Here is a 115343-nt window from a genome sequence, read left to right as displayed (position 1 = left end):
TCAGACCGTATTTGGCGCGGCGTCCCAGGCTCGTCACTCGCGCGCCGGTCAGCCGCTGGCCGAGATCCTGTGGGAAAGGCCGGCGCAGATCGCCGCGCCGGAGCGTCACCCGCTCGATCACCGCGCCCTCAAGGACGGGTTCGAGCCCGCGCACGGTCGTCTCGACTTCGGGAAGCTCTGGCATGGCAACCCCCTAGCCCCGCCTTCCCTGCCCCGCTAGAGCGCGGTCATGCCCGACACCGTTTCCTTCGGCTATCAGGACGTAGCCCCCGAGGAAAAGACCCGCCGCGTCGGCGAGGTCTTCTCCAGCGTCGCCTCCAAATACGACCTGATGAACGACGCCATGTCCGGCGGTCTGCATCGCCTGTGGAAGGACCATTTCGTCCGCAAGGTGAAGCCGCGCGCAGGCGAGCATATCCTCGACATGGCCGGCGGCACCGGCGATATCGCCTTCCGGATGGAGCCCTCGGGCGCGACGGTCACCGTGGCCGACATCAATCCGGAGATGCTGGCGGTCGGCGTCGAGCGCGCCGCCCAGCGCGGTATCGATTCGATGGTCTGGACCGAGGCCAATGCAGAGGCGCTGCAATTCCCCGACAGGTTCTTCGATGCCTATACGATCGCGTTCGGCATCCGGAACGTCACCGACATTCCCCGCGCGCTGCGCGAGGCCCACCGCGTGCTCAAGCGCGGCGGACGCTTCTTCGTGCTCGAATTCTCGACCACGCAGTGGCCGGGCTTCGCCGAGGTTTATGACGCCTATTCGCACCATATGGTGCCCAAGCTCGGCCAGCTCCTCGCCCAGGATGCCGAAAGCTACCGCTATCTGATCGAGTCGATCCGCCGCTTCCCCGACATGCCGAGCTTCGAGCGGATGATCGGCGAAGCCGGTTTCGTGCAGACCAGGGTCGAGCCGCTGCTCGGCGGGCTGGTGGCGATCCATAGCGGCTGGAAGATCTGAGCCGCCGGTGACCGCGCCTCCCGTCCATCTTTACCGCCTGCTCAAATGGGGCCGCATCCTCGCGCGCCACGGCGCCCTCACGGGCATCGAGCGCGATCCCAATACGCCGAAGCCGGTGCGCCGCCTTGCGCGCATCGCCCGCTTCGGCGCGCGCGTGCCCACCGTGCCGCGCTATGCCGACGCCTTTCAGGCGATCGGCCCCGCCGCGATCAAGCTCGGCCAGACGCTCGCCACGCGCCCCGATCTGGTCGGCGAAGTGGCGGCACGGGACCTGCTCCGTCTCCAGGACGCGTTGCCCCCCGTCCCCTTCGCGGTGATCCGCGAGCGGATCGAGTCCAGCCATGGCAAGCCGCTCGAGGCGATGTTTGCCGAAGTCGAGGAAAAGCCGATCGGGGCCGCCTCGATCGCACAGGTCCACCGCGCGGTGACCACGGAGGGCAAGCGCGTCGCGGTGAAGGTGTTGCGGCCAGGCATCGAAGCCGAGTTCGCCAAGGCGATCGATACCTATGAATGGGCCGCCGCCCAGGTCGAGGGCATGGGCGGCGAGGCCGCGCGGCTCCGGCCCCGGCTGATCATCGAGACCTTCAAGCGCTGGACTGCGCGCGAGCTCGATCTGCGCCGCGAAGCTGCCTCGGCCTCCGAACTCGCCGAGGGGATGACCGCCGAGCCCGATTTCGTCGTGCCGAGCATCGACTGGCAGCGGACCACGGGCAAGGTACTGACGCTCGAATGGGTCGACGGCATCAAGCTTTCGGACGTCGATGCGCTGGTCGCTGCCGGGCACGACACCACCGCGCTTGCCGGCAAGCTGATCCGCGCGTTCCTGCGCCAGGCGATCGCCGAGGGCTTCTTCCACGCCGACATGCACCAGGGGAATCTTTTCGCGCTCCCCGACGGCCGCATCGCCGCGATCGATTTCGGGATCATGGGGCGAATCGATCGGCGCGCCCGAGTCTGGCTCGCCGAGATTCTCTACGGCCTGATCACCGGCAATTATAAGCGCGTCGCCGAGATCCATTTCGAGGCGGGCTATGTTCCCGCGCACCACAATGTCGCCGAGTTCGCCACTGCCTTGCGCGCGGTCGGCGAGCCGATGCGCGGGCTGCCGGTAAAGGACATGTCGGTCGGCGCGATGCTCGACGGGCTGTTCAACATCACCCGCGATTTCGACATGCAGACCCAGCCGCATCTGCTGCTGCTGCAGAAGACGATGGTGATGGTCGAGGGCGTCGCGCGCACGCTCGATCCCGATATCAACCTGTGGGAGACCTCGGCGCCATTCGTGCGCGAATGGATCCGCACCGAACTGGGCCCGGAGGCGGCCGTCGCCGATCGCCTGGTCACCGATTTCCGCACGCTGATGCGGCTGCCCGAGCTGATCCGCAACATCGAGCTGCGCTATCCCGCCCCAGGCGGCGCTCCGCCCTCACCCCCGCTCAGGGAAATCCAGGTCGTCCGCGTCGGCGGCGGCTGGCGTTACGCCGCGGTAGCGATCATCGCGGCGGTGGTGGGTGTGGGGGCGACCCTGTTGCTGACATGACGCAGCGTCGCACCTTCTGGACCGGTGCGCCGAGCCGCTTCGCCGGCCTTGGCCGCAACAAGGCCCGTTTGGCGCTGCTCGCGCTGATCCTGATCCTCGCTGCGTGCCTGACCGCGCTCGGCGTGCCGCAAAGCCCCACCGGCGCCTCCGCCAGCGGAGCGGCGCAGGAGATGACCGATCTTTCGCTGTACGAGCGCATCTCGGCCGGGATGAAGGGCGGCGACAATTACTATGTCTCGGCCGCCACCGCGCTGCGCGCGGGGCATTATCCGCTGCGGCCCTTCCTCACCTTCCGCCTGCCGGCGCTTTCGGTGATCCAGGCCGCGCTTCCTTTGTGGGCGACGCTGGCGATGCTGTTCGCGCTGGTACTCGCCACCGCCATCGCCTGGGGCGCACGGCTGGGCATGGCCCTGCCCCGCATGCTGCCGCGCATCGCGGTGCTGCTGCTGATGCTCGGCTCGCTGATCGCCTTTCTCCAGCCCGAGCTTTCCGCGTTCCACGAGATATGGGCTGGGCTGCTCGTCGCGCTCTCGCTGGCGCTGCGCCGGCCTGGCCGTTGGATCGAGGCGGTCGCGATCGGGCTAGCTGCGATGCTGATCCGTGAGACGGCGTTGCTTTACGTCGTTGTGATGGCGCTGTTCGCCTGGTTCGAGGGCCAGCGGCGCGAGGCGCTGGGCTGGGGCGTGGCGATCCTGATCTTCGCCGTGGTGCTGGGCTTGCATGCCCATGCCGTCGCCGGGGTCACCGGCCCGCTCGACGCCAGGTCGCCCGGCTGGTTCGGCCTCAACGGCTTCGGCTTCTTCGTCAGCTCGCTCGCCACCGCGACCGCGCTTCAGATCCTGCCGCTCTGGCTGGCGGCTTTGCTGGTCGGCCTGCTGCTGTTCGGCTGGGCGAGCTGGAACGACCCGCTGGGCCTGCGTATGTTCGCGCTCCTGGCCGCCTATGCCGTGGCGATCGGGGTGTTCGCGCGGCTCGACACCTTCTACTGGGCGCTGATGATCGCGCCGGTATCGCTGGTGGGGCTGGTCTTCGTGCCCGATGCGCTGCGCGACCTGTTCGTCCGCGCGCTCGATCTCGACAGGCCGCGCATCACGGTTACAAGGGTGACGCGATGAAACGCATCCTGCTCATCGTCGGCGGCGGCATTGCTGCCTACAAGGCCTGCGAACTGGTCCGCCTGTGCCGCAAGGCGGGCATCGGCGTGAAATGCGTGCTGACCGAGGGCGGCCAGCATTTCGTGACGCCGATGACCCTCGCCGCGCTTTCCGAGAGCCAGGTCTACACCACCTTGTGGGACCTGAAGGACGAGACCGAGATGGGTCATATCCAGCTCAGCCGCGAGGCCGATCTGGTCGTGGTCGCCCCCGCCACCGCCGATCTAATGGCCAAGATGGCCGCCGGCATCGCCGACGATCTCGCGACCACCCTGTTGCTAGCGACCGACAAGCCTGTCCTCGCTGCTCCGGCGATGAACGTCCGCATGTGGCAGCATGCCGCCACCCGCCGCAACGTCGCGACGCTGCGCACCGACGGCGTGACCGTGCTAGAGCCCGACGAGGGCCCGATGGCGTGCGGTGAATATGGCCCGGGCCGCCTGCCCGAGCCCGATGCGATCCTCGCGGCTATCCAAAATGCGTTGGAAACCGGGGGACGACTGAAGGGCAAGCATGTGCTCGTCACCGCCGGTCCCACGCACGAGCCGATCGACCCAGTGCGCTACATCGCCAACCGCTCGTCGGGCCGCCAGGGCTTCGCCATCGCCGAGGCACTGGCCCGACTCGGCGCTAAGGTGACTTTGGTGAGCGGACCCGTCGCGCTCGCCACCCCGGCCGGGGTTACCCGCGTCGATGTCGAGACCGCGCAGGAGATGGCGAATGCCGTCGCTTCCGCGCTCCCCGCCGATGCCGCGGTGATGGTCGCCGCAGTCGGCGATTGGCGTGCCGATGCCGCGCCGCAGAAGATCAAGAAGGGCGCAGCGCCGCCCAACCTCCAGCTTTCCGAGAATCCCGACATCCTCGCGTTGCTCGCCAAAAGCCCGCATCGCCCCAAGCTGGTGATCGGCTTCGCCGCCGAGACCGAGCAGGTGATCGAACACGCCACCGCGAAGCGCGCTCGCAAGGGCGCCGACTGGATTGTCGCCAACGATGTTTCGGGCGATGTAATGGGGGGTGATGCCAATACCGTCCATCTGGTCACCGCCCAGGGCGTCGAGCATTGGGAGCGCCTGCCCAAGAGCGAAGTCGCGCGCCGCCTCGCGGATCGGATCGCCGATGCGCTCTAGCCTTGTCTTGTTGCCGCTGCTGCTGGCCGGATGCACCACTGCAACCATGCAGAGCCCGGCGCTCGCGCCGGTGCCGACGGGTCTCTACACCGAGACGTTCGGTCCGGCCTCCGGTCCGGCGGTGAAGACGCTGATCGTCGTCGTGCATGCCGACGACCAGCCGAGCCACTACGCCTTCGCCGCGGCGGTCGCGAAAGCGGTGCCCGAGAGCGCGGCCGTTGCGGTACTGCGACCCGGCTATGCCGATCAGACTGGCCATAGCTCGCCCGGCGACCGCGGCACCGGCCATGGCGACAATTACACCGCCGACCGCATCACCGCGGTGGGCGACGCGATCGTGAACCTGCACGCGCGCTATCCCAATGCCCGCACCATCCTGGTCGGCGATGCCGGCGGCGCTGCGATCGCGGCCAATCTGGCGGGCACCCGGCCGAACCTGCTCGACGGCATCGTCCTCGTCTCCTGCCCCTGCACCCTCCCCGAATGGCGCGCGCGGATGCAGAAGCAGGATCCAGCCTGGGGCAGCGCCGTCACCAGCCTCGATCCGCTGAAGACCTCGGGCGGCGTCCTTCCCACGATCCGCGCCGCCGTGCTGGTCGGTGCCGACGACGCGGTGACGCCGATCCCCTTCTCGCGTGCCTATGCCGAAGCGCTGACGCTGCGCGGCATCGCGACCGATTACCGCATCGTACCTGGCAAGGGACATGCGCTGCTCGACGACCCCGAAGTGCTCGCCGCGACCACCCGGCTGGCCGCAGAACTCGCAAAGAAAAGCTGAGATGTTCCCACCCATTCGTATCGCGCTTCAGCGCCTGCCCCACGGCGCCGACCTTCCGCTTCCCGCCTATGCCACCGATGGCGCCGCCGGAATGGATGTGGTCGCGGCCGAGGACCTGGTGCTCGCGCCGGGCGCGCGCCATGCGGTCGCCACCGGCTTCGCCATGGCGATTCCGCACGGCTTCGAAGTCCAGGTGCGGCCGCGCTCGGGCTTGGCGCTCAAGCACGGCATCACCTGCCTCAACACCCCCGGCACGATCGACAGCGACTATCGCGGCGAAGTGAAGGTGATCTTGGCCAATCTTGGTGACGCGCCCTTTACCGTTACGCGCGGAGATCGGATCGCACAGCTCGTGCCCGCGCCCGTCCAGCGCGCGGAGCTCGAGGAGATCGGGTCGCTCGGTGAAACAGCACGCGGAAGCGGGGGCTTCGGATCGACGGGTACATGATTGGGGGATTTGCCTTGGCGATGGCGGTGCAGACAGCACCGATCGATTGGGACGGTCTGGCGCCCTTCCCCTATCGCGCGCCGCCGATCGTGACCGCGGAAATGCAGGCCTTCGTCCAGCGCGAGGTGGCGACGCACAAATGTTCGGTCACGCCTGCCGGCACACAATCGATGACGGTCGACGTGGCGGTCCTGGTCGATGCGAATGACGGCATCCGCGTCACCGTGCCCCGCGCGATCCAGTGCCCGACGGTCGAGCAATATGCCGCGGCCCTTGTCGCCGGCTTCGCGCGCAACAATCTCCTGCCTCGCACCGCGGGGAGCGAGCAATGGTACAAGACCAGCCTGACCTTCACCTGGAAATGACGCTCTCCGACGCGGAGCTCGACCGCTATGCCCGCCACATCGTGCTGCGCGAGATCGGCGGTGGCGGGCAGGCACGGCTGCTGGCCAGCCACGTCCTGCTGATCGGTGCCGGCGGCATCGGCTCGCCCGCGATCCAGTATCTGGCGGCGGCGGGCGTCGGAAAGATTACCGCGATCGACGACGACGAGGTCGCGCTTTCCAATCTCCAGCGCCAGACGCTGTATGGCAGCGGCGAAGTGGGCGCGCCCAAGGTGGCGGCGGCGGCCAAGGCCGTTGCCCGGCTCAACCCGGGCGTACGCTTCACCGGCATCCGGGAACGCATCGGCGCGGCAAATGCCGACAGGTTGCTCGGCACGGCGCGTCCCGATGTGATCCTCGACGGCTCGGACAATTTCGCCACGCGGCTGGCCGTCGCCGATGCTGCGTACAGGCTGCGCATCCCGCTCGTCTCCGCCGCGGTGGCCGAATTCGAGGGCCAGCTCGGCGTCTTCCGCGGCTGGGAAGCGGACAAGCCCTGTTACCGCTGCTTCGTCGGCCATGATCCCGAGCGCGCGGAGGTGAGCTGCGCCGAACAGGGCGTGCTCGGCGCACTGACCGGCGTCATGGGCAGCCTCGCCGCACTAGAGGCGATCCGTTGCTGCGCGCCGTTCGGCGAAGACAGTGCGGGCAAGCTGCTGCTGGTCGATGCGCTGGCGCTGCGTTTCCGCACACTCGCCTTGCCCAAAGATTCGGGCTGCACGGCTTGTAGCTGACTGGACTTGGCGCCGGCCTTCTTTCAGTAGGGCACCCATGACTGACAGCAGCCCTCGCGTCCTCGTTACCGGTTCGGCCGGATTCATCGGTTTCCACACCTCGAGCAAGCTGCTCCAGCAGGGCGCCACCGTGATGGGCGTCGACAATTTCTCGAACTATTACGACGTGGCGCTCAAGGAAGCGCGCAACGACATTCTGTCGAACCACGCCAATTTCTCGGTCGAGCGCGTGTCGATCGAGGACATGGACGCGTTCGGCGAGGCCTGGCGTGCATTCAAGCCGGACGTGGTGATCCACCTCGCCGCCCAGGCGGGCGTGCGCTACAGCATTGATGCCCCGGCCAGCTATATCGGCGCCAACGTGATCGGCACGTTCAACCTGCTCGAACTGGCGCGGCATAACCCGGTCAAACACCTGCTCGTCGCCTCGACCAGCTCGGTCTATGGCGCGAACACCGACATGCCGTTCGGCGAGATGCAGCGGACCGCGACTCCCTTGAGCCTCTATGCCGCCACCAAGGGCGCGACCGAGCTGATGGCGCATAGCTACAGCCACCTGTTCAAGACGCCGATGACCTTTTTCCGCTTCTTCACCGTCTACGGTCCGTGGGGCCGACCCGACATGGCGCTGTTCAAGTTCACCAAGGCGATCCTCGCGGGGGAGCCGATCGACGTCTACAACAACGGCAATATGGTCCGCGATTTCACCTATATCGACGACCTCGCCGAATCGATCGTGCGGCTGACCCGGGCGGTGCCCGGCGATACCCCGGTCGAAGGCGACAGCCTCTCGCCCGTCGCCCCCTTTCGTATCGTCAATATCGGCGCTGGCACCCCGACACCGCTGATGGACTATATCGGCGCGGCTGAGAAAGCCTTGGGCAAACAGGCGATCAAGAACTTCCTGCCGATGCAGCAGGGCGATGTGCCCGCCACCGCCGCCTCGGCCGAGCTGCTCGAGCGCCTCACCGGCTACAAGCCGCACACCGCCCCAAGCGAAGGCGTGCCGAAATTCATCGAATGGTATCTGGACCATTATCGAAACTGAAATTCCCGCTGCCGCGTGTGGGAGCCCTTAGGCTTCCGACGAGCGGGGACAGATGACTATCGAATGGTCGGCCCATGGGCTGAAGCTTCAGGCGATCACCTTCTTCTAGAACCCGTCCTGGCAGCGGGTTATCGGGGGTTGCCATGCGGAGGTCACACGATTGGAAGCGTTGGCACCGCAGTCATTGGGACTGAGGCGTATCCTATGGTGGCAACTGGCCGCTCTCAGGCCTGAAGATTCAAACAGGTGCGCCCGTAGTGGCGCTAATTCAGCTTACACTTCCGCGATCGCGGCTTTATGTATTTGCGCGTGGCCGGGAGATCGTACTCGTTAAATCCATTGCTAACCTCAAGGTCTTGGGCGAGTTTTTTAAATTGCTACACCCATGGTTGCCGTTGAGGAGCCTCGTATGAATTTATCCGACAAAGCCAAATTAGCACTAAAGATATTTCCGCTCGTGCCAGCGGCCCAACTGCATAAAGAGAAACTTCTCCCAAGTCGCATTAGACCGATGCTCGCAGAGGTTCAGCTTACCGAGAATTGTAATTCTAGATGCATGACCTGCGACTATTGGAAAGATCATTATCCGCAATCCATCTCGTTTGAAAGGGCGACCCGCTTGCTTAGCGAGTTCAATGAACTTGGAATTCGCAGCCTAAGGTTTGCTGGAGGGGAGCCCCTCATAAGAAAGGACTTTTGGAATATATTGGATTCCTGCAGACCAGAATGGTTCAGTAGAATAGTTCTTGCAACAAATGGACTTCTTCTCGGTAAGAATATTGATGAACTCAACAATTCCATCGTTACTCACGTCACCATTTCGATAGATGGATTTAAGGATGTTAATGATTACATTCGCGGTGTTCCCGGGTATTTTGACAGAGCCGTTGATGCTATAAGCAGAGTAACACGGAAAAAGAGAATTGTTGCAACTATTACTAACAAATTGATTCCTAGCCTGGCGGATTTCATCGATTATTGTCGGGGTTTGGGTGCTGAATTTGACTTCAATATTATTGGTGAAGAACTAAAATTCAATTCCTCTGCGGCTGAAATGCGAAATGTCAGACAATTAATACCCAACCCCGCGGAGATGGAGCATGCTTTTTCGATACTAGAGGAAAAGTCAGTTGGAAATATTGCCTTGATACGAAACGCCAGGAAATATTATTTTACCAAAACGTTCGATTACGAGCATTGCATGCTCGGATTCACGAGTATTAAGATTGATTCTGGTGGAAATGTTAGAACAGGATGTCACTCGTTCGATCCAGTCGCAAATATTAACAGTACAAGTTTATCAGATATACTTGGATCAAAAGAATATAGAGATGATGCAATAAAAATGTTTCGCTTCGATTGCCCAGGCTGCAGTTGCGGTTATTCAATATCTGCGGCAATAAATCATCCACTTGCCTTGTTTCGATATTCCGTCAACCGTATCTCTCAAAGCTAGTCCGCCATGGGACTTTGAGTGCAGCACGCTATCGAAGTCCTGGGATCTACCCGATCTCCATGATTGTGCATCTCGCACTCGTTGACGATCTGTAGTTCATCGGCGCCACAAACTTGGCAGCCAAGCCCTGCCTCCGGCCGATTTCCGATCTGAAAGCAGTGTAAGCACCGACGCTCCGACAGTGGTTCGTGGCGCGGTGAACCTTTGCCGCCGCCGCCGGCACTCATCCTTCAGGAGGAGAAAGATGCGATGCAGCTTTGACGACATCGACAGCGTTGCAGGCGCTGCTGAGAGAGTCCTCACGCTGATTGCATGTCCCCCTCCCTCGAAACGCCTTCAGTTTGCGGAACGGCGCGCCAAGACAACAGGAGACCCTGCATGAGCACTCCCTCTTTGCTGCCCATTCTGGATGTGGAGCGGCGGTTTCGAGATGCGGAGCGGGTCGGGCGGCCCGAGTGGCTCTGGTTCGAGGTTCCTGAGCAGCGCTGGGCCGAAGCGGCGGCATCGATCGAAGGCGTATTACGGGAAGTGCTTGCCGGCGGCCGTAGCGAGTGCAGGCTGATCGACGACCCGGTGGCGCTCAGTATCGCCTGCTATACCTCTGGCACGGGTCCGCTGCTGGGTTCGTGGATCGAACAGGGCAAGCTCGTCACCACACCATCGAACGAGGAAGTCCTCCGCATTCACCTCGCGCATAATCGCGTACGAATGGCGCGGTTGACTGAACGCGCGCGGGAGGCAGCCGAGATGCTGTCCAGAGGAGGGGTAACCCCCATCGTGATGAAGGGGATGTGCACCGCGCATACTTATTTCGACGAACCGGGACAGCGCATCTCGGCCGACATCGATTTGCTGATTCCGCCGGGCAAACTGGCCGACGCCCAAGCAATTCTCGCTGACCTAGGATATGAACCGCAACTTGGCGGCTTCGGTCAGCGGACCTGGAAAATGCCGGACGTTGCCGCCATCCCCGTCACGCTGACTTATGTTCATCGCGACGACCCCTGGTCGATTGACCTTCATGATCGCGCCAAGCGCAAGTTCGCCGGCGGGGCACTTATGGCCGATCTCGACTTGCTCGTTGCCACGACGTCGCTCGAACCGTGGAAGGTCTCAGCAACTGCTGTTGTTTTTTCGCCGCCGCTTCTGCTCGCGCACCTTCTGGTACACGCGAGTTCCTATTTCGATAGCCTGACGCTGCAACGCCAATACGAAATCTGCTTAGTAATCAAACGAGATGAGGACGTTGCGGAGTTCAATTGGCCCGCCTTCACTGCTCTATGCGATCGAACACGCCTTTGGACTTTTATGTATCCTGCGATGCTTTGCGCGCAACGCCTGTCGCCCGGCATTATCCCGGAGCCAATCCTACAGCGGGCCCGAAATGCGGCTCCCCCCGGCGTACGAAACCTGATTGATGTTCACAGCGCCGCCTCGGCGCATCGTGTCGGTCGATGGTCGTGGGCCGAAAAATTCATGTGGGCAGATGGTATTTTTCCCCGCGCAAGACAGTTCTTCGATGATCTGCGGTTCCAGGATCATATGAGCCTCGCCGAAATCTCGAGGCGAGCACTGCTGAGGATCAATCGCCAGATCGCTTTACTACAATCCAAATTCAGGGCGCCGCAGGAAGCAAGTGTCGAAACCTTGCGGGACGATGCCGGATCGTAGTCTAACGTTGATATGCAATAGACGGGGGTTACGCGACGGAAACATGGGCTACCGCCAGGCCACTCACGCCACTACTGCGGAGTGGTGCAGAAGTAAAAGGCTGTGACCCTGCGAGTTCGAAGCAGTGGCTATCGCACGCACCATAGGCCCTCTGGTTCAGTTAGCCCGCCCAGGGCTAGCGGGTCAGCACCAGTTGTGCGGCGTTCAGCGACAACTCGAAGAGTTATTGCCGACCCTCCAACACTTCGATCCTCTCCAGCGCACTTTTCAACGCTGCGACCAGGATCGGAAGCAACTTGCCAGGTGTGGCTTCGAGACGATCCGGATTGCTGTCGTTCACTAATTCCAGCCATTCGGCATTGTGTGTGGCCTGGGCCTCAAGCAAGTCCTGGGCGATAAACCCGATATCACCGCCCTCTCGCTTCACGGGCGTACGCAGATCCCATTCCCAGCGAGCCGGAGCGAGCGATTTGACAAATTCGGCAGCGAACTTGCCATCGATATAATCGACATTGCTCTTATCTCTTCGATCGGAAAGGGCCGTAATTGCCGTTACCGCAGCCCGTATCGATTTAACGCTGGTATTCCCCAGCACAATTTGATCATCCGCCGTACACGCGGCACCATATCCGATTGCGGTAACATTGGTATATTTGGTGGCGCTTTTGAAATTGTTGGCTCCGCTGCCAATACTGACATTGTTGGCGCCGATTAGGTTTACCCCTGCTTCTGAGCCGACCGTAGTGGAATTCGCAGAAGCAATCGCGCCGAAACCGACCGCGCTCCCGGCTGGTCCGGTTGCCTTGGCATTGCCACCTAGTGCCGTACTGCGGATTTCATTGGCGGAAGCGTCTCCACCCAACGCGACGGAGTGTTCCTCAGCGGCAAGGGCCCTGAAGCCAACCGCAGTCGCGGCGGTGGTTATAGCGGTTCCACCGCTATTGGGATCGGAACCGCAGCGCGCCTGACAGCCGACAGCAGTGGTATTATTGCCGTATCCCTTGCTTTCAGAACCGACACAGGTGGAAAAACTGTAGGAAAACGTGGTCGGACCCGGCGTGTACGGCCCGGCAATGGCGCCTAGATATGTGTTTGCAGTGCCGCCGTCGTTCTGCAGGCCAGCCTGCGAGCCAAACGCGGAATTATAATTTCCGCGGCTATTATAATAACCCGCACGGGAACCGAAGGACGAATTATCGCTCCCCGTTTGGTTGTACATGCTCGCCCAGAAACCAACCCCCGTATTGTTGCTTCCAACAGAGTTTCGCCCGAAAGTCTTATACCCCCAGCCAGTATTCTGAGTACCTTTAGTATTGTAACGAAATGCAGAATAGCCGCCAGCGGTGTTGCGATCCGATTGATTATATTCGAGCGCGAAAGTGCCAATCGCAGTATTTTCTTGGCCGTCTATATTTGTGGAAAGCGCGCGCGAACCGAGCGCCACGTTCCAGGCCGCTTCATTGGAGAGTAGGGCACTGGTCAGTCGGTCGCCGATAGCGATGTTCCCTGACATGAACCTCCCGAACTTTATTCCGAAAATGGAATCGAAGTCTTTCTTGTCCGCAGAAATGCCGAAGAAGTCGTAAGGTGCCTCGCGCTGGATCTTTATGACGAGAATACTGCCGATCGATCCGGCCCATTTGGTATCTGAGCGAAGTTCGAAAGGGACTGTTCCATCCGTCGTATAGGAGAACATGGCGAACTGATAGGTGTTGGGTCCCACGGATACGACGCTGCTATCACCGGCAGTGAAGACCGGTTTGTCTTTAAGGAAGAAAGAGATCCCTCCTGCCGTGGTGGTATTCAATGTTACGGATATCAAATAGGTAGTGTACGCGTGGACAGCGACGAGACATTTAGCGCTCGCGATGCTCCCTTCAGCATGTGAAATGCCGGGATTTTTCGATACGAAATTGGAGAGTTCCCAGCCGGTGGAGCGACTGCCCGTGAACTCACTGTTTGCGACGATGTTTTCGTCCCCGACCACCGCATGGTCAAAGGCGTGGACATTACCGCGAGCGGGCCCAAATGGTTGTGCGCCTATAAGATGGACTCCGGCGGTGACTTCCAAAGCCCCTCCATCCGTCAGCGCGGCAGCTGCATTCGTGAAGGCGGCCTTGTCCTGGGTGCGGCCATCGCCGACTGCGCCGTAATCCCTAACCGACGAGACGTCCTGCAATTTCGCGCCGATTGTGCGCGCGACGGCGCTATCGCTGACCTGTGAGAAGGACGTTTCACCCGATGCGGAAACCGATACCGGATCCAGGTCCATCCCCGGTATTGCGACACCGGCGCTCGTCTTGGCCACGAAGCGATAGATAATGGCCGGATCCAGGAACACCGGAGGGAGGATACCCTCGGCATCCGCTCGGACCGGGTTGTCATGCGCCGTGGCCAAAGCAGCATCTCGATAGATTGGGGCAGGCTCTGAGCTTCCCGTGACGTAGGCGTAGAGTCGCGCGCCCGGATAGATCGTGCCGTCAGGACCTTGAGCCCGCGCCTGCGGCAGCGAAAGCAGGTTTGCCGTTCTCTTCTCCACACCCAAGGACAGCGCCATGTTGGCGACTGGCGCTCCGGAAAGGGCAGCCAGCAGGGTTCGGCGGGTTGCCTGGAAGGGGTTGGACAATGGAGTCTCCATCAGGTGCTTGAACCTAACGTTCTAACTTGCTCCAGAGAAACCCGGCATGAAAAGACGGCCGAACGTGCCGAAAGACGGAGGAGCTAGAGGCCCTCGCGCGATGTACTCGAAGATGCCCTCGCGAACCTATCAACCAGCCTGAGCGGTGGGTCACGATTTCAGTCCGAAGCGCGGTTCCCGACCGTTTTAGAATGCGCAAGGATTCAAGCCAGTCGAGTTACTTCGGCCGAACTGTCTTGCGCGTCTGCGCCGCGGCAGCCTCAAAGGGTGAAGTCGCGTTCGCCTGAGGATCGTAATCGCGATCGATGCGGTTACGGATCCGCGACTGCACGCGATTTTGGATTCGGCTCGAGATGCGCGCCATCGGCGCGATGCCCTCAGTCTCATAGCTGGTCTGCCGCTGTCCGACCTCGCCAACCGTTGATTCCGCTACACGCCCAGGTTGTGATGGACCAGTCTGAGACTGCGGAACCGAAGCCGGCCGCGCGAACCCGGGCACAGCTGCCACCAGGCATCCGACGATGACAATAGGCCGATACGTCATCCCGTCGTCTCCAATTCGCCGAGCACCATTACCGCACCCGCACTAGCTCGACGCGGTCGATCCGACCGGACAGCCCGGATACGGCGTCGGAGGGTTGTGCTACAAGCGTTAATGTCTGCAACGGGCAGCCCGAAGGTACGTTGAACGTTGTCGAGAAATTACCGCCGGCCTCGCTCGAATTCGGCAGCGCGAACCGCGCCAGCGGCTGTTGGTCCTTACATGTCAGGGCCCAATAGGGCCGCGCAGCTTGCGTCTGATCGATGCCGTCGCTGTGTCCGCTTAGACGATAGGTGCCGGGCGCCAACAATTGGGCCTGACGCAGCATCGTGCCCCCGACGCCGGAGGGTGCCGCGAAATCGAACATGCCATCCTGAATGGAGGCGGTGACGCCTCCGTCATCCATCGCTACCCAATCGAGCAATGTCGGCACCGCCAAGCTTGCAGTGAAGCGGGGATCGCGCGATCGCTGGCGATCGGTTCCCGGCCGTATCGATGCGTAGTAGGCCCAGGCTTCGTCATAGTAGCCCTTGGCGACCAGCGCATCGACCGTGCTTGCGCGCGACCTTTCCGGCACGGCGACGCCCGCCCGGTGCAAGCTCAGGAAAAAGGCTGCCGTCGTGCGCGGGTCGGGCGCGTTTCCGGGGACGAAGTTGAGAAAATGTTCGCCCCATTGCGGCTTGCGGGCAAGCGTACGGATCAGCTCGGTGCGGATCGCCGGGTCCTCGCTGGCCGAAGCCAGGACGGGAAACAGCAGTTCCCCCATTTCCGGGCTCGTCCGTAGCGTGACGTCGTACCATCTGAGCGCCGCGGGAATGTCACCTTGCGCGACCGAATCTTCGACAGACCAGAGCTGCGTACGGAGGTCGCGGCGCGAAAGCTTCTGCGCATAGGCAAAGAGGCGCCGCGCGCTCGCGGTGTTGCCGCGGACCTGCGTGTTCAGGCCCAGCGACGAGACCGCGATCACCGCCGTCGGATCCTGGCGGAGCGCGAGCCGCGCGAGCTGGTCTGCGCGCGCTCGATCGACCGCGCTCGCTTCAGGACCGGCGAAGGTGGCGGCATAGGCGGCCGTGATACGGCCGTCATAGGGCGCTAGCCGGTGCGCCAGCGCCGGGTTCGCCTTTGCCAGTACCTGGGCAAGCGAGAAGGTCACGCAATAATAGCCCAGCACCGCAACGATCGCGACAAGCACGATTCGCACGCCCCATTCGATGGGCGAACGATGCACCCACATACTCAACCGCGTGGTTGTGTGATTAGGTGTTGGTTTTGTCGTTTCGGCCATAGCCATAGCCATATTCGTAGCCGTAGCCATAATGGGCGCGGCGTGCTTCGAACTTGGTGAGGACGCCGCCGAAGATGCGCGCATTGGCGCTGGCGAGGCGGGCGAGCGCGGTCTTGACCATGCTTGAGCGGATGCCGTGGGATTCGACGGCGTAGACGACGCCTTCGACCCGGCTTGCGATCAGCGGCGCATCGGCGAGGCCCATCACAGGCGGTGAGTCGATCACGACATGGTCATAGGTTTCGAGCAGCCGCTCGATCAGCAGCGACAGGCGGTTGCCCGTGAGCAGCTCGGCGGCGTTGGGCGGGATCGGCCCTGCCGACATTGCCGTGAACCCGAAGTCCTTCATTTCGAAGGTCAGCGACGCGATCTCGTTGTCGCCGGTGAGGAAATTGCTCAACCCGCGATCATGGCTCACGCCGCCCAGATGGTGCACCGAGGGCGAGCGCATGTCGCCGTCGATCAGGATCACCTTGCGGTTTGCCCGCGTCAGCGTCGTCGCCAGCGCCAGCGCCGTCGTCGACTTGCCTTCCGCAGGCCGTGTCGACGTCACCGCCAGCGAGCGCGGCACGCCATGTTCGGTGGTGAAAGCGAGGTTGGTCTGCACCGCCAGATAAGCATCCACCAGCTCGGACTTGCGATCCAGCAATTCGCCCCGCGGCGTCTTGTCGCTCCCCACCTTGGGCACTGAGCCCAGTAGCGGAAGCCCGAGACGTCGTTCCACCTCACCCGGATCGGCGAACGCTTCGTCCATCTGCTCGAGCGCGAACGCCAGAAGCGCGCCCAGCCCGAGCCCCGCGAACAGCGCCACCGCCAGGTTGATCAGCAGCCTCGGGCTCGAGGGCTTTTGCGGCACGTCCGCGGCATCGACCACCGAGATGTTATTGATGCCCACCCCGCCTGCGACACCGATTTCCTTGAAGCGCTGCAGCAGCCCGTCATAGAGCGCACGGTTAGTATCCACTTCCTGCTGGAAGATATTGTACTGAATGCTGCGCCGGCGCGTGTCGAGAAAGCTTACCTTCAACTGATCGACCTTGGCCTGCAGCGCCTTCTCGCGCTCCTGCGCCTCGCGATATTCAGCCAATTGCGAACCCGTCACACGACCTTCCTCGCGCGTGATCGACCGGTCGAGCTGGTCGATTTGCGACTTGAGCACCTTGGCCGCAGGATATTCGGGTTCGAACTGCACCATTAGCCGCTGATAATCCGCCGCGAGTTCGGCCCGCTTCTGGCGCAGATTGTTGATCGCGATATTGCGAAGCGCCTCGGTCGATTCCCCCGCTCGCCCTGCCTGGCGATACTGGGCCTCGGCTTGAATGCGCTCGGTGGTCGCCTGCGCCAGCGCCGCATTGAGCGTAGCGAGATCGTCCGCCACGATCGAGCGCTCCGCCGTCGTCCCGGCACCGCCCGACTGCGCCGGCAAGTTGATGATCTGCTCCTGCGAGGCATAGCTCACCAACTGGCGCTGGGACTCGTCAAGCTTCTGCTTCTGCAGCACCAACTGGCGCTCAAGCAGGTTACGCCCATAAGCGGTCGCCTGCACCTTGCGCTCCAGATTGGTCTGGATGAAGTTCTCCGCCCAGGCATTGGCCACCTGCGCCGACAGCGTCGCATCCGGGCTGTTGAACCCGATGCTCACCAGCCGCGAGAACCGCATCGGATCGACCGACAGATTCTTCAGCAATATCTCGCCGGCAATGCGCTGCCGCTCATCCCGTCCCGCCGCCGGATAGCGCCCGTTGACCAGGCGGAATGCCATGCTCTCGCGCGTATATTTGAAGCGCTCGAAGAATTTCGGATCGTCGACCAGCCGCAGCTTGTTGGCAACACGCTCGGCCAGCGCCCGCGATCGCAGCAGGCCATATTGCGTCTGGTAGAACTCCTGATCGAACGCGGTCGCCTCGCGCTCCACCCCTTCGATTCCGGTCACCTTGCTCGATTCGCGCGCGATCTCCACCGTCGCCATCGCCGTATATTGCGGCGTCATCAGCAGCGTGACGACCAGCCCCAGCAGGAAGCACGACGCCACCGCACTCAGGATCACATAGCGCCAACGCACCGCGATCCGCAGATACTGACGAACCGCCGGCATACGCGCGGCCTCTTCCGGGCGCGGACCAAATGGTCCCGCACTGGGCGCATCAACGCGCCGCGGGGGGATTATCAAATTCATCTGGGCTCTCGAGCCTTATTGAAGGACTGCGATCAGCGGCGCCGCCAGCAATGGCGCCAGCGAAACCACGTCACGGAACAAGCGGCGCTCCGGCGAATCGCCCACCACTATCATATCGTTGGCATAAATCGGCGGATCGTCATACGCCCCCCGCCGAATCGCCGCGATGTTGTACAAACCTGCCATCTTGCGGCCCGAAACCGTCCGCAGGATCACCACATCCTCCTGCCGCGCAAACTCCGACAACCCCTTGGCCGACGCTATCGCACGCATCAACGTCATCTGGTTCGTCACCGGATACAGACCCGGCTCCACCACCTGACCGTCCACCGTCACCACCTGGCTGACCGAACTCTTGATGTTGACCGTCACCTCAGGATTACGAACGTAACGACCCCGCAACGCAGCTTCCACCGCCTCCCCAAGCTCGCTCGCCGTCTTGCCCCGCGCGTCCAACGTCCCCACCAACGGCATCGCTATCCGGCCACTCGCATCCACCTGCAACTCGCGGCTCAAATCCGGCACGTTGAACACATCCACCACAATCGTATCCAACGGTCCAATCAACGCCGGACGATCCCCTGCCGTCAAATCCTCCCGGCTCGGCGCCGGCATCACACCGTTCGTCTCCACCACACTCAACCGATCACTCGGCACCAACACCTCACGATGCACACAGGCCGATGCCATCATAACTATCAGAAGGATGCCATAAATTCTAAGCATTGAGCGGAACGGCTCTCGAATTTTTGAGGAGAAGCGGGGCTGAAGCGGGGCTATAGATGCTAGTTAGAACGCCGTAAAGGCGCGCCTTGCCGGCTCGCAAACGGCCCACTCAGCCAAACAGCGGCGACCACGAGCAGTGCCATTATGACCGGTGTCCGCGCAGGATAATCGAACGCGCTCGCCACCACGATCAACAACACCATGAGCGAGCCCAGCTTGGGAAGCATATCGCCCGATTTCGATCGCCATGCTCGGACGCTTGCCCAAAGCCACCAGATCATACCTGCGCCTAGCAGAAGCCCAGCGGCCAAGCCCCCGTCGAGCACCACCTCAAGAAGGTCGTCGTGAACGCGGTTGAAATAGGTTGGCTTCAGCAGGGCATCGGGCTCATGCATCTGAAAGAGCGTGTCAAACCCGCCAAATCCGGAGCCAAGAGGGAAATATTCCCGAATCATGGTTAGCACGGTCGGCAATGCGCGCTTGCGCATATCCCCTTCGACATCGAGCGCCAGCACTCGGCTGATCGACGAGGCGCGATTCTCTCCTACACTAAGGAGCACCAGCAACGCGATCAGGAGCAGAAAGCAGGCGACTAGTATAGGCGCGGCCCATCGCGAATATCCGCGTACAGCTGTCCGGGCGCTTCCCCAGACCACCGCGAGCCCGCCGAAGAGCGCGATCACACCGACAACCAAGCCTGCTCGCGACCCGCTTGCCAGTATCGTGAGCAGGAACAGCGGAATCGTCGCAAGGGCGGCAAAGGCTCGCCAATTTATACGCGACCTGCCGTCGAAGGCCCAGACAGGAGCGAGCAGACAGCCGAATGCCAGGAACAGTGCGAAGTGGTTTCGATTGGCAAAGGTGCCCGCCGCGAGCCCGTTGCCGTTGACGAAGGGGTTGCTGAACGAGAATCCCGCCATCTGCATTAATCCGAGCATCATAGTCGCGAACACCATGCCCATCAGAAGCATCACCAATCCGCCGTCCTCCGATCGGCGAGAACCTGCCATCAACAAATATGCCACGACCGGAACGACCAGCGCGTAGACGGCATTCAACGCGGATGAGGGAACAATCGCGATTGGCCGCCAGGATGTCGCTTGTGCTGCGTCCGCGGCCGGTCCGAAAACCTCTCGTCCTGGCAATTGGCCCCATATCGCGGGGGGAAGCGGAACTAGCTGCACTACGGCCAGTATCACCGCAGCCAGAAGAAGAAAGAATACCGGCCGCCCACGCCAAGCCTGTGGCATCGAGCCAAACAGCACGAGCGCACCTAGAAAAAGCCACGAGAAAGCGCGAACAAAAACCTGCCCCCAGGCGTCGCTGCGCGAAGCGCCACCTGCAACCCACAAGCAGATCAGAAAGAGCACCATAGCCACAAAAGCCGGGCTCGGGGCGAATCGTCTGTTGCCGAAATAGAAGGACATCGCCCGCCCTTTAGCCGGTCGCCAGTGGGAGCGAAACCCTGCTCGATCCGCCGCAAAACCCGAGCTGCGGTCGCCTCACCTGTCCGTCAAGACCGCTCAGCCGCAGATGGCCCCGTTAGCGCTTGTGGGCCGCGCTCGAAAACGAGATACCCCACGCGCCGATTGTTCGCGCAAATTCAAGCGGACACGCTGACGCTTTCCCGTCTGACGTTGCATGCGAGGCCGATCGCAACTAAGAGCGGCGCCTTCCGAAGGCGCGCTTTTTCGGCGCACATCAGTCATTTCCGACCTGCGGGTTGGGCAAGGGCAATTTCAGTGAGCGGTGTAAGACAGTTACGGCCGATTTTTTGGACGCGCCTGCGATTTCAGCTGCCTATAGGCATCCTTCTCGCCGCGGTGCTTCCCTACATTGTCCGCTACAATAGCCTATCGTCGACTCAAGACTCGGACGTGATCAACATCACATTCGTAGGATTGCTTTTCGCGATTGCGCTAGGGGCGTGGCTGATGCGCAATATCGCCATATATCCCGGATCAGAAGCACTTTCATCTACTTTACCATCGTTTGGCGTATCATTTACAATACTGATAATGGTCTTTATATTTGGTCGCATATCGTACAATCGTGTTACTCTGTTCTCCGGCTTCGCGATATCTTTCCTATGGTTTTTCGTCATGGCCGCGATCGCGCAACGCCGTCGTTTGCTACGCATTGGCTTGGTAGCGTTAGGGGACATGTCGTCGATCGAGGATCTTCCGAACACTTCCATGCGCTTGTTGCATTCGCCTGACGAGCCGATCAACGATTTGGACGCGATTGCCGTGGATTTGCGCATCGATCTTCCGAGCGAGTGGGACCGGCGACTGGCCGACTACGCCTTGGCGCGGGTACCCGTCTACCACATCAAACATCTCGCTGAATCGCTGACCGGGCGCGTCGAGTTGGAGCATTTGTCAGAAAACAGTTTCGGCTCGCTCGCTCCGCGATACGATTACATGATCGTCAAGATCATGATGGACTGGATCATCGCGCTGTTCGTCGGAATCGTGGCGCTGCCTGTCCTGGTCGGGGTTGGCCTATTAGTGCGTTTGAATTCGCCCGGTCCGGCGCTGTTCCGGCAAGTTCGCATGGGATATGAGGGCCGTCCGTTCACGATGTACAAGTTTCGCACGATGAGGGTCGCCGAGATTGCCCCCGGCGAAGAGCGCGTTTCCGCGATAACCCGGGACAGCGACGACCGCATCACCTCGATCGGTCGCTTTCTCCGGAAGACGCGCATCGACGAACTGCCGCAGGTGCTCAACATCCTGCGTGGCGAAATGAGCTGGATTGGCCCTCGCCCCGAAGCGCTAGCGTTGTCCCGCTGGTATGAAGACAAGATACCCTTCTACCGATACCGTCACGTGGTTCGTCCTGGGATCGCGGGCTGGGCACAAGTGTGCCAGGGCCACGTCGCCGAAGTCGATGAGGTCCGCAACAAGCTCCACTACGATTTCTACTACATCAAGCGCTATTCTCCGTGGATCGACCTGCTAATCGTGGTGCGAACCATGTGGACCGTCATCAGCGGACATGGTGCGCGCTGACCCGGCGCCTATGCATTAGGCCTATGCCTTAGATCATTCAACTTTCGACCAGCATCGGCGCAGTCCATGCGCCGGCTGCTTCCCCGACACCGCGCCACGGTCCGGGTTCCGCCTTTGCTTAGCTCCTGCCCTATGGTCGAAGCGGATGCTGTCCGCTGCTGCTGAGCCACGCCTGGAACATGAGGAGGCACCAGAGTTTCGGCAACAATGCGCTTTCCCCTCGCCGGAAACGGCTCCAGGTGGCAGCGACGACTAAAGGGTCGAGGAAGCCCTGCGCTTTTATCTTCGAGGGAGCCAGCAGATCCTCCACCCAGGGACGCAGCGGACCAACCAGCCAGTCGCCGATTGGAATCGCAAAGCCGGCCTTGGGCCGATCGACAAGCGTCTGCGGCACATAGCGATACAACACTTCGCGCAGAATGTGCTTGCCGCGCCCCGCCTTGATCTTGGCGCTGAGCGGGATACGCCAGGAAAGTTCGATCACTCGGTGATCGAGGAAGGGAATCCGCCCTTCGAGGCTTACGGCCATGCCCGCACGATCGACCTTCACGAGAATGTCGTCGGGAAGATAGGTCATGGTGTCCATGAACAACATGGCGTTGCGAAAATCCGAAAAGGAGCCGCTGGCGATTTCGGCGCGTTCATTTTGTCCGCCAATTATAGGATTGCCGCCGTGCGGCCATTTCGAGACGAGCCGCGCGTAGACGTCAGCGGGGTCGTCGGCCCCCATCACCGCGCCGACCTTACTCAGCCTCTCGGTAAGATTGACGACGCCGGAACCGAGACCGGTCAGGCGGGACAGGCCGTGCGCGAAACGCCCAGCAACGGGCGCCGCCAGCGCCGCGCCAACGCCGCGTCGGACAACGCCAGGGAGCCTCTCTGACTTGTTCCATATCTGGGCGCCGATAACGTGCCGGTTGTAACCGGCGAATAGCTCGTCGCCGCCGTCGCCGGACAGCGCGACGGTCACTTCCTTGCGGGCGCGCGCATTCACCAGATAGGTCGGGACCTGCGACGAGTCGGCAAAGGGCTCGTCCCAGATCCGCGGGAGCTCCGGCAACACGGCCTGAACCTCAGCCGGAGTGACGCGCAGCGCATGGTGATCAGTTCCCAGATGCTTGGCGACACCCGACGCAAAGCCCGATTCATCGAAGCTGCGTTCTTCGAAGCCGATCGAGAAGGTCTTGACTGGTCGGCTGGCCTGGGCCTGCATCAGCGCAGTGATGACCGACGAATCGATACCACCCGAGAGAAAAACGCCGAGTGGAACATCGGCCTCCATCCGTAATCGAACTGCGTCGCGCAAGAGCGCGTCGAGTTCATCGACCAGGTCTGGTGTGTCCTCGGTCGGATCCATTGCACCCGCAGCCGCAATGCGCGCGAAATCCCAATAGCATTCCGGCGCGGCGAGCGTCTTGTCACCCGGGCGAATTACGAGGAGATGCGCCGGCGGCAGCTTGTTGATCCCCTTCCAGATGCTAAGAGGAGCGGGCACATAACCCAGCTGCATAAATTGCGCGGCCGCGGCGCGATCGACAACGGCTTCGAACGCAGGATGCGCCGTGATCGCCTTGAGCTCGGACGCAAACAGAATCGCGTTGCCTTGCCGGCCATAATAGAGCGGCTTCTCCCCGGCGCGATCGCGCGCAAGAATCAGCTCGCGTTCACGCAAATCCCACAGCGCGAAGGCGAACATGCCATTGGCTTCCGCGAGCGCGCCGCGCAATCCCCACGCCTCGATGCAGGCGAGGAGCACTTCGGTATCGGATCGCCCGATCCAATCCGGCGCATGGCCTTCGCGCTCGAGCTGCGCCCGCAGCGCGGTGTGATTATAGATCTCGCCATTGTAGACGATGACGTATCGACCCGACGCCGACTTCATCGGTTGGTGACCGGCCGGTGACAGATCGATGATGGCTAACCGCCGGTGGCCGAGCGCAACCCCACGCTCGCGATCCAGCCACGCGCCCGCATCGTCGGGTCCGCGGTGCCCGATCGCCTGGGTCATGGCCGCCAGGCTCGCTTCCGCACTCGCGTCGAGTGAGCCGCTCGCGACGAAACCGGCTATTCCACACATTCTCTAGTCTCCTGCGCGCTCGCCGTACGGGGTCGGCCCGGCGGCTGCAACGGGATATGGCCGGCGGCCGGTAATCGGGCGGGTGAGTCGGCGATTCAGGCGCGAACCCGGGCTTTCCGCCGGGGCGGCCGGCGATGCTTCGTCTTTACACGTGGGTCGCTCCTACGCTAACGGCCCGTCCATCGAGCACCCGGCCGCTGTGCCCTCTTTTCATCGAACTAGGTTGATTCCGCATGTCCTCCCGAGATGTCCGGTCGCGCCCTCTTTTCGAAGAGATATGCGAGCTATTCAGGACACAGCATCGCTTTTCCGCCGACATCGTCGACCGTGCGTTTGCAATGTTTGGCGAAGCTTGGGCGGAAAGGTTCCAGGAAGCACTCCTCCACATGTTCCCAGACGCCGACAGTCGCGCAGCTGCGATCAAGGGATACGCCGCCTTTGCGATGACGTCGCTTCGTTTGCAAGCTCGCTTCGAGATGACGGGGCACTACAAAGCCAAGACATATGCCGAGGCCGCGAGCGAGGTTTATCACAACGAGGCCTATATGCAGGCCGAATATCTGCCCGGCTTGTTCCTGTCGCACTATCTATGGCCGCATCATTATCGGCAGATCCAGTTCTTTGAGACCGCGTTTGTTGATTCTATGCAGGTCGCGGGGATCGATCAATTTGTAGAGGTCGGCGTAGGCACCGGCCTTTATTCGCGCATCGCGCTTCAACGGCTCGCTTCGTCTAGCGGGCGTGGTGTCGATATCAGTCCGTCTTCCCAGCACTTCGCCCAGCGTCAGATGGATGCTTTCGGGTTTGCCGACCGCTACTCCGTCGATCTAGAGGACGTCACGACCGACACTCCCGACGCCTCAGCCGACGCGTTGATCTGCGTCGAGGTGCTGGAGCATCTTGAAGACCCGGTCAGCTTCCTGCGGGCGCTGCGTCGGGTACTGAAACCCGGTGGCAAAGCGTTCGTTACCGCCGCGCTAAACGCCGCGCATACCGATCACATCTACCTCTACCGCCATTCCGGCGAGGTCGAGGCGCAGATTGTGGAAGCGGGGTTCGTCGTCGAGCAATTTTTCGTCGGGCAGGCCTATGCGCCGTCACGCCCCGGCGTGCCGGTTCCGCTGGCAGCGGCGTTCGTGGTATATTGACCGTGCAGGAGACGCACCTGGAGGGCCGCTTTGTCGATCTGCGACCGCTTCTACCCGAAGATGCGCCGCTGACCCATGGCTGGCGCAGCGGCGCGCGGGCGCGGCTGCTCAACCAGGGAGCGGGCACGGTCGCGCAGCAGGAAGCGTGGATCCGCTCGCGTCCCGCCAGCGAGTTGAACTTCATCATCCAGCGCAAGGATGGCCGGCCCGTCGGCATGCTGTCCCTGGTCGGGATCGACCGAGTGAATCGCCACGCCGAACCGGGGCGTTTCCTGATCGGCGACGAGGAGGCCGTGCGCGGCATCCCGGCGGCCGTGGAAGCGATGAAGCTGCTGTACCAATTGGCGTTTGACACCCTCGGCCTGGTTCGTGTTTACGGCACCGTTGCAGCGGACAACGGCCGAATGGCCAAGTGGCAGCGTTATCTCGGCATGCGGGAAGAGGGACGGATGCGGCGCCACTATTTCATCGACGGCCGTTTCCAAGACGCGCTGATGTTCGCGTTGCTGGAGGAAGAATATCGCGCGGAGACACTGCCGCGCATGGAGGCGCTGATCGGCATCGCTCGTGCCGCGCCGGGACAGGAGACCGTATGAACAAGGATGAGGCCCTGCGCATTGTGCTCGATGCGTTGCAAAGACTAAACGAAGAACTCGACGACCCAGTCGAGGTCAGTCCGCACACGCGGCTGTTCGGCGCCGACGCGGTGATCGATTCGTTGTCGCTGGTATCGGTGATCGTCGATGTCGAGGCGGAGGCGTCTGACCTGCTGGGCGTCCCGGTCAGCCTGACCGATGACCGTGCGATCAATCAGCCGGTCTCGCCCTTCACCGACCCCGAAACACTCGCAGCCTATATCGTCACTCTGGCCGGCTGACGGTTCTGGAAACGATGACCTCGTTGGCTGGCAAGATCGCCCTAGTCACGGGCAGCCGCCGTGGCATCGGGCGGCTGGTGGCCGAGCATCTGCTTGAACGCGGGGCGACGGTGGTGGGCTTCGCGCGCGGCGAGGGGACGATCGAGCACGCCGCCTATCGGCATTATCGAGTCGATGTTGCTGATCCGGCAGCCGTGCAGCGTGCGTTCGGCAGCATCGCGAAGGATGTGGGCCCGGTCCAGATCGTGGTCAACAATGCGGCCGTTCTGACCTCGCAATATGCCATGATCATGCCGCCGGCCGCGGCGCAGGAGATGCTCAACGTCAACCTGCTCGGTCCGTTCATGGTGAGCCGCGAGGCCGCCAAAATGATGCGTCGGACGAAGTGGGGTCGGATCGTCAACATCGGGTCGATGGCCGCCAGCTTGGAGCCGATCGGAGACTCTATCTACGCGGCGACCAAGGCAGGTGTCGCGACTCTGGCAAATGTGCTCGCCAAGGAGCTCGGACCGCTCGGGGTCACGTGCAACACGCTGGCGGTCACCGCCATCGACAGCGAGATGCTGGCCCAGCTGCCGCGCGACAAGGTAGAGGCGATCATCCAGCGACTGCCGGTTCCGCGCTTCGCCGAGGCTGACGACATCCTCAACGTGCTCGATTTCCTGGTGTCGGATCGCAGCGGCTACATCACTGCGCAGACGATCTGGCTCGGCGGGATCAACTGACATGCGCGAGGTGGCGGACGGCGTCTGGTCGGTGACCGCGGGGGATTTTCCGGCCAACAGCTATATCGGCCGCGCGGACGTACCGGGCGGCGCGATCCTGATCGATGCCGGGCTCGACCCGCTGCCGATTGATGCCGCCCTCCAGTTGCTCGATCTGCGTCCGGCACATGTCTTCTGTACGCACGGCCATTTCGATCATCTCGGGTCAGCAAACTACTTCCAGGACCGGTACGGCGCCCGCGTTCATCTCCACGCCGCTGATCTCAGGACGGCACGCACCAACAACTTCCTGCTGATGGCGATGAAGATGGCCGCGCGCATCGTCCTGCCAGAGCTGACGCTGGTCGACGACGGCGCCGAATTCGCGTTCGGCGGCACGCACCTGCGCTACCGCTCCACCCCCGGACACACGCCGGGGAGTTGCGTCATAGAGTGGGGATCGAACCTGTTCACCGGCGATACGCTCTACGTGCGAGGAGTGGGCCTGTCGAAGTTGCCCGGCGAGCGTGCCGATCAGTTGCGCGCGAGCATCCAGGCGCTGTGGAGCGACCTCGACAACCTCATCATTCATCCCGGCCATGGGCCGAGCGCGCCGGGCGCAGTCGTCAAGTGCGACAATGCGCCCCTGCGTGCCTTCCTTGCCCAGGGATCCGAACCAGCGAGCTTTTCTACCCATGTTTGACAACGGTATCTGCATTTCGGGCGTCGGCCACCACCTGCCCGAGACGTCGGAGGACAACGAAGCGCTATGCCGCAACCTCGACGTCACGCCGGAGTGGATAGTCGAGAAGACCGGCATCCAGCGCCGCTATATCGCGGCGCCGGAGGACAGCGCCTCGGCCTATGCCGTTGCCGCCGCCCGGCGGGCGGTGACAATGGCAGGGGTGCCGGCGAACGAGATCGACCTGATCATCGTCTGCACCTTTTCCGGTGACTATATCTTTCCCCCCGTCTCGGCGAAGGTGCAGCTTGAGATCGGCGCTGTGAATGCCCAGATCTTCGACCTGCAGGCGAATTGCACCGGTTTCGTGACCGGTCTGACCGCGGCATCGGACCGGATGCGCGTAGACCCAACCGTCCGCAACGCGCTGGTGATCGGCGTCGAGCTGTGCAGCCGCTATATCGACCGGAAGGACGTCAACACCGCCATCTATCTCAGCGACGGTGCCGGTGCCGCGGTGCTCTCACGCACCGCGCCCGAATACGGCATCAAGGCGAGCGCCTTCCACACCGACGCTTCCAATTTCGAAGCGGTGAGGATGCGAGGCGGAGGTTCGAGCCATGGCATGATCGGGCGTGCCTACGATCCCGCCGTCGATCACATGGAGATGAACGGGATCGCGACCTGGAAGCAGGCGATCACCCACATGCCGAAGGTCATCAGGAAGGCATGCGAGAAGAGTTGCGTGGCGCTGGCCGATATTGACTTCATGATCTTCCATCAGGCGAACTACAATCTCATCGAATATATAGTGAGAAAGATGCGTCTCGACATGTCTAAGACCTTCACCAACGTTCGCGAGATCGGCAACACCGGTGCGGCCTCGCTCGCGATCGCACTGAGTGAGGCGGTGGAGAGGAACCTGCTGCGGAACGGCCAGACCGTGCTGTTTGCCGCCGTCGGTGCGGGTTTCAACTTCGGCGCGAGCGTATGGACATGGCATATGCCGTCGGCGGAGACTGCCTGATGTTCGCCGACTTCGATCGGATCGAGGTGGGCGAGACGCGCTCGCTGACTCGCACAATCAACGAGGCGGATGTGCGCCGCTTCGTCGAAATGACGGGCGACGACAATCCTCTCCACATTGACCGTGCCTTCGCCGAAGAGACCTCGTTTAAGGACATCGTCGTCCACGGCATGCTGGGTGCGAGCTTCATCTCGACGGTGATCGGCACCCAGCTACCGGGACACGGCGCGCTGTGGGTGTCGCAGAGCCTGGATTTCCTGCTCCCCGTCCGGCTCGGCGACGTGCTGACGGTCAGCTGCACTGTGACCGCCAAGCACGAGCGCGAACGATTGCTCGATCTCGACACCAGGATCATGAACCAGCATGGACAGGCGGTGCTCACCGGCCGGGGCAAGGTCAAGGTCCTCGCCGGCAAGGTCCGAACGGAAGAACCGGCGTCCGCCGATCGTGTCCACGTGGCAATCGTGACGGGCGCCACCGGGGGCATCGGCTCGGCGATCTGTCGCCGTCTCGCCGAGGCGGGCAACCGCGTCGTCATTAACTACCGCCGTGATCGCGGTAAGGCGGAAGCCTTGGCCGCGAGCCTCAATGCGGATGCACATCGCGCGATCGCGGTCGAGGCGGATATCGCGACCGCGGAGGGTGCCGCGCAGCTTTACGAGGCGGCGGTTAGAGCGTTCGGGGGCGTTGATATCCTCGTCAACAACGCCTCGCCGAGGATCAACCCCAAACCCTTCGCCAAGCTGGATTGGTCCGATTTCCAGACGCATCTCGATGTACAGCTCAAGGGCGCGTTCTTCATGATCCAGCAGTGCGTGCCCGACATGGCGGCGCGCCGATGGGGGCGGATCGTCAACATCAGCTCACAGGTGATCGACGGTCCGCCATCGTCGGGCTGGACGAGCTATGCGGTCGGCAAGTCGGCGGTTGCGATGCTGTCGCGCTATCTTGCGGCAGAACTCGGGCCGCAGGGTGTGACGGTGAACAACGTGTCTCCGGGCATGACCGAGACCTCGCTTATCGGGGACGTGCCGGAGAAGGTGCAACTGATGGTCGCCCGCCAGACTCCGCTCCGCCGCCTCGCAACACCCTCGGACGTCGCCGCCGCGGTGGCGCATCTGGTGTCGGATGATGCCGGCTTCGTCACGGGTCACACGTTGCGGGTTAATGGTGGGCTGGCAATGCAATGACGATGCCGCCTGAGGTGCGTTGCGTGCTGGCCAATGCAGATACCCCGATCGCACAGCTGATAAAGGCCGTGACCGCGGCCGAGCGCGCGTTGGCGGATGCGCCTGAGGTCGCCATCGGGCTATCGTCGAACGCCACGATCGATATGCTCGGCCTGTACCTCCGCCGCGAGGCGGCGTTGGTGGGCGTGCGGGCGCGCATCGTCATGGGCAATTATGACGATCCGATCGGTGATTTCGAGCGGTTCGCGCGCGAGGGGGTAGAGCGCGTTATCTTGGTCCCCATTTTCGACAATGTCCTGCCGGCGTTCGAAGCGCAGGTGGCAACGCTCCCCTCGCAGGCGCTCACCGCCAAGGAAGCGGAACTGCGCGCGCGTTACAGCCTGGCGTTGGAGCGCGGCCGGAGCTTCAGATCGGTTCAGCTTGGCCTCTATCATCGCCTCGGCGTTTCAGCCGTGCCCGACAGTGAAGATGCGGTTACGGCATGGATCCAGCGGTTCAACGCCATGTTGCGCGAGGAAGCCGCGCGCCATGCCAACGTGCAGCTGATCGACATCGCCGCATCGGTGGCGGCGATCGGCCATCGCGTGGCGTTCGATCGACGCTTCTACCTGCGTTCCAAGGCTCCCTATTCCGCGGCGCTCCTGTCTGATCTCGCCACCAGGCTGGCGGCGGGTACGCGCGGGTTCGGCACCCGATTCATCAAGGCTCTGGCGCTCGATTGCGACAATACCCTTTGGGGCGGCGTCGTGGGCGAGGATCTCGTGGCCGGCGTCAAGCTGGATCCTCACGACTATCCTGGCAACGTGTTCTGGCGGACGCAGCAGGCGATCGCCGGGCTGGAAAGGCAGGGACTGCTGCTGTGCCTGTGCACCAAGAACAACCCGGCCGATGTCGAGGAGATGTTCACCCATCATCCCCACATGGTCCTGAAGAACACGCAGATCGCGGCTAGACGCGTCAACTGGACCGATAAGGTGACGAATCTCCGCGAGCTGGCGGCAGAGCTCAACATCGGCCTGGACAGCTTCATCTTCCTAGACGACTCCTCCGTCGAGGCGGAGGCGGTCCGTACGCGCCTGCCGCAGGTGACGATGGTGCAGGTGCCCCAGACCCTGTCCGACTACCCCGCCGTGATCGACGAGATCGCACGCCTCTTCCTAGGCGCGGGCATATCGGAAAGCGGCGGATCCAAGACCGAACAGTATCGGCTGCGCGCAGCGGCGGCCGAGGCCCAGTCCGCCTTTGCCACGCACGAAGACTATCTTGCGTCACTGGAGCTCGAAGCCGCGCTTCACCTCGACCGCCCGACGGAGGCGGCGCGAATCGCCGAGCTGTCGCAGAAGTCGAACCAGTTCAACTTGGCCACCCGCCGCTATACACAGCTCGAGATCGAACAGCTGATGGCCGCACCCGACGCGCAGGTCTTCTCGATCACCGTGCGCAACCGGTTCGGCGATTCCGGTCTGACCGGTGTCCTGGTGCTGCGCTACGAAGACGAAGTCGCACGGGTCGAGAACTTCCTCATGAGCTGCCGCGTACTGGGACAGGGCATCGAATTCTCGCTATGGACCGCGGTGATCGAGCGCGCCCGCGCCGGCGGGGCGGTCCGGATCGAGGCCGACTTCATCGCTTCCGCCAAGAACGCTCAGGTTCGCGATTTCTACGATCGGCTGGGTCTGGAGTTGCTGGATGACAATGCCGGGACGAGGCGTTACAGGCGTGCTCTCACCGGCTTCACGCCGCCCTCTTCTTCCTGGGTAAAGGTTTCGGATGCTTGACGAGGATAAGCTGAAGCAGGTCGTCGCCGATGTGCTCGACGTGGACGTTGCGACGATCGGTGCCGACTTCAGCATGGACACGGTCGAGCAGTGGGACTCGCTTCGCCATATGACTTTGGTGCTGGCGATTGAAGATGCGTTCAGCATCTCGATTCCCGATGACGAGGCTGCGAACATTACCTCTTGGCCGCTGATCAAGGTCGTTGTCGAAGAGCAGCTCCACGAGGCCTGATACCCGGCCGACGTGCGGGTTGTTCCGCGAGGTCCAGCGCGATGAGATCTTCGAAGTCGTGCCTGGCTGAACCGTCAAGCGCAGATCCATACGCCACCTGGCGCCGCGGTCGCCGGCGGTAGGTGAGCTCCAAGAAACCCGGGGTTGAGCCTTAAGCCCGTCGCTTCTTCTGTCGCGCCGTGTAGAGCGGTCCATCGGCAAGGACGACCTTGGCTGGAACCTTGTAATTGGCCAATATCGCACTGCAGGCGCTGCGGATGCGGCGCTTGAGATCGGCAGCGCTTTCCGGTTCGCCGGTCAGCACCTTGGCGACCACCACATTGCCCAGCAGCGGGTGCGGCTCGCCAAACACCGCGACGTCGGAGATATTGTCGAGGGTAAGGATGACGTCCTCAACCTCCGCAGGATAGACCTTCTGTCCGCCCACGTTGATAAGGTCGGTCACACGGCCCAGAATGCGGAAATATTCGCCCTCCACCTCGACGCGATCCTGGGTGTTAAACCAGCCATCCTCATCGAACTCCGACGGCGCGTTGAGATACCCCAGCATCGCATAGTCGGATTTGACCCACAGGACGTCGTCTACGACCTTGGTCTTGAAGCCTTCTCCGCCCACGCGAACCCACAAGGAGCCATCGTCGCGGGATTGGGACCGCATCACGCCCACCTCGGACAGGCCATAGGTCTGCTGGAGCGTCACACCCGGAAACTCGGCGCGCACGCGGTCCAGCGTGCTCTGCGGCATGACCTCGGTGCCGTAGGTGATCCGCTTCAACGACGACAGGTCGTACGAGCGATGCAGATTGGACGCCATCAGCATGGTGAGGAACGACGGCGTGGTCGGCAGAAGCTCGACGCGATGTTTCTCGATAGCCTGGCAGATATTGTCGATGGACCGGTTCGCCACGGTGACCACAGTGCCCAAGCTCGATACGATCGCCAGGATGGTGTTGATCCCGCCGAAATGGTCGATCATGAGGAACGGGATCGCAATCACTGCAATCCGCTGCTTGCAGAACTTGTCCGCAACCCGCTCGAAATCATGGAGGATCGCCTTGGGCTTCCCGGTCGATCCCGACGAGAACAACAGCAATCCAGGCCGGCCGCTTTCGCGCAATCCATCTAGCAGTGCATTCTCGGCCACTATCGCGTGGCGCTCTACGCTGGCGTCGAGCCCGGCCTCGTCGAACTCGATCAGCCAATCGCAACCGGAGATGCCCAGAGCATTGTCCTTCTCCACCACCGCGTCGCGCGACAAGGGGATGACGATATTTCCGTTCAGCGCGAGCGCGAGGATCATGCAGAACATCTCGGGCGAATAGTCACCCAGGACTGCCACGCGGTCGCCAGGCTCAATCCCGTGTTCCGCCAGGCGCGTTCCATACCCAGCGATCCGATCGATCACCGCGCCATAGCTGACCTCACGATCGCGATGAATGAAGGCCGCGCGCGCGGGCTCCGCAGCGAACCGATCCAGCAACCACTGCATATCGTCTCCAATCTTTTGTGGAAGTGACGGCCGGCTCGAACCGACGCGACCGACACCATCAAATTCTCCGCAGGTATTTGTACGAGAGTTTCTTTGCCCAAACCGGAGCTACCCGCACGAGAAACAGGCCCGCATATTTGGGATAGTTTGCGAGCCGCAGTTTACCCATCAAACGCGCATAATGAATGCGCATCCTTATTTCCCTGCTGGCGCGGACGACGCCTGCCCTGCGTGAAAAGAAGTTCCTTTCGATGCGAAACCAGAGCAGGAACTCGGGAACGTTGGCGATGACGAAGCCGGCGGTCACCACACGCGACCAGAGGTCGTAGTCCTGCATCAGCTTCAGCGTGGGATTATATCGATATCCCTGCTCGAAAACCGCGCGGCGGAACATCACGCTCGGATGATTGAATGGGCTGCGATAGAGCATGAAATCGGTCAGTTCGGCGTGGCTTGCCGGCATCCTCTTGTAGAAGGTCGGCACGCCAGGCTGACTGAACTCGACGCACCATGTGCCGACGATCGAGACTTCGGGATGATCTTCCAGAAACCGCACCTGCGTCTCGATGCGCTCGGGCAGCGAAATATCATCGGCATCCATGCGCGCCATGAATGCGATATCGGGCTCGGAAAGCGCATGGGTAATCAGCACGTTCAGTCCGCTGGGCAGGCCCTCGGACCTCACCCCGCGCAGGATGCTATGCTGTCCGTCCTTGACGGGCACCCGCGACGAAAGCACTGCTTCGAGCGCAGGAGTGAGCGGGCCATCGCAATAGACATACAAGCGCAGATCTGGATAGGTTTGCCCGCGCATGCTCGCCAGCGCTTCGTCGAACTGTCCCGGGTCCGCGCCGGCATGCACGCAAAGCAACACCGCTACCGCGCCTGCCGCTGCTCTCTCGTGCGACGTGACGGTGTCCGCACGCCCTAAGTCACGCGACAACGAGCCGGTTACCAAGTTTTCCGTACCGCTCATCGCTTGGTGTCGCTCTTCCGCGGCGCCGGCCACGGGCCGCTGCGGCCGAGCATCGCATCCCAAATTCCGGCAAACGCGAACTGCAGGCGCCGAGACTTCTGGGGCATGAGCGCCGCGATGAGAAGCAATTTTGTCGGTAGCTTGATCATCTGCGATAAACGCCATCTCCACGGCACGTAGGAACGGCCCATCAGCCGCAGAATGTTCCGATACTGGAAATAGTGTCGGACCGGAGACGGATAGCGCACACCCGCGACATCGCCCTCACCAAGCCTGTGCTGAATGGAGGTCGCGCGGCATAGATGCAATGCGATCCCCGCCCGGCGCGCGCGCCAACCCCAATCGAAATCCACTCCATCCACGAACAGGCTTTCGTCGAAAGAACCAACACGTTCGAATATCTCACGCCGGATCAGTGCACCGGAACTCATCATGTCGCGGCACTCAGGCATGTTGCCCGGAACATGACGTGCATTGCTGATCTCACGACCGAGGCTGTCGACCGCGTTGGCACCTACGACGGCGTGCCCGCCCAGCCTCTGGGCGCATATGCGCAAATGATCGATCAGATCGGGAGGGGGAATGCTGTCGTCATCGAGAAGGAGCACTGCCTCTGCTCCCTTTGACCAAGCGAGCGCGATCGCCTTGTTCTGAGCAGCGCCGATACCACGATTGCCGTGCATCGGAATATAGGCGCCACCATCGGTCATCAGGCAGTCTTCGACAGATTGCCTGTCGGCCGGAGCAAGCGAATTGTCGGCGATGATCAAGTAACATTGCTTCGTAAGAACCCGAATTATCTCACGCAGAACCTGCAAGTTCGACTGATATGTCACGATAATGGCGATGATGTTCATCTTCGAAACGATCGTCCTTAGCGAAGGTTTTTATTCGATTCGCGACGAAGCGCTCGCGCTATCCGTCCTTATTATGCTGGACCAAAAGACGGACATTGCTGTGAAGATTATCAAAATATCCAGGATATAGGCTAAAGCGACGGTGGGCTCGATGATCACGAGCACGGCGCGAGACCATAATGTCGCCATCAAGCTAATCAGAAACTTGTTCTTATCCTGGATCGCCTCCGCACGTGCGATGTGGACAGCACGATTGATCCGACCGAGCAAGCAGCCGAGCAATAGCACGAAAAAAGCGCCGCCGACCGGCCCAAAATAGACGTACGAGAACAAGTCAAAATGGCTGGTAGGGCCACCACCGACCTCCGATCCAGGAGCGTAGTGAAGCAACGCCTGACGCCCCACCGAGTAATCTGCGACTTCGTAGCCAAGCATTCCGCTCAAATTGCCATTGCCGACAACAGGAGCCGCAAAACGTGCGAAAATCGAGTCTTTCTCCAAGCTGTCAATTACGTCATTTGGTAGTGTGAGGTAACTGGTGTCTCCGAAAGCGACAAACCTGAATGCCAAACGCGCTGTCAGCAAGTCGGAAGATATTGCCAAAGGCCGGATGCTCTGATCGCTTACGTTATTCTTCTCAAGGTTAATATTGAGAGCGACCACCGAGAATGCCAAACCGACGGCGACTGCCACCACGGCCTGCCATGATGAGATTTTTACTTTAAAGGATGCTATCGACAACGCCATCAGCACGGTCACAAAGCTAAAGATAACCGAGGCCTTCGCACCGTTTAGGATAGCGGCATAAAATATAAATCCTCCGAGTAGGGCGAACTTAATGACCCTGTCTTGCTTTCGTTCAACTATGGTCAACGCGGCATATGATACGATAAAAGGGCTGAGCGTATCTAAGATACGGATCGCACTACCATAGCCTCGCGCAACGTCGAATCGGTTTGTCTCCGCCAGAACGCCAAAGCCAATAGAACTGAAAATCAACAGGCTCAGCGCGACATATGCCATAACGGCAGAATAAAATACGGCACGCCCTAATCGACGTTCGCCGATATACGAGAAGTATCTATATACTACCGGCACGCCCTGCATTGAAGAAAAGCGCCTGAAGCTTAATAACATTAATATACAGTAAAGCGCAACTATTCCAAATAAATACCAACTCAGAAAACCTTCGATCCTAAGGAAAATTACCACCCCATAATTTATGCCAAAGGCAAATACAAAGGACAAGACAAAGGGATCAAATATATTTCCGACCAATTTACGACGAACACTGAACCAAAGTACACCGATGCAGAGAAGCATCAGCAACAGTAACTCAAGCCAATCTTCGACAGCGAGACTGAGGAATTGGAGCTCTGTCACCGATACTTACTCCACCAATACGCGTTCAGGGCCAACCCGCGCACGAATGAGGGAACGGAGCGAGCTCGCAGAAGCCTTAGAATCCCAAGCATGCTGGAAAAGTCACGTCGCCTGAGCGAGATTAGAGTAAAGAACGACAATTTATATGCGATCGCACGCCCGCGGATATGCTTTGGAGCCACGACCTCAAGAACTTGTAAAGTTGTCGCGACTTGACGAAGGATTCTTTGATAGCTGTTATTCCCGTGATGGCGATAATATACGCAGTCGATCGTCGGCAGAAAATCGTAATCGATACCCTTCCTCATATAGCGCAGAAACAGCTTCGAGAAGATTACGTAATCATCAGCCACAATATCCGGAACTACGGCCTCGACATCTCGCAGGGCAGACGCTCGAAAGACGGACGACTGACATAGGAGCGGACTGGAATCCATTAGGAAGATAGATTCAGCAAATTTCTCTTTCGACTGCCTAAAGAGATCATTATGCTTTCGTCCATATATTGGGGTCAAGCGGCCATCAGATAGAACGTTCTTTCCACCGCCAATTATAAATTGCAGAGTACGACTCTCTTCTAATCGGCGAACCAGTTCACATATCCCGTCTGGGATCGCGATATCATCGGAAGAAACAACGTAAATATATTCAGTTTTACATAGATTTAAGAATGTGATCATCGAATCGATCACACCCTTATTCTCACTCTTCCGGATGAAGGTTACGTCCTCCGCATTCACTTCAGCCAAATAAGCACTGATAACCTCTTCGGAATTGTCGATCGAGGCATCATCAATCACGTAGATGTGCTTGCCGGGGACGTCGATCAGACGCGCGCTCGCAATCGCCTCGGTAACATACGGTGCGTGATTGAAAGAAGGGATGAAGATCGATAGCATCAAGTGCCCTCCTGGCGCCGAGGGCGGTTGGCCATAAGGGTCATGGTTACATGCTCCGCCGTCACGCCCGACGCCCTCGGGGAGGCGACGCGTGTCGTCAAGGGTGGGTCATGGGGGAAAAGCATCAATCGCGAGCCGGTAACCAGAAGCGCCTTGTGACCGCGGTCATACATGCAAGATACAGCATATAGTTTGCTGCGTACGCGTATGCCACGCCTTCCAGCCCGTACAGCCGTAGCAGCACATAGGCCAGCCCGACGAAAGTCGCTGAGAAAATCACCTCGGTTATGATGAACGCCCGCGCCATAGCCTTGGCCAGCATAAGATAAGACAACAGCCAGGACGCCATTTTTATTACGTCGCCGACGAGCATCCAGCCGAACAGCCGGAGCATCGGCAAAAAAGCGTCTGTGAAAAGAATCCGGACGATCCATTCCCGCGCGATGTACATGACCAACGCGCTGGTGATCACGATCGGAAGAACGATCATGAAGCCCCCCTTCAACTCGGCGCGGAGTGCCTTGGGATCGTGCGTCGCCGAAAGCTTGGGCAGGTAATAGACAGCGAGGCTGGTCGTCACCACAGTCAGGTAGACGGAGGCGATGTACCACATGGCCTGCCATTGGCCGGCTGCGTCCGGGCCGAGCACGAAGATGACCTGATCGCGCACCAGCATCGCGGTTAGCGGTGAGGCGATCGCGCTCACGGTGGTCATGACGCTGTACTTGAACAGGCGAATCGCGTCTTTGCGATCGAAGCCCCCGCGAAAGTTGGCCCAGCGGATCACGGCATGCCCTCGCAGCGCCCAGAGCAGCACGAACAATACCAGCGATTGATTGGTCACGAGCGCGATCAACGCGCCATCAAGGCCCAGCCAGGCTATCAGGCTGACCGTGAGCAACAGGGTCAACACGCTCTGTGCGATGTTCACGAGAATGTAGGTGCGGATCTGATGCAGACCGTTGATGATAGCGAGGAGAAAGCTGTTGAGGACGAACAGGCATATCGTCACGCCGAACAGGCGTACGATGTATGCATAATTCGGTGTGTGCAGAAAATAGACTGATAGCGGGTTGGCCGCGAGGAGCAATATTAGCGAGATTACCAGGCAAGACGTCGCACAAAGGCGCGCAGCGGTGCTGAACAGCTGGACGCACCGCTCCTTATCTTCGCTGAATTCCGCCGTGTACTTGGTTATCCCGGTGTCGAGGCCGCCCTTGGCGGCGGTAAGCATGATCTGGACGAAATTCTGGAACTGCCCGACGGCGGCCAGCCCTGACGGGCCCGCCACGATCGCCACTGCCTTGCCCACCACCAGGCCTGCCAACATCTTCACCGACGTCGACATCAAGCTCAGCAGAGAGGTCTTGACGAGGTTCATGGCATCGCGGGCGAACTAAAGCGATTGGCAGCCGTCGTTGCAGGTTCAATCACAAAGCGCTCACACATTCGCGCACGATCTGGATCACTTCCTCGGTTTCCCGATCGCTCTGAGTAGGGCCGATCGGCAGGCTCAGCACTTCTGTCTGCAGCCGTTCGGCGATCGGCAACGAGCCCCGAGGGATGCCCAGGCCGGCATATGCCGGTTGGAGGTGCGGCGAGACTGGGTAGTGAATAACGGTGGCCACCCCCGTTTCGGCAAGTCGCTGCGCCAGCAGATCCCGCTGCCGGTGCCGCACCACATACAGGTGCCATACCGGCTCGGCAAAATCGGGTACGGCCGGAAGATGGAGATCAAGTCCGCGCAGGCCCTCGGTATAGGCGTTCGCGATCCGGGCGCGATTGCGGTTGTCGTCGTCGAGCACGGGCAATTTCAGCCGCAGGATCGCGGCCTGGATTTCATCCAGCCGCGAATTCACGCCGAGTTCGTCGTGGTGGTATTTCTGGGTCGAGCCGTAGTTGTGCAGCTTGTACAAGCGAGCAGCGATCGTCGCGTCGTTCGTGGTGATCGCGCCCCCGTCGCCCAGCGCCCCCAGATTCTTCCCGGGGTAGAAGCTCCAGCAAGCGACGTCGCCATGCTTACCGATACGCTCGCCGCGATACCGCGCCCCATGCGCCTGGGCGGCATCCTCGATGACGCGCAGGCCTAGCTCGCGGGCAATTTCGTGAATCGGATCGAGATCTGCCGGCTGACCATAGAGATGCACGGGAATAATAGCCCGGGTGCGGGACGTGACCGCTGCGCGGATACGGGCCGGGTCGATGTTGAAGGTAGCCTCTATCGGCTCGACCGGGACGGGGACGGCGCCCACATGGCTGACGGCCAGCCAGGTGGCGATGAACGTGTTGGATGGAACGAGCACCTCGTCGCCTGGGCCGATATCGAGCGCTCGCAGCGCCAGGGTAAGGGCATCGAGGCCATTCGCGACCGCGATGCAATGACCAGCGTCACAGAAGGCAGCAAATTCCCGCTCGAACGCTTCGCATTCGGCGGCCAAGATGTACCAGCCGGATTGAACGACTTTGTCCATTGCCGAGCGGATGCTCGCATCAAATCGAGCGTTGATTTGCTGCAGATCCAGGAACTTAATCAATCAGCTTACTCCACTGAGAAACTGGTCGTAATCTCTGAAATAATCTTTCTCGTCATACTTTCTCGACGCAAGTACCATGCAAACGGATGCAGAGGAGAAGTCGTGCAGCTCGCGCCACATCATCGGACAGATATAGAGGCCATAGTTGGATCTATTGAGAAAGAATGTTTGCTTGTTTGCCCCATCATCAAGGGTGACGTTGAAACTGCCCGACACGGCAATCATCAATTGATGCAATTGCTTATGCGCATGTGCGCCGCGCTCCGCGCCACCGGGCACGTCATACAAATAATAAACCCGTTCGATCGGAAAGGGGATATGAACGTTGCCTTCGATGAAGGTTAGGTTTCCCCGAGGATCCGATATCTTGGGAAGCTCGATGATCTTGCAATCGCTAAGGCTCATAAATTCTCAAAATTTGGAGGCCTTCGGGCGCTAGAGCGTCCTGGGGTTGTGTGATTAGGTGTTGGTTTTGTCGTTTCGGCCATAGCCATAGCCATATTCGTAGCCGTAGCCATAATGGGCGCGGCGTGCTTCGAACTTGGTGAGGACGCCGCCGAAGATGCGCGCATTGGCGCTGGCGAGGCGGGCGAGCGCGGTCTTGACCATGCTTGAGCGGATGCCGTGGGATTCGACGGCGTAGACGACGCCTTCGACCCGGCTTGCGATCAGCGGCGCATCGGCGAGGCCCATCACAGGCGGTGAGTCGATCACGACATGGTCATAGGTTTCGAGCAGCCGCTCGATCAGCAGCGACAGGCGGTTGCCCGTGAGCAGCTCGGCGGCGTTGGGCGGGATCGGCCCTGCCGACATTGCCGTGAACCCGAAGTCCTTCATTTCGAAGGTCAGCGACGCGATCTCGTTGTCGCCGGTGAGGAAATTGCTCAACCCGCGATCATGGCTCACGCCGCCCAGATGGTGCACCGAGGGCGAGCGCATGTCGCCGTCGATCAGGATCACCTTGCGGTTTGCCCGCGTCAGCGTCGTCGCCAGCGCCAGCGCCGTCGTCGACTTGCCTTCCGCAGGCCGTGTCGACGTCACCGCCAGCGAGCGCGGCACGCCATGTTCGGTGGTGAAAGCGAGGTTGGTCTGCACCGCCAGATAAGCATCCACCAGCTCGGACTTGCGATCCAGCAATTCGCCCCGCGGCGTCTTGTCGCTCCCCACCTTGGGCACTGAGCCCAGTAGCGGAAGCCCGAGACGTCGTTCCACCTCACCCGGATCGGCGAACGCTTCGTCCATCTGCTCGAGCGCGAACGCCAGAAGCGCGCCCAGCCCGAGCCCCGCGAACAGCGCCACCGCCAGGTTGATCAGCAGCCTCGGGCTCGAGGGCTTTTGCGGCACGTCCGCGGCATCGACCACCGAGATGTTATTGATGCCCACCCCGCCTGCGACACCGATTTCCTTGAAGCGCTGCAGCAGCCCGTCATAGAGCGCACGGTTAGTATCCACTTCCTGCTGGAAGATATTGTACTGAATGCTGCGCCGGCGCGTGTCGAGAAAGCTTACCTTCAACTGATCGACCTTGGCCTGCAGCGCCTTCTCGCGCTCCTGCGCCTCGCGATATTCAGCCAATTGCGAACCCGTCACACGACCTTCCTCGCGCGTGATCGACCGGTCGAGCTGGTCGATTTGCGACTTGAGCACCTTGGCCGCAGGATATTCGGGTTCGAACTGCACCATTAGCCGCTGATAATCCGCCGCGAGTTCGGCCCGCTTCTGGCGCAGATTGTTGATCGCGATATTGCGAAGCGCCTCGGTCGATTCCCCCGCTCGCCCTGCCTGGCGATACTGGGCCTCGGCTTGAATGCGCTCGGTGGTCGCCTGCGCCAGCGCCGCATTGAGCGTAGCGAGATCGTCCGCCACGATCGAGCGCTCCGCCGTCGTCCCGGCACCGCCCGACTGCGCCGGCAAGTTGATGATCTGCTCCTGCGAGGCATAGCTCACCAACTGGCGCTGGGACTCGTCAAGCTTCTGCTTCTGCAGCACCAACTGGCGCTCAAGCAGGTTACGCCCATAAGCGGTCGCCTGCACCTTGCGCTCCAGATTGGTCTGGATGAAGTTCTCCGCCCAGGCATTGGCCACCTGCGCCGACAGCGTCGCATCCGGGCTGTTGAACCCGATGCTCACCAGCCGCGAGAACCGCATCGGATCGACCGACAGATTCTTCAGCAATATCTCGCCGGCAATGCGCTGCCGCTCATCCCGTCCCGCCGCCGGATAGCGCCCGTTGACCAGGCGGAATGCCATGCTCTCGCGCGTATATTTGAAGCGCTCGAAGAATTTCGGATCGTCGACCAGCCGCAGCTTGTTGGCAACACGCTCGGCCAGCGCCCGCGATCGCAGCAGGCCATATTGCGTCTGGTAGAACTCCTGATCGAACGCGGTCGCCTCGCGCTCCACCCCTTCGATTCCGGTCACCTTGCTCGATTCGCGCGCGATCTCCACCGTCGCCATCGCCGTATATTGCGGCGTCATCAGCAGCGTGACGACCAGCCCCAGCAGGAAGCACGACGCCACCGCACTCAGGATCACATAGCGCCAACGCACCGCGATCCGCAGATACTGACGAACCGCCGGCATACGCGCGGCCTCTTCCGGGCGCGGACCAAATGGTCCCGCACTGGGCGCATCAACGCGCCGCGGGGGGATTATCAAATTCATCTGGGCTCTCGAGCCTTATTGAAGGACTGCGATCAGCGGCGCCGCCAGCAATGGCGCCAGCGAAACCACGTCACGGAACAAGCGGCGCTCCGGCGAATCGCCCACCACTATCATATCGTTGGCATAAATCGGCGGATCGTCATACGCCCCCCGCCGAATCGCCGCGATGTTGTACAAACCTGCCATCTTGCGGCCCGAAACCGTCCGCAGGATCACCACATCCTCCTGCCGCGCAAACTCCGACAACCCCTTGGCCGACGCTATCGCACGCATCAACGTCATCTGGTTCGTCACCGGATACAGACCCGGCTCCACCACCTGACCGTCCACCGTCACCACCTGGCTGACCGAACTCTTGATGTTGACCGTCACCTCAGGATTACGAACGTAACGACCCCGCAACGCAGCTTCCACCGCCTCCCCAAGCTCGCTCGCCGTCTTGCCCCGCGCGTCCAACGTCCCCACCAACGGCATCGCTATCCGGCCACTCGCATCCACCTGCAACTCGCGGCTCAAATCCGGCACGTTGAACACATCCACCACAATCGTATCCAACGGTCCAATCAACGCCGGACGATCCCCTGCCGTCAAATCCTCCCGGCTCGGCGCCGGCATCACACCGTTCGTCTCCACCACACTCAACCGATCACTCGGCACCAACACCTCACGATGCACACAGGCGCCAAGCAACGTCGCCGTCAAAATGGCTATAACAACTCTATGCATGCTGTCTGGAGTGCTCTCAGTGAGGGAGGGCGGCCTATAACCGCCACCCTCTTGAAGGTAAAGTAAATGTGGGGTGGACGGTTGAAGGCCCCGCGGTCCCGCAAGACGCCCCGGAGAGAGATCATCAGTGGCAGTCTGCTGATCGGCCTGCTGATGCGGAAAGGTAAGGCGATCGACGACGTTTATGAGAAACCGAGCTCGATCGACAGCCCCTCTATACGACCGTCAGACAGCTGATCCATTCCGTCGGGACCGCCCGGGCGCTTCGCCGAGCGGCGTTTCACAAGCGCATTGAACGCGCATTATCGAAACTGAAACCCCCGCTGCCGCATGTGGGAGCCCTAAGGCTTCCGACGAGCGGGGACAGATGACTATCGAATGGCCGGCCCATGGGCTGAAGCTTCAGGCTGCGATCGAGACCGGCAAGGCCAGGATCGGCGTGATCGGCATGGGCTATGTCGGCCTGCCACTGGCAGTCGCGTTCGGTGAGGCGCAGTGCGGCGTGCTCGGCTTCGACCTCGACCCTGAAAAGGTCAATGCTCTCAAGAAGGGCACCAGCTATATCAAGCACATAGCGGGCGATCGCATCGCGCCACTGGCTGCCAACGGCAAGCTCGACGCCACCGCCGATCTTGTGCGCCTCGGCGAGCCGGACGTGCTGCTGATCTGCGTGCCCACTCCCCTTACCCGCCATCTTGAGCCCGATCTCAAATATGTCGAGGCGACGACCGAAGCGATCGCGAAGACGCTGCGCCGCGGCCAGCTCGTGATCCTCGAATCGACCACCTATCCCGGCACCACCCGCGAAGTGATGCAGCCGATCCTCGAGGCCACGGGCCTGGTCGCGGGCAAGGACTTCTTCCTCGCTTACTCCCCCGAGCGCGAGGATCCGGGCAACCCGACCTTCTCGACCACCAAGATCCCGAAGGTCGTCGGCGCCGACGACACCGTCTCTGCCGATCTGGCGCTGGCGCTGTATCGCCACATCGTCCCGCAGACGATCGCCGTGTCCTCCGCGGCGACCGCCGAAGCGGTCAAGATCACCGAGAACGTCTTCCGCGCGGTCAACATCGCTTTGGTCAACGAGCTCAAGCTGATCTTCACGGCGATGGACATCGATATCTGGGAAGTGATCGATGCGGCCAAGTCCAAGCCGTTCGGCTTCATGCCCTTCTATCCTGGCCCGGGCCTGGGCGGGCACTGCATCCCGATCGACCCCTTCTACCTCACCTGGAAGGCGCGCGAGTTCAACCAGCACACCAAGTTCATCGAGCTGGCCGGCCAGATCAATGCGGACATGCCGCAGCACGTCGTCCGCGTAATGTCGGATACGCTCGACGCGCGCTTCGGCCGCGGCCTGCGCGACGCGCGCGTCCTGGTGCTTGGCGTCGCCTACAAGAAGAATGTCGAGGATATCCGCGAGAGCCCGTCGCTCCGCCTGATGGAGATGATCGAGGCCCGGGGCGCCACCGCCGATTTCCACGATCCGCACGTCGCGCAGATCGACAATACACGCGAGCACCCGACGCTCAATTTCCGCCACGGCGTCGCCTGGGATACTGCGAAGATCGCAGAATATGACGCAGTACTGATCGCTACCGACCACGACGATGTCGACTATGCCGCGCTGGTGGCGCACGCGAAGCTGGTGATCGACACGCGCAACGCGTGCGGCAAGGCGGGCGTCACAGGCACGAACATCGTCCGCGCCTGAGCCTGATCGGCCGAGGAGCGACTTCCTCAGCCGAAAGGGCGGGCCCAACGTTGAAAGCGCTTGGTAGGAACGCGGGCAGCGCTGGCGGGCGGCTAGCGAGAGCCGCCCGCGTCCTCGGGCTCAACGCAGCGATCGGAAGCCGGCGCGCATCTCTTCCGTAAGAGCCCTTGGCTGTTCCCAGGCGGCGAAATGACCGCCTTCGGGAAGCCGGTTGTAGTGGATCAGCTTTGGATAAGCCTGCTCCGACCAGCTCCTCGGCGCTTCGTAGAGCTCTTCCGGGAAGACGCTCACGGCCGTCGGGACGGTGACGCCCTTGACGGCGAAGAACGAATCCTTGTTCTCCCAGTAGAGCCGGCCGGAGGATACACCGGTGTTGGTCAGCCAGGTGAGCGTGATGTTGTCGAGAATGTCGTCCCGCGTGATGGCACCGTACGGCGTCCCATCGACGAACAGCGCCGCGATATGCTTCAGGCTGGCCGCGTCATGGTCGAGCAGATAGGTCGCCAGGCCCGTGGGCGTATCCGCCAGCGCGCCCATCGACTGTGGACGTAGCCCCAGCTGGAACCCGTAGCCGATGCCCTTCTTGTAGACGAAGGACAGCTGCTCGCAGGTACGCTTCTCCTCATCCGAAAGATCCGCCGGCAGGGGGCCCCCGTTGAACAGCGCCGCGTCAATGTCACGCGGTATGACGCCCGCCATGTTGACGTGGATGCCGAGCAATTCGGGCGTAGCCTGTACGCCCATCATGTCGGTGACGACGGCGCCCCAGTCGCCGCCCTGCGCCACGAATTTGGTATAGCCGAGCCGCTTCATCAGTTCGGTCCAGGCGCGCGCGATGTGCGGCGGGTCCCAGCCGGTCACCGCCGGCCTGCCCGAGAAGCCATAGCCCGGCATCGAGGGGATCACGACATGGAAGGCATCCTCGGCGGTACCGCCATGGGCCGTCGGATCGGTGAGCGGGTCGATGATCTTGAGCTGCTCGACCACTGAGCCCGGCCAGCCATGGGTGATGATCACCGGCAGTGCGTTCTCATGCTTCGAGCGGACATGGACGAAATGGATGTCGAGCCCGTCGATCTCGGTGATAAAATTGGGCAGCGCGTTCAGCCGGGCTTCGCACTTGCGCCAGTCATAGTCGCTTACCCAATAGCGCGCGACGGCCTGGCTGGTCGCGAGCGGGACGCCCTGGGTCCGATCGTCGACGGTCTCGGGCTCGGGCCACCTGGTGGCGTTGATGCGCTGCCTGAGGTCGGCGAGTTCCTTGTCGGAGGCGTGATATTCGAACGGTCGGATCGACGTATCGCCGGTTGGATTTATGATGAGTGCTTCGGTGAACCCGGCGTCATCTTTGGGCGTTGGCGGGGCTTGGGCAGGCGTGACTGAGGGCTGCGGGGGGGCGGTGGTTCCAGCTTGCGCCATGATCGTCCTCCTCGTCCGAACCAGACGGCATGCATCCGTCTGCGGACAACAAGAGTAGCCGGCCGGCAGGGCCGGCGCTGCTGTCTCGAAAAGGAGCCGAAAGGCGGGCTTTGCTCGGGTCCGTCGAAAGATTCCGACTCGGTCGCGAAGGCGGAAATCTAGGCCTTAAGCGGTCACCTGTCACCGGGATTTGGGCCGGCACGCCGAATATCCGCCCCCGGATCGGAGCGGGAATCCCGCGTTGAAATGTAGGTTTTCGCGTGTTTGGCTGCCGAGCGCCGAGGTTACGGCCGCTCTTTAATACGCGCGCACGCGCAATAAATTACGAGATTGCGCGCGTTCCCGCGAACTTTGTCAATTTTGCCAGCCTGACGGACCAACGGTTGGCGCGAACTTCGTAAACTTCACCCGGTCGTCAGCCGCAGACGCGGGACATGAAGTCTCGAATCGCCGGCGCGATGTCCTCGCGCGCCAGCGCCATCGCAATATTGGCCTGAATGAAACCGGCCTTATCGCCACAGTCATAGCGCGTGCCGTTGAAGGTGACGCCGTGGAACGGCTGGTCGCCGATCATCCGCGCCATAGCGTCGGTGAGCTGGATCTCACCGCCGGCACCCTTTTCCTGGCTGTCGAGCACGCGCATCACTTCGGGCTGGAGGATGTAGCGGCCGATCACCGAGAGGTTGGAGGGCGCCGTGCCCGGCTTGGGCTTCTCGACCAGGCCCATCACCTGGGTCAACGCGCCGTCGCGCATGCCCGGCGTGATGATGCCGTATTTGTCAGTCTGGTCGTCAGGCACTTCCTGCGCGCAGATCAGATTGCCGCCGGTCCGGTTGTACGCCTCGACCATCTGCTTGAGGCAGCCGGGCTGGCCGACCATGAAATCGTCGGCCAGCAGCACCGCGAAGGGCTCGTCGCCGACGATGTCGCGTGCGCACCACACCGCATGGCCGAGTCCCATCGGCTCCTGCTGGCGGACATAGGCGACCGCACCGGGCTTCAGCCGCGTCGCGTCGAGGATGTCGAGCGACTTGCCGCGCGCCGACATCGTCGTCTCGAGCTCATAGGCGATGTCGAAATGGTCCTCGATCGCGGACTTGCCGCGGCCGGTGACGAAGATCATCTGCTCGATCCCCGCCTCCAGCGCCTCGTCGACCGCGTACTGGATCAGCGGCCGATCGACGATCGGAAGCATTTCCTTGGGCAGCGCCTTGGTCGCAGGCAGGAAGCGAGTGCCGAGGCCACCGACAGGAAACACGGCCTTGCGCAGCGGCTTGATCGACATAGGTCCTCGTTTCAGTTGTGACGGGGCCAATAGCTGCGCGATTGGAAAGGCGCAAACACTCGCTCGATTGGCGCACCGTAACCAGATGGTGAGGCACTTCGATTAAAGGGCGGCTCATGACCAATACGCGCAAGCGCATCCTCGTCGTTTTCGGGACGCGTCCGGAGGCGATCAAGCTCTTCCCCGTCGTCCACGCCCTGCAGGCGCGGGACGATCTCGACGTGCGCACCTGCGTGACCGCGCAACATCGCGGGCTGCTCGATCAGGTCCTGTCGATCGCCGGGATCACGCCCGACATCGACCTCGACCTGATGACCCCGGGCCAGTCGCTCGATGCCTTGACCGCGCGATTGCTCACCGGGCTCGGCCAGGCAATGGACGCGGAAAAGCCGGATCGCGTGATCGTCCAGGGCGATACCGCGACCGCGATGGTCGGGGCGCTCACGGCCTATTACCGCAAGATTCCGGTCAGCCATGTCGAGGCCGGGCTACGCTCGGGCAATATCTACCAGCCCTGGCCCGAGGAAGTGAACCGCAGGATCGTCGCGCCGATCGCCGACCAGCACTTCGCACCGACGGATATCGCGGCCGGAGCGCTGCGCCGCGAGAATATCGATCCCGCCACCATTCACGTCACCGGCAACACCGTGATCGACGCGCTGCACGCGACGCGCACCCGGATCGACGCTGACCCGGGTCTGGCCGCCGGACTGGACGAGATCGCCGATCGCTTCGCCGGCAAGCGGCTGATCCTCGTCACCACGCACCGCCGCGAGAATTTCGGCGACGGCATGAAGGGCATCGCCGATGCGATCGCCCGCATCGCCGCGCGGGACGATGTGGCTTTGCTCTTCCCCGTCCATCCCAACCCCAATGTCGTATCGGTGATGGACGCAGTGCTGGGTGATCGGCCCAATGTCGCGCGGATCGAACCACTCGATTATCCGCACTTCATCCGCGCGCTCGGCATGGCCGAGCTGGTGCTCACCGATTCGGGCGGCGTGCAGGAGGAAGCGCCGGCGCTGGGCAAGCCCGTGCTGGTGATGCGCGAGACCACCGAGCGCCCCGAAGGCGTCGCCGCCGGCACCGCCAGGCTGGTCGGGACCGATCCGGACCGCATCGTTTCCGAAATCTCAATGCTCCTCGACGATGATGCCGCCTATTCGGCCATGGCGCGCGCCCACAATCCGTTCGGCGACGGCCAGGCCTCGGCACGGATTGCGGGGATCGTTGCGCATGGTTTCGGATTCTGAGCTCAAGGTCGTCGTACTCGGCCTGGGCTATATCGGTCTGCCCACCGCGGCGGTGATCGCGCGCACGGGCGCCAAGGTGCTCGGCATCGACGTGCACAAGAACGTCGTCGACACGGTCAATTCGGGCAAGGTGCATATCGAGGAGATCGACCTCGACGGTCTGGTTTCGGGTGTGGTGGCGCGCGGCAATCTGCGCGCCTCGCTCGAGATCGAGCCAGCCGACGTGTTCGTCATTGCCGTCCCCACCCCCTTTGGCGAGAACCACGCGCCCGATATCGGCTATGTGCTCAAGGCCGCGACCAGCATCGCCGTGGTGCTCAAGGCTGGCGATGTCGTGGTGCTCGAATCGACTTCGCCGGTCGGCACGACCGAAAAGGTCGCCGAGCTGCTCGCAAGGCTGCGCCCGGACCTCAAGATCCCCGGCCACTGCGCCGGTGTGCCCGATGTCGCGATCGCCTATTGCCCCGAGCGCGTGCTGCCCGGCCGGATCCTGGTCGAGCTGATCGATAATGATCGCGTCATCGGCGGCGTGACGCCGCGCTGCGCGCGCAAGGCGCTGCAATTTTATCGCCGCTTCGTCCGCGGCGCCTGCGTCACCACCTCGGCCAAGGCGGCCGAGATGACCAAGCTCACCGAGAACGCCTTTCGCGACGTCAACATCGCCTTCGCCAACGAACTGTCGATCATCGCCGAGAATATGGACATCGACGTTTGGGAAGTGATCCGGCTCGCCAACCGACATCCGCGCGTCAATATCCTGTCGCCGGGCCCCGGCGTGGGCGGGCATTGCATCGCGGTCGATCCCTGGTTCCTCGTCGCGGCGGACCGCGAGAACACGCCGCTGATCCGCACCGCGCGCGAAGTGAACGACGGCAAGACCGACTATAGCATCGCCCGCGCCGAGGCGCTGATTGCGCAACTGCCGAATGCGCCCGTCGCGTGCCTGGGCCTCGCCTTCAAGGCAAATATCGACGATTTTCGCGAGAGCCCGGCGCTCAAGATCGCCGCGCATCTGGCGCAGGCGCATGGCGAGCGCATTCGAATCGTCGAGCCCTATGCCGATCGCCTGCCCGCCGATTTCGACGGCACCGGTGCCCAGCTGATCGACATCGACACCGCGATCGAGACCTGCCCGATCTTCGTGGTGCTGGTCGATCACGACGTGTTCAAGTCAGTCCCGCTCGACGAGCGCGCCGACAAGCTCGTCTATGACACGCGCGGCGTCTGGCCCGATCAGCCGCGTCCGGTCTCCGGCGAGGCGCTTCGCCTCGCGAGCTGACCGCTTCGTCCGTCAGCGATGACGGACGAGCAGCGACTGCCAATCGCCGTCGAGCGGCTGATCGCGTTCGGCGATCAGCTTCGAGACGTGCGGTCGCGCCGGATCCGCCTGGACCTTCGCGATCTCCGCTTCCAGCGTGGCGATGCGGTCGCGCCAATGCGGATGGGAGCGACTGTTGAATACGCTGCCAGCGTGCTTGGGCCCGAAATCGCGCCAGAAATCCGGCGCCGCCTTGGGATCATAGCCCGCATTGGCGAGCAGATAGATTGACAAGATGTCGGCCTGGATCTCGGTCTGGCGGAAATATTTCACGTTGCCGCCAAAGCCGGCGAGCATCCCGAACGTGACCCCCCGCGCCTCTAGCCGGACGCGGTGATGCAGGATGTTGTGCGAGAATTCATGCGCGATCGCCGCGACCGCACGATCGCCGCGATAGGTATCGAGCAGCTTCGAGCTGACCTGGACCATGCTGCCGTCCGCCGAAGCGCTGAAATCGTCAGCGAGTTCCAGCTCGAATCGTGAGCGGCACGCGGGAATCGGCCGCACCGTGACGGTCAGCGGTGCGCCGTCCCTAATCGCCTGAATCTCGAGCGTCTCGGCGGGCGGCAGCTTCGCGACGGCGAGCTGGACGGCGACAAGACGCTGCGTCGTCCCGGGCTTGCCGGCGCTGGCGGCAATATCGACCGGGCCGATGCGGACCAGCGAATCGTCGGGCCGCAGTCCGGCTTGCGCCGCGGGCCCGCCTGGGATCACGCCTTCTATCGCCACGGCGGTGGAGAATTTGAAATGGCTTCGCGCGCTGGCACGAAGCTGGGGCGCGAACTGATCGAGCGTATGGATCTGCAGCCCCAGTCCGGGCTCGAGCACATCGCACAACGGCGCGTTGGACGAAGCGAGCCGCCAGCCGATCGTCGCCATTTCGAGATCGCTTGCACGAAGCTGCTCGAACAGAGCCGCATCGTCGGACACCGGCTCGGCGGCACCCCCACTCCCGCCCAGAAGCGCGCAACTCGCGAAACATAGGAGAAGCGCCCTGCCGACCGCGAAAATGGTATTCTGACGCTTCCTCATACGATCCTGACCTGTCACGCGAGCGCGGGAATTCGCCCTCTGCGAGCAAGGCCGGTAGCTTGGCAAATGTCAAACTCTGCGGCGTCGCAGCAATGTTGCGACGCCGCATAAGCGCGTGCGCGTTCAACCGTTCTATAAGGAATGTGCAGCAGTCACGGGATGATATTGATCGCTTTGTTAACCCCTTGGCGATATCGCATCGCAACGTTATGACCCCACAGGCCGCGGCATGGGGTCGGCTGTCGCGGGACGAGAGTTCGGAACCAACCGAACCCTGTTGCATTGAAGCAACGACTATATCGGTTATGGTCGTTGCCTGATTTGAGGTGTTGCCGTCGCTTTTGTCCTATGCCATAGGACTGGGAGACGAGAGCACCGGAGCTCAAAGAGGGAGTACAAGAATGTTAACTAAGCTTCTCACGGCCGCTGCCGTCGCCTCGCTGGCGACCGCACCTGTTCTTGCGGCCCCTGTCAGCCCGGCTTCGAAGCTGTCGCTTTCGGGCGTTCGCGCCGCGACCGCTTCCAAGAAGAAGAGCGACCTCGCTCCGGCCGTCATCATCGGCGTCCTGGCGACTGCCGCGATCATCGGTGGCGCGGTTGCTCTGGCCGACAACAACGACGATCCCGACAGCCCGTAAGCTGTTAGGTTAGATTGGATACGAGTGGCGGCCTTTTTGGCCGCCACTTTTGTTTGTGCTATTTGCGATTGCGCCCCCGTTGGGCGCCGGTACCGCTCCGGATGGCGACGGAGAACAGGCCAGCCGACAGGGTCAATCAATGGATCAGACCACGCCGTGCCTGGCCGTATTTTGAGCATAGTTCACGCCGATGATTTCGAGACTTTTCGCCCGCTCTCGCGCTTTCCGTCCGCCAACGGGCGCTGTACCAGCAGGACAGCGCGTCTATGCGATCGGCGATATTCACGGTCGCCTTGACCTGCTCGACCAGCTGCTCGAGACAGTCGAAGCTGACAACGCGTCCCGCCCGAACGCGGATACTCAAATCATCTTTCTCGGCGACCTAATTGATCGCGGTCCCAATTCCGCGCAGGTGATCGAGCGCGCGATCGGGTTGATCGGAAAAGGCAAATTCCGCTTTCTGCTCGGCAATCACGAGGAAGTTTTCCTCAAGGCGCTTAGCGGGGATCTGAAGGCATTGTCGTTCTTCACGCGCATAGGCGGTCGCGAGACGATCCTGAGCTACGATATTTCGGAATCTGAATATCAGGCCAGTGACTATCCGGAGCTGCTGGAAATGCTTCAGAAGCGTGTCCCGGCCGAACATATTTCCTTTCTGGAAGCGTTTGAGGACATGATCATCCTGGGCGACTATGCTTTCGTCCATGCCGGCGTGCGCCCCGACCAGGCGCTGTCTCACCAGCGGGCCAGTGACTTGCGCTGGATACGAGAGGAGTTTCTCGGCCATGACGGCGCGCTGGAGAAGATCATCGTCCACGGCCACACGATCTCGGCGGATGTCGAGTTTCACGAACATCGTATCGGCATCGACACGGGTGCCTATGCCAGCGGCAACCTTACCGCGATGGGATTCGAAAACGATGCGCGCTGGATATTGGATACCGCGAGCTGAGTTCCCGGTTCAGTGATACCCTTCGCCGGCCACCTTCCCACGGAATACCCAATAGGCCCAGCCGGTATAGGTCAGGATGATCGGGATCATGATGCCCGCTCCCACCAGCATGAAGCCCAAGCTCCCGCCCGGCGCTGCAGCCTCCAAGATCGTCACGCGCAGCGGCACGATATAAGGGAAGATGTTCACGCCTAGCCCGACGAAACTGAGCAGAAACAGCCCCAGCGCCAGCAGGAAAGGCGCGATCTCCGCCCTGCGCCGGAGCGCCGCGACGAAGGCGAGCGCCATCCCGGCCACGAGCACCGGTACCGGCGCGACCCAGAGGATCGCCGGCCAGGTCAGCCAGCGCGCGAAATAATTACCCGACAAAGTGAGCGTCGCGAGGCTCACCAGCACGATCGCGAGGATCGTCAGCGCGCCAAAGCGTGCGGCGAGGCGATAGGCGTGGCCCTGGGTGGTGCCGTCGGTGCGCCAGATCAACCAGCATGCTCCGAGCAGCGCATAGCCCCAGACAACGCTGAGCCCGGTCAGGACGCTGAACCAGCTCGCCCAATCGAACCAGCCGCCGGAATAGGCGCGATCGGTGACGCTGATGCCCTGGAGCAGCGCGCCGAGCGCAATCCCCTGGCTTAGCGCCGCGACAAACGATCCGATCGTGAAAGCCCGGTCCCACCATTTGCGGTGGCCGGGATCGCGCCAGCGGAATTCGAACGCGACGCCGCGAAAGACCAGCGCCAGCAGCATCGCGATGATCAGCGGATAGAGCGCCGGCATGATGATGGCATAGGCAAGCGGGAACGCGGCCATCAGCCCTCCGCCGCCCAGCACCAGCCAGGTTTCGTTGCCGTCCCAGACCGGCGCGATGGAGTTCATCGCATTGTCGCGCTCCTTGCCCTCGAAGGCAGGGAAAAGAATGCCGATGCCGAGATCGAACCCGTCCATGACGATATAGGCGAAGACCGCGAAGGCGATCAGGAATGCCCAGATCGTCGCGAGCGTCGGATCGGGGCTCATGGCGCCTTCTCCACCTGCTGGTGCGGACCGGGAACGATGCCCGCGGTGCGGATCGGTGCCGATTCCTCGAGCGGCGGCTCGTGGTGCTCGACGCCCTTGGCGATCAGCTTGAGAATGTACCAGACGCCGAAGCCGAACACGAAGCAGTAGACGAGCACAAACGCGACCAGCGAGGTGCCCACGGCCGGCGCGGCGAGCGGTGAGGCGCTCTGCGTCGTGCGGAGCAGGTTATAGACCGTATAGGGCTGGCGGCCGCATTCCGTAGTGACCCAGCCGGCGATCACCGCGATGAAGCCCGTCGGCCCCATCAGCAGCGCGAAACGGTGGAGCAACGGCCAATCGTAGAGCTTGCCGCGGAAGCGCGCGAACAGGCTCCACAGCCCCAGCACGAGCATCAGCGTGCCGAGCCCGACCATGATGCGGAATGACCAGAAGACGATCGCCACCGGCGGTTCGCGATCGTCGGGGATCGTATCCAGGCCCGCGACGGGCGCGTTGATGTCATGTTTGAGAATCAACGAGCCGAGCTTCGGGATCTCCACCGCATAATCGACGCGCTTCGCCTTCTGGTTCGGCAGCCCGACCAGGATCAGCGGGGCGCCGTGCGGGTGGCTGTCGAAATGGCCCTCCATCGCCAGCACCTTTTGGGGCTGATACTTGAGCGTGTTGAGGCCGTGCTGATCGCCCGCAAGGATCTGGATCGGCGTGACCAAAGCCGCCATCCACATCGCCATCGAGAACATCGTGCGCGCGTGCGGATCGCTCTTGTCGCGCAGCAGGTGCCACGCGGCCGCGGCGCCGACGGCAAGCGCCGTGGTGAGATAGGCCGCGATGACGGTGTGGACGAGGCGATAGGGGAAGCTAGGATTGAAGATCACGTCGATCCACGATCCGGCGGGCACGAACTGGCCGTGCGCGTTGATTGCATAGCCGGTCGGAGTCTGCATCCAACTGTTGGCCGAGAGGATCCAGAAGGCGGAGATGAAGGTGCCTAGCGCGACCATGCAGGTCGCGCCGAAGTGCATGCCCTTGCTCACCCGACCCGCGCCGAACAGCATGACGCCCAGGAAGCCGGCTTCGAGGAAGAAGGCAGTGAGCACCTCATAGGCCATCAGCGGTCCGATCACCGGCCCGGTCTTGTCGGAGAAGACCGACCAGTTGGTGCCGAACTGATAGGACAGCACGATCCCCGAGACGACGCCCATCGCGAAGGCGATCGCGAAGATCTTGAGCCAGAAGCGGTAGAGATTGATGAAGGTCTCGCGGCCGGTGCGCAGCCAGAGCCCCTCCAGCACCATCAAATAGCTGGCCAGGCCGATCGAGAAGGACGGGAAGATGAAGTGGAAACTGACGGTGAACGCGAACTGGATTCGCGCTAATATGACCGGATCGAAACCTTCGAACATGCCCGCCTCCGGATCGGGCTGATGCGCCTCAGCGGCCTACAAGGCAAGTCTTCAAACGGCGTGGCAACCCTAGCCGAAAGGAGAGTTGAATTCCGAGAGCAGCGGCGCGACGCGATCCTTGTCGGACAGCACCGGTGCCGCGCCGGGATCCGGCCATTCGATGCCTAGCGCGGGATCGTTCCACAGGATCGCGCCTTCGCTCTCGCGGGAATAAGGCGCATCTACCTTGTAGAACACTTCGGTGTCCGGGGTCAGCGTCATGAAGCCGTGCGCGAAACCGGCGGGGATCAGCAGCTGGTTCCACCTTTCCGCGGAAATCTCGCAGGTGACCGCCCGACCGTAGCTGGGCGAGCCTTTGCGGATATCCACCGCGACATCGTAGATCGCGCCGCGCAGCACGCGGACAAGCTTGGCCTGGGCGAAAGGCGGCGCCTGGAAATGCAGGCCCCGGACCGTCCCCCGCTCGGCCGAGAGGCTTTGATTGTCCTGGACCCAGTCGATATGGATACCCTCGGCCTCCAGCGCGGAACGCTTGAACACTTCGGAGAAGAAACCGCGATGATCGCCGTGCTTGGGCGGCGTGATCTCGATGACCTCGGGAATGGCCAGTCGGCGGAAACCGGTCATGCCAGGCTCTTCACAAGGCGCTTTAGATAATCGGCATAACCGGTCTTGCCGAGCTGGCCGGCGCGGCGGAGCACCGCCTCGCCATCGAGCCAGCCGAGATCGAGCGCGATCTCCTCGGGACAGGCGATCTTGATCCCCGTACGGTGTTCGATCGTGCGAACATACGCGCTGGCTTCATGCAGGCTCTCGTGCGTCCCCGTGTCCAGCCAGGCATAGCCACGGCCGAGCCGGGTGATGTGGAGGTCGCCGCGCTCCATATAGGTGCGGTTGACGTCGGTGATCTCGAGCTCGCCGCGCGCCGAGGGACGAATCGAGCGGGCGATATCCACGACGTCCTTGTCGTAGAAATAGAGGCCGGTGATCGCCCAGTTGGACTGGGGGCTCAGCGGCTTTTCCTCGACGCTGGTCGCCACTCCGGTTTCGGGATCGAAGGCGACCACGCCGTAGCGCTCGGGATCATCGACATGATAAGCGAAGACGTTGGCGCCGCCCCGTGACGCCTCTTCGGCGGCGACGCGGCATTTCTCGCCCATCTTGTCGCCGTGATAGATATTGTCGCCCAGGATCAGTGCGCTCGGCTGGCCGGCGACGAAATCGGCGCCGATGATGAAGGCTTCCGCCAGGCCGTTGGGCTGGGGCTGCTCGGCATAAGTGAGGTTGATGCCGAAGGCCGAGCCGTCGCCCAGCAATGCCTCGAACAGCGGCAGGTCGCGCGGGGTCGAGATCACCAGGATGTCGCGGATGCCGGCGAGCATCAACACCGACAGCGGATAATAGATCATCGGCTTGTCGAAGACCGGCAGCAGCTGCTTCGAGATCGACAGCGTGGCGGGATAGAGCCGCGTGCCGCTGCCGCCGGCCAGAATAATGCCCTTCACCCCAATCCCCTCCTTAGCCAGATAGCGTGGCCGTACCCAAGGCCCCCACTGCCCGCAACCACTTATCCCTGGGCTCGCGCCGAGCTCAGGCCCGGCAGCAAACGCCGCAGCAGGCGCGTGACGAGGAGCGCGCCCAGAATCGCCACCGTATCGGCCAGCCAATCGCGCCAGTCCGAATCGCGATGCAGCGCCGGTATGGCCTGGACGAACTCGATCAGCGCGCCGAACGCCGAAAGTCCCGGGACGATGTAGAGCAAACGTGTGCGCGGAAATGCCGATATCGCCAGGACCGTCAGCACGACGAACGCGGTGATGTGCTGGATCTTGTCTTGCGGATTGCCTGGGATCCTGGGCGGATGCGGCAGGGTCGCCATGACAAAGGTGAAGGCTACTGCGAGGCAGAAAACGAGCAGGAACAAACGGTTACGCGGCATGCTCGCGCTCATCGATGCGAGGGAATCGAAAGCCGATCAGCGCTCGGAAGGCGGCGGGCCGGCCGCTCCGCCCGCGGGCGGACCACCTTGGGGACCGCCCTGGCCACCGCCCTGCTGCATCATCTGCTGCATCATCATCTGCTGGATGACGGCGGCGGGGACGAGATCCTGCATCTCTACGTCGAAGATCAGCACCTTGTCGGCGAGTTCGTGCTGGCCGCCCGGTTCCGCGCCATAGCCAAGGTTCGGCGGCAGCCAGAAACGGTATTTCGCGCCCTTCTTCATCAGCTTCACGCCTTCGGTGAAGCCGGGAATCATGGGCTGACCGACCTGAAAGCGCATCGGTGCTGCTTCCTGGAAGTCGGATCCGTCGCGCAGGATGCCGTGGATCTTCAACGACACACCGTCCTGTTCGGCGGCGGTCGGACCGCTGCCGGGCTTGATCACCTGATATTGCAGGCCGGACGCCGTCGTCTGGATGCCCGACTGGCCCTTGTGCCAGGCGAGGAACTGGTCGTTCGGCAGTTTTGCCGCCACCGCGCTGCGCGTGCCGACCCATGCCAGACCAAAGGCCAGCGCGATCGCGGCGAGCACACCGATCCACAGCCAGACCTTATACGCCCGCTTGACGGGCTGGAGCGGAACGGCGGTCACGGACATGGATGGGCTCCGACGGGTAACCAGTTACCCTAAAGTCACAAAAGTCGCAGGTTCCTCGTGCGCGCGGGCGCACGAGGCGACGCAGGCTTACCGGGCGCTGTCGCGCTCCACGCGCTTGCGCTCGAGCTTGCGCGCGCGGCGAACCGCGGCGGCGCGCTCGCGGGCGCGCTTCTCGCTGGGCTTCTCGTAGTGACGGCGCAGCTTCATCTCGCGATAGACGCCCTCGCGCTGCAGCTTCTTCTTGAGCGCGCGCAGCGCCTGGTCGACATTGTTGTCGCGGACGATGATTTGCATAAAGCCGTAATGCTCCGATCGCATATTCAATAGAAAAGGGTTCGCCGGAACCGGAGTTGCGGCGTCGTGGCGGGCACCTATCAGTGAAAAGCCCCTTTTTCAAGGGCGGAGGCGTAGGAAAAGCGCGGCCCGCAGGAGAAGGGCTGTGGCCCGCATACCACACCTGCCCCATATTACACCAGATTGCAGCGGTGCAACGCGCCCGATAGGTTCGCCGATCACTTCCCCATGGATGATGCAGCCCGCCCACGCCTTGGATCTGGAAACCCGCCTGTTGATCGTCGACGACGATCCCGGAATCCGCGAGCTGACCGCCGCGTTCCTGTCGCAGCACGGCTATGTCGTCGATACCGCCTCGGGCGGCGTGGAGATGCGGGCGGCGCTGGCCCGGCACGACTATGCGTTGGTGGTGCTCGACCTGATGATGCCCGGCGAGGACGGTCTGACCATATTGCGCGGGCTCGACCGCGAAACGGGACCGGCGGTAATCCTGCATTCGGTGATCGGCGAGGACGTCGACAGGATCGTCGGGCTCGAGATGGGCGCAGACGATTATATCGCCAAGCCGGCCAACCCGCGCGAGTTGCTGGCACGAATCCGATCGGTGCTGCGCAGGAGCCGGAGCGATGCCGGCGCCTCCCGAATCGTCGAGCGCAGCTTCCTGCGCTTCGCGGGCTGGCGGCTCGATCCGGTGGGGCGGCAGCTCTATGATCCGGACGGGGTGCTGATCAACCTGTCCGACGGCGAGTTTCGGCTGTTGCTCGCGCTGGTCGAGCGGCCGCGGCGGGTGCTGACCCGCGATGCGCTGCTCGATTTCTCGCGCGGGCCCATGGCCGAGCAGTTCGACCGCGCGATCGACGTGCAGTTGAGCCGCCTGCGCAAGAAACTCGCGCGGCCAGGCGCCGAGGATCTGATCCGCACGATCCGCAACGAAGGCTATATGTTCGTCGCCGAAGTGAGCGGCAGGTGAGAGCGCCGCGCTCGACCGCGGTGCCGATCGCGCTGCTCGTGATCGCCGCGGTGGCGGTGGCGACGGCGATGCAGTTCGCCATCACCTTTCGCGGCCCCCCGCCCCGCCCCGCCCCCGTTCCGATCGCGGAGATCGCCAGGGTCCTGCGCGGCGAAAGCGGCCATGCCGGAAATTGGCGACGCCTTGACGTCACCGACTCCGCCAATCCGCCGATCGGCGGACCGCGTCAGCAGCCCAATCCGATGCTGGACGGGCAGATCGCCGTCGCGCTGGGCGTGCCGCGGAGCGATGTCGCCGGGCTCTATGACGAACCCACCTTTTTCGAAACCAGCGAGGTGCGGGGCGATTTCACGGTGGGGTGGCATGGCCCGAAAGGCTGGCGCGTCGCACGCTCTATGCGTCCGCCGCCCTTCACCCATTGGCATGTCTTCACGCTGATCGCGGCGCTGCTGACCCTGTTGGCGCTAGCAGTGCCCGCCTGGTTCATCGCGCAGCGCATCTCGCGACCGATCCGCGACCTCGCCGCCGCCGCCAAGCGCGCGCGGCTGGGGGTGCCCGAGCCGATGCCGGGGGGTGGCCCGCGCGAAGTGCGCGAGCTGGCCCAGGCGATCGAGGCGATGCAAGGCCGCATCCTGCACCAGGCGCAGGGCCGCAGCGCGATGCTGGCGGCAATCGCGCACGATCTGGGCACGCCGCTCTCGCGCATCGCCTTCTGGGTCGAGCAACTACCCGAGGCGGCGCGCGAACGCGCTTCGGCGGATATCGACGAGATGCGCGAGATGCTGGGCGCGACGGTGCGCTTCGTCCGCGACGACCGCGCCGGGGCGGCGCATACAAGGCTGGACCTGGGCAGCCTGATCGAGAGTCTGGCCGACGATCTGGGCACGGCTGGAACGCCGGTGGAAGTCGCTACGGGTCCGCGCGCTGTGGTGCGCGGCGATCCTTCGGCGCTCCGGCGGCTGTTCGCCAACCTGATCGAGAATGCGGTGCGCTATGGCGAGCGCGCGCGGATCCGCTGGTCGCTGGAGCCCGGCTGGGTCGAGGCGGTGATCAACGACGACGGCCCCGGCTTCGATCCCGCCCGCACCGAAGCGCTATTCTCCCCGTTCGTGCGCGGCGAGAGCTCGCGCAACCGCGCGACCGGGGGCACTGGGCTGGGGCTGGCGATCGTCCGCTCGATCGCCGAAGCGCATGGCGGCCAGGTGACCTTGGAGAACCGCGCCGAAGGCGGCGGACGTGTCCGCGTGCGGCTGCCCGCCGAATAGCTCAGCTGCAGGCGCCGGTGCGCTTGCCCGTCGCCCGGAGCTTGATCGCGACATAGCCCTGATCGCCCGGCTTGCCGGTCTCTTGAGAGATCATAACGTCGAACGCGGTCTTGCTCATCGTACCCGAGGCGAGGACCGTGGTCGTCCCGGCGCCGTCCTTCGTGCACTGAATGTTCGCGTCGATCTTGCCGTCCTTGGCGACATAGCGCGCGACCGAGCAGGTGCCGGCGACCTGTTCCAGGTTGCGGATGTCGAGCGGCTTGAGCTCGTCGGCCTTGCGGCAGCTGGTGCTCTGGTGTTCCTGGCGCCCAATGGCCTCTTGTTGCGCCGCGCGATCCTCGCCCTTGAAAGCGGAGAGGTCGGACGAAACGACGTGCATCTGTGTCGCCCAGATGCCGGGCTGGAGCTCGGTCTTCGCGCGTGCGGCCTTCATCACCTTCGAAAGCTCGTCGACCGAGACATTGGCGACGTCGACCTCGCCGGTTTCCGCGGCATGCTTCTCGGCGGCAGACTGGCAGCCGGCCAATGCCAACGCGGCCATTCCGGCGAGCAGATAACGATGCATTTGGCCTGAATCCTCGTCTCGATTGGCTTATTCCGCCCGTCCAACCCGATTACGCGGTCGAGCGCAATCCCCGCCGCTGCAACCTGCTGAAACATAGCGCGATGCGGCGAAATCGGCGTGCAGGATGGCGCGGCGACACCAGCTTCCGAAACGGGAGACCGCAATGCAACATCATGACGACCACGATCTGGGCCTCGCCCAGGATCTTAAGGCAATGGAAGCGCTCGCTACCCGGCGGCATGCGCTGCGCTGGTTCACCGGCGCGGGCACCGTAGCGCTGCTCGCCGCGTGCGACAGCGGCGGGTCGGGCAGCGTGGCAACGACCGGCACTGCCACGCCGGTGCCGACACCGACGCCCAGCCCCACCCCGAGCCCTACTTCCACACCAACCCCGAGCAGCGGCACGTGCATCGCCGACCCGACCGAGACTAACGGCCCCTACCCGGCCGACGGCACCAACACGTCGAGCGGGCTCACTTCGAACGCGCTCACCGCGAGCAACGTGGTGCGCAGCGACATCCGCTCGAGCTTCATCGGATCCTCGACCGCCACAGCGGACGGCGTGCAGGTGACGCTGACCATCACGGTGGTGAACGTGAATGCAAGCTGCGCCCCACTGGCGGGCTATGCCGTCTACATCTGGCACTGCGACCGAAGCGGCAAATACTCGCTCTACGACCTGCCGAACGAGAGCTATCTGCGCGGCGTCGGCGTGACCGATGCCAATGGCCAGGTAAGCTTCACCACCATCTTCCCGGGCTGTTATGCCGGGCGCTGGCCGCACATCCATTTCGAGGTCTTCTCCAGCCTCGCGACGGCAACCGGAGGACGCTATGCGGTGCTGGTGTCGCAGTTCGCGATGCCGAGCGCGGTCTGCTCGACGGTGTACAATGGCGCGAGCGGCTATACCTCCAGCATCAGCAACTTCGCCGGCGTCTCGCTCAACGGCGACAATGTCTTCGGCGACAACAGCGCCGCCCAGATCGCGCAGCAGACCCCGGCGATGAGCGGCAGCGTCTCCGCCGGCTACACGGCGACGGCGACGATCGGAATCGCGCGGTAGAGTCTCCCTCGACCGCCACGCGCGTCCCGCTCGCCGTGTCCTGCGTGACTTCCCGGCGGGCGGGGCGTTGCTATAGTACGCCCGATGACGCCATCCACACCCGCGCCCCGCCATCGGCTCCGCTCGATCCTGGGGGGATCGGCGGGCAACCTCGTCGAATGGTATGACTGGTATGCCTATGCCGTGCTCGCCAGCTATCTGGCACCGCATTTCTTCCCGGACAACGCCGCCAAGGACCTGAACGCCTGGGCGGTGTTCGCGGTCGGCTTCTTCATGCGGCCGATCGGAGGTTGGCTGATGGGGGTCTATGGCGACCGGCGCGGGCGCAAGGCCGGGCTGACGCTGTCGGTGACCTTGATGTGTGTCGGATCGCTGATGATCGCGCTGACGCCGGGCTATGCGGAGATCGGCTGGCTGGCGACGGCGTCGCTGATCGCGGCGCGGCTGCTCCAGGGGCTGTCGCTCGGCGGTGAATATGGCGCGAGCGCGACCTATCTCTCGGAGATGGCGGGCAAGCGGCACCGCGGCTTCTTCTCCAGCTTCCAATATGTGACGCTGATATCGGGTCAGCTCGTCGCGCTGGTAGTGCTGCTGGCGCTGCAGTCCGCGCTGCCCGAAGCCGAGCTGAAGGAATGGGGCTGGCGGATTCCCTTCGCGGTGGGCGGCGTGCTCGCGTTGCTCGTCTTCTGGCTCAGGCGGCGGCTCGCCGAGACCGAGAGTTACGAGAAGCGCGACACTGCGCAGAAATCGAGCTTCACTGCCTTGTTCCTCCAGCATCCGCGCGAGGCGGCGGTGGTGATGCTGCTGACCGCAGGCGGCACGCTCGCCTTCTACGCCTATACGATCTACCCGATCGCCTTCCTCAAGAAGACCGCTGGCTTTTCGGACGCGGCGGCGACGCAGGTCAATGCGGCGGCTCTGTTCGTGTTCATGGCGATCCAGCCGCTCGCGGGCGCGCTGTCCGACCGGATCGGGCGCAAGCCGCTGATGGTCGCGTTCGGCGTGCTGGGCGTGCTGCTCACCTATCCGATCTTCGTGGCGCTGGAGGGCGTGCGCGACGGGCTGACCGCGTTCGCGCTGATGACCGGGGCGCTGGTGATCGTCACGGGGTACACGTCGATAAATGCGGTGGTGAAGGCGGAGCTGTTCCCGGCGCATATCCGAACGCTCGGCGTGGCTTTGCCCTATGCGCTCGCCAATGCGATCTTCGGCGGGACCGCGCCTTATGCCGCCTTGTGGTTCAAGGATGCCGGCTGGGAACGCGGCTTCTATTGGTATGTCACCATAATGGTTGGAATTTCGCTGGCAACCTATCTCGGGATGCGCGACACCGCGAAGCATTCGCGGATATTGGAAGACTAAAGGATCATGCCCCCGCCGCCGCGTATCGCAAGAACGCGACCGATCGAATCGAACAGCGCATCCATCGCGACCGGCTTGAACAGCACGTCGTCGGCGCCGATCGCTAGGCAGCGCTCGCGCAGGTCCACCGCGGTGTCCGCCGTCACGACGATGATTGGCAGCTCGGCCTTGGCGTCGCCGCGGGCGCGGATCAGGCGGATCGTCTCGAAGCCGTCGGTGCCGGGCATGCGCAGATCGACCAGGATGACGTCGAAGGTTTCGGCATCGATGCGCGCAAGGCCTTCCTCTGCCCAGGCTGCCTCCGCCATGGTGGCTCCCGCAACGTCGAGCATGTCCTTCACGACCCGACGGTTCATCGGGTCGTCCTCGATGAAGAGAATATTCATCGCCGGCCGCCTGCGCGAACCGTGGATACCTGAGCGACCTTCTTTTTCATTAGGTGTGCTATTGCGCTAAGCCGCTTGAGACACAAGCGGGTCCGCCCCTCCCCCCGCCGAATTTTCCTTGCCCCCTGGAATGAGTGCCTCGACCAGCGCAGCGCTAGCAATGGGCTTTTCTATCACTTGAGTGACCCCTGCGTCCAGAAGCTGTGATTGGATCTCAGCATTTGGCCTCAGCCACAAAATTGCGACCGGAATGCCCTGGGTGACGCCGCAGAGCGTCTTGAGTGCGTCGAAGGGGTCGGTTTCGCCCGCTTTGAGCGTGGCTTCGTCGATCAGCAGCCGGGTGACGCCGCCGGATTCGATCGTCGCAGCCGCCTCTTCGGGGCTCGCTGCGAAGCAGAGCCGGGCGACGCGTGGCTCGAACAGGGTGCGCAACATGCTCCGCGCGATCGGATTGCGATCGAGGATCAGCATCGTCCCGCCGCTCTTCGCCTCGCCCGCCGCTTCGGCGGGGGCTTCGGCGGGGACGAGCGGCAAATCGATGGTGAAGCTCGAGCCTTCGCCGGCGGTGCTCGTCACCGAGATGTCGCCGCCCAGGGCGCGGGCGAGATTGCGGCAGATGGTGAGGCCCAGGCCGGTGCCGCCGAATTGGCGCGTGGTGCTGGCATCGACCTGGCGGAAGGATTCGAATATCTCTTCGAACTTGTCCTCGGGGATGCCGATGCCGGTGTCGCTGATCATCAGCTTGAGCCGGCGCGCATCGCCCTCGCCTTCGTCGACCGCACGCAGAATGACGCCGCCGCGTTCGGTGAACTTGATCGCGTTGGAGAGCAGATTGAAGACGATCTGGCGCAGGCGCCCGGCGTCGCTTTCGATCCAGCAGGGAGCGTGCGTAAGTTCGAGGCGGAAGGAAAGTCCCTTGGCGCGCGCCTGCTCTTCCCAGATGCGTGTGAGCTCGTTGAGCGTCGCGCACAGGTCCATCGGGGCGGCATCGACCGTGAGGTTGCCTGTCTCCATCTTGGCGACGTCGAGAATGTCGTCGACCAGGCTGCGCATCGTGACGCCGGCGCCGTGGACGATGCCGATCCGGTCGCGCATCTCGGGCTTGAGCTTGGGGTCGGCGAGCATCACCTGGGTCATGCCGAGGATGCCGTTGAGCGGGGTGCGGATCTCGTGGCTGGTCGTCGCGAGGAATTCGGTCTTGGCCTTGAGTGCCTTTTCGAGCGCGATGTTGGTCGTGTTGAGCACGACGTTGGCGTCGCGGACCTGGTTGCGGCTGCGGCGGATGGTGATCAGGCCGAAGGTCAGCAGCGCGATCACGACCAGCGTCGCTCCGCCAAGGCTGAGGAGCAGCGTGCGCTGGAACTCGGCGGTCTTGCGCAACTGCTCGCTGGTGAGCTTCTGGATGGTAAGTTCCTGATTCGCATAGTCGAACCTGGCCGCCATCAGCGCCGCACTGTTGGTGGTCGCCACCTTGGAGGCCTCGTCGCTTAACCGCCGCACCGCTTCGAGATGGATCAGCGAGAGCTTGTTCTCGCCGAGCCCGCGAAAGATCCGATAGGCGTAGAGATGGGCCGTCCGAAAATCGATCGACGTGGTGGACAAATCGAGCCCGTCGAAACATTCATGGATCAGCCGGGCCGCGGTTCGATGATCGCCCTGATCCTCGGCGAGGCGGGCGGCGGTCGCCAGCAGCATGCGCCGCGAGCTGATCGTGTTATCGCCATTGGTCAGCGCGAATCCCTGATTGAGCGTGATCCGGGCCGCGTCGAAGTTTCGCGCCTCTACCTCGTTGCGGGCGAGATTGCTGAGCACCCGCACTTCGAGCACCGGCTTCGACAGATCGTGCGCGATTTTGAGCGCGCTGCGGAACTCAGCCTCGGCTTCGCCATAGCGCTCGAGCCCCATCAGCACATTGCCGCGGCTGTTGTGCAGCGACAACGACAGCATCGGATCGCCATCATAGGTGTTGGCTGCCTGACGATAATATTGCTCGGCCCGGCCGTCGTCATGCGCCGAGCTGTAGAGTGCGCCGATATTCTGAAGCGCAATCGCCTGGCTGCGGGGCTCCTTCACGTCGCCGAAGATGCGGTAGGCGGCCTGGAAGCTGCGCAGCGCATCAGCGGCCTTGTCTTCGAGCACGTACAGATTGCCCTGCGACATCAGCAGGTCGCCGCGCAGCTTGAGCGGCGTCTGGATCGGCTCGATCAGCTTGAGACCGTCGGCCAGCAGCCGGCCGGCGAGATCGGCGCGATTGGTGCGCAGCCGCGCCTCGCCCGCTAGCCAACGGGCAGTGGCGATCGCCAGCGTGCGCTGGCGCGGATCGGAAATGCCGGCCGCCAGCGTCTCGGCCTTGCGCGTATAAGCGAGCACGTCGGCCGGCGCTTCCATCATGCTGGACTTCGCACCGACGATGGCGTCTGCAATCGGTTTCGGAAATTCCGGCTCGGTCGCCAGCGCGGGTCCCGCTGCAACCAGACACAAAAGCGCAAGCATTATCCGCGCGAAGCGGCGTGATGCGCGCCTCACGCGCGCTTCCAGAAGCTCTCGGGCCGGACGAATGACGAATGGGCGCCACCGGTCGCCGAGAGATGCCCCTCCTGGGCAAGATAGGCGCGGAACGCGTCGATGGCGATTGGGCGCGATATCAGGAAACCCTGGACCATGTCGCAGCCCATCACGCTGAGCAGTGCCAGTGCGGACGGCGTTTCGACGCCTTCCGCGGTCACCTCCATTTCGAGCGCATGGGCGAGATCGATCGTCGAGCGGACGATCAGCGGATCGCGATTACTGCTCGTGAGCTGCATCACGAACATCTTGTCGATCTTGAGCTCCTTTGCCGGGAGCTGTTTTAGATAGGCGAGCGAGGAAAGCCCTGCGCCATAATCGTCGATCGCGAGGGTGACGCCGCTGTCGGCGAACATCTGGAGATGGCGGATCGCGCTCTCCGGATCGCGGATCACCGCGGTTTCGGTGATTTCGAAGCCGAGCTTGGCGTCACGGTTCTGCGATATGATCTTGCAGGTTTCCTCGACGAAGCCGGCATCGGCGAGCAGCATGCCCGAGATGTTGATGAACAACGGCATGTCATGGCCGTCGGCCGCGAGGATCTTCTGGTCCGCTATGACCTGGCGCAGCGCCCAGATCGTGAGCGCGCCGATCTCGCCCGCCTGTTCGGCGACCGAGATGAAATCGCCCGGCAGAATCAGCCCGCGCACGGGATGCTGCCAGCGCACCAGCGCCTCGGCGCTGGCGATCACCTGGCGGCGGACGTGCACCTTGGGCTGATATTGCAAGAACATTTCGCCATTGGCGATCGCGCGCGGCAATTCACGCATCAAGGTCAGCCTGTCGAACGCCAGATCGGTGCGCGACAGATCGAGCATGATTGTCTTGCCGTCGGTACGCGCCTGCTCGAGTGCCGATTCGGCGGCTTCTGTGAGGCGGACGTCGTCCCGATCGCCCGAAGGCGCGGCGGCGACGCCGAAATGCATCTGGAGTTGATAACGCTCGCCATCGAGATCGAGCGGGCTCTGGAAGGTCTTGCGAAGCTTCTCGACTTCCGCGGCGGCGGCCTCGGGCGTGCTGCATTCGAATTCGAACTCGACCAGCGCGCGGCCTGCCGTGACGATCCGCATGTCCGGGCACAGGCCGACGATGGTCTGGGCGACATCGAGTACCAGCGCGTCGGCGCGAGGCCGGCCCAGATGGCGGCGCAGCGTCGCGAAATTGGCGATCTCGCACTGGCACAGAATGCTCCAGAAACGCTGCTCGACGCGGCGATCGTTGCTGGTGCGGTGCCATGGCACGCGCCGGCGCGTGCGGAGCGGCATGTGGAGGTCGGCGCCATGTTCGGCGCCCAGAGGATCGGCGCGATCGGACACACCCGGCCCGTCGCAGCCGGCGGGTCCATTGGGATCCGCCGGTGCGCGCGAGGCGCCACCCGAGGGCGTCGAAGGCTCGATACGTGCCGACATCATCCATAGCGGTACGCCACAGGGCTCAACGAATGGTAAACAATCGTGTCGTTCCGAGACCATAGCAGCCTCGCCTCCGCAGTTTTCCGGATTGCTCGAGGGTTAATTTTACATTAACTGGTCGGATGCGCATCGCTGCGCACGATGGGAGAATAAAGATGTTCGCGTTCAACATTCTGTTCCGCGACGGCGCGACCGGCGAAGAAATTCGTCCGTTCTAACCGATCGCCACTTCCGGGCCGGCGGTGAGGCGTTCCCGATGTCGGAAACGCGCTGACCGGCCCGGACGGTTTAGTTTTTCCTTTTCCGCCCGCATCTTGCGGGTTTTTTTATGCCCGGCGTCCCGTTCCCCTGACGTCAGGACGGCTTGCCGCGGGGCGCAGTTACGCTAAGAGCCCACCAACCTAGCTACAGGGGATTCTTCGTGCGTATTGCTATGATCGGCACCGGCTATGTCGGCCTGGTTTCCGGCGCCTGCTTCTCGGATTTCGGTCACGAAGTCGTTTGCGTCGACAAGGATTCGCGCAAGATCGAGCTGCTGCACCAAAATGTGATGCCGATCTACGAGCCCGGGCTGGCCGAGCTGGTGGCCAACAATGTGCGTGCCGGCCGCCTGTCGTTCACGACCGATCTGGCCGAGGGCGTCAAGGATGCCGACGCGGTGTTCATCGCGGTCGGCACCCCTAGTCGGCGCGGCGACGGCCATGCCGATCTCTCCTATGTCTTCGCCGCCGCGCGCGAGATCGCCGAGAATCTGACTAGGCCCAGCGTGATCGTCACCAAGTCGACCGTGCCGGTGGGCACCGGCGACGAAGTCGAGCGGATCATCGCCGAAGTGGCTCCCGATAGTGGCGCCAAAGTAGTCTCCAACCCCGAATTCCTGCGCGAAGGCGCGGCGATCGAGGACTTCAAGCGGCCGGATCGCGTCGTGCTCGGGACAGATGACGAGGGCGCGCGCCAGGTGATGCGCGACATTTATCGCCCGCTGTCGCTCAACCAGTCAGCACCTTTGCTGTTTGTCGGCCGCCGCACTTCGGAGCTGATCAAATATGCCGCCAACGCCTTCCTGGCGGTCAAGATCACCTTCATCAACGAGATCGCGGACCTGTGCGAACAGGTGGGCGCCGACGTGCAGGAAGTGTCGCGCGGCATCGGCATGGACAACCGCATCGGCTCCAAGTTCCTCCACGCCGGCCCCGGCTATGGCGGCTCGTGCTTCCCCAAGGACACGCTGGCGCTGATGAAGACGGCGGCGGACAACGAGACGCCGCTCCGGATCGTCGAGGCGACCGTGCAGGTGAACGACGCCCGCAAGCGCGCGATGGGCCGCAAGGTCATCAAGGCGATGGGCGGCGACGTGCGCGGCAAGACCGTCGGCATATTGGGCCTGACCTTCAAGCCCAATACCGACGACATGCGCGACGCGCCGAGCCTGGCGATCATCGCAGCGCTGCAGGATGCCGGCGCGACGGTGAAGGCATATGATCCCGAGGGTTTCGAGCAGGCGCGGCCGCTGCTCACCAATGTCGAATTCTCCGAAAGCGCCTATGCCGCTGCCGACGGCACCGATGCGGTAGTGATCGTGACCGAGTGGGACGCGTTCCGCGCGCTCGATCTCGGCCGCATCGCGGCATCGATGAAGGCGCCGCTGCTGGTCGACCTGCGCAACATCTATCCGCCGGCCGAAGCCGCGCGGGCGGGGCTGAAGCTGGTCGGCGTGGGCAAGCCGGCAAAGCTCTGATCCCGGTGGGTATCCCCCGCTAAACATAAACTAGATCGCCGCGCCTCGCGCACCTTCCTAAATCGCCGTCCATGCTGCATCGAAGCACCATGGACGGCGATAGCGTTGGCATTGAAACAAGGGGCGGCCTTTCAACGCCTTCGTTGACGCACCTCCAGCGGCTCGAAGCCGAGAGTATCCATATCCTGCGCGAAGTGGTCGCCGAGGCCGAGAAGCCGGTGATGCTCTATTCAGTGGGCAAGGACAGCGCCGTGATGCTGCACCTCGCCAAGAAGGCCTTCTATCCGGCGCCCCCGCCCTTCCCGCTGCTCCATGTCGACACGACCTGGAAATTCCGCGCGATGTACGATCTGCGCAACAAGGCGGCGGCGGACGCGGGCATGGACCTGCTCGTCCACCACAATCCCGAGGCGCAGGAAAAAGGCATCAACCCGTTCGACCATGGCGGGCTCCACACCGACATGTGGAAGACCGAGGGGCTCAAGCAGGCGCTCGACAAATATGGCTTCGATGCGGCGTTCGGCGGCGCGCGACGCGACGAGGAAAAGAGCCGGGCGAAGGAGCGGATCTTCAGCTTTCGCACCGCGAGCCACCGCTGGGACCCCAAGCAGCAGCGCCCCGAACTCTGGCATCTCTACAATGCTCGCAAGAACAAGGGCGAGAGTATCCGCGTCTTCCCGCTCTCCAACTGGACCGAGCTCGACATCTGGCAATACATCCTCGCCGAGGGGATCGAGATCGTGCCGCTCTATTTCGCCGCACCGCGCCCGACGGTGGAGCGTGACGGGTTGCTGCTGATGGTCGATGACGATCGCTTCCGGCTGCGCCCGGGCGAGGTGCCGGTCGAGCGATCGATCCGTTTCCGCACCCTCGGCTGTTATCCGCTGACCGGCGCGGTGGAGAGCGCGGCCGACACACTGGAGGCGGTGATCCAGGAGATGTTGCTCACCACCACTTCCGAGCGCCAGGGCCGCGCGATCGATCACGATCAGGCCGCGAGCATGGAGAAGAAGAAGCAGGAGGGCTATTTCTGACCTCTTCCTATCGCCCCGATGCGCTGATCGCGTCCGATATCTCGGCCTATCTCGCCCAGCACCAGAACAAGACGCTGCTGCGTTTCATCACCTGCGGATCGGTGGACGACGGCAAGTCGACGCTGATCGGGCGGCTGCTCTACGATTCGAAGCAAATCTTCGAGGACCAGCTCTCCGCGCTGGAGAATGATTCGAAGCGCGTCGGCACCCAGGGCCAGGAGATCGACTTCGCCCTGCTGGTCGACGGGCTCGCCGCCGAGCGCGAACAGGGCATCACGATCGACGTCGCCTATCGCTTCTTCGCGACCGAGAAACGCAAGTTCATCGTCGCCGACACGCCGGGGCACGAGCAGTACACCCGCAACATGGTGACCGGCGCATCGACCGCCGACCTCGCGGTGATCCTGATCGACGCACGCAAGGGCGTGCTTACCCAGACCCGTCGGCACAGCTTCCTCGCGCACCTGATCGGCATCCGTCACATCGTGCTGGCGGTGAACAAGATGGACCTGATCGGCTATGACCGGGCCAGGTTCGACGCGATCGTCGAGGACTATCGCGCCTTTGCGAGCGAGATCGGCATCGAGGCGTTCACCGCGATCCCGATCTCGGGGTTCAAGGGCGACAACATCACCGCGCTGTCGGCGAACACGCCTTGGTACGTCGGCCCCACGCTGATCGAGCATCTCGAAACGGTGGATGTCGATGCCGAAGCGGATCGCGCCAAGCCGTTCCGGATGCCGGTGCAATGGGTCAACCGGCCCAATCTCGACTTTCGCGGCTTTGCCGGATTGGTCTCCAGCGGCACGATCCGGCCTGGGGATGCAGTACGCATCCTGCCCTCGGGCAAGACCAGCACCATCTCGCGCATCGTGACGATGGACGGCGATCTGGACGAGGCGGTCGCGGGCCAGTCGGTCACGCTGACATTGGCCGACGAAGTCGATTGCTCACGCGGCGACGTGATCGCCATCGCCGATGCGCCGCCCGAGGCATCCGATCAGTTCAAGGCGACGATCGTCTGGATGGACCAGGCCGAATTGCTGCCCGGTCGCGCATATTGGCTCAAGCTCGGCACCCAGACGGTAAGCGCGCTCGTACGCGCACCCGATTACGCGATCGACATCAACACGCTGGCGCGGACCTCGGTCAAGACGCTCCAGCTGAACGATATCGGCACCGCGGAGATCGCGACCGACCGCACGATTGTGTTCGAGCCCTACGCGGACAATCGCGACCTCGGCGGTTTCGTCGTGGTCGACAAGCTGACCAACGCCACGGTCGCCGCGGGCATGCTGCATTTCGCGCTGCGCCGCGCGCAGAACGTGCATTGGCAGGCGATCGAGATCACCCGCGAGGCGCATGCCCAGCAAAAAGGGCAGAAGGCGCGGCTGCTCTGGTTCACCGGGCTCTCGGGCTCGGGCAAGTCGACGATCGCCAATATGGTCGAGAAGCGGCTCCACGCGCTGGGCAAGCACAGCTTCCTGCTCGACGGCGACAATGTCCGCCACGGGCTCAATCGCGACCTGGGTTTCACGGACCAGGATCGGATCGAGAATATCCGTCGCATCGGCGAGGTCGCCAAGCTGATGACCGATGCTGGGCTGATCGTGCTGACCGCATTCATCTCGCCCTTCCGCGCCGAGCGCGATATGGTGCGATCAATGCTGCCCGAAGGCGAATTCTTCGAGATCTTCGTCGACACGCCGCTGGCGCTGGCGGAGGAGCGCGACGTGAAAGGTCTCTACAAGAAGGCGCGCGCCGGCGAGATCGCCAACTTCACCGGCATCTCCAGCCCCTATGAGGCGCCGGCGAACCCCGAAATCCGCATCGACACGACCAAGGAGACGCCCGAGGCGGCGGCCGAGCGCATCGTCGAGCTGATCATGGGCACCTGGAGTCCGGTGATTTGACCGACGCAGAACTCGCCCGCGATCTGGCCACCGATGCCGGCAAGCTGCTGCTCGTCATCCAGGGCGAATGCGCCGGCGGCGCGCGCGGCGACCGCGAGGCGAATGTACTGATTCTCGACCGGCTGCGCGCCGCGCGGCCCGACGATGCGATCCTTTCGGAGGAATCGGCCGACGATCTGGCGCGGCTGAAGGCGCACCGGGTGTGGATCGTCGATCCGCTCGACGGCACGCGCGAATTCGGCGAGCGGCGCGAGGATTGGGCGGTGCATGTGGCACTGGCGATCGACGGCGCGGCGGCGGTGGGCGCGGTCGCGCTGCCGCGGCTGGGCGTGACCATCTCGAGCGACGCCCCGCCCCCGCTACCGCCCGCGCACGTCCCGCCGCGGATGCTGGTCAGCCGTTCGCGCCCGAGCAAGCTCTGCGAGGACGTCGGCGCCAAGATCGGCGCGATCCATCTCGGCATGGGATCGGCGGGTGCCAAGGCGATGGCGGTGGTACGCGGTGAGGCGGAGATCTACCTCCACTCCGGCGGCCAGCACCAATGGGACAATTGCGCGCCGGTCGCGGTTGCATTGGCTGCCGGGCTCCACGCCTCGCGGATCGACGGATCGCCGATCGTCTATAACCGTGAAGGCACCAGCATCCCGGACCTGCTGATCTGCCGCAAGGAATGGGCGCAGCGCGTGCTGGATACGGTGCGCGCCTGCGGTCCCTGATCGCGCACCCGGGATTTCCCGGAACAGGGATTTCCCGGAATGGGGAACACCTGAATGAACATGCAGCTATGATTTGGCTAAAGGCCGGTTCGCGGGCGCTTCCGTCCTCCCGGAAGCCCTGCCAGTAAAGCGAGCGCCACGCGTCTGTTCCTTCGGAACGGGTTGCGCGCTCGGGGAACGAGCCGAAGCCGCGCAGAAGATCCCTCTAGCGGCTTCGGCTTGAAACCTCCGGCGACGCGCCGCTCGATTGCCTTCCGCAACACCGCTGGTGACCGTTTTGAAAGCCGTTGTTGCTAAGCAATGTTTCGCCGTTGATTTGAAGCACATACCGGCTAGGTAAGGAACAGATGCCTCTCCGAGCGCGCCACGCCCCATGATCGAAACGCAAGCGGGACACGAACCGCTTCCCGTGGGGGAAGACGAGTTCCGCCTGATTGCGGACAGCGCCCCCGTGGCGGTGTGGGTCACGCGGCTCGATCGGCGCCGCAGCTTCGTCAACCGCGCCTATGTCGAGTTTCTGGGCATATCGTACGACGAAGCGCTCGAATTCGATTGGCGCGCGATCATCCACCCCGTGGACGCGCCACGGCTGCTCGCGGAATCGGTCGCGGGCGAGGCCAGCCTCCAGACCTTCGAACTCGAAGGACGCTATCGCAGCAACAAGGGCGAATGGCGCTGGCTGCACTCGACCTCGTCGCCGCGCTGGGACGCGCAGGGGTGCCATATCGGCTTTATCGGCGTTGCCCATGACATCACCGAGGCGAAGGAAGCCGAGCTGTCACTGCGCGAGCGCGAGGCGCAGCTATCGGCGTTCATCAGCCAGGCAACGGCGGGCTTCGGCCAGGTCGATCTCGATGGCCGGTTCACCCTGGTCAACGACCGTTTCTGCGAGATCGCCGGCTGGAGCCGCGAGGAACTGCTGAGCCGCACGATGCAGTCGATCACCCATCCCGACGATCTCGGCCGCAACCTTGGGCTGTTCGAGCGCGCGGTGCGCGACGGCACGCCGTACACCCATGAGAAGCGCTATATCCGCAAGGACGGCAGCCTCGTCTGGGTCAACAATTCGGTGTCGGTGATCCGCCGCCCCGATGGCGAGCCGTTCGGCGTGCTGGCGGTGACGATCGATGTGACGCAGCGGCGCGAGGCCGAGGCGGCGCTGCGCAAGAGCGAGGAGAGCCTGCGGCTCGCGACCGAGGGCGCCGGCATGGCGACCTGGGAACTCGACCTGCAAACCCTCGAAGGCGAATGGTCACCCAATCGCTTCGATCTGCTCGGCATGCCGCGCCGAAAGAAAAGTCAGGGCAGCTTCGACGAATGGCTGGAACGAGTGCATCCCGCCGATCTCGATCGGGTCCGCGAGACCGCGCTGCGCTGCATCCGCGAAGCGGTGCCGTACACGATCGAATATCGCATCTGCCGGGCCGACACCCATCAGGAGCGCTGGCTGCAAAGCCATGGCAGCCGCATCGACTATCTCGACGACCGGCCCAGCCGTTTCGTCGGCGTGTCATTCGACGTGACCGACCGCAAGCGCGCCGAGGACGAGCTGCGCGACAGCGAGACGCGGTTCCGCACGATCTTCGAACAGGCCAACGACTATCTGATCACCACCACACTCGATCAGAAGATCACCTCGGTGAATCCGGCCGTGCTCGCGGCGCTCGGCTATGCCGAGGCGGAGGTCGTCGGGCGATCGATCGCCGATTTCATGGACCCCGACCAGTTTGCCGTGAGCATGGGAGCGTTCAGGCGAAAGCTGGCCGAAGGCGGCACGACGCGCTTCATGGTCAATGTCCGCGCCAGGGACGGCCGCCAGCTTTTCTGGGAGATCAACTCGCAGCTCACCGCCGATGCCGAGGGCAAGCCGGCCGGCCTCCACGCGATCGCCCGCGACATGACCGAGGCGCGGCGCAACGAGGCGCATCTGCGGCTGCTGGTCGACGAGCTCAACCACCGCGTGAAAAACACGCTGGCGATCGTCCAGGGCATTGCCCAGCAGAGCTTCAAGGACGATGCCGATCCGGCCATGTCGCGGCGCGCGTTCGAAGGGCGGCTGGCCGCGCTGTCCGAGGCGCATAACCTGCTCACCCGCGAACATTGGGGCGCCGTCTCGATGACGCAGATCATCGGTGACGCGGTTGCTCCGCATGGTGGTGATACGGGCCGTTTCACGCTCGACGGACCCGATCTCGCGATCCTTCCCAAGACCGCGATCAGCCTGGCGCTGGCGATCCACGAACTGGCAACCAACGCGGTCAAGCATGGCGCGCTTTCGCGACCGCGAGGCCATGTCGCGATCCGCTGGGCTCGCACCTCGCGAGACGGCTCGGCGCGGCTCTCGCTGGTTTGGGAGGAGCGCGGCGGTCCCATGGTTGCGGCGCCGACGCAGCGCGGCTTCGGCACGCGGATGATCGAGCGCGGCCTTGCGGCCGAGCTGGCGGGAACGGTGACGATCGACTTCCAGCCCGAAGGCGTGGTCTGCACGGTCGACGCGCCGCTGCCCGAGGGCGCGGAATGAACGAGTTCGGCCCGCTGCGCGTGCTGGTGGTCGAGGATGAGCCCGTGGTGGCGATGTGCCTCGAAGACATATTGGACGCGTTGGGATGCGTGCCCGTCGGCCCTGCGGGCCGCTTGTCCGAAGGTCTGGCGCTGGCCGAAAACGAAGCACTCGACGCCGCGATCCTTGACATCAACCTGGCCGGCGAGCGCAGCACGCCGATCGCCGAGGCATTGCGCGCGCGCGGCGTGCCCTTCGCCTTCGCCAGCGGCTATGGCGCGACGCCGGAAGGCTTTACCGGCGGAGCGCCGCTGATCGAAAAGCCCTATGGCGAGCGCGATATCGCCACCGTGCTGCGGACGCTGCTCGGCTAGCCGCCTATTCGACCGTCACCGACTTGGCGAGGTTGCGCGGCTGATCGACGTCGGTGCCCTTGGCGACCGCGACGTGATAGGCGAGCAGCTGCACCGGCACCGCGTAGACGAGCGGCGCAATCAGCGGGTGGACCTTGGGCATGGTGATCGTCGCCATGCACCCCTCGCCCGCCGCCTGGACGCCGTCATAATCGGAGATCAGCACGACCTTGCCGCCCCGCGCCTGCACCTCCTGCATGTTCGACACGGTCTTGTCGAACAGCGGACCCGAAGGGGCGATGACGATGACGGGCACATTGTCGTCGATCAGCGCGATCGGCCCGTGCTTCATCTCGCCGGCGGCATAGCCTTCGGCGTGGATATAGCTGATTTCCTTGAGCTTGAGCGCGCCTTCCAGCGCCAGCGGATAATCGGTGCCGCGGCCGAGATAGAGCACGTCGCGCGCGCTGGCGATCGTGTGCGCCATCGCCTCGATCGATTCGTCATAAGCCAGCGCGGCATTAAGCGCCGCCGGCGCCTCAGCGAGATGCTTGACGATCGTCTTCTCCTCGGCGGGGCTCAGCTTGCCCTTGGCGCGCGCGAGATTTGCCGCGAGCGCCGCGAGCACCGCGAGCTGGCAGGTGAACGCCTTGGTCGAAGCGACCCCGATCTCGGGACCGGCATGGGTCGGCAGCAGCAGGTCCGCCTCGCGCGCCATCGAGCTGGTGGGGACATTGACCACCACCGCGATCGTCTGGCCCTCGGCGCGGGCATGGCGCAGCGCCGCGAGCGTGTCTGCGGTCTCGCCCGACTGGCTGATGAAGAGCGCCAGGCCGCCCTCCTCCATCACCGGCTCGCGGTAGCGGAACTCGGAGGCGACATCGAGATCGACCGGCACCCGGGCGAACTGCTCGAACCAGTATTTGGCGACCATGCCGGCATAGAAGCTAGTCCCGCACGCGACGATGGTGACGCGCTTGACGGACGAAAGATCATATTCGGGGATCGGCAGGGTGACGCGATCCTCCATGCGCTGGAGGTAGGAGCGCAAGGTCTGGGCGACGACGATCGGCTGCTCGTAGATCTCCTTGAGCATGTAATGCCGGTGATTGCCCTTGGAGATCAGCTCGCCGGTGACGCCGGAGATGGTGATCGGGCGCTCGACGGGAGTATTGTCCTTGTCGAAGATCTGCGCGCCGTCATGCGTGATGACGACCCAGTCGCCCTCCTCCAGATAGGCGATGCGCTGGGTGAGCGGCGCCAACGCGAGCGCGTCGGAGCCGAGATAGGTCTCGCCCTCGCCATAGCCGACGACCAGAGGCGAGCCGAGCCGCGCGCCGATCAGCAGCTCGGGATGCTCGCGGAACAGGATGGCGAGCGCGAAGGCGCCGTGGAGCCGCGGCAGCACCTCGGCGACGGCTTCGGCGGGCGCCATGCCGTTCTCGACCTTCTCGCTGACGAGATGCGCGACGACTTCGGTATCGGTCTCGCTCTCGAACTTGCGGCCGCGCGCGAGCAACTCGTCCCGCAGCGTCTTGAAGTTCTCGATGATGCCGTTGTGGACGAGGGCGACTTCGCCGGTGGCGTGCGGGTGCGCGTTGTTGGTGGTCGGGCCGCCATGCGTCGCCCAGCGGGTGTGCGCGATGCCGGTGGTGCCGGGCAGCGGATGCGCGGCGAGTTCCTCGCCGAGATGGACGAGCTTGCCCGAGGCACGGCGGCGCTCGATCCGGCCCTCGAAATCGGTGGCGATGCCCGCCGAATCATAGCCGCGATATTCGAGCCGCTTCAGGCCGTCATACAGCCGCTCCGCGACGTCTTCCTTGCCGACGATGCCAACGATGCCACACATTTCAAATATTTCCTCTGCCGCTTCAGTGCGGGAAATTGGTGTCCACGAAGATCTGCGTGAATTCGCCCGGATCGGGCTCGCGTCCGTTGGCGGCGGCGAACTTGCCCCTGCCCTTCTCCCAGACGTCGCGGATGGCACCCTGCATGCCTTGGGGGAACTGCATGCGATCGGCGACGATCGCTCGCCACGCGCCCGTCGCCCCGAAGGTCTCGCGCAACTTCGGCTCCATCGCCGTCAATGCCGCGTCGCTCTCCGCGTCGAGATGCCCGATCGAATCGAGCACATAGCAATCGAGCAGCTTCAGGAACGGCTTTCCGGCATAGCGATCGGTCATTACTTCGCCTTCTTCGCCAGCATCAACTCGCGGAAGCGCTTTGCCCAGCCAGCCTTGATGGTGGTTGACGCGCGGGTGACCCCGAGCGCGTCGGCCTCGACGTCGCTGGTGATCACCGATCCCGCGCCGATGATCGCGCCGTCGCCGATCTTCACCGGAGCGACCAGCGCGCTGTTCGAACCGATAAAAGCGCCCTCGCCGATCTCGGTGCCGTATTTGAAGAAGCCGTCATAGTTGCAGGTGATCGTGCCTGCGCCGATATTCGCACCCGCGCCCACCCGGGTATCGCCCAGATAGGTGAGGTGGTTGGCCTTGGCGCCCTTGCCGAGCACCGCCTTCTTCATCTCGACGAAATTGCCGACGCGCGAGCCTTCTTCGAGTACCGCGCCGGGTCGCAGCCGCGCATAGGGACCGACCGAGACGCCGGTGGCGATCGTGGCGCCCTCGATATGGCTGAAGGCGTGGATCACTACCTTGTCCGCCACCTCGACGCCGGGGCCGAACACGACGTTCGGCTCGATCGTCACGTCGCGGCCCAGCTGCGTGTCATGCGCGAACCATACCGTCTCGGGCGCGATCAGCGTGGCCCCGTCCACCATCGCCTGCTGGCGGCGGGCGTGCTGCCATTCGCTTTCCAGCGCGGCGAGCTCGCCCCGGCTGTTGACCCCGGTGACCTCGGTCGCCTGGGTCTCGATGACGGCCGAGGCGCGCCCGTCCCCCGCGGCGATATTGACGATGTCGACCAGATAATATTCGCCCGCGGCATTGGTGTTGCCGACACGGGCGAGCAGCCCGAACAGATCCGAAGCGCGCGCCGCCATCAGGCCGGAATTGCACAAAGTCTCGGCGCGCTCCTCGGCGCTCGCGTCCTTGAACTCGACCATCTTGACGATGCGGCCTGAGGGATCGGCGATCACGCGGCCATAGGCGCCAGGATCGAGCGGGCGGAAGCCGAGCACGACCACCGCCGGATTGTCGTTGCCGTGGAGCCGCTCCAACATGCGGTGCATCGTCGCGGTCGAGACCAGAGGCACGTCGCCATAGAGGATCAGCACATCGCCATCGAAGCTGGCCAACGCCTCCTTCGCCTGGAGCACGGCATGCCCAGTACCGAGCTGTTCGGCCTGGTGCACAGTCTCGGCGCCGTGGGAGGCAACCGCCGCCTCGACCTGCTCACGGCCGGCGCCGACCACCACCACCTCGCGCGCGGCACCCAGCGCCTTCACGCTGTCGATCAGGTGCAGCAGCATCGGCCGCCCGGCGATCGGGTGCAGGACCTTGTGCGTATCGGATTTCATCCGCGTGCCCTTGCCGGCGGCAAGGATGATCGCGGCGATCGGTGCAGTCACTTGAGGCCTCCGTGGATGGCTCCCCCTGCCACGATAAACTTGCCATTTCCATAGCGATGCTGGCAGGCGGCCCGGCATGTCCGCTTTCCCCTTCGACATGGTCGGATTCGACCTCGACGGCACGCTGCTCGATACCAGCGCCGATCTGGCCGCCGCGCTCAATCACGCGCTGTATCTCGTAGGCCGGGCGCCGCTGAGCGTCGCTCAGGTGATGCCGATGGTCGGGCGCGGCACGCGGTTCATGCTCGAACGTGGGCTGAAGGCGACCGGCGGCAGCGATCCGGAGATGCTGGAGCGGCTCTATCCCGAACTGCTTGCCTATTACGACACGCATATCGCGGACGGTACCCTCCCCTATCCGGGACTCATCGAGGCATTGGATGCACTTGAGGCGCGCGGCGTGACGCTCGCGATCGTCACCAACAAACTGGAGCGCCTGGCGGTGAAGCTGGTCGAGACGATGGGCCTGGCCCAGCGCTTCCGCACCGTGATCGGCGGCGACACGATGGGGCCGGGCAACGCCAAGCCCTCCGCCGCGCCGATCCTCGAGATGATCCGCCGCTGCGGCGGCGGGCGCGCCGCGTTCGTCGGCGATTCGATCTTCGACATGGGCGCCGCGCGAAACGCGGGCATCCCCGCCATCGCGGTCAGCTTCGGGTTCCCGATCCAGCCCTTGGAAGAGTTGGGAGCCGACGCCGTGATCGATCATTTCAACGAGCTCGTTCCGACGCTCGAGCGAATGGGTGCCGATGCCTGAGTTTGCCGTTTAGCTGATCGCAGGATCGGCGATTGCTTGCCGATCGCCATCGGAAGATACTCGCGGAGCATCTCTTTACGGAGGCTGACATGCTTTGGCTCGCCGCACTGCTGACGATGGCGCCGATCCAGACTGCACCTGCTATCGTCCCGACCGTCACGAAGGAAGCCGACGGCACCTCGACGCTGGCAATGGAGATGACGGTCGAGGCACCCGCCGCCGCCGTCTGGCAGGCTGTCGCCACGCCCGAGGGATGGCGGCGCTGGGCCGCGCCCGTGGCGCGGATCGTCCCCGGCGAGGAGGACATGCTCGAGACGAGCTATGCGCCCGACGCCAAGCCGGGCGACGCGACGACGATCCGCCAGCATTTCGTCGCCTGGATTCCCGGCCGCATGCTCGCTTTCCGCACGGTCAAGGCGCCGCAGGGTTTTCCCAACTTCGAGGCCTATCGGAAGGTCATCACCGTCTTAGAGCTCATGCCCGCGGGCCCGGGCCGCACCCGCATCGTGCTGACCGCGGTCAATTATCCGGACACCGAGGCGGGCCGGCAGCTGCTGGACTTCTTCCGCCAGGGCAATGCCGAGGCGATGGCCAAGCTGCGCGAGGCGCTGGCCAAGCCCTAGGCCGGCCGATAGCCCTTGCGCCATTTGGTCCACAGGTGCCGCGCGAGCATCAGCGGCGGCATGCGCAGCCAGTGCGAGCGGATGTAGAACCCAAGCTGGGTGAACTTGCGCGTCGAGCGACCCCAGCCGTCGCGCGCGGTAAGGCGGCGGACGAACAGCGCATCGGAGCGTTGCGATACGAGGCTGACCCTGATCGGGCTCGTATATCCCTTGACCGGCGTGCCGTAGAGCGCGGCGGCGAGACGGAATGCCCGAACCACCGCCGGCAGCAGCCCATGCGGCCAAGCCTCTTCATAGACGTTCAGGCAGAAATCTTCGTCGCGCTCCGAGAATTCGCGAACCAGCCGATCGATGTCCCAGAGGTTCCGCATGCCACCCGCCAGGTCGCCGTCGGCGATCAGATGCGCCACGGCATGGATCACCATGTCCTCCGGGCGTAAAATGCACATGCCCCTTGCAGGCATGTCGCTATCGGCATGGCGATGTTCCCAAACGGGCAGGCCGCTTTCCAGCATGATGCTGGCGGAGATCAGCCCCGCCGCATCCGGGGTGATCCGCGCGGTCAGCGGCAGAATCGTGTGATGGACGTCGATCATCTTGTCGCGGTCGCGGTGGATCAGCGGCGGCAGCTCGTGCATCCATTGCCGGTAATAGGCATCGTCATAGGGATCGGGTTTCACCCATTCCCAGCCAGCGGCGAGCAACGCGGTCTCCGCCTCCTCGATCCGTTCGCGCGGCACCAATATGTCGAGATCGCCGATCGCGCGGCCCTGGCTCGGCGACAGGCCGGCGGCGGCATAGGCGGTGCCCTTGAGCAGAACGACCGGCATGTCGAGCCCAGCGAGCGCCCGGCGCGCCATCTCGGCTTCCCACAAGGCTGCGGTGCGGCCCTGCTCGGCAGAGGCGATAGCGTCCCTGACCAGACGCGCGGCGGCATCCGGCATCGCCAGCCCGTCGATCCGGTGCGCGAGCGTGCCGATCAACTGCTCGGCGCGGGCGACGGCGAAGAGCGCGGTCCATTCCGGCCCGGTCAGGCTCTCCACCCGCACCGGTTCGCGCAATACTGCAGCGAGAAGCAGCGCAGGGTTCATGCCAGCGCCTCCACCATCGCGATGGCGGTCTCGGCATCGGGATAGTCGATCGCCCGCGACGGCACGCTCTGCACCAGCCGGGTCAGCGCATCGAAACCGCGTTCGGCCAGATTGACGTAGTTGGTCGAGGACTGGGTGAGCCGGACGAACGCCTCGCTCGGCAGCACCGGCCGCTCGGCAGCCTCGAAGCCGAAGCGGGGGAACAGCAGCAATGCGGGTTCGGCGGGCTCGGCCATCGCGGCGATGGCGCGGGCATCGGGAACGAGATGGCGCAGAATGCCCTTGGGGGTGCCCAGCAGCATCGGTCCGAACCGGCCCTGCGGCACGGCCTGCTCGGTGACCGGGATCGCCTCGTTCTTCAGGCTGATCAGCCGCGGAAAGGCGTGCGCCAGCCCGGTGGCGGGGTCGATCAGCACGAACTCGTCGCCCATCAGCCGCCAGCCCCGCGCCATCAGCAGCGCCGCCAGCGTCGACTTGCCCGCACCCGAGATGCCGGTCATCAGCACGGCTCGCCCGTCCCGCTCCACCGCCGATGCATGGAGCAGCAGATAACGCCTGAGCCCCAGCGCCATCTGGAGGTTCATCCCCATCTCGGCGGCGAGCAACCCCTGGGCGAGCGGCAGCGGCGCGGCATCGGGGATGACGAAATCGCCGCCAATATCCACCGAGGGCCGCAGTACCCTGCGCCACGGCCGCGCGGCGAAGAGGTGGACGTTGAAATCCGGGATGCCGTCGTCCGGCCTGGGATAATCGGCGTACAGATCGTCGATCGCGGCAATGGGTCCGCGCCAGTCGCTGCCGATACGGAAGCCGATCGGACCGATGCGGACCGCGGTCACATGCCGCATAGCCGCTCCACCAGTCCCGCCGCTACGAGCTCGTCGAGCCGCACGACCAGCGCCATCGGATCGGGATCGCCCAGCTCGAACTGCTCGGCCAGCCGATCGAGCAGAGCCGCCGAAGTCAGCGCCTCGTCGTCCAGGGCCTCGAGGATCTCGGGCACGGGCGCATCGACGATATGGGTGATCCCCGAAGCGCGGTGATAGATCAAAGTCAGCGCATCGAGCGGGACGATGCGCAGCGTCGAAGGCAGCGCGGCACGATAGCGGACGGAGGTCACGGCCTCAGCCGCGCGGCATCTGCAGCGAAGCGAAGCAGGTGAAGCCGCTGGTACCCGATTGCAGGCGGCGGATATAGTTGGTGTAGGCGCGGCTGCTGTCGGCATCGGTACCGGGCAAGGTGCCGCCCGCCAGCGCACGCTTCACGTCCTCGCCCTTGAACGCCACGCCCGGCGGCGCAAAGGCACCCGGCGTGCCCGCCGGGACCAGGGTACCGTCGGCGGCGATATAATTGCCCGCACGGCCGGGATCGGGAACCGGGATCTCGCAGGTCATAACCGATGCGCTGGTCTGCGCCAGCGCCGGACGGATCGAAACGATCGCCGAGACGCCGGCTGCGCCCAGCATCAGCGCGCGGCGGCGCGTGGCGCGCGGTTCCTGGTGTTGTTCGTCCATAGCCCATTGTCCTGCGCCCGGGGACGTTTCGCAATCGTAAATCGGGGCTCGCTATGGGACAGGCTTGCGCTAGAAGGCGGCCATGCCCTCTTCTCACGGCATTCGTGCATTCCTCGCGCTTGGCCTTGCTGCCCTGACCGCGCTGGTGAGCCTGCTCATCGGTGGCGATGTGCAGGTGAGCCTGGTGGTGCTGGTCGGCGCGGTTGCCGCGACGCTGATCGCGGCGAGCAGCGAGACGGACGTGCCAGCGTCGATCGTCGAGCCTGTGCCACAGGCGAGTGGACCGGCGGTCGGCGAAGTGATCGACGCGATCGCCGAACCGGTGCTCGTGATCGATGCCAATCGCGTGATCGAGGCCAATCCGGCGGCGCGCGCGCTGCTGGGCCAGCATATCCTGGGCGAGGATGTGCGGCTGGCGATCCGCCACCCCGCCGCCGCCGAGCGGCTGCTCGATCCGACCGATCAGTCTCCCGCCGCGCCTATCCATCTCGTCGGCCTGGGCACGCGCGATCAGCGCTGGGAGATGCGCGTGCGTACGCTCGAGAACGGCCAGCGCATCGTCCATCTGATCGACCGCACCGGCAGCTACGCCACCGAGCGGATCCGCGTCGATTTCGTTGCCAATGCCAGCCACGAGTTGCGCACGCCGCTCGCCTCGCTGCTCGGCTATGTCGAGACGCTGCAGGACGATGCGGGCGACGACCCCGCGACGCGCCAGCGCTTCCTCAAGATCATGCACGATGAGGCGCGACGGATGCAGCGTCTGATCGACGATCTGATCTCGCTGTCGCGAATCGAGGCCGAGAAATATCGCGCGCCCGCGGACACGATCGCGCTTGGCGACCTGATCGAGGAAGTCTGCATCGAGCTTTCGGGCGCCGCACGCGCTGCCGACCTGGTGACCGAGGTGGAGGAAGTGCCGCCGGTGCGCGGCGACCGCGCGCAACTGAGCCAGCTCGTCCACAATGTCGTCGGCAATGCGATGAAATATGGCAAGCACGGCACGCCGGTGACGATCGTGCTGCGCCGCGAGGGCGATGCGATGGTCCGCCTGACCGTCGTCGATCAGGGCGAGGGCATTCCACCCGAGCATATCCCGCGGCTGACCGAGCGCTTCTATCGGGTCGATTCCGGCCGCAGCCGCTCGCTCGGCGGCACCGGGCTGGGCCTGGCGATCGTCAAGCATATCGTCGAGCGCCATCGCGGGCGGATGGATATCGCCAGCACCGTCGGCAAGGGCACGACGGTGTCGGTACTACTCCCCATCCAGCGGATGTCATGAAGACGTAACGCTGCTGCCGGAAGGGGATATCGTACGGGTGCTGGGCGACCCGGCTTCCTCAGCGTATTCCACGTCCTCTGACAGGAGATGGCGATGCTTGGCCGGTTGGCTCTATTGGCGCTCCCCATGCTCGCACTTTCGGCGTGCGACGGGAGCTCGTCTCGCGAGATTCGCGCGGTAGGTTCCTCGACGGTCTACCCCTTCACCACCGCCGTGGCGGAGGCGTTCGTCAACGCCAAGAATGGCCGCAAGGCCCCGGTGATCGAGTCGATCGGCACGGGCGCGGGCATCAAGCGCTTCTGCGAAGGCGTCGGCTCGCAATTCCCCGATATCGCCAACGCCTCGCGCCGCATCAAGCGCACCGAATATGACAAGTGCCAGGCGAACCATGTCGGCGAGATCATGGAGGTCGTCATCGGGATGGACGGCATCGCGCTGGCCGAATCGAACAACGGCCCGAAGATGTCGCTCACCAAGAAGGACATCTATCTGGCGGTCGCGGCGAACCCGATGGGCAAGCCCAACACCAACAAGACCTGGAAGGACGTCAATCCAGCGCTGCCAGCGATCCCCATCCAGGTGATGGGCCCGCCTTCCACCAGCGGTACGCGCGACGCGTTCGTCGAGCTCATCCTCGAGCCGGGCTGCCTCGAGGCGTTCCCGGAGGCAAAGGACCTGAAGACCGCGAGCGATCCCGCCCAGTTCGACAATGCCTGCCGCCGCATCCGCGACGACGGCCCCTATGTCGACAAGGGCGAGAACGACAATCTGATCGTCCAGGGCCTGTCGCAGAACCCGAATGCGCTCGGCCTGTTCGGCTACAGCTATCTCGAGGAGAATCAGGGCCGCGTGCACGGCGTGCCGATCGACGGCGTCACGCCGAAATACGAGACGATCGCCAACGGCAAGTATCCGGGCGCCCGCCCGCTCTATCTCTACGTCAAGAAGCGGCACCTGAAGGCGGTTTCCGGTCTCCAGGACTTCTTGGCGCTCTACGCGACGATGTGGGTGCACGACGGTCCGCTGGTGAAACGCGGGCTGATCGCTTCGCCGCAAAAGCTGAGCAACCGCATGGCCGAGGTTATCCAGCTCGGCCTTGCGCTCGATCCCGCCGAGTTGCACTGAGCGCGAAGACGAAATTCCGGGGTCGGCCGGAGAATAACATCGAAATGGTCACCGGGTGAATTTCTACGCGCTACTTTTCCTGATTGTCGGGCTGGGGCTGATCGGCTGGCTGACGGCCCGGGCACGGGCCGCGCGTTTCGATCGCGGCATCCACCGCCGCCTCCATTCGCTACCGTCGCAGCATGGCTGGTATGTCGCGATGTGGACAGTGCTGCCGGCTTTGCTGTTCCTCGCGATATGGAGCGCGGTCTCGCCCGGACTGGTGCGCGAGGCGGTGCTGCAGCATCCGGCCGCCGCGCAGCTCTCGAACTTCGAGTTCGAGCGCGACGCCGTGCTCGCCGAGGCGCGCCAGATCTCCGAGGACCCCTATGCCGACGGCGACGCACTGGCCCGGCAGCTCGCCCCGGCGATGGGCGCGGCGCGCGCGCGCTATGGCTGGATGGGCAGCGGGCTGGCGATCCTGCTCGCCTTTGCCGGGGGCGCCTTCGCCTATACCCGCGTCCGCGCCGGATTCCGCGCGCGGAGCCGGGTCGAGCGCGGGGTGATGCTGATCCTGCTCGTCGCGTCGCTGATCGCGATCCTGACGACGCTCGGCATCTTCCTGTCGCTGCTGTGGGAATCGCTGCGTTTCTTCTCGGTGGTATCGCCGGCCGAGTTCCTGTTCGGCACGCATTGGAGCCCGCAGGTGATCGATGCGGTGCATCCCGGCCAGTCGCTGGGCGCCGTGCCTTTGTTCTGGGGCACCTTCTTCATCGGCGCGGTGATCGCGATGATCGTCGCAATCCCGTTCGGGCTGATGAGCGCGATCTACCTCACTCAATATGCCCCGCCGCACGTCCGCGCTTGGATGAAGCCGATCCTCGAGATGCTCGCCGGCGTGCCGACCGTGGTCTATGGCTATTTCGCCGCGCTCACCGTGGCGCCCGCGGTGCGCGATTTCGCGGTGTTCTTCGGCTATACCTATGCTTCTTCCGAAAGCGCGCTCGCCGCGGGGCTGGTGATGGGGGTGATGATCATCCCGTTCGTCTCCTCGATGGCCGACGATTCGATCGCCGCGGTGCCCACCGCGATGCGCGACGGCAGCCTGGCGATGGGCGCGACCACCAGCGAAACGATCAGCCGCGTGCTGCTGCCCGCAGCACTTCCCGGCGTGGTCGCCGGCGTGTTGCTCGCGGTCAGCCGCGCGATCGGCGAGACGATGATCGTGGTGATGGCCGCCTCCGGAGCGGCGAACATCACGCTCAACCCGTTCGAAAGCGCGACCACCGTCACCAAGCAGATCGTCGACCTGCTCACCGGCGACACCGAGTTCGACAGCCCCAAGACCCTCGCGGCCTTCGCGCTGGGCCTGACCCTGTTCGTTATCACCCTGTTGCTCAACGTGGTCGCGCTGCGCGTCGTCAAGCGGTACCGGGAAGCCTATGAGTAAGTTGCCCGCCTCCCCGCTGCCGGCCGAGCGCGCGCCGACCGACTGGAAGACCCAGGCGATGCAGAAGCGCATCCGCCGCCGCTACGGCGCCGAGCGGCGCTTCCGCATGTTCGGCTTTGCCGCGGTGGTACTCTCGGCGGCATTCCTCGCCTTCCTGCTTGCGACGATGGTGACCAATGGCTGGCGCGGGTTCCTGCGTACCGACGTCGCGCTGACGATCGACTTCCCCGCCGCCAAGCTTCCGGTGACGCGGGCCCAGCTCGGCACGCCTGGCGCGGACCTGGCGCTCAGCGGCGCCGGGCTCGAGGACGCGGTGAGCAACGCGGCGATCGCCCAGTTCGGCCCCGGCGGCGACGCGCTGATCGCCGACAGCGGCTGGCTGCACGTGCGCAATGCGCTCAAGCATGATCCCGCGCTGCTCGAACGCAAGGTGACGCTCCACGTCCCCGCCTCCACCGCGCTCGATCAGGGGCTGGGCGGCGACGGTACGCGCGAAATGGCCGCGGCGGCCGAGCGGCTGAAAAAGGCCGGCGCGATCTCGACCAGCTTCAACACCAACTTCCTCACCGAATCGGATTCGACCGATCCGGTGGCGGTGGGCATCTGGGGGGCGCTCAAGGGCTCGCTGCTGACGATGGCGGTGACCTTCCTGATCGCCTTCCCCGTCGGCGTGCTCTCCGCAATCTATCTCGAAGAATATGCCCCGAAGAACCGCTGGACCGACCTGATCGAGGTGTCGATCAACAATCTGGCCGCGGTGCCTTCGATCATCTTCGGCCTGCTCGGCCTCGCGGTGTTCCTCGGCACCTGGCAGATCGGCGGCGCCACGATCGGTCCGCTGCTGCCGCGCTCGGCCGCTTTGGTCGGCGGCCTCACCCTCGCGCTGATGATCATGCCCGTCATCGTCATCGCAAGCCGCAACGCGATCAAGTCGGTGCCGCCTTCGATCCGCGACGCCGCGCTCGGCATCGGCTCGAGCCCGATCCAGGTGGTGTTTCACCACGTTCTGCCGCTGGCCATGCCCGGCATCCTGACCGGTACCATCATCGGCATGGCGCGCGCGCTGGGCGAGACCGCGCCGCTGCTGCTGATCGGCATGCGCGCCTTCATCGTCACCCCGCCCGACGGCTTCACCGATCCCGCCACCGTGCTGCCGGTCCAGATCTTCCTCTGGTCCGACGAAGTCAGCCGCGGCTTCATCGAGAAGACGAGCGCCGCGATCATCGTTCTGCTGGTTTTCCTGCTCGCGATGAACGGACTCGCCATCTATCTCCGCAACAAGTTCGAGACCCGCTGGTAATGACCGACGCCTCCCCCGCCCCCCACAAGATGACAGCGCGCGGCGTAAGCGTCTTCTATGGCAGCAACCAGGCCGTGAAGGACGTGTCGATCGACATCGACATGGACAAGGTGACTGCGTTCATCGGCCCCTCGGGCTGCGGCAAGTCGACCTTCCTGCGCACGCTCAACCGGATGAACGACACCATCCCGAGCGCGCGCGTCGAAGGCGCGATCACGCTCGACGGCGAGAACATCTATTCGTCGGACATGGACGTAGTGCAGCTCCGCGCCCGGGTCGGCATGGTGTTCCAGAAACCCAACCCGTTCCCGAAGACGATCTACGAGAATGTCGCCTATGGCCCGCGCATCCACGGCCTGGCGCCCTCCAGGGCCGATCTGGACGTCATTGTCGAGCAATCGCTCAAGCGCGCGGGTCTGTGGGACGAAGTCAAGGACCGGCTGAGCGACAGCGGCACGGCGCTTTCGGGCGGCCAGCAGCAGCGGCTGTGCATCGCGCGCGCGATCGCGGTCGATCCCGAAGTGATCCTGATGGACGAGCCGGCATCGGCGCTCGATCCGATCGCCACCGCCAAGATCGAGGAGCTGATCCACGAGCTGCGCGGCCGCTATGCGATTGTGATCGTTACGCACAACATGCAGCAGGCGGCGCGCGTCTCACAGCGCACTGCCTTCTTCCATCTTGGCAACCTCGTCGAGTATGGCGAGACCGACAACATCTTCACTGCGCCGCAGCAAGAGCGCACGAAGGACTATATTACCGGAAGGTACGGGTAAAAATGGCTACGGGCCACGAGCATACCGTCAAGGCGTTCGATCAGGACATCAGTCAGCTCCGCGCATTGATCTCGCAGATGGGCGGGCTCGCCGAGCAGGCGATCTATGATTCGATGAAGGCGCTCCAGCGCGGCGACACCGAGCTCGCGAAGGAAGTCCGCCGCAAGGACAAGCAGATCGACGCGATCGAGGCCGAGCTGGAAAAGCTCGTCGTCCGCGTGATCGCGCTGCGTGCGCCGATGGCGGACGATCTGCGCGAGGTGATCGCCGCGCTTAAGATCGCCGCGGTGATCGAGCGGATCGGCGACTATGCCAAGAACATCGCCAAGCGCGTGCCGCTGATCCATGCCGAGGGCGAGGACCGGATCGACGCGATCTCGATCCTGCCGGCGATGGGCCAGCTCGCCGCCGACATGGTGCACGACGTGCTCGATGCCTTTTCGGCGCGCGATGCCGAGGCTGCGGCGATGATCTGCGAGCGCGACAATGCGCTCGACGATTTCTACGACTCGATCTTCCGTACCCTGGTTACCTTCATGGTCGAGAATCCGCGTACGATCAGTCAGGTCGCGCACCTGCTGTTCGTCGCCAAGAATCTGGAGAGGATCGGCGACCACGCGACCAACGTCGCCGAAATGGTCTATTTTGCCGCCACGGGCCGCTATCTCGCAGATCGCGAGCCGGGCGAGGCGAACGGGAGCTGAGTTGATGGCACGAGTGAAGATGCTGCTGGTGGAAGACGATGCGGCGATCGCCGAACTCGTCACCTGGCATTTCAAGCGCGAGGATTACGAGGTCAAGCAGACCCCGGACGGCGAAGAGGCGCTGCTGCTCGCCAAGGAGGCGACGCCCGACATCGTCCTGCTCGACTGGATGGTCGAGGGGCTTTCGGGGATCGAGGTCTGCCGGCGCCTGCGCCGCATGCCCGAGACCGCGAACGTGCCGATCATCATGCTGACGGCGCGCGGCGAAGAGGAGGATCGCGTCCGCGGGCTCGAGACCGGGGCCGACGATTACGTCACCAAGCCCTTCTCCCCGCGCGAGCTTGTCGCGCGCGTCGGCGCGGTGCTGCGCCGCGTGCGCCCGGCGCTGGCCGGCGAAGCGCTGACCTATGCCGATATCGAGATGGACACGGTGGGCCACAAGGTCCGCCGCGGCGGCGAAGTCGTCTCGCTCGGGCCGACCGAGTTCCGCCTGCTCAAGCATTTCCTCGAGCATCCGGGCTGGGTCTTCTCGCGCGAACGGCTGCTCGACGCGGTGTGGGGGCATGATTCGGACATCGAATCGCGCACGGTGGACGTCCATATCCGCCGCCTGCGCAAGGCGATCAACAACGGCAACCGCCCCGACATCATCCGCACGGTCCGCTCCGCGGGCTATGCGCTCGATTCGGGGAACTAGGCTCTACCGGCTTTCGGCCTTTATCAGGGCTTTGGACTCTCATCGTCACCCCGGCCTTGTGCCGGGGTCCATCAGACGTCTGGGCGAGACGATCGAGCCCTGAGCTTGCACCCGGCGCGGTGGACCCCGGCACAGGGCCGGGGTGACGAAAATGAGAGGGGCAAGCAGCCCTTCCCGCTCTCGTTGCTCCCCTGCTCACCTGCTCCCGCGAGGAGAAAAACACCCCCTCCTGCGTTGCCCCGCATGAGCGCGGATTCGTGCTCTGCAGTGTGAATGTCAGGAGACGTTTCATGAAGCTGATTGCCCTCGCGGCCGCGTTCGCCCTCGGCGGCACGGCGATTGCCCAGGACCAGCAGTCGACCACGACGACGACCACCGTCACGACCGATCAGGCCGCGCCCAACCCCCCTGTCGGCGGCTACGCGCCCGCCACGCCGTTGTTCAGCAGCGGCGCCACGCCGCCTGCGGGCGCACGCGTGATGTTCGTGCCCAATCCGCAGACCGCGACCGAGGCCTTCCCGCCGCCCGCGCCGATGGCGCACTATTCGCTCTGCAAGCGCGGCCAGACCGACAATTGCCGCCAGCGCGGCGGCTGAGCGACCAAATCCCCTTTTGATGAGCCAAACCGTGCCGGGCGCGCAACGTTTCGCCCGGTACGGGCGTTCGCATGGCAAGCGGGTTCTTAACGAAGAGGAAGACTCGAATGAAATGGATGATCGTGGCCACCGCGCTGGCCCTTGGCGGGACCGCCATTGCCCAGGACATGCCCCCGGCCAATCCGGCCCAAACCGCGCCGCAAACCGCCCCCACTCCGCCCGATCCGGCAACGCCGCCGACGCCGCCGGAGCCCCCCGCGGATCAGACCACGCCGCCGGCTCCGCCCGCTGAACCGGCCCCTCCCGCACCGCCGGCCGACGCCGCGGCGATGCCGGCCCCGCCCGAGACGCCGCCCGCTCCCCCCGCCGCTCCCGAAGCTGCTCCGGCGGCCACCGCGGCTGCGGCCGCCCCCGCCGCGCCGATGCCTTCGGACCCTGCAAGCTATCCGCCCTGCTCGCGCAAGGTGAAGGATCATTGCCGCCAGCGCGGCGGCCGCTGAACCTTGTCTCCGGCGGGAGTTCGCTCCCGCCGGTTTGCGTCCGGCCGAAGCCGGTCTAGGAAGCGCTCGACCAATTTGGGGAGAGCGTGAATGACCATCAGCTTCGAGAACCGCGTTGCCATCGTCACCGGCGCCGGCGGCGGGATTGGCCGCGGCTATGCGCTGGAGCTGGCACGGCGCGGTGCGAAGGTGGTGGTCAACGACTTGGGCGGCGCGCGCGACGGCACCGGCCATTCCGACGCGGCGCTCGCGGTGGTCCAGGAAATCGAGGCGCTGGGGGGCGAGGCCTTTTCCAATGGCGGCAGCGTCACCGAATATGACCAGATGGTCGCGATGGTCGCGCAGGCCAAGGCGCGCTGGGGCCGAGTCGACATCCTGATCAACAATGCCGGCGTGCTGCGCGACAAGAGCTTCACCAAGATGGAGCCGGCGGATTTCGAGTTCGTCGTGAAGGTGCACCTGCTCGGATCGGCCAATTGCGCCAAGGCGGTGTGGGACACGATGCGCGAGGCCAATTACGGCCGCATCCTGATGACCGCGTCCTCGACCGGGCTCTACGGCAATTTCGGCCAGGCGAATTACGGCGCCGCCAAGCTTGGTCTCGCCGGCCTCGCCAAGACGCTGCACCTCGAGGGCGCCAAATACGGGATCAAGGTCAACACGATCGCACCGGTCGCGGGCACGCGCATGACCGAGGACATTTTCCCAGAAGCCGCGTTCAAGGCCTTCGCGCCCGAGGCGATCGCCCCTGCCGCGCTGTATCTCGTCTCCGAAGACGCGCCGACCAACATGATCGTCGGCGCGGGCGGCGGCGTGGTCCAGGCCGCCTATGTCACCCTCACCCAGGGCGCGAAGCTCACCGAGCTGACCCCCGAGAGCGTCGCCGCGCAATGGGCCGAGATCATCGACCGCAAGGGCGAGATCGTACCCAATTCGGGCGCCGAGCAGACGATGCTGATCATGAACAAGCTGCAGGGCTGAGCGATTGCGGCCTCCGGTTGCTGCGCCTATCCTCGCGCCGGAGGCGGGAATACCCGCACGGGGACCTAGGAGGGGGATTGCAGCCATGTACGGATTCAGCCGGTTTGCGTGCAGGGCCGCAATCGCCATCGTTTTTGCTTCCGCCATTCCCCTGTCAGTGGGGACGAGCGCCCTCGCCCAGGACAGCGCCACCGCACGCGATGGCCAGCGCGATTTCGATTTCGAGATCGGCGACTGGAACACCTCCGTCCGCGTGCTGCGCAATCCGCTTTCGGGCAAGGCGCCGAACTGGGCCGAGTATCGCGGCACCAGCATCATCAAGCCGCTCCTGGATGGCCGGGCGAATACCGTCGAGCTCTCGGTCGCGGGCCCTGCCGGGCGGATCGAGGGCGTTTCGCTGCGCCTCTACGATCCGCAGACGCGGCAATGGGGCCTGAACTATGCCAGCCTGCACGACGGCGCCATGACTCCGCCCGTCCTGGGCCGTTTCGAAAGCGCGGACCGCGCCGTCTTCTACGGCAACGACAAACTCGGCGAGCGGCCGATACGCGTACGCTTCGTGATCACGAAGATCTCGCGCGACGAGGCCCATTTCGAACAAGCCTATTCCGCGGACAATGGCGCGACCTGGGAAGTGAACTGGATCGCGGTGGACAAGCGGCGCTGACGGAGCGGCCTTCGCCACGGCTGGCGTCTTACCGTATTGTTTCACTAATACACTTGTGATAGACCTCCTCTCAGAAGGAGGATTGCCCATGTACAGCGAAAGCGAACTGGCAGGTGCAGTCGAGGCGGGGGTGCTCACTCCCGAGGCGGCTGCGGCGTTTCGGAATCACGTGGCGACGAGCCGCGCGACACCGGCGGTGGACGAAGAACATTTCAAGCTATTGAGCGGCTTCAACGACATTTTCGTCGCGATCGCCGCGGCGCTAATCCTGGTCGCGGCCGCGCGTCTCGGCGGCTTTGTCGGCGAATGGCTGATCGGCATCGGCAACGAGCCGCGCCAGGCCGGCGCCAACATGATCGGCGGCGGTGCGGCGGTCGCCGCGACGAGCTGGATGCTCGCCGAATATTTCACCGCCAAGCGCCGCATGGCCCTGCCCTCGATCCTGCTGCTGCTCGGCTTCGTCGCGGGCGCCGGAGCCACGATCGCCGGGCTGTTCATCGCCAACATTCCCTGGCTCACCGAGACGTTCCACATCACCACTGATGTGCAGCAACAGCGGTTGGCCGGTGTGATCGCGGCCGTCGCGGGCGCACTCACCGCATCTGCGGCCTGGGTCCATTGGCGGCGCTTCATGGTGCCGATCACGGTCGCCGCCGGAGCGCTCGCGGTGGTCGGCGTCGGGATCGCGCTGATCCTGGCGTTCATCCCCACGGCCAAGGACTCGATCAACCCGATCCTGCTCGTCGCGGGCGTGCTCGTCTTCGCCCTGGCGATGCGCTGGGACATGAGCGACCTGCAGCGCCGCACGCGCCGTTCGGATGTCGCGTTCTGGCTCCACCTCGCCGCGGCACCGCTGATCGCGCACCCGGTGTTCCACATGCTCGGCGTGTTCGACGGCAACATCTCGGTGCCGATGGCCGCGCTGGTGATCGCGCTCTACGTCGTCTTCGCCGCGGTGGCGCTGGCGGTCGACCGCCGGGCGCTGCTGGTCTCCAGCCTGATCTACGTGCTCTGGGCGATGTATACTTTGTTCAACCAGAGCGCGACGGTCGAGCTCAGCGCGGCCCTCACCGCTTTGGTGATCGGATCGGCGCTGCTCACGCTCTCCGCCTTCTGGCAACCGATGCGCCGGATGGTGGTCGGACTGCTCGGCGGCATCGGCGATCGCCTGCCGCCCACCCAGCAGATCATACCCGCCTGACTTGTAACCGGGCGTAACTTTCGGCCCCGGAGCGGCGACGCTCCGGGGTCTTTTTATCGCATCGAGCGCACATCAGGATCCAGGGGTAGCGGTCGTGGTGCTGTCACCTGGGAAGTCCCAGTCAGGGATGTCCGATACCGAAGAGGTGGAGAACTTGCTCCCCGCGCTCGCTCAGATCGATAGAGGTGCCCACCAAAACTACCGGATCAGCGACATCGCTTCCAAAAGCGTCGCGCAGCCGCCGTGGCCATTCGTCCTTCGGGATTGGCTCGAAAGGTCCTCGACCTGCCAATAATTCGATGAGGTCGCGCTCGGCCAAGAACAGCAGGCTGTCGGTGAAAGCTTCTCGCTCATAGTGCGAAACCATGTAGCTCAGTTCGAGGAAAGAGTGCGTTCCATCGCTCAGCTCATCCAGAATATGGATGACGGGATTCCAATCGATTTGCACTTACTCCCCGACCAGCTTCATCAGCCGCCGCTCCACGGGTGCGAGCACCGGGCCCAGTTCGTGCCCGCGCTTGAGCACCGCGCCGACTTCGTTGACCAGCGCCCACATGCCCTGGCGGTTGCGCAGCGCCGGGCGCTTCTCGATCCTGAATTCGGGATGCTCGGCCGCGCGGCGGAACGCGGCGAACACCGCCGCCTCCTTGTCGAACTGGATCGCATAATCGCGCCAATGCCCCGCCGCGACCATCCGGCCGTAGAGGTCGAGGATGCGCGTGAGTTCGAGGCGTTCGAAGCCGACCTGGGTGGGGCGGCCGATCGGGAGCGGCGTGACCGTTCCCATCAGGCCCGGTCACGCTCCGGCTTGCGCTCCCCCGATCGCTCGGCGAGCATCGCATCGAGCCGCTTCCTCAGCGTATCGAGTTCGCAGCGCATGATCTCCAGCTTCTGGGTCGAGGGATCGAACAGCTCGCTGCAGGGCGTGCCATAGGGCACGAAATCCTTCTGCCAGGTCGCCGCCTCCACCAAAGTCGGCTTGGCGGGGATGCCGACCATCACCGCGCCCGGGGCCACGTCGCGCGTGACCACCGCGTTGGCGCCGATCCGCGCACGCTCGCCTACCGTCACCGGGCCAAGCACCTGTGCGCCCGATCCGATGATCACACCGTCCAGCACCGTCGGATGGCGCTTGCCCGCCACGCCATTGTCCGGGCTCGTGCCGCCCAGCGTGACGCACTGGTAGATAGTGACGTCGTCGCCGATCTCCGCGGTCTCGCCGATCACGACAAAGCCATGGTCGATGAAGAAGTGGTGGCCGATCTTGGCGCCCGGATGGATGTCGATCGCCGTTGCCCAGCGCGACCAGTGATTGACCGCGCGCGCCAGGAAATACCAGCCGTTGCGATAGAGTCGGTGCGCGATGCGGTGATAGCCAAGCGCCCACACGCCCGGATAGAGCAGGATTTCCGCACGGCTCCGCGGCGCGGGATCGCGCGCGCGGATGGAATCAAGATACGCCGTCAGACGCTGGAACATGGCCGGTTCCCCTTTGTCGCAACCATTTAATACGTACCCGAGCCGATTTCCAGAACACCACGCCTCTTGCTTGCGCCGCCTAAACACGATGTATCTTGTAGGAATTCGCGGGGACCGGCATTTCCCGTGTAACAACCGTGCGGAAAAGGGCCTGAATGATCTTCGGAATCGACCTCACGGTGCTCCTGCCCTTCATCGCGGTGGGATTCGCCGCGCAGATGGTGGACGGTGCGCTGGGCATGGCTTTCGGCGTGATCTCGAACACGCTGCTCCTGAGCCTGGGCGTGCCGCCGGCGGCCGCCTCGGCCGGCGTCCACACGGTCGAGACCTTCACCACCGCCGTTTCCGGCATCAGCCACGCCCTCCACAAGAACGTGAACTGGAAGCTGTTTCTGCGCCTGATGATCCCCGGCGTGATCGGCGGCGCCCTGGGCGCCTATGTCCTCTCGAACATCCATGCCGCCACCGCCAAGCCGTACATCCTCACCTATCTGACTGCGATCGGCCTGTATCTGCTGTGGCGCAGCCGGCACTATCCACCCAAGGAGCGCGCGCCCAAGATCGTCGAGCCGCTCGGGCTCGTCGGCGGCTTCCTCGATGCCGCCGGCGGCGGCGGCTGGGGCCCGGTGGTCACGTCGAACCTGCTCGTCCAGGGCGCCAGCCCGCGCACGACGATCGGCACGGTCAACACCGCGGAGTTCTTCCTCACCGCCACCATCTCGGCGACCTTCATCACCCAGCTCGGCTGGGAGGCGTTCACGCTGGCGACGGTGGGCCTGCTGATCGGCGGCGTGATCGCCGCCCCCTTCGGCGCGCTGCTCGCCAAGCGGGTCGAGCCCAAGATGCTGATGCTGCTTGTCGGCTTGGTGCTGACTGCGACCAGCCTCTACAATCTCTATCTGGCGTTGCGCTGAAGCCTCCCGCCCTATCGTTCGGCTCGATCAATTCCAATTGATTGAGTGACTGAGTCGATCAGCAAGAATGAGGCTTCCAATTTCACAAAGCCTTTGCGCGCCCGTATCTGCCGCATTGCAACATCAACCCTGGAGAAGAAACCACATGGCTCTCATCGGCAGCTCGCTCAAGCCGTTCACCGCGCAGGCTTACAAGGAAGGCAAGTTCGTCACCGTCACCGACGGCGACGTGAAGGGCAAGTGGGCAGTGTTCTTCTTCTATCCGGCGGACTTCACTTTCGTGTGCCCGACCGAACTCGAAGACCTCGCTGACATCTATCCCAATCTCCAGAAGATGGGTGTCGAAGTATATTCGGTTTCGACTGATACGCATTTCAGCCACAAGGCCTGGCACGACACGTCGCCCGCGATCGGCAAGATCAACTATTACATGCTGGGTGACCAGAATCATGCGCTCTCGACCAATTTCGAGGTTCTGCGTGAAGGTCAGGGCCTGGCCGATCGCGGCACGTTCGTGATCGATCCCGAGGGCGTGATCCAGCTCGTCGAGATCACTTCGGAAGGTGTCGGCCGCAACGCGACCGAGCTGCTCCGCAAGATCAAGGCCGCGCAATATATTGCAGCGCACCCCGGCGAAGTCTGCCCGGCGAAGTGGGAAGAGGGTGAAGAGACCCTGGCCCCGTCGCTCGACCTGGTCGGCAAGATCTAAGCACTCGTCGCCCCCTACGAGTGCCCATTGCGGCCCGGGACGGACCCTCCCCCTCCCCGTCCCGGGCCGTTTTGTCTGTAAAAACAGGAGTTTCCTCATGCTCGACGCCAATCTGACGCAGCAGCTCAAGGCCTATCTGGTCAACATCAGGCAGCCGATCGAGCTCGTCGCCAGTCTGGGCGACGATGCCAAGTCGCGCGAGCTGGGCGAACTGCTGAACGAAATCGCGGCTTTGTCCGATCAGATCGCGGTGATCCGGGCGAATGACGACAAGCGCGTCCCCAGCTTCATGATCCGCCGCGCCGGCACCGATATCGGCGTGCGCTTCGCCGGCCTGCCAATGGGTCATGAGTTCACCTCGCTGGTGCTCGCTCTGCTCCAGGTCGGCGGCCACCCGTCCAAGGCCGCGCAGGAGCTGATCCAGCAGGTCAAGGATCTCGACGGCGACTATGCCTTCGAGACCTATTTCTCGCTGACCTGCCAGAATTGCCCGGACGTGGTGCAGGCGCTCAACCTGATGGCGGTGCTCAATCCACGCATCACCCACACCGCAATCGACGGCGGCCTGTTCCCGGCGGAAGTCGAGGAGCGCAAGATCATGGCGGTCCCCACCGTCTTCCTGAACGGCGAGCCGTTCGGCCAGGGCCGGATGGAGCTCGAGCAGATCGTCGCCAAGATCGACAGCGGCGCCACCGCGCGCGCCGCCGAGAAGATCAAGACCAAGGAGCCGTTCGAGGTGCTCGTCATCGGCGGCGGCCCCGCCGGCGCCGCAGCGGCGATCTATGCCGCGCGCAAGGGCATCCGCACCGGCATCGCCGCCGAGCGCTTCGGCGGCCAGGTGCTCGACACGATGGCGATCGAGAATTTCATCTCGGTCTCGCACACCGAAGGGCCCAAGCTGGCCGCGCATCTGGAGCAGCACGTCAAGGAATATGACGTCGACATCATGAACCTCCAGCGTGCCGAGAAGCTGATCCCGTCGCGTATCGAGGGCGGCCTGCACGAGGTGGTGCTGGAGAATGGCGCGACGCTCAAGGCGCGCACGCTGATCCTGTCGACCGGCGCGCGCTGGCGCCAGATGAACGTGCCCGGCGAGGACGATTACAAGAACAAGGGCGTGGCCTATTGCCCGCACTGCGACGGCCCGCTCTACAAGGGCAAGCGCGTCGCGGTGATCGGCGGCGGCAATTCGGGCGTTGAGGCAGCGATCGACCTGGCGGGCCTCGTCGCGCACGTCACGCTGATCGAATATGACAGCCAACTGCGCGCCGATGCGGTGCTCCAGCGCAAGCTCGCCAGCCTGCCCAACGTCAAGATCATCACCTCAGCGCTGACCACCGAAGTGCATGGCGACGGCGAGAAGGTGACCGGGCTCAGCTACAAGGACCGCAATCACGACACGCTGCACCAGGTCGAGCTGGAGGGCATCTTCGTCCAGATCGGCCTCGTCCCCAACACCGAATGGCTGAAGCATGCGGTCGCGCTCACCCCGCGCGGCGAGATCGAGATCGATCATCGCGGCGAGACCTCGCAGCGCGGCATCTTCGCAGCGGGCGATGCGACGACGGTGCCCTACAAGCAGATCGTGATCGCGATGGGCGCCGGCTCCACCGCCGCGCTCTCCGCCTTCGATTATCTGATCCGGTTGCCCGCGGAGCTCGAAGAGGCCGCGTAACTCCTCCTTTCGTCATCCCGGCGAAGGCCGGGATCCAGAGCCCAAAGCGGATCGCCCGTAACTCTGGGCCCCGGCCTTCGCCGGGGTGACGTGAGAGGTAAAATCACTATATAGCAGCCAGACAATCGACGGAGACGATCACTGGCCGCCACCTATCTCCCGACGCTCAAGCAGCTCCAATACCTCGTCGCACTCCACGATTCGGGCCATTTCGGCCGCGCGGCGGAGGCGACCTTCGTCACTCAGTCGACGCTCTCCGCCGGCATCCGCGAACTCGAGACGCTGATCGGCGTGGTGCTGGTCGAGCGCACCCGCCGCGTCGTCCGCTTCACCCCGCTGGGCGAGCGGATCGTCGACAAGGCGCGCCGCGTGCTGCGCGAGGCCGACGAATTGAGCGACCTCGCCCGCGCCGCCGGCCGCCCTTTGTCGGGCGAGATGCGGATGAGCGTGATCCCGACCATCGCCCCCTTCCTGCTCCCGCGCATCCTGCCCAAGCTCCGCAGCGAATATCCCGACCTCAAGCTCTATCTGCGCGAGGAGACCAGCGGCCAGGCCTGTGAGGGGCTGAACCATGGCCGCACCGATTGCGTGCTGCTCGCTTTGCCCTTCGCCTGTGGTGACGTGGAGGCTGCGCCCTTGTTCGACGATCGCCTGTTCGTCGCGTTCCGCGAGGGGGAAATGGACGCCACGCCGATGATCCGCCCCGCCGCGATTGACGAGACGCGCCTGCTGATGCTCGAGGACGGCCATTGCCTGAAGGATCACGCCCTTGCGGCATGCAACCGCCCCGAGCTGCGCGCCGAGGCGACGATGATGGGCACCTCGCTCCACACCATGGTCCAGATGGTCGACAATGGCCTTGGCGTGACGATGCTGCCCGAAATGGCGATCGACGCCGGCATCCTCGATCACACCGATGTCACCGCGCGGCCGCTGGAGGCCGAGAACGCCGCCCGCAACATCGCTTTGGTCTGGCGCAAGGCGTCCCCACGCGAACGCGACTTCCGCCTGTTGGCGGATGTGTTGCGAGACGCGCACTAGTCCGAAAATAGCGTAAGCGGCGCTCGTTATGCCGCGGCCACGCGCAATGCAACCGCATCACCGTTCCGGCGCGAGCGCGCGAATGCGCCCGGCGAGCTGCCGACGCGCCTGCGGAAAGCGGTGCTGAAGGCGCTGGCAGACTCGTACCCGATCTCTTCCGCCAGGCGGTCGAGCAAAGGCGTCCCGCGGCTCAGCGCGTCCTGCGCCAGCACCATCCGCCAGCGCGTGAGATATTCGATCGGTGCGCAGCCCAGCGTCTCACCAAAGCGGGCAGAAAAGGCGGAGCGCGACATGCCGGCAAGCCGCGCGAGCTCGGCCACGGTCCATCCGGCCCGTACGTCGGAATGCATTGCGCGGATCGCCTTTGCCAAAGCTGGATCGCGCATCCCACTCAGCAAACCCGGCGGCAGGACGCCACCGCCGATCCCGCGCCATCGCAGGCACTCCACCAGCATCACTTCCAACAACCGTTCCAGAATCATTTCCCGGCCGGGCCGATCCGCGGCGGATTCGTCTGCGATCAGGTCGATGATCCGCGAGAGGCGCCCGGTATCGCCATCGGCCGCGCGGACATGGATCACCCCCGGCAGTAGCGCGACCAGCAACGGGCCATTGAACGGCTCGACCCGGAAAGCGCCTCCCAGCATCTCGAAATCGGGCGAGCCATCCGGATCGCCGTGCCGGACGGCGCCGTCCCCGGGCTGAGCGGGCACGCACGCGATCCCCGGCCGGCTGAACATCGCGAACGCCGGTGTCGACGGCAGCAGGACGAAGTCCCCGCGCTGGAGCAGCAACGGCTCTTCCCCTTCGACCGCGAGCCAGCATTGCCCGGTCAGGACCATGGCAAAGCCGGGATGCCCATAGGCGGCGTAGCGCACACCCCAATCCCCCCGTGCCGCGATCGGCTTCGAGAGCGCGGCGCTGGGCCGGAGCAGGGCGATGATGTGGCTAAGGGGATCCATTATGGACGATCAGTAATTAATTTCGGATCATTCATTATAGATCATCCAGATGACATGTCTATCCTGGGCGCTGGAAATGGAGACATGAAATGACCAGTACCGTGCTGATAACCGGAACCTCGTCGGGCTATGGCAAGGCGATCGCCCAGCTCTTCCTGGATCGCGGATGGAATGTGCTCGCCACGATGCGACGCCCCGATCCCAACATTTTCCCGCCTTCCGATCGGCTGAAGCTGCTTCCGCTCGACGTCACCGATGCCGCCAGCATCGACAGGGCGATCGCCAAGGGCGTCGCCACATTCGGCGCAATCGACGTGCTGGTGAACAATGCGGGAATCGGCATGGCCTCCGTCGTCGAGGCCACGCCCGACAATATCGTTCGCGACATATTCGAGACCAACACCTTCGGCGTATTCGCGACCTGCCGCGCCATCATCCCCCAGATGCGCAAACAGGGGCGTGGCGTCATCATCAACGTGACCTCGAGCAGCACGATCGGCGTCATGCCGCTGGTGGCGATCTACACCGCCAGCAAATCCGCCGTGGAAGGCTTCACCGAATCCATGTCCTACGAACTGGAGGCGTTCGGGATCAAGGCGCGGCTGGTGGAACCGGGCTATGCGCCGACCACCAACTTCACCGCCAATGGCGGTCCGCGCATGCAAGGCCTGATCCCGGCGGATTATGGCGCGTTCGCGCAAGCCTGTTTCGCGAACATGGCCAACTATCCGACTGCCTATTGCACCGAGGCTGAGGTGGCGGAGTCCACTTTCGCGGCCGCGACCGACGAAGAGCGGAAGCTCCGCTATCTGGCCGGCCCCGATACGAGGCTGCTCGCAGAACTGCGCTGGACGACGTCGGAAGACCGATATCTGGCGAAGATGCGGGACATGTTCGCCCCCGGCATTGCTGCCTAGGCCCAGCGCTCCCCCGCCGCCGCGTCGCTATCCCGCGCCTCTACCCAGATCGCGCTGTCGCCGCGCCGCTCGCGCTTCCAGAAGGGCGCGTCGGTCTTGAGCCGGTCGATCAAATAGGTGCAGGATTCCAGCGCGGCGGCCCGGTGTGCGGCGGCAGTGGCGATGAAGACGATGCGGTCGCCCGGCTCCATCGTGCCGACACGGTGGACCATCGTCACCGCCATCAGGTCCCAGCGCACCATCGCCTCCTCGGCGAGCGCGACCAGCGCGCCTTCGGTCATGCCCGGATAATGTTCGAGCATCAGCTCGGTGACGCCGTCGTCACCGCGTACCGTGCCGGTGAAGCTGGCGATCGCCCCAGCTCCCTTGGCCTCGACCCCGGCGATCTCGGTGCCGAGATCGATCGGCGCAGGCTGGACCGAGACGCGGATCATCCCCCGGTCACCGGCGGGAAGAGCGCAACCTCGCGCGCATCGCCGAGCAGCGCATCGAGCGGCGCGAACCTTTGGTCGATCGCCGCGCGCAGCTTCGTTGGTTCGCGGAGCGCTTCGGCATGGCCCGGGCTCCGCTGCGCCAGCCAGTCGATCAGATCGGCCACATTGCGTACCGCCTCGGGCGGATCGACCTGCTCCTCGCCGCTGCCGACGCCTTCGCGCACCCAGGCGAAATAGAGCATCGTGATCACCTCAGGTGTCCATGTGCTTCAGGCCGACGCGCAGATAGTCCCAGCCGGTGATCAGCGTCAGCCCCGCCGCCACCCACAATGCGGTCAGGCTGACGGTGAGCATCCACGGCCATTCGGGCAGCGCGCGCGAGAGGATCAGCGCCCCGAGCGCGGCAAGCTGCAGCGTCGTCTTCCATTTGGCGAGCCGCGAGACCGGGAGCGACACCTGCAGCCCGCCCAGGAACTCGCGCAGCCCCGAAACCGCGATCTCGCGTACCAGGATCACCAACGCGGCAACCAGGTTCCACTCCACGATCACCTGCTTGCCGCACAGAATCAGGATCACTGCAGCGATCATGATCTTGTCGGCGATCGGATCGAGGAACACGCCGAGCTTCGAGACGGTGCCCTGGGCACGTGCGAGATATCCGTCGAAATAGTCGGTGATGCCCATCAGGCAGTAGATCGCGAAGGCGATGGCATAGCCCTCGCGCCATTCGGGCCACCACAGGAAGCCCGCGAGCAGCGGCACCGCCAGAATACGGGACAATGTCAGGATGTTGGGCAGGGTCAGCATTGAACCGCGTCCTAGCACTCCCCGCCCGGAAGCGGGAGAGGCGAAGGGGCAAGCCGGCGCGACCGACCCAAAGCTGGACATGGCCTCCCCCGCCGCTTGCCGCAAGCGTCAAGGGAATTTCGTTGCCGCACGGCCCGTCGCTCGGCTATGCCGCGCGCTCGTTTGGCGGCAATTTCCGCCGGTTGGGAGCAAGGTTCGCAAATGATAGGTGCGCTCGGCTTGATGAGGGAGCGCCGGTTCCTGCCGTTGTTCGTCACCCAGTTCCTCGGGGCCTTCAACGACAATCTGTTCAAGAACGCGATGATCTTCTTCGCGACGTACCAGATCTTCAATTCGGTGGAGGACGAGACGCGGTTCAGCGCGATCGCCACCGGCATCTTCATCCTGCCCTTCTTCCTGTTCAGCGCGCTCGCCGGCCAATTGGCGGACACGTACGACAAGGCGAAGATCATGCGGATCATCAAGGCCGCCGAGGTGCTGATCATGCTGGTCGGCGCCGTCGGCATCTTCCTGAAGAGCCTGCCGCTGATGCTCGTCGCTTTGGTCGGCATGGGCATCCACTCGACCTTTTTCGGCCCGATCAAATACGCGATCCTGCCTCAGCACCTGGAGGACGACGAGGTCCTCGGCGGCACCGGCATGATCGAGGCCGGCACCTATATCGCGATCCTGGGCGGTACGATCGCCGGCGGTGTGATAAGCGCGCACGGCGCAGCCTTTGCGGTGGTGGGCGTCGCGGTGATCGGCTGGCTCACCTCGCGCCGGATTCCGCCGGCGCCACCGCTGACCAGCTTGAAGATCGATTTCAATATCTTCCGCGCCTCGTGGCGGCTGATCTCGGCGACGATGCACATCCGCCGCCTCTATCTGGCGATCGTCGCGATCAGCGTGTTCTGGACGATCGCCGCGGTGCTCGGCGTGCTCTTCCCACCGCTGGTCAAGAATGTGTTCCACGCCCAGAAGGACGTCGCGAGCGTGTTCCTGGGGATCTTCTCGGTCGGTATCGCGATCGGATCGGTGATCATCAACCGACTGCTCAAGGGCCATGTCTCGGCGAAATATGCCGTGCGCTCGGTGCTCACGATGATGGTGTTCGTGGTCGGCTTCTACTTTATCGCGGCGTTCTGGCCGGTGAGCGACGGGCCGCTGATCAAGACCGCCGAGTTCGTCGCCATGCCGATGGGCTGGATGGTGCTGGGGTTGCTCCTCATGATCGCAATCACCGGGGGCATGTTCGTCGTGCCGCTCTACGCCTTCCTGACCACCACCGTCGAAAAGTCGCAGACCGCGCGCACCGTGGCGGCGAACAACATCGTCAATTCGGGCTTCATGGTGTTCGGGTCGGTCGGTATCTTCGGGATCAGCAACATCCCGAGCGTGAGCGTGGCCGATTGCCTGTGGGTGGTGGTGCTGCTCTGCCTTGCCTCGGCCTGGTGCGGCTACCGACTCTACCGGGCGGAGGATGCCCCCCACGCCCCCGACGTGCTCCCCTGAGGGGAGCAGCGTCGCTCAGGCGATGAAGGTGTAGAAGCAGACGAAGAATGCCGTGAAGCTCAGCACGAACAGCTTGATGTCGCTGTCGTCGCGCAGCTTGCGCTCGACCGCCGAGACACGGCGCATGTGCAGGCGGAACGGGTGGCGGCGGGCGTTGGCCTCGAGGACGAGCTGGCGTTGCATGCGCAGAAGTTAACAACTTGTTTACGATTTGCGCCAGCACAGTTGATGGTTAACCGATGTGCTGCCGCGGGACGCTGTTTGGCTGATAATTGCGGTTAACGCGCAGGCGTTTGCGCGGGCGTGCAGTTTCGGTAAACCGGTGTCATGAGCATCACTCGACGCACCGCGATCGGCACCGCGCTGGCGGCCGGCCTGCCCCTCCCCGCCCTCGCCCAGGGCAAGCCCGCGCCCGACTGGCGGCGCGGCTTCGACAATCAGCGCGTCGCCGATCTGGGCGACGGCCGCTTCCTCAATCCGCTGATCGCCGGCGACCATCCCGACCCCAGCATCCTGAAGGATGGGGCGGATTATTACATGACCTTCTCGACCTTCGATTCCTATCCCGGGCTGGTCATCTGGCATTCGCGTGATCTGGTGAACTGGCGCCCGCTCGGCGCCGCGCTCACCAAGAATATCGGCTCGGTCTGGGCGCCCGAGCTCTGCAAGCATGCTGGCCGCTTCTATCTCTACATCCCCGTCAAATCCTCGCCCAACACGATCCATGTGATCTGGGCGGACAGGATCGAGGGACCGTGGAGCGATCCGATCGACCTCGGCCTGCACGAGCATATCGATCCCGGCCACGCCGTGGGCGAGGACGGATCGCGCTGGCTGTTCCTGTCGGGCGGCGACCGGGTACGGTTGAGCGACGACGGGCTATCGACGATCGGCAAGCCCGAGCACGTCTATGATCCCTGGCGCTATCCGGACAGCTGGGATGTCGAGGGCTTCTCGCCCGAGGGTCCCAAGGTGCTGCGTCATGGCGGTTATTACTACCTGATCACCGCCGTCGGGGGCACCGCAGGCCCGCCCACCGGCCATATGGTGATCGCCGCGCGTTCGAAGTCGCTCGCCGGCCCTTGGGAGGATTGCCCGCACAACCCGCTGGTCCGCACCACCAGCCTGAGCGAGCGCTGGTGGTCGCGCGGGCATGCGACCCTGGTCGAAGGGCCCGACAGGAGCTGGTGGGCGGTCTATCACGGCTATGAAAACGGCTATTGGACGCTCGGCCGCCAGACCCTGCTCGATCCGGTCGAATGGACTGCGGACGGCTGGTTCCGGATGAAGGGTGGCGACCTCTCCCGCCCGATCGCCAAGCCCAAGGGCGGGACGGCCCAGCCGCACGGCCAACCGCTCTCCGACGATTTCTCGACGCTCGCGCTCGGCAGCAAATGGAATTTCTTCAAACCCGGCCCTGACGAGCGCAGCCGGGTGCGGGTGGCGGACCACAGCTTGTTGCTCGACGCACGCGGCAAGGCGCCTAGCGATTCGCCACCGCTGCTGCTGATCGCCGGTGATCAGGCCTATCAGTTCGAATGCGAGATCGAGATCGCGCCCGGTGGCACCGCCGGCCTCCTGCTCTTCTACGACGAGAAGCTCTATGCCGGCCTCGGCTTCGACGAGAAACGCTTCGTCACACACCAATATGGCATCGAGCGTGGGCGCCCTGCAAACCCATATGGACGCACGCTACGGATGCGCGTGACCAACAACCGCCATATCGTCGCCTATCATCTGAGCGGCGATGGTGGCGCGACGTGGAAACGCTTCGATCGCGGCATGGAAGTATCGGGCTATCACCACAATGTCCGCGGCGGCTTCCTGATGTTGCGGCCCGGCCTTTATTCGGCGGGCAGTGGTACCGCGCGCTTCACGGATTTCCGCTTCCGCGCGCTATGATCCCGTCGAGAAAGGCCTGGTGGTTCGCCAGGCTTTCGGCGCGCTGCCGGATGATCGCGCGGATTTGATCGAGCGCACCAGCCAGATCGGCATCGCTCAGCGCATCGGCGAGCGGATGATAGCCCTGCGGCTTCACCTCCTGGCCATAGAGTATCGCGAACCAGTTCACTTCCTTGAACAGGTCCTCCGCAGTGGAGAGCACCTCTCCGCGCGAGCGGAACAGCTCGATCTTGGCAGTCAGGCTGTCGGGAACGGCCATATGCCGGCAATAGCGCCAGAACTCGGTGTCCTCGCGCTCGACGCATTTGTAGTGCGCGATCAGGAAGTCGCGGATGCCCTCGATCAGCGGCGTCATCTCGCCGTTGAAGCGCGCCGCCAGCGCGGGATCGAAATCGCGGGTCGGAAAGAAGGCAAGCAGCTTGAGGATCGCCGCATGGATCAGGTGGATACTCGTCGATTCCAGCGGTTCGAGGAACCCGCTCGACAGCCCGATCGCAACGCAGTTCTTGACCCAGGTCGCCCGGCGCCTGCCGGTGGTGAAGCGCAGGATGCGTGGGTCGCCCTGTGGCTTGCCGTCGAGCCGCGACAGCAGCAATTCGGCCGCACGGTCCTCACTCAGATGCGCTTCCGAAAAGACATAGCCGTTGCCGGTTCGGTGCTGGAGTGGAATGCGCCATTGCCACCCCGCTTCGCGCGCGGTGGCGCGGGTATAGGGCTCTGGCGGCCGGATCCGCTCGCACGGTACCGCCGCGGCGCGATTGGCGGGCAGCCACTGGCTCCATTCCTCATAACCGGCGTGCAGCGCCTCCTCGATCAGCAGACCGCGGAAACCCGAGCAATCGACGAACAGGTCGCCAGCGATCCGGCGCCCGTCTTCCAGTATCACCGCCTCGATGAATCCGGTCTCGCCGTGCTGCGCGACCTCGGTCACGCGCCCTTCGATGCGAACCACGCCCAGCGCCTCCGAAAAGCGGCGGAGGAACACCGCATAAAGCCCGGCGTCGAACTGGTAGGCGTAGAAGATCTTGGGGCCCTTGCCTCCCGCCCCAGCCGTCCGCGCGAAACGCCCGGCATGGGCCGCCTGCGCCTCGGTGCTGAACAGGGTCGGGTCGGGATCGCCGCCGGCCAGCATCCAGCGCAGCCAGAAATGGTTGAACGAGATCTCGTTCATGTCCGCGCCGAGCAGACCGAACGGGTGGATGTAGCGATGTCCGGGCCGCACCCAGTCAACGAACTCGATGCCCAGCTTGAACGTTGCCTGGGTCTCACGGACGAAGGCGTCCTCGTCGATGCCGATAAAGCGGTTGAACTGGACGATCGGCGGGATCGTCGCCTCGCCGACACCCACCGTGCCGATCGTCTCGGATTCGACCAATGTGATCCGCGCCGAATTCCCCAGCCTGCGCGCCAGCGCCGCGGCCGTCATCCAGCCCGCGGTGCCGCCGCCGACGATGACGACGTCGCGGATGGGGTTCATTCCGTTCAGTAGAGGCCCCGGCGCTGCGGCGCGGGCGGCGCGCCGCCGCCGCGCAGATAGGCCTCGACCGTTGGCATCGCGCGCACCTCATCGGCGATCAGCCCGAGGAAATTCTGGAATTTCGCCACCGCCTGCTCGCGCGGCACCTCGTCGACGAGCGGCGTATAGTCGCGCGGGATCAGGCCATGGCCGATCAGGATCGACGCCCAGTTCTGATACTCGAACGTCTCTTCGTCATAGAGCGGCACCTGGCCGCGCGCGGCGAACAACGACAGCTTGGCATCGAGGCTCGGCGGTCCCTCGGCATCGCGCGCCCTGTCCCAAAGCGGCTCTCCGACGCGCGCGTTGCACTTATAGTGCGCGATCTGGAAGTCGCGGATGCTGCGGAAGTGATTGACCACCACCTGGTTGTAGCTCTGCGCCTCGGGCATCTCGCCGGCATCGGCCGGAAACAGCGAGATCAGGTGCGAGATGCCGAGATGGACGAGATGGAGCTGCACGCCGTCGAGCGGCTCAAGCCCGACGACCGCCTCGCCCACGCCCACGCAATTGCCGATCCAGGGCCGCGCCTGCGCGCCCGGCCTCAACCGCGACACCAGTGCATCCTGCCCGATCTGGGCACCCACCACGGCCGACGCGGTGCGCACCATTTCCTCGTCGCCCAGGATCCGTGAGTCATAGGCGGCGAGGATCGCGGTGCGATCCTGGAGCGGGAACATGCCCAGCCACCCCGCCTGGAAGGCGGAGATTTGGGGAAAGGGCGGCAACGGATTCAGCCTGGGCGCCGTGGCAACAAGCAGCCGGTCACACGGCAACCAGGTGCTCCAATCTTCCCATCCCGCGCCTGGCTGGCCGCCAAGCAGCAGCGCCTCGGCGCCGCTCGCATCGACGAACAGCTCCGCCTCGATCCGCTCGCCATTGTCGAGCAAAACCGCAGCGATCCGATCGCCTTCGCGCGCCACCTCCACCCGCCGCGCAACATGGCGCGCCACGCCCGCCTGTTGCGCCGCAGACCGGATCAGCGCGACATAGGTGCGCGCATCCAGATGATAGCCGGTCGTGATATCGCCCAGCGCATCCTTGCCCTGATCGGGCGGCGCGAGGCGCCCTTGCTTGGCGGCGGCGGCGGCAACCGAGAATTCCTCGTACGGCACCTGCATGCCCTCTGCCCGCGCCATCACCCAGAATTGCAGGAAGTCGACATCGCCGATCGAGGGGCGCTGTGTATCGTAGCCATGGACGAATTCGGATGCCGGTCCCGACCAGCCCGAGAAGCGCTGGCCGAGCACCGGCACTCCGGCTGTTCGCGGCAGCACATCGGCTTCGCGCAGGCCCAGGATGCGGTGCAGCCCCCCCAGCGACGGCACCGCCGAGAACATGTCGACCGGCTGGAGCAGCGAAGGCAGCTCCACCACCGCCACCTGCACGCCCGAGCCCGCCAGCGCCCGGCGCAGCGCCAGCGCCGTCAGCCATGCGGCGGCGTCGCGGCCGACGATCGCAACCTGTTTCACGCGGGTCATGCTGCGCCCGCCCGCATCACCAGCGGGCTCGCCGCTTCCGACGCGCAATAATCAGCAACGAAGGCGGCGTGATCCGGCATCTGCTCCGCGCGGCGGCGGATCGTCGCGCGGATATCGTCCATTTCGGCGATCATCTTGTCCCATGGCACGGCGTCGGTCATCGGATGATAGCGATCAGGCAGGATCCCCTGCCCGACGAACACCGCAAGCCAGCTTGCCGGTGCGAACAACCCGTTCTTGTACGGCTCCATGTGCCCGCGGTGGCGGAAGATCGCGATCTTCTGTTCCAGGCTCTCCGGCAGTTCCATCGCCTGGCAATAGCGCCACAGCTCGGAATCGGTGCGCGTGGTCGCCGCATAATGCAGGATCAGGAAATCGCGGATGCGCGAATATTCGACATCCATCATCCGGTTATATTCGGCGATCAGAGCCGGATCGATCCGGGCCTGGGGGAACAGCCGGGCCAGGTTGGTGATCGCCACCTGGATCAAATAGATCGAGGTCGATTCGAGTGGCTCGAGGAATCCCGACGCGAGCCCGATCGCCACGCAATTGCCGGTCCATGACTTGAGCCGCCGGCCCGCGGCGAACTTCAGCATGCGCGGATCGGCCTCGGGCGTGCCGTCCAGGCTCCCCATAAGCCGCTCGCGCGCCGCTTCGGCTTCGATGAAGCTCGATGCGAAGACATAGCCATTGCCGCTGCGGTGCTGTAGCGGGATACGCCATTGCCACCCGGCCTCGCGCGCGGTCGATCGCGTATAGGGCGTGAAATCGCCTGCGAGACTACACGGCACCGCCCAGGCGCGGTCGCAGGGCAGCCATCTGGTCCAGTCGTCCCAGGGCGAATCCAGCGCGCCGCCGATCAGCAGCGCGCGGAAGCCCGAGCAATCGATGAACAGGTCGCCGGCGATCTCCTCGCCCGATTCCATCACGATCGCGGCGATATCGCCCGTCTCGGCGTCGAGCTTGACGTCGACCACCTTGCCCTCGGTCCGCACCACGCCGCGCGCCTCTGAAAAGCCGCGCAGGTACCGCGCATAAAGCGTCGCATCGATGTGATAGGCATAGTCGTAGGTCGAATTGATCTGGCTGTGGTCCTTGGCGGGAAAATCGAAGCGGTTCAGCCGGCTGGCGATGATCGGATAGGAGAAATCCTCGATATCATAATCGCGTCCGTTCTGCCGCGCGCGCAGCCACTGGTTGTGGAAGCCCACTCCGCCGCGCGGCGCGCCGTGCACGCCGAACGGGTGGATATAGTTCGCCCCCAGAAAGCCCCAGTCGACGAACTCGATGCCCAGCTTGAAGGTGGCATTGGTCCGCCGCATCATATCGGCTTCGATCACGCCGATCGCGTTGTTGAAATCGCGCAGGTGCGGCAGCGTCGCCTCGCCGACGCCTACGGTGCCGATCTCGTCGGATTCGACCAGGCGGACATTGCAGATCGGATGCTTGAGCGTGCCGATCAGGCCAGCCGCCGTCATCCACCCCGCGGTGCCGCCGCCGACGATCACCACTTCCACCGGCCGCCTCATGCCCCGGCCTCCCCCTTGTAAGATCTAGCCATGCGTTCCCCCGACCATAGCCCGAAACGAAAAGGGCGCCACCATGCCGGCGACGCCCTCCCCCTCCCCCTGCGGTCCGGATCAGTATTTGAACCGTATGCCCGCAACGAAACGTCGATCGTTCTGGAACCAGGCGTTGGGCGTCTTGACCGCGCCGTCTTCCACGCCGCTCACCTGCTGCTCGAGCACCGTCTTGGTATTGAGCAGATTGGTGCCCTGCACGCTCAGTTCGAAATTCTTGGTGATCCCGTAGCGGATCGAAGCGTCGAGGAAGCCCTGGCTCTTCGACCAGACCGGCAGGTAGACGCAGCAATCGACTGCGGTCACCAGATAGCTCGAACGCCAGTTGTACGCGGCGCGGAGCGACAGCCTCTTCCATTCGTACATACCGACCAGGTTGAACGAGTGCTTGGAAAGGCCCTCGAGCGAGTCGACGGTCAGCACGGTACCGCCCGAGCCAGGCTGCGCCGTGCCTGAGCCGGCACCGCCGCTCACCGGCTTCACGTTGCTGTTCGTGATCCCGTGATTCTCGACATAGGTGTAGTTGGCCTGGATACCGAGGCCCTTCAGCGCACCCGGCAGGAAGTCGAAGTAGCGCGTATAGGCCACTTCGCCGCCATAGACCTCGGCGCCGTCCCCGTTCAGCGGCAGGCGTATCTGCACGGTGCGGGTAACGCCGTTGTTGGTCAGCTGCTGGTTGATCGAGCCGTACTGAATATAATTGTCGAAATTCTTGTAGAAGGCGGTGACCGTGAACGATCCGACGCTAGCGAAGTAGTTTTCGATTGCAAAATCGAACTGGGTCGCAGTGGTCGGCTTGAGATAGGGATTATAAGCGTCGCCCTGATAGGTCGGGTTGACGCCGGTCACCTGCCCGTTGGTGATGACGAAGCGCGGATCGGACGTATCGCCATTCGCCGGGAAGCTCGGCGCGCTCACTGACACATAATTCTTGAGCAGGCCGATATCCGGCCGCGACATTGCCTTGGACGCCGCGAAGCGAACCAGCCATTTGTCGTTGATGTCGAAGCGGATGTTGAAGCTCGGCAGCCAATTGGTGTGCTTGGCGCGCGATGCGGTGACATAGCCCGATCCGGAATTGAACGAACGGTCCGCCGCCGACGCGTAGCAATTGGCGGGTGTGGGCGGCGTCGGCTGCGATGGATCCGCGGGTGGGACCGGATGGCACGCGATATAGTCCGGCGATCCGACGGGCGCGTTGATGTTCGGCCAGGTCTGCGACGGGAAGTTCACGCCGCCCTGGGTGCGGTCGAGCGTCTCGACATAGCGCACGCCGATATTGCCGCGGAAGCGCTTGCCGTTGCCACCGAAGCGCAGCATCGCATAGGCCGCCTTGGTCGTTTCCGAGATCTGGTTGAGCTCGGCGGGGCGGAAGCAGCTGCCCGGCAACTCACCGGTGCGCTCGCAGGTCGGACGCCACTGGTCCTGCCCGACCTTGAGTCTGTCATAGCTCAGCAGGTCGGCGGCATGATCCTCCAGCTTGTCCATGTTGAAGAAGGCGAACGACCCCAGATTGCCGCCGAAGAAGTCGCTTCCGAACGAGCGGACGTCGGTGAGTCCCGCCGGATAGCCGGTGAAGCCGGTGACCGCCGAGGGCTGGGTCCGATCGATGTTCCAGAAGGTGTATTGATGGGCGCCAATGTTCCAATTGTTGGCGATGTTGCCCCAATTGTAGTTGCCCCAGCGTACATCCTGGTCGCGATCGGCATAGCGCGCGCCGACCTTGATCGAATCCAGCCAGTCGCTGCCAATGTCATATTCCGCGTCGAAGCGGCCGGTCCATTGCTCGCCATGCGAGTCCTCGAGATGGTCCATCGCATGGTTGTAGCGGTAGTTGTTGGGGTTCGAGAGCCCGCCCGCCGACTGGTTGATACTGTACGGCGCGCTGAACGTCGCCCGCGGCAGCCCGCTCGACTGGTCCAGCGTCAGGTTGGCGAAACTATATTGCCCGATCTCGACGTCATAATTGTCGACGTCCGACGAGACATATTGTGCGTCGAAGTTGAACCGCAGCCGGTCGGTCGGCTCCCATTTGAGGTTGAATGATGCGTCCTGGGTGAACTGGCGGTTCTTGTTGAGGCGCGTGACCGCGTTGAGATCGGGGCCGCGCGCATCGAGGCCGCAGCCACCCGGCGTCGGCGTCGAGCCGTTGCCCCAGCTATAGCAGGGATGCAGCATGTTCTGACCGGTGCTGTTGACGGCAATATCGGCGGCCGTCGCATCAGTATCCCCCCACCACGAGAAGTCGGTTTGCTGGTTCAGGATCGAGCCAGAGACGAAATTGCCGTCATCGTCGAACTTGAACGTCGTTCCCGGCGCCATCAGCGGGATGCGCGTCTGGTTCGCGCTAGTCGGCGAGAACTGGAAATCGACCGGGAAGGCGTAGAGATCGGTGATGTAGCTGATCACCGCGCGCTCGCGCCACGTGTTCTTGTAAAGCGAGCGCTGATACTGGCCGGTGACCGCCAGCGAGCCGTCGTTGCTCTTCCACTGCACCGCCGCCGACAGGCCGTTGCGGGTGCGATCGTAGAGATTGTCGCGGAAGCCGACGCTCGACGGGATATATTTCAGCCCCGCCGGCCCGGCGCGACTGGCGTTGGTGCCGTTCGGCCCAGAAGGATCGAGGAACTGGATCCCGTTGAATACGGCGGTGCGGCCATATTGGATGCCTTGCGACGCCGTCTCGACATGCGAATAGGCATAGTTGAGCAGCACGCCGAACTCGCCGGCGCCGGTCTCCCAGCGATTGCTGTAGATGCCCGAGACGTCCGGTGTGAACTTCTTCGAGATGTCGCCGTAATTGGCGTTGGCCGAAATCTGGATCGTCTGGCCCGCGCTGTCGAACGGCAGGCGGGTGCGCAGATTGACCGTGCCGGCGATGCCGCCTTCGATCATCTCGGCGGTCTGGTTCTTGTAGGTGTCGACGCCGCCCAGCAGCTCGGGCGAGATATCGCCCCAGCCCAGCCCGCGCGAGGAATTGGCGCTGAACACGTCGCGGCCGTTGAACTCGTTGCGGACCTGGTTGAGGCCGCGCACGATCACGCCCGACGGTTCGGCTGAGAAATGGGCAGTATCGTCCGACGCCGCGAAGCGGTTGACGGTGATACCGGCGACGCGCTGCAATGCTTCGGCCACCGATTTGTCGGGGAAGGCGCCGATATCGGTCGCGGTGATCGAATCCACCACGGTATCGGCATCGCGTTTGATCTGTTGCGAGGTCTGGAGGGCCCGGCGCTGGCCGGTGACGATGATCGTATCGTCATCCGATTGGGCGGCGGGATCGGTGTCGGCGCTCTGGGCACTTTGGGCAGCGTCCTGCGCGAGCGCCGCCGATGGCGCGACTGCCGCGAGCATCGCGCTGACGACCAGCATCGACGCGCCCGACCGAAGCAGGCGGGCCTTCGGATTCATCTGGTTCGGTATGTTCATCCACCCCTCCCGCGAAACCCGGATCCGCATCCAGGCGAGCACCCTGTTTTTTGCCCCGGCTCTGCACGCCGGGGTCGTTTTTGCGTCCGTGGGTCGGTCGAGCGACAAAACGTCGCGCGCGTAAACACCTAGCAACAGGGGATTTCTCGGAAGTTGGCAGCGCTGTCACAATCCTGTGGCATTTCACTGTCTAAGGAGCCTGTCCGCGGCTTTTGCCGTCGGACCTGCCGCCGTTCACACCCTCCTCGAACCCGCCCGCATACTCGGACTTGAGCTTTGGGTATGACAGCGCTGGCCGAGGGTCAATCCGCTTTGGACCTAACTGCCGTCATAACATGCAAAATACTGCAATCTTGTGACGAGAAAGGCACAGTTTGCCGCAGAATCAATGCTGGAATCGGTTACAAACGTGCAAATTCGAATGTCGAGTATGTTACTTCGGCGCGGGCCCGGTCGTCGAACGCACCATCAGCTTGTGCTCCAGCGTGATCCTCTGCTCGGGCGCGTTCCCCGAAAGCATGAGCTCGGCAGCCGCA

General features: G+C 63.8%; 108 protein-coding genes (2 of these 108 cut by a window edge). 57 read left to right on the top strand and 51 right to left on the bottom strand.

Annotated elements, in window-relative coordinates; translation table 11 throughout:
- A protein-coding gene (mutM, locus tag IAG41_RS01065) for a bifunctional DNA-formamidopyrimidine glycosylase/DNA-(apurinic or apyrimidinic site) lyase (protein ID WP_187726740.1) crosses the window boundary here: on the bottom strand, positions 1-184 show its 5' portion. It extends 626 nt beyond the left edge of the window; only the first 184 of its 810 coding nucleotides appear in the window; its start codon is at positions 182-184; its stop codon lies off the left edge, out of view.
- 45 nt (positions 185-229) lie between these two features.
- On the opposite strand from mutM, the gene IAG41_RS01060 reads away from it, so the two are divergent.
- The 11 genes from IAG41_RS01060 to IAG41_RS01010 all read left to right on the top strand — a co-directional run bounded on the left by IAG41_RS01060 (position 230) and on the right by IAG41_RS01010 (position 11300).
- Positions 230-961 (top strand): class I SAM-dependent methyltransferase, encoded by a 732-nt coding sequence (locus IAG41_RS01060; RefSeq protein WP_187726739.1) that lies wholly within the window; start codon positions 230-232, stop codon positions 959-961.
- Positions 962-968: 7 nt separating this feature from the next.
- Complete coding sequence (gene ubiB, locus IAG41_RS01055) at positions 969-2501, top strand: 2-polyprenylphenol 6-hydroxylase (protein WP_187726738.1); 1533 nt, start codon at positions 969-971, stop codon at positions 2499-2501.
- Positions 2498-3616, top strand: coding sequence for a hypothetical protein (locus IAG41_RS01050; protein WP_187726737.1), 1119 nt, complete (start codon positions 2498-2500; stop codon positions 3614-3616). Before ubiB ends, IAG41_RS01050 begins: the two co-directional genes overlap by 4 nt.
- The gene (gene coaBC / locus IAG41_RS01045) at positions 3613-4782 is read left to right on the top strand and encodes a bifunctional phosphopantothenoylcysteine decarboxylase/phosphopantothenate--cysteine ligase CoaBC (protein WP_187726736.1); all 1170 of its coding nucleotides are present in this window, start codon (positions 3613-3615) and stop codon (positions 4780-4782) included. Before IAG41_RS01050 ends, coaBC begins: the two co-directional genes overlap by 4 nt.
- A complete protein-coding gene (locus tag IAG41_RS01040; protein WP_262408414.1) occupies positions 4772-5560 on the top strand; it encodes an alpha/beta hydrolase family protein in 789 nt (262 codons plus the stop codon). The genes coaBC and IAG41_RS01040 overlap by 11 nt, the downstream gene beginning before the upstream one ends.
- Before the next feature lies 1 nt (position 5561).
- Complete coding sequence (gene dut / locus IAG41_RS01035) at positions 5562-6008, top strand: dUTP diphosphatase (RefSeq protein WP_187726735.1); 447 nt, start codon at positions 5562-5564, stop codon at positions 6006-6008.
- 20 nt (positions 6009-6028) lie between these two features.
- The gene (locus IAG41_RS01030) at positions 6029-6373 is read left to right on the top strand and encodes a hypothetical protein (RefSeq protein WP_262408485.1); all 345 of its coding nucleotides are present in this window, start codon (positions 6029-6031) and stop codon (positions 6371-6373) included.
- Positions 6370-7125: a HesA/MoeB/ThiF family protein gene (locus tag IAG41_RS01025; protein WP_187727809.1), complete on the top strand. Its 756-nt coding sequence runs from the start codon at positions 6370-6372 to the stop codon at positions 7123-7125. The genes IAG41_RS01030 and IAG41_RS01025 overlap by 4 nt, the downstream gene beginning before the upstream one ends.
- Positions 7126-7162: 37 nt before the next feature.
- Complete coding sequence (locus IAG41_RS01020; protein WP_187726733.1) at positions 7163-8173, top strand: NAD-dependent epimerase/dehydratase family protein; 1011 nt, start codon at positions 7163-7165, stop codon at positions 8171-8173.
- 409 nt (positions 8174-8582) lie between these two features.
- The gene (locus IAG41_RS01015; RefSeq protein WP_187726732.1) at positions 8583-9629 is read left to right on the top strand and encodes a radical SAM protein; all 1047 of its coding nucleotides are present in this window, start codon (positions 8583-8585) and stop codon (positions 9627-9629) included.
- Positions 9630-10007: 378 nt separating this feature from the next.
- The gene (locus tag IAG41_RS01010; protein ID WP_187726731.1) at positions 10008-11300 is read left to right on the top strand and encodes a nucleotidyltransferase family protein; all 1293 of its coding nucleotides are present in this window, start codon (positions 10008-10010) and stop codon (positions 11298-11300) included.
- A 223-nt stretch (positions 11301-11523) separates the two neighbouring features.
- Here the strand turns inward: IAG41_RS01010 and IAG41_RS01005 are convergent, their stop codons facing one another.
- The 5 genes from IAG41_RS01005 to IAG41_RS00985 all read right to left on the bottom strand — a co-directional run bounded on the left by IAG41_RS01005 (position 11524) and on the right by IAG41_RS00985 (position 20093).
- On the bottom strand, positions 11524-13926 hold the full coding sequence (locus IAG41_RS01005) for a tail fiber domain-containing protein (protein ID WP_187726730.1): 2403 nt from the start codon (positions 13924-13926) through the stop codon (positions 11524-11526).
- A 584-nt stretch (positions 13927-14510) separates the two neighbouring features.
- Positions 14511-15707 carry a hypothetical protein gene (locus IAG41_RS01000; RefSeq protein ID WP_187726729.1) on the bottom strand — a complete coding sequence of 399 codons (1197 nt, stop codon included), beginning with the start codon at positions 15705-15707 and terminating at the stop codon, positions 14511-14513.
- 28 nt (positions 15708-15735) lie between these two features.
- Positions 15736-17859: a GumC family protein gene (locus IAG41_RS00995; RefSeq protein WP_262408412.1), complete on the bottom strand. Its 2124-nt coding sequence runs from the start codon at positions 17857-17859 to the stop codon at positions 15736-15738.
- Positions 17860-17955: 96 nt separating this feature from the next.
- Positions 17956-18666 carry a polysaccharide biosynthesis/export family protein gene (locus IAG41_RS00990; protein WP_262408413.1) on the bottom strand — a complete coding sequence of 237 codons (711 nt, stop codon included), beginning with the start codon at positions 18664-18666 and terminating at the stop codon, positions 17956-17958.
- Between the two features lie 59 nt (positions 18667-18725).
- The gene (locus tag IAG41_RS00985; RefSeq protein WP_187726728.1) at positions 18726-20093 is read right to left on the bottom strand and encodes an O-antigen ligase family protein; all 1368 of its coding nucleotides are present in this window, start codon (positions 20091-20093) and stop codon (positions 18726-18728) included.
- A 675-nt stretch (positions 20094-20768) separates the two neighbouring features.
- Here IAG41_RS00985 and IAG41_RS00980 point away from each other — a divergent pair.
- Positions 20769-21680 (top strand): sugar transferase, encoded by a 912-nt coding sequence (locus IAG41_RS00980; protein WP_187726727.1) that lies wholly within the window; start codon positions 20769-20771, stop codon positions 21678-21680.
- A gap of 130 nt (positions 21681-21810) precedes the next feature.
- On the opposite strand, the gene asnB is transcribed toward IAG41_RS00980, so the two are convergent.
- Positions 21811-23757, bottom strand: coding sequence for an asparagine synthase (glutamine-hydrolyzing) (gene asnB / locus IAG41_RS00975; protein WP_187726726.1), 1947 nt, complete (start codon positions 23755-23757; stop codon positions 21811-21813).
- Positions 23758-24095: 338 nt separating this feature from the next.
- Here asnB and IAG41_RS00970 point away from each other — a divergent pair, with 338 nt between their 5' ends.
- The 9 genes from IAG41_RS00970 to IAG41_RS00930 are packed head-to-tail and all read left to right on the top strand — an operon-like array spanning position 24096 to position 31395.
- Positions 24096-24905 (top strand): class I SAM-dependent methyltransferase, encoded by an 810-nt coding sequence (locus IAG41_RS00970; protein ID WP_187726725.1) that lies wholly within the window; start codon positions 24096-24098, stop codon positions 24903-24905.
- A 2-nt stretch (positions 24906-24907) separates the two neighbouring features.
- Positions 24908-25501 (top strand): GNAT family protein, encoded by a 594-nt coding sequence (locus IAG41_RS00965; RefSeq protein WP_316251099.1) that lies wholly within the window; start codon positions 24908-24910, stop codon positions 25499-25501.
- Positions 25498-25782 carry a hypothetical protein gene (locus IAG41_RS00960; protein ID WP_187726724.1) on the top strand — a complete coding sequence of 95 codons (285 nt, stop codon included), beginning with the start codon at positions 25498-25500 and terminating at the stop codon, positions 25780-25782. The genes IAG41_RS00965 and IAG41_RS00960 overlap by 4 nt, the downstream gene beginning before the upstream one ends.
- Positions 25783-25796: 14 nt before the next feature.
- Positions 25797-26507: an SDR family NAD(P)-dependent oxidoreductase gene (locus IAG41_RS00955; RefSeq protein ID WP_187726723.1), complete on the top strand. Its 711-nt coding sequence runs from the start codon at positions 25797-25799 to the stop codon at positions 26505-26507.
- A 1-nt stretch (position 26508) separates the two neighbouring features.
- A complete protein-coding gene (locus IAG41_RS00950; protein WP_187726722.1) occupies positions 26509-27189 on the top strand; it encodes an MBL fold metallo-hydrolase in 681 nt (226 codons plus the stop codon).
- Positions 27182-28195, top strand: coding sequence for a 3-oxoacyl-ACP synthase III family protein (locus IAG41_RS00945; protein WP_187726721.1), 1014 nt, complete (start codon positions 27182-27184; stop codon positions 28193-28195). The genes IAG41_RS00950 and IAG41_RS00945 overlap by 8 nt, the downstream gene beginning before the upstream one ends.
- On the top strand, positions 28195-29385 hold the full coding sequence (locus IAG41_RS00940; RefSeq protein ID WP_187726720.1) for an SDR family oxidoreductase: 1191 nt from the start codon (positions 28195-28197) through the stop codon (positions 29383-29385). The genes IAG41_RS00945 and IAG41_RS00940 overlap by 1 nt, the downstream gene beginning before the upstream one ends.
- Positions 29382-31163, top strand: a complete 1782-nt coding sequence (locus IAG41_RS00935) for an HAD-IIIC family phosphatase (protein WP_187726719.1) — start codon at positions 29382-29384, stop codon at positions 31161-31163. Before IAG41_RS00940 ends, IAG41_RS00935 begins: the two co-directional genes overlap by 4 nt.
- Positions 31156-31395: a phosphopantetheine-binding protein gene (locus tag IAG41_RS00930; protein WP_187726718.1), complete on the top strand. Its 240-nt coding sequence runs from the start codon at positions 31156-31158 to the stop codon at positions 31393-31395. The genes IAG41_RS00935 and IAG41_RS00930 overlap by 8 nt, the downstream gene beginning before the upstream one ends.
- 151 nt (positions 31396-31546) lie before the next feature.
- On the opposite strand, the gene IAG41_RS00925 is transcribed toward IAG41_RS00930, so the two are convergent.
- The 10 genes from IAG41_RS00925 to IAG41_RS00880 form a co-directional block, all read right to left on the bottom strand.
- Entirely contained in the window at positions 31547-32884 is a 1338-nt protein-coding gene (locus IAG41_RS00925) for a class I adenylate-forming enzyme family protein (RefSeq protein WP_187726717.1), read from the bottom strand.
- 58 nt (positions 32885-32942) lie between these two features.
- Positions 32943-33860: a glycosyltransferase gene (locus IAG41_RS00920; RefSeq protein ID WP_187726716.1), complete on the bottom strand. Its 918-nt coding sequence runs from the start codon at positions 33858-33860 to the stop codon at positions 32943-32945.
- Positions 33857-34717, bottom strand: a complete 861-nt coding sequence (locus tag IAG41_RS00915; RefSeq protein WP_187726715.1) for a glycosyltransferase — start codon at positions 34715-34717, stop codon at positions 33857-33859. Before IAG41_RS00915 ends, IAG41_RS00920 begins: the two co-directional genes overlap by 4 nt.
- A gap of 30 nt (positions 34718-34747) precedes the next feature.
- Positions 34748-36100 carry a hypothetical protein gene (locus IAG41_RS00910; protein ID WP_187726714.1) on the bottom strand — a complete coding sequence of 451 codons (1353 nt, stop codon included), beginning with the start codon at positions 36098-36100 and terminating at the stop codon, positions 34748-34750.
- Entirely contained in the window at positions 36097-36999 is a 903-nt protein-coding gene (locus IAG41_RS00905; RefSeq protein ID WP_187726713.1) for a glycosyltransferase family 2 protein, read from the bottom strand. The genes IAG41_RS00910 and IAG41_RS00905 overlap by 4 nt, the downstream gene beginning before the upstream one ends.
- A gap of 124 nt (positions 37000-37123) precedes the next feature.
- Entirely contained in the window at positions 37124-38380 is a 1257-nt protein-coding gene (locus tag IAG41_RS00900) for an O-antigen translocase (RefSeq protein ID WP_187726712.1), read from the bottom strand.
- A gap of 49 nt (positions 38381-38429) precedes the next feature.
- Entirely contained in the window at positions 38430-39533 is a 1104-nt protein-coding gene (locus IAG41_RS00895; protein WP_222950449.1) for a DegT/DnrJ/EryC1/StrS family aminotransferase, read from the bottom strand.
- Complete coding sequence (locus IAG41_RS00890; RefSeq protein WP_187726711.1) at positions 39534-39938, bottom strand: sugar 3,4-ketoisomerase; 405 nt, start codon at positions 39936-39938, stop codon at positions 39534-39536.
- A 54-nt stretch (positions 39939-39992) separates the two neighbouring features.
- Complete coding sequence (locus IAG41_RS00885; protein WP_262408412.1) at positions 39993-42116, bottom strand: GumC family protein; 2124 nt, start codon at positions 42114-42116, stop codon at positions 39993-39995.
- 96 nt (positions 42117-42212) lie between these two features.
- Positions 42213-42923 (bottom strand): polysaccharide biosynthesis/export family protein, encoded by a 711-nt coding sequence (locus tag IAG41_RS00880; protein ID WP_262408411.1) that lies wholly within the window; start codon positions 42921-42923, stop codon positions 42213-42215.
- Between the two features lie 367 nt (positions 42924-43290).
- Here IAG41_RS00880 and IAG41_RS00875 point away from each other — a divergent pair, with 367 nt between their 5' ends.
- Positions 43291-44637 (top strand): nucleotide sugar dehydrogenase, encoded by a 1347-nt coding sequence (locus IAG41_RS00875; protein WP_187726709.1) that lies wholly within the window; start codon positions 43291-43293, stop codon positions 44635-44637.
- A gap of 120 nt (positions 44638-44757) precedes the next feature.
- Here the strand turns inward: IAG41_RS00875 and IAG41_RS00870 are convergent, their stop codons facing one another.
- Together IAG41_RS00870 and galU are read right to left on the bottom strand one after the other, a co-directional pair.
- Positions 44758-46056, bottom strand: a complete 1299-nt coding sequence (locus IAG41_RS00870; protein WP_187726708.1) for an epoxide hydrolase family protein — start codon at positions 46054-46056, stop codon at positions 44758-44760.
- Between the two features lie 415 nt (positions 46057-46471).
- Complete coding sequence (galU, locus tag IAG41_RS00865; protein ID WP_187726707.1) at positions 46472-47341, bottom strand: UTP--glucose-1-phosphate uridylyltransferase GalU; 870 nt, start codon at positions 47339-47341, stop codon at positions 46472-46474.
- Positions 47342-47457: 116 nt separating this feature from the next.
- On the opposite strand from galU, the gene wecB reads away from it, so the two are divergent.
- A complete protein-coding gene (gene wecB / locus IAG41_RS00860; RefSeq protein WP_187726706.1) occupies positions 47458-48594 on the top strand; it encodes a non-hydrolyzing UDP-N-acetylglucosamine 2-epimerase in 1137 nt (378 codons plus the stop codon).
- Positions 48578-49873: a UDP-N-acetyl-D-mannosamine dehydrogenase gene (wecC, locus tag IAG41_RS00855; RefSeq protein ID WP_187726705.1), complete on the top strand. Its 1296-nt coding sequence runs from the start codon at positions 48578-48580 to the stop codon at positions 49871-49873. Before wecB ends, wecC begins: the two co-directional genes overlap by 17 nt.
- A 12-nt stretch (positions 49874-49885) precedes the next feature.
- Here the strand turns inward: wecC and IAG41_RS23415 are convergent, their stop codons facing one another.
- Positions 49886-50842, bottom strand: coding sequence for a M48 family metalloprotease (locus IAG41_RS23415; protein WP_187726704.1), 957 nt, complete (start codon positions 50840-50842; stop codon positions 49886-49888).
- Positions 50843-51345: 503 nt separating this feature from the next.
- Between IAG41_RS23415 and IAG41_RS00845 the strand changes: the two genes are divergently transcribed.
- On the top strand, positions 51346-51582 hold the full coding sequence (locus tag IAG41_RS00845; protein WP_187726703.1) for a hypothetical protein: 237 nt from the start codon (positions 51346-51348) through the stop codon (positions 51580-51582).
- A gap of 190 nt (positions 51583-51772) precedes the next feature.
- On the top strand, positions 51773-52534 hold the full coding sequence (locus IAG41_RS00840) for a metallophosphoesterase family protein (RefSeq protein WP_187726702.1): 762 nt from the start codon (positions 51773-51775) through the stop codon (positions 52532-52534).
- Positions 52535-52543: 9 nt separating this feature from the next.
- Here the strand turns inward: IAG41_RS00840 and cydB are convergent, their stop codons facing one another.
- The 7 genes from cydB to rpsU form a co-directional block, all read right to left on the bottom strand.
- A complete protein-coding gene (cydB, locus tag IAG41_RS00835; protein WP_187726701.1) occupies positions 52544-53548 on the bottom strand; it encodes a cytochrome d ubiquinol oxidase subunit II in 1005 nt (334 codons plus the stop codon).
- Positions 53545-54954 (bottom strand): cytochrome ubiquinol oxidase subunit I, encoded by a 1410-nt coding sequence (locus tag IAG41_RS00830; RefSeq protein ID WP_187726700.1) that lies wholly within the window; start codon positions 54952-54954, stop codon positions 53545-53547. Before IAG41_RS00830 ends, cydB begins: the two co-directional genes overlap by 4 nt.
- Positions 54955-55023: 69 nt before the next feature.
- Positions 55024-55581, bottom strand: coding sequence for a dTDP-4-dehydrorhamnose 3,5-epimerase (rfbC, locus tag IAG41_RS00825; RefSeq protein ID WP_187726699.1), 558 nt, complete (start codon positions 55579-55581; stop codon positions 55024-55026).
- Positions 55578-56459, bottom strand: a complete 882-nt coding sequence (rfbA, locus tag IAG41_RS00820; RefSeq protein ID WP_187726698.1) for a glucose-1-phosphate thymidylyltransferase RfbA — start codon at positions 56457-56459, stop codon at positions 55578-55580. Before rfbA ends, rfbC begins: the two co-directional genes overlap by 4 nt.
- 62 nt (positions 56460-56521) lie before the next feature.
- On the bottom strand, positions 56522-56893 hold the full coding sequence (locus IAG41_RS00815) for a hypothetical protein (RefSeq protein WP_187726697.1): 372 nt from the start codon (positions 56891-56893) through the stop codon (positions 56522-56524).
- Positions 56894-56929: 36 nt separating this feature from the next.
- Positions 56930-57553 (bottom strand): FKBP-type peptidyl-prolyl cis-trans isomerase, encoded by a 624-nt coding sequence (locus IAG41_RS00810; RefSeq protein WP_187726696.1) that lies wholly within the window; start codon positions 57551-57553, stop codon positions 56930-56932.
- A gap of 87 nt (positions 57554-57640) precedes the next feature.
- The gene (gene rpsU, locus IAG41_RS00805) at positions 57641-57847 is read right to left on the bottom strand and encodes a 30S ribosomal protein S21 (RefSeq protein ID WP_019368605.1); all 207 of its coding nucleotides are present in this window, start codon (positions 57845-57847) and stop codon (positions 57641-57643) included.
- Between the two features lie 232 nt (positions 57848-58079).
- Here rpsU and IAG41_RS00800 point away from each other — a divergent pair, with 232 nt between their 5' ends.
- Both IAG41_RS00800 and IAG41_RS00795 read left to right on the top strand, forming a co-directional pair.
- The gene (locus IAG41_RS00800; RefSeq protein ID WP_187726695.1) at positions 58080-58817 is read left to right on the top strand and encodes a response regulator; all 738 of its coding nucleotides are present in this window, start codon (positions 58080-58082) and stop codon (positions 58815-58817) included.
- The gene (locus IAG41_RS00795; protein WP_316251060.1) at positions 58814-60082 is read left to right on the top strand and encodes a HAMP domain-containing sensor histidine kinase; all 1269 of its coding nucleotides are present in this window, start codon (positions 58814-58816) and stop codon (positions 60080-60082) included. The genes IAG41_RS00800 and IAG41_RS00795 overlap by 4 nt, the downstream gene beginning before the upstream one ends.
- Before the next feature lies 1 nt (position 60083).
- Here the strand turns inward: IAG41_RS00795 and IAG41_RS00790 are convergent, their stop codons facing one another.
- Complete coding sequence (locus tag IAG41_RS00790) at positions 60084-60647, bottom strand: DUF3617 domain-containing protein (protein WP_187726694.1); 564 nt, start codon at positions 60645-60647, stop codon at positions 60084-60086.
- A 163-nt stretch (positions 60648-60810) separates the two neighbouring features.
- Here IAG41_RS00790 and IAG41_RS00785 point away from each other — a divergent pair, with 163 nt between their 5' ends.
- On the top strand, positions 60811-61710 hold the full coding sequence (locus tag IAG41_RS00785) for an intradiol ring-cleavage dioxygenase (protein ID WP_187726693.1): 900 nt from the start codon (positions 60811-60813) through the stop codon (positions 61708-61710).
- Positions 61711-61794: 84 nt separating this feature from the next.
- The gene (locus IAG41_RS00780; RefSeq protein WP_187726692.1) at positions 61795-63072 is read left to right on the top strand and encodes an MFS transporter; all 1278 of its coding nucleotides are present in this window, start codon (positions 61795-61797) and stop codon (positions 63070-63072) included.
- Here IAG41_RS00780 and IAG41_RS00775 read toward each other — a convergent pair.
- From IAG41_RS00775 to IAG41_RS00765, 3 genes are all read right to left on the bottom strand, one after another.
- A complete protein-coding gene (locus tag IAG41_RS00775) occupies positions 63069-63458 on the bottom strand; it encodes a response regulator (protein WP_187726691.1) in 390 nt (129 codons plus the stop codon). The genes IAG41_RS00780 and IAG41_RS00775 overlap by 4 nt on opposite strands.
- Before the next feature lie 66 nt (positions 63459-63524).
- Positions 63525-65849, bottom strand: a complete 2325-nt coding sequence (locus tag IAG41_RS00770; RefSeq protein WP_262408410.1) for an ATP-binding protein — start codon at positions 65847-65849, stop codon at positions 63525-63527.
- 131 nt (positions 65850-65980) lie between these two features.
- Complete coding sequence (locus IAG41_RS00765; RefSeq protein WP_262408409.1) at positions 65981-67435, bottom strand: putative bifunctional diguanylate cyclase/phosphodiesterase; 1455 nt, start codon at positions 67433-67435, stop codon at positions 65981-65983.
- 421 nt (positions 67436-67856) lie between these two features.
- Between IAG41_RS00765 and IAG41_RS00760 the strand changes: the two genes are divergently transcribed.
- The 6 genes from IAG41_RS00760 to IAG41_RS00735 all read left to right on the top strand — a co-directional run bounded on the left by IAG41_RS00760 (position 67857) and on the right by IAG41_RS00735 (position 75710).
- Positions 67857-69173 (top strand): UDP-glucose dehydrogenase family protein, encoded by a 1317-nt coding sequence (locus IAG41_RS00760; protein ID WP_187726689.1) that lies wholly within the window; start codon positions 67857-67859, stop codon positions 69171-69173.
- A gap of 89 nt (positions 69174-69262) precedes the next feature.
- Positions 69263-70207, top strand: coding sequence for a sulfate adenylyltransferase subunit CysD (cysD, locus tag IAG41_RS00755; protein ID WP_187726688.1), 945 nt, complete (start codon positions 69263-69265; stop codon positions 70205-70207).
- Complete coding sequence (gene cysN / locus IAG41_RS00750) at positions 70204-72120, top strand: sulfate adenylyltransferase subunit CysN (protein WP_187727803.1); 1917 nt, start codon at positions 70204-70206, stop codon at positions 72118-72120. Before cysD ends, cysN begins: the two co-directional genes overlap by 4 nt.
- A complete protein-coding gene (locus IAG41_RS00745) occupies positions 72117-72836 on the top strand; it encodes a 3'(2'),5'-bisphosphate nucleotidase CysQ (protein ID WP_187726687.1) in 720 nt (239 codons plus the stop codon). Before cysN ends, IAG41_RS00745 begins: the two co-directional genes overlap by 4 nt.
- A gap of 373 nt (positions 72837-73209) precedes the next feature.
- Positions 73210-75357, top strand: a complete 2148-nt coding sequence (locus tag IAG41_RS00740; protein ID WP_187726686.1) for a PAS domain S-box protein — start codon at positions 73210-73212, stop codon at positions 75355-75357.
- Complete coding sequence (locus IAG41_RS00735) at positions 75354-75710, top strand: response regulator (protein ID WP_187726685.1); 357 nt, start codon at positions 75354-75356, stop codon at positions 75708-75710. Before IAG41_RS00740 ends, IAG41_RS00735 begins: the two co-directional genes overlap by 4 nt.
- A gap of 4 nt (positions 75711-75714) precedes the next feature.
- Here the strand turns inward: IAG41_RS00735 and glmS are convergent, their stop codons facing one another.
- Genes glmS through glmU form a run of 3 tightly spaced genes read right to left on the bottom strand, consistent with a single transcriptional unit; the run spans position 75715 to position 79221 of the window.
- The gene (gene glmS / locus IAG41_RS00730) at positions 75715-77538 is read right to left on the bottom strand and encodes a glutamine--fructose-6-phosphate transaminase (isomerizing) (protein WP_187726684.1); all 1824 of its coding nucleotides are present in this window, start codon (positions 77536-77538) and stop codon (positions 75715-75717) included.
- Between the two features lie 22 nt (positions 77539-77560).
- Positions 77561-77872, bottom strand: a complete 312-nt coding sequence (locus IAG41_RS00725; protein WP_187726683.1) for a hypothetical protein — start codon at positions 77870-77872, stop codon at positions 77561-77563.
- The gene (gene glmU / locus IAG41_RS00720; protein ID WP_316251059.1) at positions 77872-79221 is read right to left on the bottom strand and encodes a bifunctional UDP-N-acetylglucosamine diphosphorylase/glucosamine-1-phosphate N-acetyltransferase GlmU; all 1350 of its coding nucleotides are present in this window, start codon (positions 79219-79221) and stop codon (positions 77872-77874) included. The genes IAG41_RS00725 and glmU overlap by 1 nt, the downstream gene beginning before the upstream one ends.
- 76 nt (positions 79222-79297) lie before the next feature.
- On the opposite strand from glmU, the gene IAG41_RS00715 reads away from it, so the two are divergent.
- Positions 79298-79978 (top strand): HAD-IA family hydrolase, encoded by a 681-nt coding sequence (locus IAG41_RS00715; RefSeq protein ID WP_187726681.1) that lies wholly within the window; start codon positions 79298-79300, stop codon positions 79976-79978.
- 89 nt (positions 79979-80067) lie between these two features.
- Positions 80068-80601 (top strand): SRPBCC domain-containing protein, encoded by a 534-nt coding sequence (locus IAG41_RS00710; protein WP_187726680.1) that lies wholly within the window; start codon positions 80068-80070, stop codon positions 80599-80601.
- Here IAG41_RS00710 and IAG41_RS00705 read toward each other — a convergent pair.
- The 4 genes from IAG41_RS00705 to IAG41_RS00690 are packed head-to-tail and all read right to left on the bottom strand — an operon-like array spanning position 80598 to position 83206.
- Positions 80598-81692, bottom strand: coding sequence for a nucleotidyltransferase family protein (locus IAG41_RS00705; protein ID WP_187726679.1), 1095 nt, complete (start codon positions 81690-81692; stop codon positions 80598-80600). The genes IAG41_RS00710 and IAG41_RS00705 overlap by 4 nt on opposite strands.
- Positions 81689-82540 (bottom strand): HprK-related kinase A, encoded by an 852-nt coding sequence (locus IAG41_RS00700; protein WP_187726678.1) that lies wholly within the window; start codon positions 82538-82540, stop codon positions 81689-81691. The genes IAG41_RS00705 and IAG41_RS00700 overlap by 4 nt, the downstream gene beginning before the upstream one ends.
- Positions 82528-82812 (bottom strand): HPr-rel-A system PqqD family peptide chaperone, encoded by a 285-nt coding sequence (locus IAG41_RS23050; protein ID WP_316251058.1) that lies wholly within the window; start codon positions 82810-82812, stop codon positions 82528-82530. The genes IAG41_RS00700 and IAG41_RS23050 overlap by 13 nt, the downstream gene beginning before the upstream one ends.
- Positions 82813-82816: 4 nt before the next feature.
- A complete protein-coding gene (locus tag IAG41_RS00690; RefSeq protein WP_187726677.1) occupies positions 82817-83206 on the bottom strand; it encodes a hypothetical protein in 390 nt (129 codons plus the stop codon).
- Positions 83207-83288: 82 nt separating this feature from the next.
- Here IAG41_RS00690 and IAG41_RS00685 point away from each other — a divergent pair, with 82 nt between their 5' ends.
- The 12 genes from IAG41_RS00685 to IAG41_RS00630 all read left to right on the top strand — a co-directional run bounded on the left by IAG41_RS00685 (position 83289) and on the right by IAG41_RS00630 (position 94464).
- A complete protein-coding gene (locus IAG41_RS00685; RefSeq protein WP_187726676.1) occupies positions 83289-84488 on the top strand; it encodes an ATP-binding protein in 1200 nt (399 codons plus the stop codon).
- Positions 84489-84581: 93 nt separating this feature from the next.
- Entirely contained in the window at positions 84582-85613 is a 1032-nt protein-coding gene (locus IAG41_RS00680; RefSeq protein WP_262408408.1) for a substrate-binding domain-containing protein, read from the top strand.
- A gap of 55 nt (positions 85614-85668) precedes the next feature.
- On the top strand, positions 85669-87042 hold the full coding sequence (gene pstC / locus IAG41_RS00675) for a phosphate ABC transporter permease subunit PstC (RefSeq protein WP_187726674.1): 1374 nt from the start codon (positions 85669-85671) through the stop codon (positions 87040-87042).
- A 58-nt stretch (positions 87043-87100) separates the two neighbouring features.
- Positions 87101-88342, top strand: a complete 1242-nt coding sequence (gene pstA / locus IAG41_RS00670) for a phosphate ABC transporter permease PstA (protein WP_410468069.1) — start codon at positions 87101-87103, stop codon at positions 88340-88342.
- Complete coding sequence (gene pstB / locus IAG41_RS00665; RefSeq protein ID WP_187726672.1) at positions 88342-89118, top strand: phosphate ABC transporter ATP-binding protein PstB; 777 nt, start codon at positions 88342-88344, stop codon at positions 89116-89118. The genes pstA and pstB overlap by 1 nt, the downstream gene beginning before the upstream one ends.
- 2 nt (positions 89119-89120) lie before the next feature.
- Positions 89121-89822: a phosphate signaling complex protein PhoU gene (phoU, locus tag IAG41_RS00660; RefSeq protein WP_187726671.1), complete on the top strand. Its 702-nt coding sequence runs from the start codon at positions 89121-89123 to the stop codon at positions 89820-89822.
- Between the two features lie 4 nt (positions 89823-89826).
- Positions 89827-90519, top strand: a complete 693-nt coding sequence (gene phoB, locus IAG41_RS00655) for a phosphate regulon transcriptional regulator PhoB (RefSeq protein ID WP_187726670.1) — start codon at positions 89827-89829, stop codon at positions 90517-90519.
- A gap of 290 nt (positions 90520-90809) precedes the next feature.
- The gene (locus IAG41_RS00650; protein WP_187726669.1) at positions 90810-91115 is read left to right on the top strand and encodes a hypothetical protein; all 306 of its coding nucleotides are present in this window, start codon (positions 90810-90812) and stop codon (positions 91113-91115) included.
- Positions 91116-91222: 107 nt separating this feature from the next.
- The gene (locus tag IAG41_RS00645) at positions 91223-91615 is read left to right on the top strand and encodes a hypothetical protein (protein WP_187726668.1); all 393 of its coding nucleotides are present in this window, start codon (positions 91223-91225) and stop codon (positions 91613-91615) included.
- 90 nt (positions 91616-91705) lie between these two features.
- Entirely contained in the window at positions 91706-92596 is an 891-nt protein-coding gene (locus tag IAG41_RS00640) for an SDR family NAD(P)-dependent oxidoreductase (RefSeq protein ID WP_187726667.1), read from the top strand.
- 85 nt (positions 92597-92681) lie between these two features.
- Positions 92682-93263 (top strand): hypothetical protein, encoded by a 582-nt coding sequence (locus tag IAG41_RS00635; RefSeq protein WP_187726666.1) that lies wholly within the window; start codon positions 92682-92684, stop codon positions 93261-93263.
- A gap of 88 nt (positions 93264-93351) precedes the next feature.
- Positions 93352-94464 carry a hypothetical protein gene (locus tag IAG41_RS00630; RefSeq protein ID WP_187726665.1) on the top strand — a complete coding sequence of 371 codons (1113 nt, stop codon included), beginning with the start codon at positions 93352-93354 and terminating at the stop codon, positions 94462-94464.
- A gap of 121 nt (positions 94465-94585) precedes the next feature.
- Here the strand turns inward: IAG41_RS00630 and IAG41_RS00625 are convergent, their stop codons facing one another.
- The 3 genes from IAG41_RS00625 to epsC are packed head-to-tail and all read right to left on the bottom strand — an operon-like array spanning position 94586 to position 95943.
- A complete protein-coding gene (locus IAG41_RS00625) occupies positions 94586-94912 on the bottom strand; it encodes a hypothetical protein (protein ID WP_187726664.1) in 327 nt (108 codons plus the stop codon).
- A complete protein-coding gene (locus IAG41_RS00620) occupies positions 94913-95251 on the bottom strand; it encodes a DUF2794 domain-containing protein (RefSeq protein ID WP_187726663.1) in 339 nt (112 codons plus the stop codon). It lies immediately after the preceding gene.
- Positions 95251-95943, bottom strand: coding sequence for a serine O-acetyltransferase EpsC (epsC, locus tag IAG41_RS00615; RefSeq protein WP_187726662.1), 693 nt, complete (start codon positions 95941-95943; stop codon positions 95251-95253). Before epsC ends, IAG41_RS00620 begins: the two co-directional genes overlap by 1 nt.
- 155 nt (positions 95944-96098) lie before the next feature.
- Here epsC and IAG41_RS00610 point away from each other — a divergent pair, with 155 nt between their 5' ends.
- The 4 genes from IAG41_RS00610 (at position 96099) to IAG41_RS00595 (ending at position 100282) form a co-directional block, all read left to right on the top strand.
- A complete protein-coding gene (locus tag IAG41_RS00610; RefSeq protein ID WP_187726661.1) occupies positions 96099-96857 on the top strand; it encodes a sulfite exporter TauE/SafE family protein in 759 nt (252 codons plus the stop codon).
- 145 nt (positions 96858-97002) lie between these two features.
- On the top strand, positions 97003-97566 hold the full coding sequence (gene ahpC / locus IAG41_RS00605) for an alkyl hydroperoxide reductase subunit C (protein WP_187726660.1): 564 nt from the start codon (positions 97003-97005) through the stop codon (positions 97564-97566).
- Positions 97567-97663: 97 nt separating this feature from the next.
- Complete coding sequence (ahpF, locus tag IAG41_RS00600) at positions 97664-99241, top strand: alkyl hydroperoxide reductase subunit F (RefSeq protein WP_187726659.1); 1578 nt, start codon at positions 97664-97666, stop codon at positions 99239-99241.
- 141 nt (positions 99242-99382) lie between these two features.
- A complete protein-coding gene (locus tag IAG41_RS00595) occupies positions 99383-100282 on the top strand; it encodes a hydrogen peroxide-inducible genes activator (RefSeq protein ID WP_187727801.1) in 900 nt (299 codons plus the stop codon).
- Positions 100283-100308: 26 nt separating this feature from the next.
- Here the strand turns inward: IAG41_RS00595 and IAG41_RS00590 are convergent, their stop codons facing one another.
- Entirely contained in the window at positions 100309-101244 is a 936-nt protein-coding gene (locus IAG41_RS00590) for an AraC family transcriptional regulator (RefSeq protein ID WP_187726658.1), read from the bottom strand.
- Positions 101245-101333: 89 nt separating this feature from the next.
- Between IAG41_RS00590 and IAG41_RS00585 the strand changes: the two genes are divergently transcribed.
- Positions 101334-102161, top strand: a complete 828-nt coding sequence (locus IAG41_RS00585) for an SDR family oxidoreductase (RefSeq protein WP_187726657.1) — start codon at positions 101334-101336, stop codon at positions 102159-102161.
- Here IAG41_RS00585 and IAG41_RS00580 read toward each other — a convergent pair.
- From IAG41_RS00580 to pgsA, 3 genes are read right to left on the bottom strand one after another with little or no spacing between them, the layout of a single operon-like run.
- Positions 102158-102595: a molybdenum cofactor biosynthesis protein MoaE gene (locus IAG41_RS00580; RefSeq protein WP_187726656.1), complete on the bottom strand. Its 438-nt coding sequence runs from the start codon at positions 102593-102595 to the stop codon at positions 102158-102160. The two genes, IAG41_RS00585 and IAG41_RS00580, sit on opposite strands and share 4 nt — an antisense overlap.
- A complete protein-coding gene (moaD, locus tag IAG41_RS00575) occupies positions 102592-102837 on the bottom strand; it encodes a molybdopterin converting factor subunit 1 (protein ID WP_187727800.1) in 246 nt (81 codons plus the stop codon). Before moaD ends, IAG41_RS00580 begins: the two co-directional genes overlap by 4 nt.
- Positions 102838-102847: 10 nt before the next feature.
- Entirely contained in the window at positions 102848-103402 is a 555-nt protein-coding gene (gene pgsA / locus IAG41_RS00570) for a CDP-diacylglycerol--glycerol-3-phosphate 3-phosphatidyltransferase (RefSeq protein WP_187726655.1), read from the bottom strand.
- A gap of 201 nt (positions 103403-103603) precedes the next feature.
- On the opposite strand from pgsA, the gene IAG41_RS00565 reads away from it, so the two are divergent.
- Positions 103604-104896, top strand: a complete 1293-nt coding sequence (locus IAG41_RS00565) for an MFS transporter (RefSeq protein WP_187726654.1) — start codon at positions 103604-103606, stop codon at positions 104894-104896.
- A gap of 15 nt (positions 104897-104911) precedes the next feature.
- On the opposite strand, the gene IAG41_RS00560 is transcribed toward IAG41_RS00565, so the two are convergent.
- The gene (locus IAG41_RS00560) at positions 104912-105079 is read right to left on the bottom strand and encodes a hypothetical protein (protein ID WP_187726653.1); all 168 of its coding nucleotides are present in this window, start codon (positions 105077-105079) and stop codon (positions 104912-104914) included.
- Between the two features lie 144 nt (positions 105080-105223).
- Between IAG41_RS00560 and IAG41_RS00555 the strand changes: the two genes are divergently transcribed.
- On the top strand, positions 105224-106798 hold the full coding sequence (locus tag IAG41_RS00555; RefSeq protein ID WP_187726652.1) for a family 43 glycosylhydrolase: 1575 nt from the start codon (positions 105224-105226) through the stop codon (positions 106796-106798).
- Here IAG41_RS00555 and IAG41_RS00550 read toward each other — a convergent pair.
- From IAG41_RS00550 to IAG41_RS00530, 5 genes are all read right to left on the bottom strand, one after another.
- Positions 106770-108275, bottom strand: a complete 1506-nt coding sequence (locus IAG41_RS00550; protein WP_187726651.1) for a tryptophan halogenase family protein — start codon at positions 108273-108275, stop codon at positions 106770-106772. The two genes, IAG41_RS00555 and IAG41_RS00550, sit on opposite strands and share 29 nt — an antisense overlap.
- Positions 108276-108280: 5 nt before the next feature.
- Positions 108281-109795 (bottom strand): tryptophan 7-halogenase, encoded by a 1515-nt coding sequence (locus IAG41_RS00545; protein ID WP_187726650.1) that lies wholly within the window; start codon positions 109793-109795, stop codon positions 108281-108283.
- Positions 109792-111327: a tryptophan halogenase family protein gene (locus tag IAG41_RS00540; RefSeq protein ID WP_187726649.1), complete on the bottom strand. Its 1536-nt coding sequence runs from the start codon at positions 111325-111327 to the stop codon at positions 109792-109794. Before IAG41_RS00540 ends, IAG41_RS00545 begins: the two co-directional genes overlap by 4 nt.
- Positions 111328-111438: 111 nt before the next feature.
- Positions 111439-114807 (bottom strand): TonB-dependent receptor, encoded by a 3369-nt coding sequence (locus IAG41_RS00535; RefSeq protein WP_187726648.1) that lies wholly within the window; start codon positions 114805-114807, stop codon positions 111439-111441.
- A gap of 433 nt (positions 114808-115240) precedes the next feature.
- Positions 115241-115343, bottom strand: the end of a protein-coding gene (locus IAG41_RS00530) for a LacI family DNA-binding transcriptional regulator (RefSeq protein ID WP_187726647.1). It continues 905 nt past the right edge of the window; the window shows 103 of its 1008 coding nt (coding positions 906-1008); the start codon falls outside the window, past its right edge; its stop codon occupies positions 115241-115243.

The organism is Sphingomonas sp. JC676 (assembly GCF_014489075.1).
In the GTDB taxonomy this organism is placed as follows: domain Bacteria; phylum Pseudomonadota; class Alphaproteobacteria; order Sphingomonadales; family Sphingomonadaceae; genus Sphingomonas.
Note: the sequence above shows the minus strand (reverse complement) of the source record. Positions and strands in the feature narration are given on the sequence as shown.

Excerpts from the sequence above, each read along its gene's own strand:
- wecB (WP_187726706.1), top strand. The coding sequence starts at position 47,458 with ATGACCAATACGCGCAAGCGCATCCTCGTCGTTTTCGGGACGCGTCCG.
- IAG41_RS00940 (WP_187726720.1), top strand. The coding sequence starts at position 28,195 with ATGTTCGCCGACTTCGATCGGATCGAGGTGGGCGAGACGCGCTCGCTG.
- IAG41_RS00930 (WP_187726718.1), top strand. The coding sequence starts at position 31,156 with ATGCTTGACGAGGATAAGCTGAAGCAGGTCGTCGCCGATGTGCTCGAC.
- IAG41_RS00905 (WP_187726713.1), bottom strand. The coding sequence starts at position 36,999 with ATGCTATCGATCTTCATCCCTTCTTTCAATCACGCACCGTATGTTACC.
- rpsU (WP_019368605.1), bottom strand. The coding sequence starts at position 57,847 with ATGCAAATCATCGTCCGCGACAACAATGTCGACCAGGCGCTGCGCGCG.
- IAG41_RS00610 (WP_187726661.1), top strand. The coding sequence starts at position 96,099 with ATGATCTTCGGAATCGACCTCACGGTGCTCCTGCCCTTCATCGCGGTG.
- IAG41_RS00920 (WP_187726716.1), bottom strand. The coding sequence starts at position 33,860 with ATGAGCGGTACGGAAAACTTGGTAACCGGCTCGTTGTCGCGTGACTTA.
- IAG41_RS00710 (WP_187726680.1), top strand. The coding sequence starts at position 80,068 with ATGCTTTGGCTCGCCGCACTGCTGACGATGGCGCCGATCCAGACTGCA.
- IAG41_RS00950 (WP_187726722.1), top strand. The coding sequence starts at position 26,509 with ATGCGCGAGGTGGCGGACGGCGTCTGGTCGGTGACCGCGGGGGATTTT.
- IAG41_RS00725 (WP_187726683.1), bottom strand. The coding sequence starts at position 77,872 with ATGACCGATCGCTATGCCGGAAAGCCGTTCCTGAAGCTGCTCGATTGC.
- IAG41_RS00630 (WP_187726665.1), top strand. The coding sequence starts at position 93,352 with ATGTACAGCGAAAGCGAACTGGCAGGTGCAGTCGAGGCGGGGGTGCTC.
- IAG41_RS01040 (WP_262408414.1), top strand. The coding sequence starts at position 4,772 with ATGCGCTCTAGCCTTGTCTTGTTGCCGCTGCTGCTGGCCGGATGCACC.
- IAG41_RS01030 (WP_262408485.1), top strand. The coding sequence starts at position 6,029 with ATGGCGGTGCAGACAGCACCGATCGATTGGGACGGTCTGGCGCCCTTC.
- IAG41_RS00585 (WP_187726657.1), top strand. The coding sequence starts at position 101,334 with ATGACCAGTACCGTGCTGATAACCGGAACCTCGTCGGGCTATGGCAAG.
- IAG41_RS00775 (WP_187726691.1), bottom strand. The coding sequence starts at position 63,458 with ATGAATATTCTCTTCATCGAGGACGACCCGATGAACCGTCGGGTCGTG.
- ahpF (WP_187726659.1), top strand. The coding sequence starts at position 97,664 with ATGCTCGACGCCAATCTGACGCAGCAGCTCAAGGCCTATCTGGTCAAC.
- IAG41_RS00995 (WP_262408412.1), bottom strand. The coding sequence starts at position 17,859 with ATGCCGGCGGTTCGTCAGTATCTGCGGATCGCGGTGCGTTGGCGCTAT.
- IAG41_RS00535 (WP_187726648.1), bottom strand. The coding sequence starts at position 114,807 with ATGAACATACCGAACCAGATGAATCCGAAGGCCCGCCTGCTTCGGTCG.
- IAG41_RS01060 (WP_187726739.1), top strand. The coding sequence starts at position 230 with ATGCCCGACACCGTTTCCTTCGGCTATCAGGACGTAGCCCCCGAGGAA.
- IAG41_RS00735 (WP_187726685.1), top strand. The coding sequence starts at position 75,354 with ATGAACGAGTTCGGCCCGCTGCGCGTGCTGGTGGTCGAGGATGAGCCC.
- IAG41_RS00700 (WP_187726678.1), bottom strand. The coding sequence starts at position 82,540 with ATGCGGCATGTGACCGCGGTCCGCATCGGTCCGATCGGCTTCCGTATC.
- IAG41_RS00715 (WP_187726681.1), top strand. The coding sequence starts at position 79,298 with ATGTCCGCTTTCCCCTTCGACATGGTCGGATTCGACCTCGACGGCACG.
- IAG41_RS00780 (WP_187726692.1), top strand. The coding sequence starts at position 61,795 with ATGACGCCATCCACACCCGCGCCCCGCCATCGGCTCCGCTCGATCCTG.
- IAG41_RS00960 (WP_187726724.1), top strand. The coding sequence starts at position 25,498 with ATGAACAAGGATGAGGCCCTGCGCATTGTGCTCGATGCGTTGCAAAGA.
- IAG41_RS00590 (WP_187726658.1), bottom strand. The coding sequence starts at position 101,244 with ATGGATCCCCTTAGCCACATCATCGCCCTGCTCCGGCCCAGCGCCGCG.
- IAG41_RS00985 (WP_187726728.1), bottom strand. The coding sequence starts at position 20,093 with ATGTCCTTCTATTTCGGCAACAGACGATTCGCCCCGAGCCCGGCTTTT.
- IAG41_RS00765 (WP_262408409.1), bottom strand. The coding sequence starts at position 67,435 with ATGATGTCGGCACGTATCGAGCCTTCGACGCCCTCGGGTGGCGCCTCG.
- IAG41_RS00935 (WP_187726719.1), top strand. The coding sequence starts at position 29,382 with ATGACGATGCCGCCTGAGGTGCGTTGCGTGCTGGCCAATGCAGATACC.
- IAG41_RS00900 (WP_187726712.1), bottom strand. The coding sequence starts at position 38,380 with ATGAACCTCGTCAAGACCTCTCTGCTGAGCTTGATGTCGACGTCGGTG.
- IAG41_RS00870 (WP_187726708.1), bottom strand. The coding sequence starts at position 46,056 with ATGGCGCAAGCTGGAACCACCGCCCCCCCGCAGCCCTCAGTCACGCCT.
- IAG41_RS01015 (WP_187726732.1), top strand. The coding sequence starts at position 8,583 with ATGAATTTATCCGACAAAGCCAAATTAGCACTAAAGATATTTCCGCTC.
- IAG41_RS00815 (WP_187726697.1), bottom strand. The coding sequence starts at position 56,893 with ATGCCGCGTAACCGTTTGTTCCTGCTCGTTTTCTGCCTCGCAGTAGCC.
- wecC (WP_187726705.1), top strand. The coding sequence starts at position 48,578 with ATGGTTTCGGATTCTGAGCTCAAGGTCGTCGTACTCGGCCTGGGCTAT.
- ahpC (WP_187726660.1), top strand. The coding sequence starts at position 97,003 with ATGGCTCTCATCGGCAGCTCGCTCAAGCCGTTCACCGCGCAGGCTTAC.
- IAG41_RS00955 (WP_187726723.1), top strand. The coding sequence starts at position 25,797 with ATGACCTCGTTGGCTGGCAAGATCGCCCTAGTCACGGGCAGCCGCCGT.
- rfbC (WP_187726699.1), bottom strand. The coding sequence starts at position 55,581 with ATGACCGGTTTCCGCCGACTGGCCATTCCCGAGGTCATCGAGATCACG.
- IAG41_RS00785 (WP_187726693.1), top strand. The coding sequence starts at position 60,811 with ATGCAACATCATGACGACCACGATCTGGGCCTCGCCCAGGATCTTAAG.
- IAG41_RS00565 (WP_187726654.1), top strand. The coding sequence starts at position 103,604 with ATGATAGGTGCGCTCGGCTTGATGAGGGAGCGCCGGTTCCTGCCGTTG.
- IAG41_RS00945 (WP_187726721.1), top strand. The coding sequence starts at position 27,182 with ATGTTTGACAACGGTATCTGCATTTCGGGCGTCGGCCACCACCTGCCC.
- IAG41_RS00970 (WP_187726725.1), top strand. The coding sequence starts at position 24,096 with ATGTTTGGCGAAGCTTGGGCGGAAAGGTTCCAGGAAGCACTCCTCCAC.
- IAG41_RS00885 (WP_262408412.1), bottom strand. The coding sequence starts at position 42,116 with ATGCCGGCGGTTCGTCAGTATCTGCGGATCGCGGTGCGTTGGCGCTAT.
- IAG41_RS00635 (WP_187726666.1), top strand. The coding sequence starts at position 92,682 with ATGTACGGATTCAGCCGGTTTGCGTGCAGGGCCGCAATCGCCATCGTT.
- IAG41_RS00705 (WP_187726679.1), bottom strand. The coding sequence starts at position 81,692 with ATGAACCCTGCGCTGCTTCTCGCTGCAGTATTGCGCGAACCGGTGCGG.
- IAG41_RS00685 (WP_187726676.1), top strand. The coding sequence starts at position 83,289 with ATGCCCTCTTCTCACGGCATTCGTGCATTCCTCGCGCTTGGCCTTGCT.
- epsC (WP_187726662.1), bottom strand. The coding sequence starts at position 95,943 with ATGTTCCAGCGTCTGACGGCGTATCTTGATTCCATCCGCGCGCGCGAT.
- IAG41_RS00680 (WP_262408408.1), top strand. The coding sequence starts at position 84,582 with ATGCTTGGCCGGTTGGCTCTATTGGCGCTCCCCATGCTCGCACTTTCG.
- IAG41_RS00555 (WP_187726652.1), top strand. The coding sequence starts at position 105,224 with ATGAGCATCACTCGACGCACCGCGATCGGCACCGCGCTGGCGGCCGGC.
- IAG41_RS00915 (WP_187726715.1), bottom strand. The coding sequence starts at position 34,717 with ATGAACATCATCGCCATTATCGTGACATATCAGTCGAACTTGCAGGTT.
- IAG41_RS00690 (WP_187726677.1), bottom strand. The coding sequence starts at position 83,206 with ATGGACGAACAACACCAGGAACCGCGCGCCACGCGCCGCCGCGCGCTG.
- IAG41_RS00645 (WP_187726668.1), top strand. The coding sequence starts at position 91,223 with ATGAAATGGATGATCGTGGCCACCGCGCTGGCCCTTGGCGGGACCGCC.
- IAG41_RS00800 (WP_187726695.1), top strand. The coding sequence starts at position 58,080 with ATGATGCAGCCCGCCCACGCCTTGGATCTGGAAACCCGCCTGTTGATC.
- pstB (WP_187726672.1), top strand. The coding sequence starts at position 88,342 with ATGACCGACGCCTCCCCCGCCCCCCACAAGATGACAGCGCGCGGCGTA.
- galU (WP_187726707.1), bottom strand. The coding sequence starts at position 47,341 with ATGTCGATCAAGCCGCTGCGCAAGGCCGTGTTTCCTGTCGGTGGCCTC.
- IAG41_RS00845 (WP_187726703.1), top strand. The coding sequence starts at position 51,346 with ATGTTAACTAAGCTTCTCACGGCCGCTGCCGTCGCCTCGCTGGCGACC.
- IAG41_RS00545 (WP_187726650.1), bottom strand. The coding sequence starts at position 109,795 with ATGACCCGCGTGAAACAGGTTGCGATCGTCGGCCGCGACGCCGCCGCA.
- IAG41_RS00980 (WP_187726727.1), top strand. The coding sequence starts at position 20,769 with ATGGCCGCGATCGCGCAACGCCGTCGTTTGCTACGCATTGGCTTGGTA.
- IAG41_RS00875 (WP_187726709.1), top strand. The coding sequence starts at position 43,291 with ATGACTATCGAATGGCCGGCCCATGGGCTGAAGCTTCAGGCTGCGATC.
- IAG41_RS00880 (WP_262408411.1), bottom strand. The coding sequence starts at position 42,923 with ATGCATAGAGTTGTTATAGCCATTTTGACGGCGACGTTGCTTGGCGCC.
- phoB (WP_187726670.1), top strand. The coding sequence starts at position 89,827 with ATGGCACGAGTGAAGATGCTGCTGGTGGAAGACGATGCGGCGATCGCC.
- IAG41_RS00580 (WP_187726656.1), bottom strand. The coding sequence starts at position 102,595 with ATGATCCGCGTCTCGGTCCAGCCTGCGCCGATCGATCTCGGCACCGAG.
- IAG41_RS00830 (WP_187726700.1), bottom strand. The coding sequence starts at position 54,954 with ATGTTCGAAGGTTTCGATCCGGTCATATTAGCGCGAATCCAGTTCGCG.
- IAG41_RS00540 (WP_187726649.1), bottom strand. The coding sequence starts at position 111,327 with ATGAGGCGGCCGGTGGAAGTGGTGATCGTCGGCGGCGGCACCGCGGGG.
- IAG41_RS00640 (WP_187726667.1), top strand. The coding sequence starts at position 91,706 with ATGACCATCAGCTTCGAGAACCGCGTTGCCATCGTCACCGGCGCCGGC.
- IAG41_RS01025 (WP_187727809.1), top strand. The coding sequence starts at position 6,370 with ATGACGCTCTCCGACGCGGAGCTCGACCGCTATGCCCGCCACATCGTG.
- IAG41_RS01020 (WP_187726733.1), top strand. The coding sequence starts at position 7,163 with ATGACTGACAGCAGCCCTCGCGTCCTCGTTACCGGTTCGGCCGGATTC.
- IAG41_RS00925 (WP_187726717.1), bottom strand. The coding sequence starts at position 32,884 with ATGCAGTGGTTGCTGGATCGGTTCGCTGCGGAGCCCGCGCGCGCGGCC.
- IAG41_RS00560 (WP_187726653.1), bottom strand. The coding sequence starts at position 105,079 with ATGCAACGCCAGCTCGTCCTCGAGGCCAACGCCCGCCGCCACCCGTTC.
- IAG41_RS00890 (WP_187726711.1), bottom strand. The coding sequence starts at position 39,938 with ATGAGCCTTAGCGATTGCAAGATCATCGAGCTTCCCAAGATATCGGAT.
- pstA (WP_410468069.1), top strand. The coding sequence starts at position 87,101 with ATGCAGAAGCGCATCCGCCGCCGCTACGGCGCCGAGCGGCGCTTCCGC.
- IAG41_RS00770 (WP_262408410.1), bottom strand. The coding sequence starts at position 65,849 with ATGATGGAAGCGCCGGCCGACGTGCTCGCTTATACGCGCAAGGCCGAG.
- glmS (WP_187726684.1), bottom strand. The coding sequence starts at position 77,538 with ATGTGTGGCATCGTTGGCATCGTCGGCAAGGAAGACGTCGCGGAGCGG.
- IAG41_RS00550 (WP_187726651.1), bottom strand. The coding sequence starts at position 108,275 with ATGAACCCCATCCGCGACGTCGTCATCGTCGGCGGCGGCACCGCGGGC.
- cydB (WP_187726701.1), bottom strand. The coding sequence starts at position 53,548 with ATGAGCCCCGATCCGACGCTCGCGACGATCTGGGCATTCCTGATCGCC.
- IAG41_RS00810 (WP_187726696.1), bottom strand. The coding sequence starts at position 57,553 with ATGTCCGTGACCGCCGTTCCGCTCCAGCCCGTCAAGCGGGCGTATAAG.
- asnB (WP_187726726.1), bottom strand. The coding sequence starts at position 23,757 with ATGTGTGGAATAGCCGGTTTCGTCGCGAGCGGCTCACTCGACGCGAGT.
- cysD (WP_187726688.1), top strand. The coding sequence starts at position 69,263 with ATGGACGGCGATAGCGTTGGCATTGAAACAAGGGGCGGCCTTTCAACG.
- IAG41_RS00790 (WP_187726694.1), bottom strand. The coding sequence starts at position 60,647 with ATGCATCGTTATCTGCTCGCCGGAATGGCCGCGTTGGCATTGGCCGGC.
- dut (WP_187726735.1), top strand. The coding sequence starts at position 5,562 with ATGTTCCCACCCATTCGTATCGCGCTTCAGCGCCTGCCCCACGGCGCC.
- phoU (WP_187726671.1), top strand. The coding sequence starts at position 89,121 with ATGGCTACGGGCCACGAGCATACCGTCAAGGCGTTCGATCAGGACATC.
- IAG41_RS00990 (WP_262408413.1), bottom strand. The coding sequence starts at position 18,666 with ATGCTTAGAATTTATGGCATCCTTCTGATAGTTATGATGGCATCGGCC.
- pgsA (WP_187726655.1), bottom strand. The coding sequence starts at position 103,402 with ATGCTGACCCTGCCCAACATCCTGACATTGTCCCGTATTCTGGCGGTG.
- IAG41_RS00650 (WP_187726669.1), top strand. The coding sequence starts at position 90,810 with ATGAAGCTGATTGCCCTCGCGGCCGCGTTCGCCCTCGGCGGCACGGCG.
- IAG41_RS01010 (WP_187726731.1), top strand. The coding sequence starts at position 10,008 with ATGAGCACTCCCTCTTTGCTGCCCATTCTGGATGTGGAGCGGCGGTTT.
- IAG41_RS00620 (WP_187726663.1), bottom strand. The coding sequence starts at position 95,251 with ATGGGAACGGTCACGCCGCTCCCGATCGGCCGCCCCACCCAGGTCGGC.
- moaD (WP_187727800.1), bottom strand. The coding sequence starts at position 102,837 with ATGCTCTATTTCGCCTGGGTGCGCGAAGGCGTCGGCAGCGGCGAGGAG.
- IAG41_RS00740 (WP_187726686.1), top strand. The coding sequence starts at position 73,210 with ATGATCGAAACGCAAGCGGGACACGAACCGCTTCCCGTGGGGGAAGAC.
- coaBC (WP_187726736.1), top strand. The coding sequence starts at position 3,613 with ATGAAACGCATCCTGCTCATCGTCGGCGGCGGCATTGCTGCCTACAAG.
- IAG41_RS00840 (WP_187726702.1), top strand. The coding sequence starts at position 51,773 with ATGATTTCGAGACTTTTCGCCCGCTCTCGCGCTTTCCGTCCGCCAACG.
- IAG41_RS01050 (WP_187726737.1), top strand. The coding sequence starts at position 2,498 with ATGACGCAGCGTCGCACCTTCTGGACCGGTGCGCCGAGCCGCTTCGCC.